This is a genomic window from Parafilimonas sp. (assembly GCF_051953455.1).
Lineage (GTDB): Bacteria > Bacteroidota > Bacteroidia > Chitinophagales > Chitinophagaceae > Parafilimonas.
Genome location: NZ_JBQCIT010000006.1, coordinates 1 through 115,343, shown reverse-complemented (window position 1 = coordinate 115,343; position 115,343 = coordinate 1). Strand labels below are relative to the sequence as shown.

100 protein-coding genes and 1 pseudogene (1 of these 101 running past the window's edge) are annotated in these 115,343 nt (G+C 39.1%); 31 read left to right on the top strand and 70 right to left on the bottom strand.

The window, feature by feature from the left end; all coding sequences use genetic code 11:
* Window positions 1–150, bottom strand: the 5' end (the start) of a protein-coding gene (locus ACTHN6_RS01545) for an erythromycin esterase family protein (protein ID WP_440433947.1). It extends 1,188 nt beyond the left edge of the window; the window shows 150 of its 1,338 coding nt (coding positions 1–150); its start codon is at window positions 148–150; the stop codon falls past the left edge of the window.
* Window positions 151–277: 127 nt separating this feature from the next.
* On the opposite strand from ACTHN6_RS01545, the gene ACTHN6_RS01540 reads away from it, so the two are divergent.
* The 5 genes from ACTHN6_RS01540 (at window position 278) to ACTHN6_RS01520 (ending at window position 4,672) form a co-directional block, all read left to right on the top strand.
* Window positions 278–985 carry a dienelactone hydrolase family protein gene (locus ACTHN6_RS01540; protein ID WP_440433946.1) on the top strand — a complete coding sequence of 236 codons (708 nt, stop codon included), beginning with the start codon at window positions 278–280 and terminating at the stop codon, window positions 983–985.
* Between the two features lie 18 nt (window positions 986–1,003).
* On the top strand, window positions 1,004–1,636 hold the full coding sequence (locus tag ACTHN6_RS01535) for a phosphoribosyltransferase (RefSeq protein ID WP_440433945.1): 633 nt from the start codon (window positions 1,004–1,006) through the stop codon (window positions 1,634–1,636).
* A gap of 123 nt (window positions 1,637–1,759) precedes the next feature.
* Window positions 1,760–2,236, top strand: a complete 477-nt coding sequence (locus ACTHN6_RS01530) for a hypothetical protein (protein ID WP_440433944.1) — start codon at window positions 1,760–1,762, stop codon at window positions 2,234–2,236.
* 42 nt (window positions 2,237–2,278) lie between these two features.
* Window positions 2,279–2,545: a universal stress protein gene (locus tag ACTHN6_RS01525; RefSeq protein ID WP_440433943.1), complete on the top strand. Its 267-nt coding sequence runs from the start codon at window positions 2,279–2,281 to the stop codon at window positions 2,543–2,545.
* Window positions 2,546–3,661: 1,116 nt separating this feature from the next.
* On the top strand, window positions 3,662–4,672 hold the full coding sequence (locus ACTHN6_RS01520; RefSeq protein ID WP_440433942.1) for a zinc-dependent alcohol dehydrogenase family protein: 1,011 nt from the start codon (window positions 3,662–3,664) through the stop codon (window positions 4,670–4,672).
* A gap of 14 nt (window positions 4,673–4,686) precedes the next feature.
* On the opposite strand, the gene mgtA is transcribed toward ACTHN6_RS01520, so the two are convergent.
* Genes mgtA through ACTHN6_RS01505 form a run of 3 tightly spaced genes read right to left on the bottom strand, consistent with a single transcriptional unit; the run spans window position 4,687 to window position 8,866 of the window.
* Window positions 4,687–7,194 carry a magnesium-translocating P-type ATPase gene (gene mgtA / locus ACTHN6_RS01515; protein ID WP_440433941.1) on the bottom strand — a complete coding sequence of 836 codons (2,508 nt, stop codon included), beginning with the start codon at window positions 7,192–7,194 and terminating at the stop codon, window positions 4,687–4,689.
* A 36-nt stretch (window positions 7,195–7,230) separates the two neighbouring features.
* Window positions 7,231–8,028, bottom strand: coding sequence for a hypothetical protein (locus ACTHN6_RS01510; RefSeq protein WP_440433940.1), 798 nt, complete (start codon window positions 8,026–8,028; stop codon window positions 7,231–7,233).
* Between the two features lie 19 nt (window positions 8,029–8,047).
* Window positions 8,048–8,866, bottom strand: a complete 819-nt coding sequence (locus tag ACTHN6_RS01505) for a universal stress protein (protein WP_440433939.1) — start codon at window positions 8,864–8,866, stop codon at window positions 8,048–8,050.
* Between the two features lie 147 nt (window positions 8,867–9,013).
* Here ACTHN6_RS01505 and ACTHN6_RS01500 point away from each other — a divergent pair, with 147 nt between their 5' ends.
* The 5 genes from ACTHN6_RS01500 to ACTHN6_RS01480 all read left to right on the top strand — a co-directional run bounded on the left by ACTHN6_RS01500 (window position 9,014) and on the right by ACTHN6_RS01480 (window position 17,070).
* Window positions 9,014–9,403: a hypothetical protein gene (locus ACTHN6_RS01500; RefSeq protein ID WP_440433938.1), complete on the top strand. Its 390-nt coding sequence runs from the start codon at window positions 9,014–9,016 to the stop codon at window positions 9,401–9,403.
* A gap of 95 nt (window positions 9,404–9,498) precedes the next feature.
* On the top strand, window positions 9,499–13,860 hold the full coding sequence (locus ACTHN6_RS01495) for a CusA/CzcA family heavy metal efflux RND transporter (protein ID WP_440433937.1): 4,362 nt from the start codon (window positions 9,499–9,501) through the stop codon (window positions 13,858–13,860).
* Window positions 13,857–14,996 carry an efflux RND transporter periplasmic adaptor subunit gene (locus ACTHN6_RS01490; protein ID WP_440433936.1) on the top strand — a complete coding sequence of 380 codons (1,140 nt, stop codon included), beginning with the start codon at window positions 13,857–13,859 and terminating at the stop codon, window positions 14,994–14,996. Before ACTHN6_RS01495 ends, ACTHN6_RS01490 begins: the two co-directional genes overlap by 4 nt.
* Before the next feature lie 98 nt (window positions 14,997–15,094).
* Window positions 15,095–15,649 carry an RNA polymerase sigma factor gene (locus tag ACTHN6_RS01485; protein WP_440433935.1) on the top strand — a complete coding sequence of 185 codons (555 nt, stop codon included), beginning with the start codon at window positions 15,095–15,097 and terminating at the stop codon, window positions 15,647–15,649.
* A gap of 11 nt (window positions 15,650–15,660) precedes the next feature.
* Entirely contained in the window at window positions 15,661–17,070 is a 1,410-nt protein-coding gene (locus ACTHN6_RS01480) for an outer membrane beta-barrel protein (RefSeq protein WP_440433934.1), read from the top strand.
* 24 nt (window positions 17,071–17,094) lie between these two features.
* Here the strand turns inward: ACTHN6_RS01480 and ACTHN6_RS01475 are convergent, their stop codons facing one another.
* The 5 genes from ACTHN6_RS01475 to ACTHN6_RS01455 all read right to left on the bottom strand — a co-directional run bounded on the left by ACTHN6_RS01475 (window position 17,095) and on the right by ACTHN6_RS01455 (window position 22,063).
* The gene (locus ACTHN6_RS01475) at window positions 17,095–19,074 is read right to left on the bottom strand and encodes a protein-disulfide reductase DsbD family protein (RefSeq protein ID WP_440433933.1); all 1,980 of its coding nucleotides are present in this window, start codon (window positions 19,072–19,074) and stop codon (window positions 17,095–17,097) included.
* Between the two features lie 166 nt (window positions 19,075–19,240).
* Window positions 19,241–20,443, bottom strand: a complete 1,203-nt coding sequence (locus tag ACTHN6_RS01470) for a DUF3570 domain-containing protein (RefSeq protein WP_440433932.1) — start codon at window positions 20,441–20,443, stop codon at window positions 19,241–19,243.
* A 20-nt stretch (window positions 20,444–20,463) separates the two neighbouring features.
* On the bottom strand, window positions 20,464–20,685 hold the full coding sequence (locus ACTHN6_RS01465; protein ID WP_440433931.1) for a DUF4266 domain-containing protein: 222 nt from the start codon (window positions 20,683–20,685) through the stop codon (window positions 20,464–20,466).
* A complete protein-coding gene (locus ACTHN6_RS01460; protein WP_440433930.1) occupies window positions 20,682–21,632 on the bottom strand; it encodes an FAD:protein FMN transferase in 951 nt (316 codons plus the stop codon). Before ACTHN6_RS01460 ends, ACTHN6_RS01465 begins: the two co-directional genes overlap by 4 nt.
* A complete protein-coding gene (locus ACTHN6_RS01455; RefSeq protein ID WP_440433929.1) occupies window positions 21,629–22,063 on the bottom strand; it encodes a thioredoxin family protein in 435 nt (144 codons plus the stop codon). Before ACTHN6_RS01455 ends, ACTHN6_RS01460 begins: the two co-directional genes overlap by 4 nt.
* Before the next feature lie 303 nt (window positions 22,064–22,366).
* Between ACTHN6_RS01455 and ACTHN6_RS01450 the strand changes: the two genes are divergently transcribed.
* Complete coding sequence (locus ACTHN6_RS01450; protein WP_440433928.1) at window positions 22,367–24,871, top strand: cation-translocating P-type ATPase; 2,505 nt, start codon at window positions 22,367–22,369, stop codon at window positions 24,869–24,871.
* Between the two features lie 327 nt (window positions 24,872–25,198).
* Window positions 25,199–26,002, top strand: coding sequence for a universal stress protein (locus ACTHN6_RS01445; RefSeq protein ID WP_440433927.1), 804 nt, complete (start codon window positions 25,199–25,201; stop codon window positions 26,000–26,002).
* A gap of 108 nt (window positions 26,003–26,110) precedes the next feature.
* Here ACTHN6_RS01445 and ACTHN6_RS01440 read toward each other — a convergent pair whose 3' ends face one another.
* Complete coding sequence (locus ACTHN6_RS01440) at window positions 26,111–26,869, bottom strand: SDR family NAD(P)-dependent oxidoreductase (RefSeq protein ID WP_440433926.1); 759 nt, start codon at window positions 26,867–26,869, stop codon at window positions 26,111–26,113.
* A 449-nt stretch (window positions 26,870–27,318) separates the two neighbouring features.
* Here ACTHN6_RS01440 and ACTHN6_RS01435 point away from each other — a divergent pair, with 449 nt between their 5' ends.
* Window positions 27,319–28,377, top strand: coding sequence for a response regulator (locus ACTHN6_RS01435; RefSeq protein WP_440433925.1), 1,059 nt, complete (start codon window positions 27,319–27,321; stop codon window positions 28,375–28,377).
* Window positions 28,378–28,552: 175 nt separating this feature from the next.
* Here the strand turns inward: ACTHN6_RS01435 and ACTHN6_RS01430 are convergent, their stop codons facing one another.
* The 6 genes from ACTHN6_RS01430 to ACTHN6_RS01405 form a co-directional block, all read right to left on the bottom strand.
* Entirely contained in the window at window positions 28,553–29,095 is a 543-nt protein-coding gene (locus ACTHN6_RS01430; RefSeq protein WP_440433924.1) for a hypothetical protein, read from the bottom strand.
* 478 nt (window positions 29,096–29,573) lie between these two features.
* Complete coding sequence (locus ACTHN6_RS01425) at window positions 29,574–30,227, bottom strand: HAD family hydrolase (protein ID WP_440433923.1); 654 nt, start codon at window positions 30,225–30,227, stop codon at window positions 29,574–29,576.
* A 69-nt stretch (window positions 30,228–30,296) separates the two neighbouring features.
* On the bottom strand, window positions 30,297–30,827 hold the full coding sequence (locus ACTHN6_RS01420) for a DUF1572 family protein (RefSeq protein WP_440433922.1): 531 nt from the start codon (window positions 30,825–30,827) through the stop codon (window positions 30,297–30,299).
* A 40-nt stretch (window positions 30,828–30,867) separates the two neighbouring features.
* Entirely contained in the window at window positions 30,868–32,586 is a 1,719-nt protein-coding gene (ggt, locus tag ACTHN6_RS01415) for a gamma-glutamyltransferase (RefSeq protein WP_440433921.1), read from the bottom strand.
* 203 nt (window positions 32,587–32,789) lie between these two features.
* Window positions 32,790–33,419: a hypothetical protein gene (locus ACTHN6_RS01410; protein ID WP_440433920.1), complete on the bottom strand. Its 630-nt coding sequence runs from the start codon at window positions 33,417–33,419 to the stop codon at window positions 32,790–32,792.
* A gap of 7 nt (window positions 33,420–33,426) precedes the next feature.
* On the bottom strand, window positions 33,427–34,371 hold the full coding sequence (locus ACTHN6_RS01405; protein WP_440433919.1) for an NAD-dependent epimerase/dehydratase family protein: 945 nt from the start codon (window positions 34,369–34,371) through the stop codon (window positions 33,427–33,429).
* Window positions 34,372–34,510: 139 nt separating this feature from the next.
* Between ACTHN6_RS01405 and ACTHN6_RS01400 the strand changes: the two genes are divergently transcribed.
* Window positions 34,511–34,984 (top strand): hypothetical protein, encoded by a 474-nt coding sequence (locus tag ACTHN6_RS01400; protein WP_440433918.1) that lies wholly within the window; start codon window positions 34,511–34,513, stop codon window positions 34,982–34,984.
* A gap of 80 nt (window positions 34,985–35,064) precedes the next feature.
* On the opposite strand, the gene ACTHN6_RS01395 is transcribed toward ACTHN6_RS01400, so the two are convergent.
* Window positions 35,065–35,859: a TIGR00266 family protein gene (locus ACTHN6_RS01395; protein ID WP_440433917.1), complete on the bottom strand. Its 795-nt coding sequence runs from the start codon at window positions 35,857–35,859 to the stop codon at window positions 35,065–35,067.
* Between the two features lie 203 nt (window positions 35,860–36,062).
* Here ACTHN6_RS01395 and ACTHN6_RS01390 point away from each other — a divergent pair, with 203 nt between their 5' ends.
* On the top strand, window positions 36,063–37,463 hold the full coding sequence (locus tag ACTHN6_RS01390) for an APC family permease (RefSeq protein ID WP_440433916.1): 1,401 nt from the start codon (window positions 36,063–36,065) through the stop codon (window positions 37,461–37,463).
* On the opposite strand, the gene ACTHN6_RS01385 is transcribed toward ACTHN6_RS01390, so the two are convergent.
* Together ACTHN6_RS01385 and mqnB are read right to left on the bottom strand one after the other, a co-directional pair.
* A complete protein-coding gene (locus ACTHN6_RS01385) occupies window positions 37,460–38,287 on the bottom strand; it encodes a 1,4-dihydroxy-6-naphthoate synthase (protein ID WP_440433915.1) in 828 nt (275 codons plus the stop codon). The two genes, ACTHN6_RS01390 and ACTHN6_RS01385, sit on opposite strands and share 4 nt — an antisense overlap.
* 8 nt (window positions 38,288–38,295) lie before the next feature.
* Window positions 38,296–38,964 carry a futalosine hydrolase gene (gene mqnB, locus ACTHN6_RS01380; RefSeq protein ID WP_440433914.1) on the bottom strand — a complete coding sequence of 223 codons (669 nt, stop codon included), beginning with the start codon at window positions 38,962–38,964 and terminating at the stop codon, window positions 38,296–38,298.
* Between the two features lie 196 nt (window positions 38,965–39,160).
* On the opposite strand from mqnB, the gene ACTHN6_RS01375 reads away from it, so the two are divergent.
* Together ACTHN6_RS01375 and ACTHN6_RS01370 are read left to right on the top strand one after the other, a co-directional pair.
* Window positions 39,161–39,994, top strand: a complete 834-nt coding sequence (locus ACTHN6_RS01375; RefSeq protein WP_440433913.1) for a tetratricopeptide repeat protein — start codon at window positions 39,161–39,163, stop codon at window positions 39,992–39,994.
* 22 nt (window positions 39,995–40,016) lie between these two features.
* Complete coding sequence (locus tag ACTHN6_RS01370) at window positions 40,017–40,697, top strand: OmpA family protein (RefSeq protein ID WP_440433912.1); 681 nt, start codon at window positions 40,017–40,019, stop codon at window positions 40,695–40,697.
* A gap of 47 nt (window positions 40,698–40,744) precedes the next feature.
* Here ACTHN6_RS01370 and ACTHN6_RS01365 read toward each other — a convergent pair whose 3' ends face one another.
* Window positions 40,745–41,635, bottom strand: a complete 891-nt coding sequence (locus ACTHN6_RS01365; RefSeq protein WP_440433911.1) for an SMP-30/gluconolactonase/LRE family protein — start codon at window positions 41,633–41,635, stop codon at window positions 40,745–40,747.
* 80 nt (window positions 41,636–41,715) lie between these two features.
* Here ACTHN6_RS01365 and ACTHN6_RS01360 point away from each other — a divergent pair, with 80 nt between their 5' ends.
* Window positions 41,716–42,885 carry a sigma-54-dependent transcriptional regulator gene (locus ACTHN6_RS01360; RefSeq protein ID WP_440433910.1) on the top strand — a complete coding sequence of 390 codons (1,170 nt, stop codon included), beginning with the start codon at window positions 41,716–41,718 and terminating at the stop codon, window positions 42,883–42,885.
* Between the two features lie 175 nt (window positions 42,886–43,060).
* On the top strand, window positions 43,061–44,428 hold the full coding sequence (locus ACTHN6_RS01355; protein ID WP_440433967.1) for a flippase: 1,368 nt from the start codon (window positions 43,061–43,063) through the stop codon (window positions 44,426–44,428).
* A gap of 132 nt (window positions 44,429–44,560) precedes the next feature.
* Here ACTHN6_RS01355 and ACTHN6_RS01350 read toward each other — a convergent pair whose 3' ends face one another.
* The 3 genes from ACTHN6_RS01350 to ACTHN6_RS01340 form a co-directional block, all read right to left on the bottom strand.
* Complete coding sequence (locus ACTHN6_RS01350; RefSeq protein WP_440433909.1) at window positions 44,561–44,713, bottom strand: hypothetical protein; 153 nt, start codon at window positions 44,711–44,713, stop codon at window positions 44,561–44,563.
* A 28-nt stretch (window positions 44,714–44,741) separates the two neighbouring features.
* The gene (locus tag ACTHN6_RS01345; RefSeq protein WP_440433908.1) at window positions 44,742–48,305 is read right to left on the bottom strand and encodes a VCBS repeat-containing protein; all 3,564 of its coding nucleotides are present in this window, start codon (window positions 48,303–48,305) and stop codon (window positions 44,742–44,744) included.
* Window positions 48,306–48,454: 149 nt separating this feature from the next.
* Window positions 48,455–48,601 (bottom strand): hypothetical protein, encoded by a 147-nt coding sequence (locus ACTHN6_RS01340; RefSeq protein ID WP_440433907.1) that lies wholly within the window; start codon window positions 48,599–48,601, stop codon window positions 48,455–48,457.
* A gap of 964 nt (window positions 48,602–49,565) precedes the next feature.
* On the opposite strand from ACTHN6_RS01340, the gene ACTHN6_RS01335 reads away from it, so the two are divergent.
* The 3 genes from ACTHN6_RS01335 to ACTHN6_RS01325 all read left to right on the top strand — a co-directional run bounded on the left by ACTHN6_RS01335 (window position 49,566) and on the right by ACTHN6_RS01325 (window position 51,354).
* Complete coding sequence (locus ACTHN6_RS01335; protein ID WP_440433906.1) at window positions 49,566–50,168, top strand: dihydrofolate reductase family protein; 603 nt, start codon at window positions 49,566–49,568, stop codon at window positions 50,166–50,168.
* A 120-nt stretch (window positions 50,169–50,288) separates the two neighbouring features.
* On the top strand, window positions 50,289–50,900 hold the full coding sequence (locus ACTHN6_RS01330) for a dihydrofolate reductase family protein (RefSeq protein WP_440433905.1): 612 nt from the start codon (window positions 50,289–50,291) through the stop codon (window positions 50,898–50,900).
* A gap of 340 nt (window positions 50,901–51,240) precedes the next feature.
* Window positions 51,241–51,354: a DUF4274 domain-containing protein gene (locus ACTHN6_RS01325; RefSeq protein ID WP_440433904.1), complete on the top strand. Its 114-nt coding sequence runs from the start codon at window positions 51,241–51,243 to the stop codon at window positions 51,352–51,354.
* A 724-nt stretch (window positions 51,355–52,078) separates the two neighbouring features.
* Here ACTHN6_RS01325 and ACTHN6_RS01320 read toward each other — a convergent pair.
* The 3 genes from ACTHN6_RS01320 to ACTHN6_RS01310 all read right to left on the bottom strand — a co-directional run bounded on the left by ACTHN6_RS01320 (window position 52,079) and on the right by ACTHN6_RS01310 (window position 56,191).
* Window positions 52,079–52,858 carry a hypothetical protein gene (locus tag ACTHN6_RS01320; RefSeq protein ID WP_440433903.1) on the bottom strand — a complete coding sequence of 260 codons (780 nt, stop codon included), beginning with the start codon at window positions 52,856–52,858 and terminating at the stop codon, window positions 52,079–52,081.
* 376 nt (window positions 52,859–53,234) lie between these two features.
* Complete coding sequence (locus ACTHN6_RS01315; RefSeq protein ID WP_440433902.1) at window positions 53,235–54,509, bottom strand: outer membrane protein assembly factor BamB family protein; 1,275 nt, start codon at window positions 54,507–54,509, stop codon at window positions 53,235–53,237.
* A gap of 224 nt (window positions 54,510–54,733) precedes the next feature.
* Window positions 54,734–56,191, bottom strand: a complete 1,458-nt coding sequence (locus ACTHN6_RS01310; protein WP_440433901.1) for a PLP-dependent aminotransferase family protein — start codon at window positions 56,189–56,191, stop codon at window positions 54,734–54,736.
* 88 nt (window positions 56,192–56,279) lie between these two features.
* On the opposite strand from ACTHN6_RS01310, the gene ACTHN6_RS01305 reads away from it, so the two are divergent.
* Entirely contained in the window at window positions 56,280–57,158 is an 879-nt protein-coding gene (locus ACTHN6_RS01305) for a haloalkane dehalogenase (protein ID WP_440433900.1), read from the top strand.
* Between the two features lie 69 nt (window positions 57,159–57,227).
* On the opposite strand, the gene ACTHN6_RS01300 is transcribed toward ACTHN6_RS01305, so the two are convergent.
* The gene (locus ACTHN6_RS01300) at window positions 57,228–58,244 is read right to left on the bottom strand and encodes a helix-turn-helix transcriptional regulator (RefSeq protein ID WP_440433899.1); all 1,017 of its coding nucleotides are present in this window, start codon (window positions 58,242–58,244) and stop codon (window positions 57,228–57,230) included.
* A gap of 163 nt (window positions 58,245–58,407) precedes the next feature.
* Between ACTHN6_RS01300 and ACTHN6_RS01295 the strand changes: the two genes are divergently transcribed.
* The 3 genes from ACTHN6_RS01295 to ACTHN6_RS01285 all read left to right on the top strand — a co-directional run bounded on the left by ACTHN6_RS01295 (window position 58,408) and on the right by ACTHN6_RS01285 (window position 60,924).
* Window positions 58,408–59,352, top strand: coding sequence for a DUF6268 family outer membrane beta-barrel protein (locus tag ACTHN6_RS01295; protein ID WP_440433898.1), 945 nt, complete (start codon window positions 58,408–58,410; stop codon window positions 59,350–59,352).
* Window positions 59,353–59,490: 138 nt separating this feature from the next.
* Complete coding sequence (locus tag ACTHN6_RS01290; RefSeq protein WP_440433897.1) at window positions 59,491–59,988, top strand: cytochrome P460 family protein; 498 nt, start codon at window positions 59,491–59,493, stop codon at window positions 59,986–59,988.
* 168 nt (window positions 59,989–60,156) lie between these two features.
* Window positions 60,157–60,924 (top strand): hypothetical protein, encoded by a 768-nt coding sequence (locus ACTHN6_RS01285; RefSeq protein ID WP_440433896.1) that lies wholly within the window; start codon window positions 60,157–60,159, stop codon window positions 60,922–60,924.
* Between the two features lie 84 nt (window positions 60,925–61,008).
* Here ACTHN6_RS01285 and ACTHN6_RS01280 read toward each other — a convergent pair whose 3' ends face one another.
* The 31 genes from ACTHN6_RS01280 to ACTHN6_RS01130 all read right to left on the bottom strand — a co-directional run bounded on the left by ACTHN6_RS01280 (window position 61,009) and on the right by ACTHN6_RS01130 (window position 86,334).
* On the bottom strand, window positions 61,009–61,734 hold the full coding sequence (locus ACTHN6_RS01280) for a dienelactone hydrolase family protein (protein WP_440433895.1): 726 nt from the start codon (window positions 61,732–61,734) through the stop codon (window positions 61,009–61,011).
* 150 nt (window positions 61,735–61,884) lie between these two features.
* Complete coding sequence (locus tag ACTHN6_RS01275; protein ID WP_440433894.1) at window positions 61,885–62,748, bottom strand: nucleotidyltransferase domain-containing protein; 864 nt, start codon at window positions 62,746–62,748, stop codon at window positions 61,885–61,887.
* Between the two features lie 262 nt (window positions 62,749–63,010).
* Window positions 63,011–63,412, bottom strand: a complete 402-nt coding sequence (locus tag ACTHN6_RS01270) for a hypothetical protein (protein WP_440433893.1) — start codon at window positions 63,410–63,412, stop codon at window positions 63,011–63,013.
* A gap of 26 nt (window positions 63,413–63,438) precedes the next feature.
* Window positions 63,439–63,822, bottom strand: coding sequence for a hypothetical protein (locus ACTHN6_RS01265; protein ID WP_440433892.1), 384 nt, complete (start codon window positions 63,820–63,822; stop codon window positions 63,439–63,441).
* Window positions 63,823–63,926: 104 nt separating this feature from the next.
* Window positions 63,927–64,205, bottom strand: a complete 279-nt coding sequence (locus ACTHN6_RS01260; protein WP_440433891.1) for a hypothetical protein — start codon at window positions 64,203–64,205, stop codon at window positions 63,927–63,929.
* 478 nt (window positions 64,206–64,683) lie between these two features.
* Complete coding sequence (locus ACTHN6_RS01255) at window positions 64,684–65,118, bottom strand: EthD family reductase (protein WP_440433890.1); 435 nt, start codon at window positions 65,116–65,118, stop codon at window positions 64,684–64,686.
* Window positions 65,119–65,181: 63 nt separating this feature from the next.
* Window positions 65,182–65,535 carry a nuclear transport factor 2 family protein gene (locus ACTHN6_RS01250; RefSeq protein ID WP_440433889.1) on the bottom strand — a complete coding sequence of 118 codons (354 nt, stop codon included), beginning with the start codon at window positions 65,533–65,535 and terminating at the stop codon, window positions 65,182–65,184.
* Complete coding sequence (locus ACTHN6_RS01245; RefSeq protein ID WP_440433888.1) at window positions 65,535–66,059, bottom strand: RBBP9/YdeN family alpha/beta hydrolase; 525 nt, start codon at window positions 66,057–66,059, stop codon at window positions 65,535–65,537. Before ACTHN6_RS01245 ends, ACTHN6_RS01250 begins: the two co-directional genes overlap by 1 nt.
* A complete protein-coding gene (locus ACTHN6_RS01240; protein ID WP_440433887.1) occupies window positions 66,056–66,358 on the bottom strand; it encodes a DUF1330 domain-containing protein in 303 nt (100 codons plus the stop codon). Before ACTHN6_RS01240 ends, ACTHN6_RS01245 begins: the two co-directional genes overlap by 4 nt.
* Before the next feature lie 54 nt (window positions 66,359–66,412).
* Complete coding sequence (locus ACTHN6_RS01235) at window positions 66,413–66,862, bottom strand: SRPBCC family protein (RefSeq protein ID WP_440433886.1); 450 nt, start codon at window positions 66,860–66,862, stop codon at window positions 66,413–66,415.
* 110 nt (window positions 66,863–66,972) lie between these two features.
* Window positions 66,973–67,275, bottom strand: a complete 303-nt coding sequence (locus ACTHN6_RS01230; protein ID WP_440433885.1) for an SRPBCC family protein — start codon at window positions 67,273–67,275, stop codon at window positions 66,973–66,975.
* Window positions 67,272–67,595, bottom strand: a complete 324-nt coding sequence (locus ACTHN6_RS01225) for an ArsR/SmtB family transcription factor (RefSeq protein ID WP_440433884.1) — start codon at window positions 67,593–67,595, stop codon at window positions 67,272–67,274. The genes ACTHN6_RS01230 and ACTHN6_RS01225 overlap by 4 nt, the downstream gene beginning before the upstream one ends.
* 417 nt (window positions 67,596–68,012) lie before the next feature.
* On the bottom strand, window positions 68,013–68,777 hold the full coding sequence (locus ACTHN6_RS01220) for a MerR family transcriptional regulator (RefSeq protein ID WP_440433883.1): 765 nt from the start codon (window positions 68,775–68,777) through the stop codon (window positions 68,013–68,015).
* Window positions 68,778–69,144: 367 nt separating this feature from the next.
* On the bottom strand, window positions 69,145–69,585 hold the full coding sequence (locus tag ACTHN6_RS01215) for a hypothetical protein (RefSeq protein ID WP_440433882.1): 441 nt from the start codon (window positions 69,583–69,585) through the stop codon (window positions 69,145–69,147).
* A gap of 58 nt (window positions 69,586–69,643) precedes the next feature.
* A complete protein-coding gene (locus ACTHN6_RS01210) occupies window positions 69,644–70,333 on the bottom strand; it encodes a DoxX family protein (protein ID WP_440433881.1) in 690 nt (229 codons plus the stop codon).
* Window positions 70,334–70,687: 354 nt separating this feature from the next.
* Window positions 70,688–71,206 carry a GNAT family N-acetyltransferase gene (locus tag ACTHN6_RS01205; protein ID WP_440433880.1) on the bottom strand — a complete coding sequence of 173 codons (519 nt, stop codon included), beginning with the start codon at window positions 71,204–71,206 and terminating at the stop codon, window positions 70,688–70,690.
* Between the two features lie 123 nt (window positions 71,207–71,329).
* On the bottom strand, window positions 71,330–71,686 hold the full coding sequence (locus tag ACTHN6_RS01200; RefSeq protein ID WP_440433879.1) for a DoxX family protein: 357 nt from the start codon (window positions 71,684–71,686) through the stop codon (window positions 71,330–71,332).
* 156 nt (window positions 71,687–71,842) lie between these two features.
* A complete protein-coding gene (locus ACTHN6_RS01195) occupies window positions 71,843–72,610 on the bottom strand; it encodes a LytR/AlgR family response regulator transcription factor (protein ID WP_440433878.1) in 768 nt (255 codons plus the stop codon).
* A 14-nt stretch (window positions 72,611–72,624) separates the two neighbouring features.
* Window positions 72,625–73,728, bottom strand: coding sequence for a sensor histidine kinase (locus tag ACTHN6_RS01190; RefSeq protein ID WP_440433877.1), 1,104 nt, complete (start codon window positions 73,726–73,728; stop codon window positions 72,625–72,627).
* Between the two features lie 189 nt (window positions 73,729–73,917).
* On the bottom strand, window positions 73,918–74,427 hold the full coding sequence (locus ACTHN6_RS01185) for a GNAT family N-acetyltransferase (RefSeq protein ID WP_440433876.1): 510 nt from the start codon (window positions 74,425–74,427) through the stop codon (window positions 73,918–73,920).
* Window positions 74,428–74,863: 436 nt separating this feature from the next.
* The gene (locus tag ACTHN6_RS01180; protein ID WP_440433875.1) at window positions 74,864–75,544 is read right to left on the bottom strand and encodes an ABC transporter ATP-binding protein; all 681 of its coding nucleotides are present in this window, start codon (window positions 75,542–75,544) and stop codon (window positions 74,864–74,866) included.
* 3 nt (window positions 75,545–75,547) lie between these two features.
* Window positions 75,548–76,789, bottom strand: coding sequence for an ABC transporter permease (locus tag ACTHN6_RS01175; RefSeq protein ID WP_440433874.1), 1,242 nt, complete (start codon window positions 76,787–76,789; stop codon window positions 75,548–75,550).
* Window position 76,790: 1 nt separating this feature from the next.
* Entirely contained in the window at window positions 76,791–77,882 is a 1,092-nt protein-coding gene (locus ACTHN6_RS01170; RefSeq protein ID WP_440433873.1) for an efflux RND transporter periplasmic adaptor subunit, read from the bottom strand.
* A gap of 2 nt (window positions 77,883–77,884) precedes the next feature.
* Window positions 77,885–79,222: a TolC family protein gene (locus tag ACTHN6_RS01165; RefSeq protein WP_440433872.1), complete on the bottom strand. Its 1,338-nt coding sequence runs from the start codon at window positions 79,220–79,222 to the stop codon at window positions 77,885–77,887.
* A gap of 168 nt (window positions 79,223–79,390) precedes the next feature.
* Entirely contained in the window at window positions 79,391–79,744 is a 354-nt protein-coding gene (locus ACTHN6_RS01160; RefSeq protein WP_440433871.1) for a hypothetical protein, read from the bottom strand.
* A gap of 61 nt (window positions 79,745–79,805) precedes the next feature.
* Window positions 79,806–80,681: a DUF6268 family outer membrane beta-barrel protein gene (locus tag ACTHN6_RS01155; protein ID WP_440433870.1), complete on the bottom strand. Its 876-nt coding sequence runs from the start codon at window positions 80,679–80,681 to the stop codon at window positions 79,806–79,808.
* Window positions 80,682–80,796: 115 nt separating this feature from the next.
* Entirely contained in the window at window positions 80,797–81,552 is a 756-nt protein-coding gene (locus ACTHN6_RS01150; protein WP_440433869.1) for a LytR/AlgR family response regulator transcription factor, read from the bottom strand.
* The gene (locus tag ACTHN6_RS01145) at window positions 81,549–82,511 is read right to left on the bottom strand and encodes a sensor histidine kinase (protein WP_440433868.1); all 963 of its coding nucleotides are present in this window, start codon (window positions 82,509–82,511) and stop codon (window positions 81,549–81,551) included. The genes ACTHN6_RS01150 and ACTHN6_RS01145 overlap by 4 nt, the downstream gene beginning before the upstream one ends.
* Window positions 82,512–83,078: 567 nt before the next feature.
* Window positions 83,079–84,224, bottom strand: coding sequence for a M23 family metallopeptidase (locus ACTHN6_RS01140; protein WP_440433867.1), 1,146 nt, complete (start codon window positions 84,222–84,224; stop codon window positions 83,079–83,081).
* Window positions 84,225–85,133: 909 nt separating this feature from the next.
* Window positions 85,134–85,835 carry a hypothetical protein gene (locus tag ACTHN6_RS01135; RefSeq protein WP_440433866.1) on the bottom strand — a complete coding sequence of 234 codons (702 nt, stop codon included), beginning with the start codon at window positions 85,833–85,835 and terminating at the stop codon, window positions 85,134–85,136.
* A gap of 307 nt (window positions 85,836–86,142) precedes the next feature.
* Entirely contained in the window at window positions 86,143–86,334 is a 192-nt protein-coding gene (locus ACTHN6_RS01130) for a hypothetical protein (protein ID WP_440433865.1), read from the bottom strand.
* Between the two features lie 559 nt (window positions 86,335–86,893).
* Between ACTHN6_RS01130 and ACTHN6_RS01125 the strand changes: the two genes are divergently transcribed.
* The 5 genes and pseudogenes from ACTHN6_RS01125 to ACTHN6_RS01105 form a co-directional block, all read left to right on the top strand.
* A complete protein-coding gene (locus ACTHN6_RS01125; RefSeq protein WP_440433864.1) occupies window positions 86,894–87,673 on the top strand; it encodes a LuxR C-terminal-related transcriptional regulator in 780 nt (259 codons plus the stop codon).
* Window positions 87,674–87,748: 75 nt separating this feature from the next.
* Window positions 87,749–90,076 carry a TonB-dependent receptor gene (locus ACTHN6_RS01120; RefSeq protein WP_440433863.1) on the top strand — a complete coding sequence of 776 codons (2,328 nt, stop codon included), beginning with the start codon at window positions 87,749–87,751 and terminating at the stop codon, window positions 90,074–90,076.
* A 198-nt stretch (window positions 90,077–90,274) separates the two neighbouring features.
* Window positions 90,275–90,550: a hypothetical protein gene (locus ACTHN6_RS01115; RefSeq protein WP_440433862.1), complete on the top strand. Its 276-nt coding sequence runs from the start codon at window positions 90,275–90,277 to the stop codon at window positions 90,548–90,550.
* The gene (locus ACTHN6_RS01110; protein ID WP_440433861.1) at window positions 90,537–90,938 is read left to right on the top strand and encodes a hypothetical protein; all 402 of its coding nucleotides are present in this window, start codon (window positions 90,537–90,539) and stop codon (window positions 90,936–90,938) included. Before ACTHN6_RS01115 ends, ACTHN6_RS01110 begins: the two co-directional genes overlap by 14 nt.
* A 182-nt stretch (window positions 90,939–91,120) precedes the next feature.
* Window positions 91,121–91,267 (top strand): annotated as a pseudogene (locus ACTHN6_RS01105) (hypothetical protein); the annotation flags it as partial.
* Here ACTHN6_RS01105 and ACTHN6_RS01100 read toward each other — a convergent pair.
* The 12 genes from ACTHN6_RS01100 to ACTHN6_RS01045 form a co-directional block, all read right to left on the bottom strand.
* A complete protein-coding gene (locus tag ACTHN6_RS01100; protein ID WP_440433860.1) occupies window positions 91,264–92,889 on the bottom strand; it encodes an alpha-L-fucosidase in 1,626 nt (541 codons plus the stop codon). The pseudogene ACTHN6_RS01105 and the gene ACTHN6_RS01100 overlap by 4 nt on opposite strands.
* A 140-nt stretch (window positions 92,890–93,029) precedes the next feature.
* On the bottom strand, window positions 93,030–94,811 hold the full coding sequence (locus ACTHN6_RS01095; protein WP_440433859.1) for a glycoside hydrolase family 2 protein: 1,782 nt from the start codon (window positions 94,809–94,811) through the stop codon (window positions 93,030–93,032).
* A 34-nt stretch (window positions 94,812–94,845) separates the two neighbouring features.
* Entirely contained in the window at window positions 94,846–96,267 is a 1,422-nt protein-coding gene (locus ACTHN6_RS01090) for a cellulase family glycosylhydrolase (RefSeq protein WP_440433858.1), read from the bottom strand.
* Window positions 96,268–96,369: 102 nt separating this feature from the next.
* Window positions 96,370–97,212: a hypothetical protein gene (locus ACTHN6_RS01085; RefSeq protein ID WP_440433857.1), complete on the bottom strand. Its 843-nt coding sequence runs from the start codon at window positions 97,210–97,212 to the stop codon at window positions 96,370–96,372.
* Between the two features lie 48 nt (window positions 97,213–97,260).
* Window positions 97,261–98,856 (bottom strand): RagB/SusD family nutrient uptake outer membrane protein, encoded by a 1,596-nt coding sequence (locus ACTHN6_RS01080; RefSeq protein WP_440433856.1) that lies wholly within the window; start codon window positions 98,854–98,856, stop codon window positions 97,261–97,263.
* 21 nt (window positions 98,857–98,877) lie between these two features.
* Window positions 98,878–102,000 carry a SusC/RagA family TonB-linked outer membrane protein gene (locus tag ACTHN6_RS01075; protein ID WP_440433855.1) on the bottom strand — a complete coding sequence of 1,041 codons (3,123 nt, stop codon included), beginning with the start codon at window positions 101,998–102,000 and terminating at the stop codon, window positions 98,878–98,880.
* 729 nt (window positions 102,001–102,729) lie between these two features.
* On the bottom strand, window positions 102,730–104,685 hold the full coding sequence (locus tag ACTHN6_RS01070; RefSeq protein WP_440433854.1) for an alpha-L-fucosidase: 1,956 nt from the start codon (window positions 104,683–104,685) through the stop codon (window positions 102,730–102,732).
* 212 nt (window positions 104,686–104,897) lie between these two features.
* Window positions 104,898–105,362, bottom strand: a complete 465-nt coding sequence (locus ACTHN6_RS01065; protein WP_440433853.1) for an alpha-L-fucosidase — start codon at window positions 105,360–105,362, stop codon at window positions 104,898–104,900.
* Window positions 105,363–105,714: 352 nt separating this feature from the next.
* On the bottom strand, window positions 105,715–107,199 hold the full coding sequence (locus tag ACTHN6_RS01060) for a glycan-binding surface protein (protein ID WP_440433852.1): 1,485 nt from the start codon (window positions 107,197–107,199) through the stop codon (window positions 105,715–105,717).
* A 19-nt stretch (window positions 107,200–107,218) separates the two neighbouring features.
* Window positions 107,219–108,793, bottom strand: coding sequence for a RagB/SusD family nutrient uptake outer membrane protein (locus ACTHN6_RS01055; protein ID WP_440433851.1), 1,575 nt, complete (start codon window positions 108,791–108,793; stop codon window positions 107,219–107,221).
* Between the two features lie 15 nt (window positions 108,794–108,808).
* On the bottom strand, window positions 108,809–111,997 hold the full coding sequence (locus ACTHN6_RS01050; RefSeq protein ID WP_440433850.1) for a SusC/RagA family TonB-linked outer membrane protein: 3,189 nt from the start codon (window positions 111,995–111,997) through the stop codon (window positions 108,809–108,811).
* A gap of 269 nt (window positions 111,998–112,266) precedes the next feature.
* Window positions 112,267–115,125 (bottom strand): TIM-barrel domain-containing protein, encoded by a 2,859-nt coding sequence (locus ACTHN6_RS01045; RefSeq protein ID WP_440433849.1) that lies wholly within the window; start codon window positions 115,123–115,125, stop codon window positions 112,267–112,269.
* Window positions 115,126–115,343 lie beyond the last annotated feature (218 nt).

Sequence of the window (115,343 nt, the reverse complement as noted above, 5' to 3'; positions counted from 1 at the left end):
TTCACCCAGCAATACATATTTTGAATCGCCGATTGCATCCATCAGTGTATCCAAAGCTTTGGCATCATTCAGATCAACCGCGTTTTCCGTTATCATCTGATTGAACAATACGATTTGTCCTGTGCCTTCTTTTAGAAAAGATATCTGCATAAAAGTTTTTTTTAAATGTCAGTTTTTAAGAAAAAATAAAGCATGCCCAGCATCACGATAATATTTGATGGTAGTCATTGTTCCTGTTTTTTATCTGCACTTATTTCGTACATCATAATCAATAATCATGCATCGAACAATAACCGATAATTTAAATATGCAATACGATGAAATACATGAAAATAAAACTTCAGTCAGCATTCCTCTTGATGGCTTTTCTCTCAACGCTTATTTATATCTACCTAAACAGCCGGCTGCATTAGTAATCTTTTCACATGGCAGCGGCAGTAGCCGTTTTAGCCAGAGGAATAATTATGTTGCTGAAATATTGTACAGAAATAACATTGCGGCATTGCTGGCTGATTTACTTACGCCAAAAGAAGATGTGACCATTCAGAACCGTTTTAATATTTCCCTGCTTACAGAGAGATTGAAGCAATTAACGCATTGGGCAGTACTGCATCCGCAATTAAAAAAATTACCTGTTGGTTATTTTGGCGCAAGCACCGGCGCTGCTTCAGCGATTAATGCGGCTGCCGGTTTCGGTGACGAAATTAAGGCCCTTGTAAGCCGCGGCGGCAGGCCTGATCTTGCTACTGAGAATGCTTTGACATCACTTAAATGCCCAACACTTTTAATAATTGGTTCCCTGGACAATGAAGTGATTAAACTAAACCAAAAGGCTTTTCAGAAAATGAAATGCACCAGGCATATTGAAATAGTACAGGGAGCTTCGCATCTGTTTGAAGAAAAAGGTAAGCTTCATATTGTATCGGAACTTGCAGAAGACTGGTTTGAAAAATATCTCGTTAAGCCTTTTGTTGCGAGGCTGTGAATATAAACGTATCTAATTATGCTTTTCCTTAATCGCTATGATGCTGCCATGAAACTGGCGCAGCTTCTTGAAAAATATAAAAATGAAGAAGGGGTGATACTGGCGGTGCCGCGAGGCGGTGTTCCGATAGGCTATTACCTTGCAAAGCATCTTGGTTTTCCGCTGGATTTATTGATGACAAAAAAAATCGGCTATCCCGGCAATGAGGAATTTGCCATTGGTGCAGTTGGACTGGAAGGCAGTATTATAGAAAACAAGTATAACATACCGCAATATTATATTGAACGTGAAGTAAACCGGATCCGCAAGTCGCTTGCAGAACGCTACAAAAGATTTATGGGTGGTAAAGGGCCGCTTGATATAAAGAATAAAATTGTAATTATTGTGGACGATGGTATTGCAACAGGCAAAACAATTCTGGTAACATTGAAACTATTACGCGCTGGAAATCCAAAGAAATTAGTGGTTGCCGTGCCCGTATCTTCTGTTGAGGCAGCCACACGTATATCGGAAGAAGCGGATGAATTTATCAGCCTGTACACCCCCGAACCGTTTTACGGGGTAGGAGGGTTTTATAAAGATTTCAGCCAGATAAGCGATGAAGAAGTGATGCTGCTGTTGAAAGAATTAAACGGCGGGAAGGCGGCCTGATGTTTTAATGGCCATGAAAATTTCTGTAAAGCTGCCTGCTGAATTGCATTCATGTTTCATATCAGTAAAACCTTTTTATGTTGAACATAGTTGTGGCAATTGATGTGCTTTATCCCGCTGCCGATGCAATTAATTGCGGCTGTTATTTTGCGCAGGTTACTCAGGCTCACCGGCATTATGCTTGAAAACCTCGACTATGCTTTTAAGCCCGTTGTAAAAAGCCTGAATAATCAACCGTATATTGAAACAGTTTTAACTACTGATATCCCTTCAAATAACGACAGGCGAAAAGCCTGTGAAATGGCAACCGTATTGTTTAATGAAACCTGTAAAGTCAAAAATATCCTGCATACCATGCATGTAGACTGTGGTATGCCTGCAAAGGAGCTAATAACCGAAAGCCGCTTTACAGATGTAATGATAGCCGATGCCCGCATGTCGTTTTCCAAAAAAACAACGAGTGAACCATCAAGATTTATAAAAGATATTCTTGCAGAAAGTGAATGCCCTGTCATCCTGAGCAATGCAGGTTTTAAAACAATAGACGAAATAATTTTCGCCTATGATGGATCTGCTTCTTCAATGTTTGCCATGAAGTAATTTACTTATCTCTTTCCCGCACTGAAAGAAAAAAAAGTTCAATTGTTTGAAGTAAATAAACATGCACATACAGTAAAGTACCAGCATAAAATAAAATTATGGTTGCAGAGTCATTATGTTTCTGTTGAAACAAATGTAAAAGAAGGCAACACCAGCGATGCATTGTTTGCATACCTGCTCACCAGGGAAAACAGTATGGTTGTAATGGGTGCTTATGGGCGCGACTGGCTTTCCAGGTTATTTCATAAAAGCAGCGCGGATGTAATTATTGAGGGCTTAAACATGCCTGTATTCATTGCACACTGCTAATAAGCTTTCCGGGCGGTTAAAACCTGTTATTAGAATGAAACCGGGCATGATATTTTTTCTCATACAAGGGGTGTGTAAATATCGAGGTTCCATTTAAACTATACGTTTAATCATTTTTCGGGAAATGGGTCTGTAACAATGATATATATTATGAGCAGATATGCCGGAAGTCATTCTTTTTACAGATTGTAAAAATTATTCTTACATAAAAATTATATGCAGATTTTTTTCTCAGTTTTCTGGTGGATCTATTTTTTTATTTTTTTCTCAGGCTATCCTTTATTGTATGGCTTATTTTACTTAATAAGTAAAAACAAGAATTTACACCCGGTAGTAGCTGAAAAAATTTTCCCTTTGCTGCCAATAACATATGCGTTTGTTTCAACCTTCTTCTGGATATTCACTTTGTGCACCGGCAAAATGCAGCTTGTTATTGAAAAGATTGCCGTATTGGCGCCGGCCGTTTCAATCATTTTTTACAGTTTATCTGCTTTATTATTTTGGTTATCCCGCTTCCGGCAAAAAACTTATATAAGTTTTTTACATAGCCTGCCGCTTTTCCTGATCCCATTTTTGAATATGCTGTTTAAATCGTACGGGCATAAAACTATACCGGATAATTATGGTATTAACTTGTTGCGCATATATACTGCCGGGTTCATAATTTACATAACTGCTATAAGTTTTTTATTAGCTGTAAAATGGTTGTTGTCAAAGATGGTTCTCTTAAAACATGATAAGAAGGTTTTGCATTAAGTTCTCCTGTTTATTGTTTGGCTATAAAAGGGATTATATAATTTTCAGTTGTGCCTGAAATTAACTGGCGCTGCTATTCCTTAATGGCAAGGCGCATATGCTGCGGATCATCCCGGCTGAGCGATCTTAAAAAATTACCTGCCGATACTGTCGCGATAAAAAGGTGTTCATAGCGCTCATTTTAATTACAAGATACCCTGAACAGCAGCTTTAATTTATGATCCGAAGAAAACTATAAGATGAATTTTGTCAGGGTGAATAACAGCAGGCAAAGCTCGAACTTTGTGAAATGGATATGAGATATCTTAATTGTGTGCGGTAAATTAGCTATGTACTTTTTTACAATATAAATTTCTGCCGATGCAACTTCCATCTACTATGCAGGCAATGGTGCTCGAACAACAAAGGCAACCGCTGGTTTTAAAAACATTGCCCATCCCTCAACCATTAGATAAACAAGTGCTTGTAAAAATTATTGCCTGCGGTATTTGCCGTACTGATTTACATATTACCGATGGTGAACTAACCCACCCCAAACTTCCAGTGATTATCGGTCATGAAATTGTTGGCATGGTTGTAAAAAAAGGAAGTGCTGTTGCAGTATTGAAAGAAGGGGATATTGTGGGCATTCCCTGGCTTGGATATACTTGCGGAAAATGCAAGTATTGCCTGCAGGGTAAAGAAAATCTATGCGAAAATGCTTTGTTTACAGGCTATACCATAAACGGTGGTTATGCAGAATATACAGTGGCTAACGAGCAATATTGTTTTCCTCTTGATAAGAAGTATGCAAATGCCAGTGGGGCACCACTGTTATGCGCAGGCTTAATAGGTTACCGTTCTTACAGCATGATTGACGAGGCCGCCGAAACAATCGGTATTTATGGGTTTGGCGCAGCGGCTCATCTAATAGCACAGGCCGCTGTTTTCCAGCGTAAAAAAATATATGCTTTTACAAGAGATGGTGATTTAAAAGCTCAACAATTTGCTTTGCAACTTGGCGCGGAATGGGCCGGTGACTCATCAAAACCAGCACCTGTAAAATTAGATGCCGCCATCATTTTTGCACCTGTTGGAAATCTTATTCCAAAAGCATTGCAGGATGTGGATAAAGGAGGAAAAGTGGTTTGCGGCGGCATTCACATGAGTGATATTCCATCATTTTCTTATGATATTTTATGGGAAGAAAGAAGCATTCAATCTGTAGCCAATCTTACAAGAAAAGATGGTGAAGCATTTTTGAAGCTTGCTGCCCAGGCAAACATTAAAACTGAAACAAAATTGTTTCAACTGCACGAAGCCAATGAAGCTTTACAGGAACTGCGTACGGGTAAGTTTAACGGAGCGGCCGTGCTGATGATGCCTGACTAAAAGCGTTATAAAATCTATAATCTTTCCATCACAAACCGCTTTGTTATTTCGGCAAAAATGATATAAGCAGCTATTATCGCAAATACGCTTAAAAAGATAGAAACGGGCAAAGGTGATAGTTCAAAGTTTTTTGCAAAAGGTGAATAAGGAATTATAATACAGGCGATGAATGTAAAAAGGCTTGATAGCTGCAAATATTTCGACGGCCTGCTTTTAAAAAATAGATGCCTTGTTCTTAGCACAATAAGAATTAATATCTCTGACAACAAACTTTCCATAAACCAGCCCGTTCTGAACGTTTGAGGGCTCGCATGAAAATAGTAATATAAAATGCCAAATGTTATAAAATCGAATAAAGAACTTTGTAATCCGAAAATGATCATAAAACGGCGTATGTATTTTATATTCCATTTGCGCGGCGTTGTTACAAGTTCCTTATCCACATTGTCGGATGCAATGGCGATTGCAGGCAGATCGCTCAAAAAATTATTTAATAAAATCTGCACAGGCAGTAATGGCAAAAAAGGCAATATTACAGAAGCTATAGCCATGCTTATCATATTACCGAAATTGGCGCTTGTGGTTATATAAATATATTTCATGGTGTTCATGAAAGTTTTCCTGCCTTCTTCAACGCCTTCACGAATCACATCAATATTTTGGTCAAGCAAAACAAGATCTGCGGCTTCTTTTGCCACATCTACGGCATTATCAATTGATATACCTACATCGGCAGCTTTTAAAGCATTGGCATCATTAATCCCATCACCCATATAGCCCACTGCATGGCCGGTTTGCTGCAATGCTTTTACAATTCTTTCTTTTTGTTCAGGCACAACTTCTGCAAATACATCGGCCTGCCTTGCATGCATACGCAATACATCATCACTCATGTTTTCCAGGTCATTTCCCGTAATAATTTTTTCCGCATTTAATTTGATTTGCGCCGCAAGATGTTTTGCCACAAAATGATTATCCCCGGTAATAATCTTTAAGGAAATGCCGGCTTCTTTTAACCGGTTAATTGATTCTATAATCCCTTTCTTAGGAGAATCGGATAATGTAAGAAAGCCAAGAAATATCATATCCTTTTCATCCTCTTTATTTATAACCGGGTCGTTACTTACATCCTTATAACAAATAGCAATTACCCTGTAACCCTGCCCGCTCAGGTTTTCATATTGCGCCTGGATAGAGTCTTTTATCGTATCATTTATAATTTTTATTTCATTATCTGCGCTTTCAAACCTGGAACAAACTGCAAGTACATTATCTACTGCGCCTTTTGTAATCATAATGTGACTGTCAGCTCTGATAACAACAATGCTTAAGCGCTTACGCTGAAAATCATAGGGCACTTCATCGGTTTTTTGATAAGCATTTATGCTTATCGCTGAAGCATTTTTAATGGCTTCATCAATAGGGTTATAAAAGCCGGTTTGGAAGCTTGCGTTTAACAAGGCATATAATAAAACTTTATCGTTTTGTTTTCCATCATGATCAATGGCTGCATTAAGCTTTACAATGCCTTCGGTAAGGGTACCGGTTTTATCGCTGCATAAAACATCAATCTCGCCAAGATTTTGAATAGCGCTTAATTTTTTTACGATTACTTTTTTGTTTGCCATGCGTTTGGCGCCGGCGGCTAAAGTAATTGTAATGATGGCAGGCAATAGTTCAGGCGTCAACCCAACAGCCAAAGCCAGCGCAAATAAAACAGAGTCAAACAGAGGTTTATGAAGGGAAAGATTAATGATTAAGATGGCAACTGAAATAACGATGGTTAAATACATGAGCAGGTAACCAAATTTGATGATACCTTTTTCAAAGGCAGTGGGTGCCTGTTCTTTCTGAAGGGAATAGCCGATTTTGCCGAGGATAGTTTTGTCTCCTGTAGTTACGGCAAGTACAGTCGCGGTTCCGTTGATAACACTTGTGCCTTTAAATACTGCGTTGGTAACTTTTGATAAAGGCGCCCTAACATTGCAATCACCGGTAAATTTTTCTGCAGGAAAAGATTCGCCCGTAAGTACGGATTCATTTATGTGCAGATCATTTGACTGAACGATATAACAGTCGGCAGGAATAATATCGCCGGCATTTAACAGGATAATATCGCCCGCAACTACTTCATCAACCGGAATTTCTTTTTCAATATTATCTCTTTTTACAGACGCTTTATTGTGCACCAGCCGGCGGAGTTCCTGAACAGCGCGGCCCGCACTCCGTTCCTGGAAAAATCCCAGGATGCCGGTAAGCAATAATACAATAAAGATGATGATGCTTTCTGAATATTCACCCAAAACGGTTGAAAGTATAACGGCGAAGACCAACAATAATATTAATGGATTCTTATACTGTGATAAAAGCAGTATTAAATCATTTATCCAGGGCTTTTTAATTTTGGTTTTATCGGCATGCTGCGATCGTTTTTGATAAACTTCAGCTTCAGTTAAACCTTCTTTACAGGTATTTAACTGGTGATATAATTCAGTTGCAGTATGCGTCCAGAAAAATTCCAACGATACAATTATTTAAAAGAAGCGTAAACGTATTTCCTAATAATGGGTAATGAAAACCGGTATGTTTAAGGTTTTCAAAAGAATGTCCGCAGTGCTGCGGCTAAAGAAATTCTTTCTTCCGTAAGCGCCCATCACCAGTATTTTATTTCGCTGCGAAAGAAATTTTTTAAATAGTTCTGTTTCAGCACTACCAACCAAGGTGTCATAGTGAACAGCGCCATAATGCATCATTAAAAATTCCTTCAGTTTTTTCTTTTCGGTTATATCATGTTCTTCCTGATCCAGTACCTGCAAAACGGTGGTTTTTACATCCGTTAATTCAGGAAAGAGATAAATGAATTGTTTCATTGCAAAAATTGACGAATCGGTACCATCATAAGCAAAAACCACTTCATTAATTTCATCAAAATCAAATGGGGTAACAATTACCGGGCATTTTGCATGTTCCAATAATTCTTTTACAAATTGCGAAGGCCATCCATCGTACCCGTTAAAAGTTGTATTGCCATCGGTTAATATTATGTCAGCATACAAACTTTCATTAACTATTTCCTGCAAAGGGTTGCCCTGTATATGACGAACTGTATGCCGGGCGTCATTATGCAAACACCGGTTACTGAAAATATCTGCATTAGCCGCAATTTCTGCCGGCAACGTTGTTTCATAATCGTTGTTTTCCACAAGCACTAACCGTTCGGCCAGTTCTTTTTTTTGTTTTTGTTCAAGTAAAAAGCCTATTAGCGGCGAGCGCATAAGATTGGCTATATAGCAGCCGAAATCGACAGCAGAAGTTTTTATATCATTGGCACTTGTTGCCAGCAAAATTCTTCGCATAAAATTTATTTTCGGTTTATTATTCAGGTACCAGGTCGTTTTCATGTATGGCCATCAGCGGTACATCGGTATAAAAAATAAAATCTTTCGACTGAGATTTATGAAAAGGGCCATGTTTTTTGGGTATAATGATTAGCAGGTCTATATTATGTTCTTTTACAAGATCTGTTATGCCTATGATTGTATCATTATTTTTCACAACATGGAACTGGGGATTTAAAGCAATCAGGCGATGGTCGAGCGATAAACTGTCAACGCTATCCCGGTTAATAGCTTTCTCATTCTTTGCGGCATGTAAAACTTCAAGCTCTGCATTAAATAATTTTACGATTGATTCTATTTCTTCTACGGGCACATCGTAAACGTTCTTTAAATCTGCAGCCAGCGCTATTTTTTTTATTGCCTGATATTTTGCATTATGGGGCACAACAATTACAGGGTAGTTTAAATGCTTTGCACTGTAAACAGTAGTGCTCCCCAGGAAAAAACGGTCAAGCGCACTGCTGCTGTGCGTTGCTATGACCACTGCAAAGGGTTTTATCGTTTTGCACAACTCTTTTATCTGTTGTTCAGGAGAACCTAAAATGTTTTTCGTCCTGATATTAACTTTGTTATTAACCGCTGCAAGTAGTTTCGTTTTCAACGTTTGTAATTCTTTCTCTATTCCGGCTTCGTCAAATGCACTGTCTGTAACAGGATATTCGGCAACTGCAATAGGCAATTCCATTATATGCAGCAATACCAGGTCAGCTTTAATATCTGCTGCCAGTTCCGCAGCATATAAGGAGGCATTTTCTGCTACCGTTGAAAAATCTACGGGGGCAATTATTGTTTTCATATTAATTTTTTTATAGCATGAAATTAATCAGGCCGCAAAGCAGTTTGACTGACGTTGATCAGGAAGAATGATGACTTTGGTTATAAATGAAATTTACCCTGGTTTCAGCATTCAATATTCGATTTTTAGTGTTTAACTTTGTGAGCCTTGAAGAAATTAATCTCAATATTATTCTTCTTAGTTTACCTGTTTACAACAACAGAATTTTACCAGTTTATAAAGCTGCCGATGTTATTTGAACATTTGCAGGCCCATGAAGCAGGTAACAAAAATGAAACTTTGTGGAGCTTTATTGATGAACATTATCTTAAACCCGTTGATAAAAATCCTGATGCAGCAGCAGATATGCAACTGCCTTTTAAAGAGCAAAACCCTTCAGTAGCCTACAATATTTCAACTACCGTCCTCATTCAGACACAATCTTTTTTTGTTATAAAACCGGTTGAACTAATTACCAAAGATTTTCCTCAATACACACAATCTTTTTCTCATTATACGTATGGCCCTAACATCTGGCAACCTCCCAAAAGCTGTTAGTTTATTTTTTATTTGAAAGAATTATTTGCATGCATGTTTGCATGCCTGCCTTTGATTAATCAGTAATCAAACTTATGAATTAACAGAACAGAATTATGCTGAATAAGATAATTGAGTTTTCCGTGAGGAATAAACTTATTATCGGGCTCTTTGTTATGGCGTTGGTTATCTACGGAATTTTCCAAGTACAGCAACTGCCCATTGACGCGGTGCCCGATATAACGAATAACCAGGTGCAGGTTATAACTACAGCGCCCGCCTTTGGAGCAACCGATATTGAAAACCTCGTAACATTTCCCATTGAACTTGCCAACAGTAATATTAGCGGGCTGCAACGAATAAGAAGTTTTTCACGTGCCGGCCTGTCTATTGTTACCATCATTTTTAATGATGATGTGGATGTGTATTGGGCAAGACAGCAGGTTGCTGAGCGTTTGCAGCAGGTGCAAACGCAAATCCCGCCGGGCATTGGCACACCGGCATTGGGGCCTATTACAACAGGGCTTGGAGAGATATATCAATATGTAGTTCACCCTAAAAAAGGATATGAGAACAAGTATGATAAAACGCAGTTAAGAACAATACAGGATTGGATAGTGCGCCGCCAGTTGTTAGGTGTAAAAGGTGTTGCTGAGGTAAGCAGTTTTGGCGGTAATCTTAAGCAATATGAAGTAGCTGTTGACCCGAACAAATTAAAATCTTACAACATCAATATCACCGATGTTTTTGATGCTTTGCAGAACAACAATCAAAACACGGGCGGCGCTTACATTGAAAAAGGTCCGGCTGTGTTATTTATCAGAAGTGAGGGCATGGTGAACTCTGTTGATGATATCAGTAACATCACTATTAAAACCGGCAACAGCGGAACACCATTATTTATACGCGATGTGGCGAAAGTGCAGCTTGGTTATGCTACGCGGTACGGCGCAATGTGTTATGATGATAAAGGAGAAGTGTCCGGCGCTATTGTAATGATGCTGAAAGGTGCAAACAGCAATGAAGTTATCAGGAATGTAAAGGAAAAAGTTGCAGACATACAAAAAACTTTGCCTGAAGGCGTTGTGATAGAACCTTTTCTCGACAGGACAAAAATGGTGAACAATGCTATTCATACGGTTGAAAAAAATTTGATTGAAGGCGCCATTATTGTTGTGTTTATCCTTGTTCTTTTTCTGGGAAACATTCGTGCCGGTTTGCTCGTTGCCTCAGTTATTCCTTTATCCATGTTGTTTGCGATTATACTTATGAATGTATTTGGTGTTAGCGGTAACCTGATGAGTTTGGGCGCTTTGGATTTTGGATTGATAGTAGATGGTGCTGTGATTATTGTTGAAGCCGTGATGCATCACATAGCGCACAGCCACAAACTTGCCACGTCAACCAAAATAACACAGTATGAAATGAATGGCATTGTAAATGATGCGGCCGGCAAAATGATGAACAGCGCTGTATTTGGTCAAATCATCATCCTGATTGTTTACGTTCCCATCTTCACCTTACAAGGTATTGAAGGCAAAATGTTCAGGCCAATGGCCCAAACTGTAGCCTTTGCCCTGCTTGGCGCATTTATTCTTTCGCTCACTTACATTCCCATGATGAGCTCATTAGTGCTGAGCAAAAGAGTAAAAACAAAGCAAAACATTTCGGATAAAATAATGCTCCGCCTCGAAAATCTTTATCAGCGAACATTAAAGAAAGTATTACATTATCCTAAAACTGTTGTTGGCGTTGCTGTGGCAATGTTTGTTTTCGCCATTATCATTTTTAACCGCCTTGGCGGTGAATTTATCCCGCAAATTGAAGAAGGCGATTTTGCTGTTGATACAAGAGTGCTTACAGGCAGCAATCTTAATACAACCATTAACAGCACACAACAGGCAGCGCATATTTTAATGCAGTTTCCGGAAGTGGAAAAAGTGGTTACAAAGATTGGCAGTGGCGAAGTGCCGACAGACCCGATGCCTATGGAAGCAACGGATATGATGGTGATATTGAAAGATAAAAAAGAATGGACAACCGCAAATTCATTTGATGACCTTGCCGATACGATGACTAAAGCATTGGACGCAGTGCCCGGTATCACCACCAGTTTTCAATATCCTGTTCAAATGCGGTTTAACGAGTTAATGACAGGTGCAAGACAAGACGTTGTTTGTAAAATTTTTGGCGAAGACCTGAATGTACTGGCAGATAATGCGCAGAAGCTTGCAAAAATTGTAAGCACAGTAAAAGGCAGTGCCGATTTATATGTTGAACCGGTTACCGGCATGCCGCAGATCATTGTGAAATATAACCGCAATGCGATTGCCCAATATAATTTAAATATCAGTGATGTGAATAATGTATTGAATGCGGCTTTCGCCGGAAAGAGCGCCGGGGTTGTGTTTGAAGGCGAGAAGCGCTTTGAGCTGGTAGTAAAACTGGTGCCAAACGAAAGGCGGAATCTGGGGAATGTTCAGAATCTTTTAATACCGGCCCCCAATGGTACACAGGTGCCTTTATACCAGTTAGCTGATGTGCAGATTATAAATGGCCCTAATCAAATACAAAGGGAAGACAGTCACAGGAGAATTGTTGTGGGTTTTAATGTAAAAGGCCGCGATGTGCAAAGCATCGTAAATGAACTGCAGCAAAAAGTAAATGCGCAGTTAAAACTACCGCCGGGTTATTATGTTACATACGGCGGCGAATTTGAAAATTTAATTGCTGCTAAAAAGCGCTTAAGTGTTGCCGTGCCTGCATCATTAATTATGATATTTCTCTTATTGTTTTTTGCATTGAAGTCAGTTAAACAAGGGTTACTAATTTATACAGCTATTCCCTTATCTGCCATTGGCGGTGTGTGTTTTTTAGCACTGCGTGGATTGCCTTTCAGCATCAGTGCAGGTGTTGGGTTTATTGCATTATTTGGTGTTGCCGTATTGAATGGAATTGTATTGATAGCTGAATTCAATCGTCAAAAAGAATATGGTTATACCAACATTTATCATATTGTAATGAATGGCACAAGACTGCGGTTGCGGCCTGTATTGATGACTGCTTCTGTTGCATCACTGGGTTTTCTGCCGATGGCATTAAGCACCGGCGCCGGCGCTGAAGTTCAAAGACCTTTGGCAACTGTTGTTATTGGTGGATTACTTACAGCAACTTTTCTCACCTTATTTGTACTGCCGGTATTGTTTGTGGCATTTAAAGGAAAGAAACAGAAAACAAAAGTCTCTTCTATGAAAGTCTTGATTTTATTAATAATTGCAATGTGTGCAACAGGATTGCATGCTGAAGCTCAAACAAAAATATCATTGCAGGCGGCCATTGATACAGCGTTGAAAAATAATCTTGCTGTTAAAAATGAAATGCTGAAAGCAAAGTATCAGCAAGCATTAATTAAATCATCAGCGATGATACCGCAAACGAATGTAGCAGCAGAATTCGGGCAGGTGAACAGTGCTTATTTTGATAATCGTTTTAGCATTAGCCAGTCTATAAATTTCCCAACCGTTTACTCCAATCAGAGGAAAGTATATGAAGAAGAACTGCAAAATGCAGTATTAAATAAAACATTGCAGCAGCACGAAATAAAAAAAGAAGTTACGCAGGCTTTTTATCAGTTCGTCATACAAAAAGAAAAAGAAAAATTGTTATTAAGCGCTGACAGCAATTATGCAATATTCCTAAACAAAGCAGTTCTGCGTTTAAAAACCGGTGAAAGCAATATACTGGAGAAAACAACAGCAGAAACGCAACGCGGAAATATTCAATTGCAGCTGCATTCGTTACAACAACAAATGGAGGTTACAAAAGCCCGGTTTCAATATTTATTAAATACAAACAATGATGTTGAACCAGCCGCCGATACAATCGCAGCAACTATTCCTGTGGTTTTGGATAGTTCGATGCTGGCACAGCATCCGCTATTGCAGGTTTACCGGCAGCAGGAAAAAATTGCAGCAGCAACCACGAGATTGGAACGCTCAAAGTTGTTGCCTGATTTAAGTGTTGGTTATTTCAGCCAAACCTTCCGCGGTGTTGGCCCGGATGAAAAGACCTACTCGTCCTCAGACAGGTTTAATGCATTCCAGGTTAGCATTGGCGTACCCATATTTTCCGGCGCACAAAAAGCAAAAGCCAATGCGGCAAAAGTGAATGAAGAAATTGCAGCGAATAATTTCAACCTGCAATTGCAAAACCTGCAAACCCAATACCGCAGTGTGTTACTGCAGTATAACAACAATTTGCGGGCGGTAAATTATTACCGGCAAACAGCCCTCCATAATGCCGATACCATTATGCAAACGGCCAACCTCCAGTTTACTGATGGCGATATTAATTACCTCGATTGGGTTGTATTAACCAATGAAGCCATCAGTATTCAAAACAGTTATCTGGAGGCCGTGCAGGCTTTGAATGAAAGCGTTATTTATATCAACTATTATGTTTCAAACCAAGAGAAATGAAAACAGAAGTAATTATCACATTAATATCAATATTCTTTATTGCCTGTAACAGCAGCACAAAACAGCAGGAGCAAACAAAAGCAGTTTTGCCTGATTCAACGGGCAATGTTGTGGTGTTAACCGATGCCCAGATGCAGGCCGCCCAGTTGCAGGCCGATACATTGCAGCAGCAGCAATTATCATCCATTATAAAAGTAAATGGCAGCATTGATGTGCCGCCACAAAACATAGTTTCGGTAAGCGTGCCTTTGGGAGGTTATTTAAAATCAACCCAATTACTGCCGGGCATGCATGTAAGTAAAGGAGAAGCGATTGCTGTAATGGAAGATTTGCAGTATATACAGATGCAGCAGGAATATCTCAACACAAAATCTCAGCTCGTATATGATGAAGCGGATTATAACAGGCAAAAAGAGCTTAATAAAAGCAAAGCGGCCAGTGATAAAAGTTTTCAGCAGGCGCAGTTGAAATATAATAGCAGCAGGACTTCATTGAATGCTTTGGCACAAAAGCTAAAACTTATTAATATTCATCCTGAACAATTGAATGCTGATAATATTTCAAAAACCATCAACGTTTATTCGCCTATCAATGGTTTTGTATCAAAGGTTGATGTAAACATTGGGAAGTATGTAAATCCGCCTGATGTTTTATTTGAATTGGTAAACCCCGATGATATTCATCTTAACTTAAAAGTTTTTGAGAAGGATGTTAACAAGCTGAAAATAGGCCAGCACTTAACGGCATATACTAATAATGATACAGGCAGGCGTTATGATTGTGAGATCATTCTCATCAGCAAAGACATATCTTCCGATAGAACTGTTGAGGTGCATTGTCATTTTAAAAATTTCGATAAAAATTTGTTACCCGGCATGTACATGAATGCAGATATTGAAGAGAATAATGTAAAAGTTTTTGCTGCGCCTGAAGATGCTGTTGTAAATTTTGAAGCGAAGAATTATCTGTTTGTTATTACCGGCAATAATAAATTTGAAATGGTGCCGGTAATAACCGGCATCAGCGAAAAAGGGTTTGTTGAAATAAAGAATGCAACTCCATTAAAAGGCAAACAAATTGTAACAAAGGGCGCTTACACTTTATTGATGAAGCTTAAGAATACGGGGGAAGAGTGATTAAGTTAAACTTTCAAGGACACCGGCAGGTTGGCCAATCTTTTGAACGCGCCCAACCTTTTTGCGGAAATTTACATCTTACTTTTAAAATATTATAGTTGGCGGAGATCTTGGTACAGATCATTAACGGGTGCATAAAGGGTGAAAAAAATGCGCAGGCAGCCCTTTATAATATGTATTGCCGTAAAATGATGGGTCTTTGCATGTGGTATGCGAAAAATAAACAGGAAGCCGAGGAAATTTTACAGGATGGGTTTATGCTGGTGTTTGGCAATATGCATAAATATGCCGGTAAAGGCTCTTTTGAGGGCTGGATAAGGAGGATAATGATTAATGCTGCGCTGGCAAAATACAGGGGTAAAAGAAGCAACGTAATGCGCCTGGTGATTGATGAAACGATAGACGATCCGGGTTTTGCCGAACTTCCCTTAACAGAATCCCTGCTTGAAGAGAAAGAATTGCTGGCATTGATCCAGGGCCTTACGCCTGTTTACCGCATGGTATTTAATTTATATGTTTTTGAAGGGTTTAAACATAAAGAAATTGCAGAACAGCTTGGCATTACAGAAGGAACCTCCAAATCAAACCTTGCTGATGCCCGCGCAATTCTTCGCAAAAAAATTATTCAACAACAAAAAACCTCGTTGGGATGAACGTTTTGCCTATGAATAAAAATTTACACAACAACGATGATTTGTTCAGAAAAGCTTATCAATCTTATGAAGATGAGCCTTCCCCTGAAGTATGGGAAAAAATAAATGCGCAGCTAGATAAAAGAGATGCGCTCTATTTCAGAAGCCGTATGGCCATGTGGAAAAGAATTGCTGCTATGCTGTGTGTATTGCTAAGTGCTTTTATTGCCTATGAATTGTTTTTTGCCGGTAACCGCAGCAGCAACCCGGACGATAATAACCTTGCGGGCAAACATACTTTAGTACAACAGGAAAACAGCACTGTGAAAAAACAGCAGGATTCATTTGCCGGTGTGCATGATTCGATATTCATGACCAACTCTGCTCGTACTGGCCTAACAGCAAACAAAAAAACCGGTAGGTATGCATACAAAAAAACAAGCGGAATTGATTACAAAAAATCTTTTTATGCTTTACCCGGAAAGAGTGCCGCGCATGCAAACGATGAAAGCATAGCTAAGTCTGAACCTGGCAATAATCAGCACCTGCAAGGTTTTTATAATACCGACAGCCTGGACGAAACGGCTTTTTCTGCTAATAAAATAAATGCGGATGAAAAACAACCGGCTGTTGCTTCTGAACAAAATAACAGCGATACGTCTTTTAATACAACCAATACAATTGCCGGAAAAACAACAGCGCCTGCCAAACAGGTATTTTCCAAATACTGGAGTCTTACACCTTATGTTTCGGTTGATTTTATCGGGCAGCGTTTAGATAATGACGGCAGTTTTCCCGAACCTGTGCAGCCGGCTGTGCTGGCGCAAAGAGAACATCATGAACCGTCTTTTTCTGCTGGATTTTTTGCCGGGTATCATTTCACTAAAAAATTAAGTTTCAAAACCGGATTGTTATATGCAAATTCAAGTACTGCAATTGCCTCTCAAACCCTGCATGCTGCTTCAGATAATAAAGGCTATGAATTAATAACAACTGCCGGTTATGTGTACCTGGATAAAGTTTTTGGCCAAACCGCTATTCCCGGCGATAGTGTGGCCGCAACCAATACGGAACATCATATAACCTCGCTTAATATTCCTTTGATGGCAGTGTACACTATTAACCCGCAAAGCAGGTTAACGGTAACGCCGGGCGCTGGTATTTACACCCACATTATACTTGGCTCTAAAATAGAAACAGAAATAAAAAAAGATGGTAACCGGCAAACCGTTTCATTAACTAATTTTAAAGGCCAGCGGCCGGCTTATTTTTCTTTTGCCGCCGATGCCGCAATTGAGTATAAGATTAATAAAAAATTAAGCCTGGCCGTAATTCCATCCTTTAATTATGCGATTACTTCTATAACCAGTAAAAACGCTGTGAAAACATATCCCTATACTTTCAGGATGGGAGCCGGCATCACCTGGAATTTGGAAGATTAGTTGCAGATGCGCATCTGCCTGGAGTTAGTATGAACCGGCGGTATTGTTACCGCTTTCAGCTGCAAATTTGTTTTTTATCTGCTTCAGCAGCGATGAGAATTTTTTGATATCGGGATCGTAACCATATCCTTCACTCACCAGCTGTTGTTCGTTATCATCAAGAAAGAAATAATAGGGTTGCGTATTGGCGCCAAATGCTGAAACCTGCATATCTGCATTTTTATCGCCTAAAGTTTCTACCTGTTTTTCCAATGCTTTCGAATAAAACTGCTCCTGCCGCGGAATATCTACATGTTGTGCATCTACATACAGGGAAGCAATAATAAAATTGGTTTTTAATTGTTGCAGCACTTCCGGATCACTCCATACCTGGCTTTCCATTTTCCTGCAGTTCACACAGTTGATGCCGGTAAAATCAAGCATAAGGGGTTTATGTTGTTGTCTTGCAATTTGCAGGGCTTCCTTATAATCGAAATATGTTGTAATGCCATATTTTTTTACAACATCGGGTTCGTATATCAGCATATTAGCGGCATACTTCACGGGTTTGGGTAATGTATTTCCTGCATAGCTGTTTTGCTGTGTTGTTTCATTGGTGTTTAAGCGGTCAGCAGCCGTAAAATCCTGTGTGCCCATCGGTGGCAAAAAAGCACTTATACCTTTTAAGGGTGCGCCGGCCAGGCCCGGTACCATATAAAACACAAAACAAAACGATGCCATGGCAAAGAATAATCTTGTAACAGAAAGATGCGGTGCGCCAAAATCGTTTTCGGGCAGCGCATCATCGTGTTTAAACCGGATAAGGCCAAATAAATAAAAACCAAGCGCCAGAAAAATACCCATCCAGATGCAGAGAAAAATTTCGCGGTCGAGCAGCCGCCAGCCTTTCGATAAATCTGCATTCGATAAAAATTTCATTGCCAGCGCTAACTCCAAAAAGCCCAGGGTAACTTTTATAGCGTTGAGCCAGCCACCGGCCCGGCCCAGCATATTAATTTTGGAAGGAAAGAAAGCAAAGAGTGAAAAGGGCAGCGCCAATGCTGCCGAAAAACCAAACATGCCCACCAGCGGCCCGTAAAAATTGCCTTTGGCAGCCAGCACAATCAGGTTACCAATAATAGGGCCTGTACAGGAAAAAGATACGAGCACCAGCGTAAGCGCCATAAAGAAAATGCCGCCAAAGCTACTTAACCCGGCCTTTGTATCCGCCTTTGTAGACCACGATGCAGGCAACGTTATTTCAAAGCCGCCGAGGAAAGAAATGCCAAACAGTATAAATACGATAAAAAAGAACAGGTTGGCAATCCAGTTGGTAGCCAGATTATTGAGGGCGGCCGGCCCAAACAGAAACGTGATCAAAAAACCTAACAGGGTAAAAATTATAATAATGGAAGCCGAATAATATAAGGCATTCCTTATGCCATGCTTTTTTGTTTTACTGCGCTTTATAAAAAAACTTACGGTAACGGGTATCATTGAATAAACGCAGGGCGTTAGCAAGGCCAGCAGGCCACCGGCAAAGGCAGAAAAGAATATCCATAATAAAGATTTGTTGGTCGTAATACCTGCAGCAGCTATAACAGGCGGATCAACATAAACTTTAAAAGGCCTTTCATCAGCTATGTAATCTCCATGCTTATTATAAAAAAGATTCACCTTGCCTTTAATGGCGAAACTATCATTTATAGCTGCCTTTATTTTTTGCTGCCAATAACCGGAATCGGTAAAAAAGTAAACTTTACTGTTTACGCTTTCATCTATACCATTTTGCACTTTTCCATGTTCTGCAATATTTCCGTCAAGTTTTGAGGTTATGGATGAATCAAATTCAAATGAAGAATAAAGTACATCAGCATCTGTGTTATGTAATGCATACAATTTTACACCGGGTGGTAAGGCATAATTTATTTTGAAAATTATCTCACTGTCATTAAGCCGTTGCTGCGCATAATGCAGTTGTATGGTAGCAGTATCCTGCGCGTTGGCCCGTATATTTAAAAGCATAACCGCTGCACAACATATTGTGCGCAAAAGAAATTGCAATCGCATATTGCTGTTTGTTTGTTAAAGCGTTTAACCGTATTGTAGTGCAGGGAATTAAATGTTGCAGCATTGTGGCCACAACCTTATCATAAACCGGAAATACTTTCTTCTATAATTTTTAAAAAAACTATAAAATGCCTATTGCCAGTGTAAGCTGATTGGAGTGCAGCCCCGTGCTTCTTATATAATGCCCAAATCTTAACTCAACAGATTTAATAGCTTGTATATTGAACACACCACCCGGCGGCGCTGTTCTTATATTCAATCCAAAATACTGGCTGTGAAATTTAGACAGATCATAATCGCTTGTAAAATAGGTTTGGCCCGGTGCATGCTGGCCATAAGGCGCAAAATATTTTATGGCATCCTGGCTATAATACCGGTAAAACGGGCTTATGGAAAAGAAGGAAGTAACCTTAACCGGTAATTCCAATTCGCCAGTATAAGCTTTAATGCCCCAGTCATCCTGGTAATAACGCAGAAACGTTCTTATAAGAAAACGGTCACCTGCAAAATAGTTGACCCGTAAACCCAGCGGTATTTTTAACCGCGTGCCAGGCAGGTTTTCTGATTGCAGGGAGCCATCGGTAAAATACACCCGCTGGTATTTTGTTGCCAGTAATCCCTTCTGGTAATTTGGTTCAAATAGCAGCATCATTTGCAAATTGGGGCTTACAACCTGGGCATAGCTTAGCGATAAGCTGTACGAATTGCGCGGTGCGCTGCCGGCCATACCTTTATCTTGATCCTGGTTATTGCCGGGAATTTTTACCCCATACGGATAGATGACTTTCCAGGTATCAAAGTAGGCCTGCGTTTTAGCCGTAAATTCTTCGTTATGATCTTTCGATGATTTTGTAAAGCTGAAACCAGCTCCCAAAGAGGTATAATCAAACTCTTTTGAAAAAGATGCGTTTGCGCCAAGCGTTATACCATTCTTTTCATTTGTTCTGGTATAAGTTGCGGATGGATAAATTCTGGTATCCGACATGGAGGCAGATGATATAGTTCTCGGGTCTATTTTATCGGATGAAGCGGAAGTATAATGATCAATACCCAGCTCCAGCGCAAGGGAATGTTTTATATAGTCGTTGCTGTAACGGGATAATTTCAGATCGAGCGTGTTGGCAAAATCTGTAAGTTTTTCTGTGCCGATGCCACCGGTTACGGCAGAATTGTTGCCATCCTGGTGATAGTAGCCGGATACAAAATTTATTTCATCAATTGTTAGCGCTTTGCTTTTATAGCCGCTATCGCTGCCTGTTGTTTGCGAAAAGGAAGAAAGTATGCCCAGGTACAGGCCTATTACTGCAAGTGATAGTTTTTTCATGTTGATAATTAAATCAGTAATTAATTACAGCCGCAGCCTCCGCCAGTTTTACCACCATTCGCGCCGGAGGCGCCTTCGCGGTAGCTTTGAAAATTTTGTTCAAACCGCTGATCTTTTCTTGCTGATAACTGCATTTCATTATCGTTGATCTTTGATTTCTGATATTCTTTTACAGGCTTACATGAAGCGGTTAAGCTGATGAGAAAGGCAATACACAAAACCTTTTGATAACAAGTCTTCATTTTCTTATTCTTATATTATCTGATGTAAACAATTTATTATTATCGTCTATAACAATGCAGGCAATATTTTTCATTTGATTGATGAGGTGCAGGCCCGCTTGTATGCCCATCACCGTAACAGGTGTAGCCAGCGCATCGGCCAATTCGGCACTGGGGCAGATGATGCTAACGCTTTTAATGCCGCTAACCGGTAATCCTGTTTTGGGATTAATGGTATGCGAATAACGCCTGCCGTTGATGGTTACAAATTTTTCATAGTTGCCTGATGTGGCAATAGCATTATCACTTATATCGATAGCAGAAAACAACTGGTGCTTTTGATCAGGATCGGCTATACCAACCGTCCACGCTTTGCCATCCGGTTGTTTGCCCCAGGTTACCAGGTCGCCGGCAGCATTTACAACGCCGCTTTCAACGCCATAATTTTTCAGCAAAGCTTTTGCCCGGTCGGCTGCATAGCCTTTACCAATGCCTCCAAAGCCAATGCGCATGCCTTTTTCTTTCAGAAAAACGGTATGCTCCTCAGCATCCAACAGGATGTTGTTGTAATTGATAAGCCGCACCATTTTTTTAGCCGTTTCAGCAGGAGGCAGTGTTTTCATATTCAAATCAAAATTCCATAACCGTTTGTCTATTGAACCATAGGTAATGTCGAATGCACCCTGGGTAAGCCTGGATATTTTAACGGAACGGCAAACCAAATCAAACATTTCACTACTAACCTGTACAGGCTTTATGCCTGCATGGGCATTGATGTAATTGGTTTCGCTGCTTTCTTTAAACGTGGTAAGCAGGTCTTCTATTCTTTTTATTTCTGCAACAGCCAGCCCAACCAACTCCCGGGCATCATGCTCATTTTTATTGGCAATGGTTATTTCAAAGCAATTGCCCATTAAGCGCAATACTTCTTTGTACAGGTATGGTATGGATGCAATCGTCTGGGTCATTGCCTCGCTGAGATCAGCTCTTGTACAAATGCTTCCGGCGTTTCATTGGGCAGGCCTTCCCAACGTTTTATAATTTTGCCGTTTGCATCCAGTAACAGGGTTAATGGAAAAGCGCCACCGGCATTGTATTCGTCGGCCAGTTTATTATTCTGCAGTTGCCTGCTTTTGGAAAGCTGGTTTTTTTTCAACCGCGGAAAGTCTGCATTCAATAATACCAGCTTGTCTTTGGCATAAGCGCTAAAAGCTCCGGAACTAAAAATTTCTTTATGTAATCTTATACACGGTCCGCACCAGTCAGATCCCGAGAAGTTTAATAAGATCATTTTATTTTCCTGCTGCGCCTGTTTTTTGGCGGCATCCAAATCAGAAGACCATACAAGTTCCTGGCTTATTAAAAGCGCACAACAAAAAAGTAACGATAATTTTAACATGAAAGTTCTTTATTTGAAGCTCATCAGTATTAAAGAATCAACTGCGGTGCAGTTTCATAATTAGATGGCAGAAAAAAATAAATGGTTGGGTGATGTAGGAATATTTTAAAAATGATAAGGTTTTATTAGCAACAATAAGCCACATTATTTTCTAAGAATCGGTCTCATATATGGCAAATAATATTTGAAACAATAAGTTTATCTTTTTTACAGTAAACAGCCAACCTTTTTTAATCTTTACATCTATATAATACAGATATTAACATGATAAACAATACAACTGCCCACTGCAAAACTTAATATATGGTAACCAAAGATGTTTTAAATATAAAAGGCCTTACGCATAATGAAGTAGTACAGTTGAGGCAGCAATACGGAACTAATACTGTAGAAGTAAAAAAAGAAAACAAACTGCTGCATATGCTTAAAGGCCTGGCTAAAGAACCTATGGTGATATTGCTGCTGGCGGCTTCTTCGATTTATTTTTTAAGCGGCAGTACCGGTGATGCGGTTTTTCTTGCCATCTCCATTTTGTTCGTAGCTGCTATTTCCATTTACCAGGAAAACAGGAGCAGAACAGCACTTAGTAAACTTCAATCTTATACACAGCCGCATTGTAAAGTAATACGCGATGGAACAACGCAGCAAATTCAAACAAAAGACCTGGTTATAGGTGATTATCTTATTGTTGAAGAAGGCTCCGCCGTGCCGGCTGATGGCCGCGTGGTAAATTCCAACGACCTTTCGGTGAACGAATCTATTTTAACCGGGGAATCGTTACCCGTGTATAAAAATGCAGCAGAGGAAGCAATGGTTTACCAGGGCACTATCGTAGTTAGCGGAATGTGTGTTGTAGTGGTAAGTGCCATAGGCAATCAGACCAGGCTGGCGCAGATCGGCAAGACGGTTGATGAAATTAAAACAGAAAAAACACCCCTTGAAAAACAGATAGGCAACTTCGTTAGGAAAATGGTTATTACAGGCCTGATTGTGTTTATAATCGTATGGGTCTTAAACTTCCTTAATTCCCACAATATTGTTGACAGCCTGCTGAAAGCATTAACGCTGGCAATGAGCATTCTCCCGGAAGAAATTCCTGTGGCGTTTACCACCTTCATGGCGCTGGGCGCCCTGCGGCTGATGAAGATGGGTATAATAGTAAAAGGAATGAAAACTGTAGAAACATTAGGAAGCGCTACGGTGATTTGCACAGATAAAACAGGCACTATAACCGAAAACAAGATGACACTTGCAGGCGTGTATGCCTTAACCAACAGTGATACCTCTGCCATAAACGCTTTAAGTGATGCCGCTAAACAAGTGGTTAGAAACGCTATGTGGGCAAGCGAACCGGTCCCTTTTGATCCTATGGAAAAAGCATTGCATGAAGCGTATGCAGTTAATTTTCCAACGGATGAACGGCCTTTTTTTAAGATGATTCATGAATATCCGCTTGCCGGGCAACCGCCCATGATGACGCATATTTTTGAAGATGAAAATAAAAACAGGATCATTGCTGTAAAAGGTGCGCCGGAGGCTATTATGAAACATGCATCTCTTTCAGTTGAACAGCAGCAGCAACTACACAACATTATAACTAAATTTTCATCCAAAGGATACCGGGTACTGGGCGTAGGCACTTCAGATTTTAAAGGATATGATTTCCCCGAAAGCCAGGAAGCTTTTCAATTCAACTTTTCCGGCCTGGTGGCGTTTTATGATCCGCCCAAGAAAAATATAAAGGCTGTTTTTGATGCGTTTTACCAGGCAGGTATAAAAGTAAAAATTGTAACGGGTGATAATGCCGCTACCACTGCCGCCATAGCAAAGGAAACCGGTTTTAAAGGATATGATAAAACCGTTACCGGCACTGAGCTCATGCACATGAATGCAGCAGACCTGGATAAACAAATAGAGGATATAAACATTTTTGCCAGGATGTATCCCGATGCCAAGCTGCGCATTATTAATGCGCTTAAAGCCAACCATGAAATTGTGGCTATGACAGGAGATGGTGTGAATGATGGCCCTGCGCTTAAAGCAGCACATATTGGTATTGCCATGGGCAACAGAGGAACTGAAATTGCAAAGCAGGCTGCTTCACTTGTTTTGGCCGATGATGATTTGTCTAAAATGGTAGATGCCATTGCCATGGGAAGAAAGATATATGCTAATCTTAAAAAGGCCATCCAATATATTATATCCATTCATATCCCAATTATATTAACGGTGTTTATACCGCTGGCATTAGGATGGATATATCCCAATATCCTTTCCCCTGTGCATATTATTTTCCTGGAACTTATAATGGGCCCCACCTGTTCCATTATTTATGAAAATGAACCGGCAGAAAAAAATACGATGCTGCAAAAGCCCCGTCCCTTTACCACCACTTTTTTTAACTGGAATGAATTAGTAACGAGCATAATACAGGGCTTAATGATTACTGCAGGTGTTTTGCTTGTTTATCAATATGCAGTTTACAAGGGGCTTGATGAAAACAGCACCCGCACTATGGTGTTTGTAGCTTTAATAAGCGCCAATATTTTTCAAACTTTTATAAACAGGTCATTCTTTTATTCTGTATGGTTTACGCTGGGCTACAAAAATGTGTTGATTCCGTTAGTTACAGGTATCACGATAGTATTAACGGCATGCATGATTTATATTACCCCTGTAGCCGGCCTTTTTAAATTCAGCCGGCTTGAGGTATCTGACATGGCGATAAGCATATTGATTGCATTTGGATTTGTAATGTGGTTTGAAATTGTGAAATGGATTAAACGGAAAAAGCTAATAAGGAATTAGCAACAGGCATCATTAACACAACTGTTATTGTTATTAATAAAACCTTTTTAAATAGATCAAGCCTCAACTGATCAAAGTCATAACGAAGGCTGCCGTTTGTCACCATTCAAAACCGGTATAAAATATAGCTTGCTGTATATTTTAAGAACTGCAGTATGAAGGTAAATGCTATGCTGTAAGGCAGCGTTAAAGCGCAACAAACAGAATTTATACATCGGGATACCCGAACGTGCACCGCTCAAAAATTGTTAAGCAGTTTTATACGGGTAGTATCCCGGACTTGCTGATAATTATTTTTAATAGAAAATAATTTTTATTACTTAATTTATGAAAACAATAATAGCGCCGACAGATTTCACCGATGTCTCATTGAATGCAGTTAATTATGCGGCTGATATGGCACAGGATATAAATGCTGAATTAGTATTGATTCATGCAGATGGATTTTTAGCACCCGCTTTCGGCAACTTTCTTGTGCCGGCAATGGTATACGATGAAGAATATTGCACTGCGCAGTTAAGCAATTTGCAGGAGAAGCTGACGCAAAGAACAAACAACAACATTAATATTCGTTTGCACCAGGTAAAGGGAAATGTGCTTAACGGAATTGAAGAAATATGTAACCGGGAGCATCCTTTTTTAGTAGTAATGGCTACGCATTCTCCTTCCATAATAGAAAGGTGGATTACACAAAGCGTAACGCTGTTTGCCACTTCCAATTTACACTGCCCGGTGCTTGTTGTTCCGGATAAATCGTCCTATAGAGGCATTAAAAATGTTGGCCTGGCCTGCGAGTTGCAGCATGTTTATGAAGAACCGGTTAGTGTTTTACAAGCTTTTATCAGAACTTTTCGTGCTTCCTTACATCTGTTGCATATCATAAAACCCAAAGAAGATAGGCGATTTCTCGAAATGATGTTGACACGGCATCGTTTTCATGAATTTGATCCGGTGTTGCATTTTATGGAAAGCGAAAAAATTGAGGAGGAGCTTTTTGATTTTGCCAAACAAAATGCATTTGATATATTAATTATTATGCATCATCATTATGAATCTTCTGAAAAATCTATTTTTAAAGATATGGTACTCCATCCCAAAATGCCGGTAATGGTATTGCAGCCGGTGTCATAACGAACCACTTGTTTTTGAGCTAAGCGTTATAAATAATCCAGCCATAATTTATTGTGGCCGGTGCTATTATTGCCTGTAAGCAAATAAAACGGTGTCTGAATATGAATCTTACCTGGCAAGATAACCACCATCAATCGGATAATAACTGCCTGTTATAAATGAAGCTTTGTCGGAACTTAGCCAGATAACCAATTCGGCAACCTCGCTGGCTTCTCCCAGCCGCCCAATAGGATGCAGCGGTACAAGAACAGACTGTTTAATATCTGTATTCATGCCCGCTTCCGTCAATAAGGGTGTATTAATAAAACCAGGCCCGATGGCATTAATGCGGATACCTTTTGCACCATATTCCAGCGCCGCATTTTGCGTTAAACCTATTACACCATGTTTGGCTGCAACGTATCCGGCAGCATTCGCAAAACCAACCTGCCCCAGTATGGAGGAATTGTTTATAATAACGCCTTTGCCCTGTTTCAGCATTTGCTGCAGCTCATATTTCATGCAATAAAATACACTGTTTAAATTAACGGCAATAATTTTGTTCCAGCCTTCAATGCTCATATCTGCCATGGCATTGCTTTCGCCGCTAATACCTGCATTATTAAATGCAATATCTACGCTTCCAAAGCCTGCAACGGTTTTATTTACCAGCATTTCGCAATCCTGCGGTTTGCTTACATCAGCCTTAATAAAAACTGCTTTGCCATTTGATTGCCTGATTTTTTCAACAAGCAGCAGCCCTTTTTCTTCCTGCAGATCAGATACAATTACATTGCATCCATATGCTGCATACAATAATGCGGTTGCTTCCCCAATGCCGGAAGCGCCACCGGTAACAATTGCAGTTTTTCCTTTTAGATTATTCATACTTTTAGTTTAATAATGCAACCAACAGTTTTGGAGATTATCAAAGAATATTATTTACTACTGTAAATTTTCATTTTACAGAGCAACTGAAACATGACGAAATAAGGTTAAGGGTATGATTATAATCAGGCTGAAGCAAGAATCTATATTGGTATTATTGCGGGTAATAATAAATACTGATAGTTGTCAAGTATAATACAGTTCGATAAAGCGATCTTCCGGAAGGGCTGTTTGCATTGCAATAAAGCCAGAAAGATAATGGCATTGATGCCGGCAGCAGACAGGAAATATTTATTGAAGATTTTTCAGAGTAAACTTAATTAATATAAGGGGGGATTTGAACTTGTAAAAGAGTGCTTCAATTTTTCGATTTGCAAAGTGCCGAATGGAAGTTGAAGGCAGTTTAAAATGAAGGTGAAATTATAAATTATATTCATCAAAATACTTTTATGAAAAAGATCCTGGTAATTGAAGACAATTTGGAGGTGAGAGAAAATATAACTGAAATTCTCCAACTGTCCAGCTATGAAGTAATTACGGCAGAAGACGGTAAAGTGGGCGTTGAGCTTGCATTGCAACAACCGCCGGACCTGATCTTGTGCGATATTATGATGCCCGGGCTCGATGGCTATGGCGTGCTGCACCTGCTTAATAAACATATAGAAACTTATGGCATTCCGTTTATTTTTCTTACAGCAAAGTCGGAGAAGGGTGATTTGAGAAGAGGAATGGAAATGGGGGCAGATGATTACATTACAAAACCCTTTGACGTTGTTGAATTGTTAAGTGCCATTGAAGTAAGATTGAAAAAGGCCGAATCAATTAAACAAAGCGTAATAAAAAGCAATAATGATATAACGACTTTTATAAATAACGCAAAGCAAACCGGTCATATCCAGCTTACATCAGAAGAACGCGAGTTATATGATTATAAGAAAAAAGATATGGTATATGCAGAAGGGCAGCGCCCTAAAGCAGTGTATTATATAAAAAATGGGAAGATAAAAATTTATAAATCGAATGAAGATGGAAAAGAATTAATTACAGCTATTTGCAGCACCGGAGATTTTTTTGGATATACGTACATTCTTGAAGAAATCAGTTATAAGGAAAACGCCAAAGTGCTTGAAGATGCAGAGCTAATGCTGATTCCTAAAGATGATTTTTTATCGCTGATTTCCAGCGATGCGCAGGTGGCAAGACAATTTATTAAATTAATTACACGCAATGTTTTGGACAAAGAAGAAAACCTGCTGATGCTTGCTTATAACTCGTTGCGTAAAAAGGTGGCTTACCAGTTAATACAGGTATTTGAAAAATTTAAAAATGAAAACAGCAGCAGCGATGCCATTAATATTTCCAGAGAAAACCTGGCACAAACTGCAGGTATTGCTACAGAATCTCTCATAAGAACATTATCTGATTTTAAAAGTGAAAAGCTGATTGATCTTCAAGGCAGCACCATAACTATTTTAAATGAAACCAAATTGCGCAACCTTCCTTTTTAGAACGGGAAACGCATAAGGTTTTGATTGAGGAATAAATGCACTGATAATAAATCAGATTTTTTATGCTCAATCATTTCGAATTTTAACCGGTAAAACCTTGCCGTTGGCAGGCGCCCGCAGCAATGAGCCCCTGACCTTAATACGCTACTTCCTTAACAGCCCAGGTCCGCACAACTTAAAATGCAGTGTACTTGAATTTTTGCCCACCGACCGTAGCTTCTGCCATAAGGCCACCAAGATCCTGTGTAAACACAGTTACACCATCGGTATATTTGGCATTCTTCGACACGCCTGATTTTACAGCAACCGCAGAAATCTGACTGCTGAATTCTGTTTTGCTTGCCTTCATGCGGTCAAGAGCATCCTGGTTTTCAAAAAATATCACTTCCCTGTACGTCTGCCCTCCAATTTGGGCGCCCACCGTTATCTGGCCGGTTTTAACCATGCCAGCCGCTTTTCCTTTTTCATACAAGATCCCATCACCGCCCGAGCCGCCAACAATAAGCCCGCCCTTGCCGATTTTTGGAAAAATAACGTATCCATAAGAAGACTCAAAAAGAGTGGCCATAGAAGGGTCTGTTTGTATAAATGCTGATTTTGCTTTATCGCTTTCTGCAATCAGTTTTTCGGCAGCTTTATCTTGTGCGCTCACAGCATGAGGCAGGAAATAGACTACTGATGCTAAAAGAACCAGTTTGATGAATTTGCTTTTTTTCATATTATTTTTTTTATATGAGCTGATGATATATGGCAGCAGAATACCCTACTTTCTTCAATCAAAATGTCTGCCGTTTTGCTTAAATATTCTCCAATGGTTAAGGGCTATTGAAAAGGTTTTGCCAATTTTTTGCCGTAGCAGGAAGTATCTGGATACCGGAACACCGGTAATATGTCGTTGCGTTGACATGCCGTTATCACTTTTTAGAAGTTTTAGAACATAAATTTCTTATTTGTGAACAGATAAATGTGTAGAAAGATGACGAAACAGCTGTGTTATTTCCCATGGCTCCGCCAGAGTTCTGGAAACAGATCAGATCAACCATTGAAGAAGTGGTTAGTGAAAAATTAATCAGCCATTCCGGCCACCACCAGCCGCGAAAGCGGCCCTTATTTTTTTATCAGTTTCCTTCTTTAAGCTCAGTATTTAAACAGCGTCTAAGCAATTGAGTTTTGTTTCCTGCAAATCTTTATATCTGTTATTTTAACTGCTGCAATTTTGCCAATGATATTTCCGTATAATCCTTAATAATTAAATCCGCATCATGCAAATCTTTAGCCGTGTGTGTTGTTGTTAATGCTATAACCTTCATGCCCGCTGCTTTTGCCGACTGAATGCCAGCCAATGAATCTTCAAACGCAACACATGCTGAAGGAACTGCATTTACTGAAATTGCTGCCTTTAAAAATATTTCGGGATGAGGCTTGCCTGTTTTTATCTGTGTTGAATCAATTATGCTAAGAAAATAATTCCTTATCGGTATATGCTCAAACATAAAATTAATGTTAGGAATGATGCCTGAAGTTGCAACTGCTTTCGGAATTTTTGCTTTTTCGAGTTCGTTTAAAAAATCAACGAGGCCTTCAACAGGTTTTATATGTGGCGCATATAACTCACGGTATAAACCTTCTTTTTCGTTGGTATATTCTTCAGTTTTTTCGGGGCTCAGTGTTGTGTTGAAAACATAATCAAAAATTTCACGGTTCATTCTTCCGTTGATATGCTGTTTATATTCTTCGAGTGAAAAAGGTTTTCCTATTTTCTGATAAAATTCCCTGAATGCTTGTATGTGGTAAGGATTGTTGTCTATTAGTGTCCCGTCTAAATCAAAAATAACTGCCTGTGGAAACATAGTTTAATGCTGCTGTTTTAAAGTATACTGTATAGTAATTTTAAGATTAACCTGCCTGAAAAACCGGCTTTATATTTTATGGTTCATCGCCTCGTTAAATGCCTTGCTTTTATTTTTAGGAATGCTCAGCGATTGCCAGGTTTCATTTTTAATAAGCTTTCCTATATAAACGATCTGGGCTGTATGGCCGCCATAATGATCTATCTGCCTTATAACAGCATCAATAACCAAATGTGGTTCACTCCGTATGGTAATAGTTTTCATTACATCTTCCGGTTTGAGATTTTCAAGTGCCCCCAAAACGCAGGCCCAGCCTTTATTCCAGGCATTTAAAACATCTTCTTTCGTTGATAGCGTGTTTTCAAATTCAACATCTCTTTCACGCCAGGGCTTTTCTCCGTCTTCCGTTAAAAAATCGGTCCAGCGGCTGAGCATATTACCACTCATGTGCTGAACAATTATGGCAATAGAATTACTTTCAGCGGAAGGCTTGAAAAAGAAATCTTTTTCATCAAGCTGTGTAAGCGTTTTATCGCCAATCAATTTTTGCGCTTTAAATTTTTTTATAGCCGATTGCAAAAAAGCTTCTTCTATATTCATCTTCTTAAATTTTAATTTTGAAAAATCCCGCACTTTAAACTTAATACCCGCTCACACTATCATCGCCACGCTTATCAGCAGCAGCTTCGCGGGTTCCATCTGGCAGAATCTTTATTAATTCTGTTCTGCCGATGGCTCTTAATGTTACCAGCTTATAACCCATGTCTTTTAATTGCTTCGCCGTTTCTTCATTAAAATCCCTTTCAACAGAAACAGTGTCCGGCAGCCATTGATGATGGAATTTAGGCTTGTTAACCGCATCATTCGCATCCATATTAAAATCAACAATATTTACGATTGACTGGAATACCGATGTTGTAATAGTGGTGCCGCCAGGTGTACCCACTACTATAAATGGTTTATTATCTTTTAAAACCAATGTTGGCGTCATAGAACTTAACATACGTTTGCCGGGCTGGATAGCATTGGCATCGCCGCCAACAGCGCCATACATATTAGGTACACCGGGTTTTATGCTGAAGTCATCCATTTCATCATTTAATAAAAAGCCTGCGCCACCCACCACTGTTCTGCTGCCATAACTATTATTCAGCGTTGTGGTAACGGCAACCATATTGCCCTCTTTATCAATAATACTTATATGGGTAGTCTGATCACTTTCATGCACATTGCCGGCTTTTACATTTGCACTTACACCTTCTTTTGTTGAATCATAATCACTCATCCTTTTTTTAAGATAAGTATCACTCAATAAAATATTCTGCGGCACGTTCCAGAAATCCGGATCGCCCAAATGTTCGGCCCGGTCGGCATAAGCACGGCGTTCTGCTTCAATCATCAACTGCACACTTTTTACAGTTTGAAAACCATAGCTGCTCATGGAATATGGTTCAATCATCTTCAGCATTTCGCCCAAAATAATACCGCCGCTGCTCGATGGCGGCATGCTTACCACATGATAGCCGCGGTAATCAAACTCAACCGGTTTACGCGGTTTGCATACATAGCCTTTTAAATCTTCCAAACGCATAATGCCTTTGCCACGCTGCATTTCTTCCACAATCAGTTTGGCTGTTTCACCTTCATAAAAACCTTTGGTGCCATTATCGCGAATACGTTTTAAAGTTGCGGCAAGTTCAGGCTGGTATAAAGTATCGCCTTCTTTCCATGCTGTATTTTTTACATAGGCTGAAGGCTTTGTGCTGTATTGTAAAAAATCATCTTTATTACTGTTTAAACCATCCGCTTCACGTTTGGTGAGTACAACACCTTTCTCCGCAAGCTCTATTGCCGGCTGGATTAATGTTTTGAACGGAAGCTTTGCATATTGATGTTCTGCAAATAATCCTGCAACAGTACCAGGCACGCCTGCAGATAAATGCCCGTTCTGCGACCAGTCGGTTCTTGCATTGCCGGCTGAATCGATGTACATATTCCTGCCGCCTTTCAGCGGGGCCATTTCACGATAATCCAATGAAAGCAGGGAATCATTTGCAAGCCGTGCAACCGTAAAGCCACCGCCGCCAAGATTGCCGGCAGCCGGATGAACAACAGCCAGTGCAAGCTGGGTTGCAATCATAGCATCAAAAGCATTGCCGCCTTTTTTTAAGATGGCGAGGCCCACCTCGCTGGCCAAAGGATGTGCGCTTGCAACACAGCCATTCTTTACGGAAACATTTTTAGTAATGGGAAAATGATAAGGATCAATTTCCTTGCCTGCGCCAACTGTAATGTTTGAAGACGTGCAGGAGTAAAAAATAACATTTGCAGCAAGAACAATGAACAGCCATTTTTTCATGCGTTCAAACCTAAGAAAAAAATATTGTGGGATAAAAGATTTAATGCAGATGCGTTTTTGCCTGTGCCTGCTTATGCTTTAATGCAGATGCTAATCAAAGTTGGGCATGATGTGTTAACGGCTATACCTTATGTGTACTTGTTTAATCGGAGACCCACAATAAACATGCATATAATTATTAACCGGATAAAAAAATATTAATCTTAAAAGTCCCAGTCAACCACGCGGCGCAGGTATTTCTTATCCTGTATAACCCAGGTTACCTCATAGCGGCCTGTGCCTTCTCCATTCACCATATAGATATAATATTTACGTTTATCCGGCGAACGGTAAACATTGCAAAAAGTTTTTTGTTTTCCTTTTGCATCGGTATAAAAAAGTTTGGGTTCGTAGAGGTCAAAGAAAGCCGTTTGCGGTACAATAACCGTATCACTTTCAATGATGGCAATCACGGAAGTTATTGTGCGTTTCGGCACTTTGTGTTCAGTGCCCCAAAAAGGTTTATTGTCTAATTTAACGGCATACTTATCGTCGTACCAGCTTACTTTATGTTTGGCCGCATCAAAGCTGCCTGCGGTTATTTGTATAATGGCTGTATCGTTTGAAAATACAATGGTATCACTGCTTACGCTTTCAAGCGGAACCGCATCAAGCCTGTGTTTGGTGAGGCTTTCGCTAATACCCCCAAACGTAAATTGCGACAGGTCGGCACGAATATCTTTCTCCTGCATCTTTAAAAAATTATCCCGCTTGGTCCGGTAATCGGGAATATCATCCTGTGCAAAAACATTATATATAATGCAGCAGAACAGTATGGATAACAAAGTGCGCATAGGCTTATTATTGTTGCAGGTTTTTCAGCATATCTGCGGTTATTTTTTCAAGATCATATTCATGTTTCCATCCCCAGTCGGTGCGGGCTACAGCATCATCAATGCTTTGCGGCCAGCTATCTGCAATGGCCTGCCTGTAATCCGGCTGATAGATTATTTCAAATTCAGGGATATGCTTTTTTATAGACGCTGCAATTTCAGCAGGGGAGAAGCTTATACCTGAAATATTGTATGATGTGCGAATAGAAATTTTATCTGCCGGCGCTTCCATCAATTCCATCGTGGCACGAATGGCATCCGGCATATACATCATGGGTAAATAAGTATCTTCTTTTAAAAAGCTGGTATATTTTTTATCTTCTATGGCATCATGATATATTTCCACCGCGTAATCTGTAGTGCCACCGCCGGGATCTGATTTGTAACTGATCAAACCCGGATAACGAAGGCTACGAACATCAACACCAAAGCGCTTGTTATAATAATTACACCAAAATTCGCCTGCATATTTACTAATACCATAAACGGTTATGGGTTCAATTATAGTTTGCTGTGGGCAATTTTTCCTAGGTGAGGTGGGGCCGAAAACAGCAATGCTGCTTGGCCAGTAAACCTTTTGCAGGTTTTCTTCCCTGGCTATATCCAATACATTCAGTAAGCCCTGCATATTAAGGTTCCAGGCAAGGTTTGGATTTTTTTCACCTGTTGCAGAAAGTATGGCAGCAAGGAGATATATCTGTGTAACGTTCTGGCGTATTACCTGCACATGCAGCATTTCCTTGTTCATTACGTCAAGCGAAACATAAGGGCCTGTGCCGCGGAGCAATGGATTTTCTTCCCGCAGGTCGCTGGCAATAACACTGGCATTGCCGTAAATTTTTCGCAACGCCATGGTTAGTTCCACACCTATCTGTCCGCTGGCGCCTATCACCAAAATTTTTTCCTTTATCACAAAGAAGTATTTATTGTTTTGAAAGCAGCAAACCTAATGAAAGATTAATTTCGATATAATGGCTTTAAAAAATATTAACTGCTGTGCTGCCGGCTATGCAGCGTCTCTTTTTTATATCTTGTGAAGCTAAATAAGTAAGATGAAATATAACCTGCTTTTTTTATTAATGACCTGCGTTGCCTGCAATAACGATGGTAGTGAAACTAATAACGGTGCAGATACAATAAAGGACTATGATACCGGAACTTCGTCGCCCGCAGAAACCATATCAGAATGTTATGAAAATATAAATGGCAAAGACACGGTGTTTTTAAGCATCTTCAGCCAATCGAAAGTTATTACAGGTTCGCTTGTATATAATTATTATGAAAAAGATAAAAACAGCGGCACCATCAAAGGCAACATGTATGGCGACACTTTAATAGCCGATTACATTTTCAGCAGCGAAGGGATAACCTCAACGAGGGAAGTAGCTTTTTTAAAACGGGAGTCGGCTTTTATTGAAGGCTATGGCGATATGCAGGAGGAAGGTGGCAAAATGGTTTTTACAAACAGGAGTAGCTTAAGCTTTAGCGGAAAGCCATTGCGAATGGTTAATTGCAAAGAAGAATGATAACCCATTAATATGGTTGATATTTGATGCCAAAGATTCAAAAGTCCGAAAGATGAATTTCTTTCGGACTTTCAGTTTAATCAATATCCATCGCCATCAAGCATATTACCAAACTTTCCTAAAATACTGCCTTCTTCCTTTCGTTTATAAGTGCCATAAGCCAGTATGCGGGAAGCCAGCCTGCTGATAGGCAAAGATTGTATCCATACTTTGCCGGGCCCGCGTAATACTGCAAAGAATAAACCTTCGCCACCGAATATGGAATTCTTGATGCCGCCGATAAACTGAATGTCGTAATCAACACTACCACTAAAGCCAACGATGCAACCTGTATCAATTTTTAATGTTTCACCCGGCATTAATTCTTTTTGCTGCACAAAGCCGCCGGCATGTAAAAAAGCCATACCATCGCCTTCTATTTTTTCCATAATAAAACCTTCGCCGCCAAATAAGCCTGTACCCAGCCTGCGCTGAAATTCAATGCCAATACTTACACCTTTGGCAGCGCATAAAAAAGCATCTTTCTGTGCAATTATTTTTCCACCCAGGTTATAAAGATCAAGCGGCACTATCTTGCCAGTATAGGGTGAAGCAAAGCTTACATGTTTTTTACCCTGCGACGTATTGGTAAAAGCCGTCATGAATAAATTTTCACCTACCAGCATGCGCTTGCCTGCACTAAATAATTTGCCCATTAAACTGGTATCCTGTTGCTGGCTGCCATCACCAAAAATAGTTTGCATGCTGATGCCATCATCCATCATCATAAAAGCACCGGGCTCTGCCACTGCTGTTTCACCGGGATCGAGTTCTACTTCCACATACTGTAGTTCTTCGCCAAAAATTTTATAATCAATTTCGTGATTGCGTATCATATCAAATAATTTTTCAGCGAATGTAAAAAAACATTTTGCGCATGCCTGCAAACTGTTATGCAAACGGTAGTTTTTATGTTTAACAGTTTATCATGTCTTACATACTGCATCTTCATCGGTTGCCTTCCGGAATTTAATTCACAATCAGCGTTTTTATGTAAAGCATTAATCAGCTAATATTGTAATCAAACAAAAAATAAATAATGAGTACACCAAAACTTAACCGTTCACTGGGCCTGCAACTGGTAATTGTGCTTGTAATAGGAAATATTATTGGCTCCGGTGTATATAAAAAGGTAGCGCCTATGACGGCTGAATTGCATTCTTCAGGCTGGGTGCTTGTTTGCTGGGTGCTTGCGGGTATTATTAGTTTATTTGGTGCATTATGTAATGCTGAAGTGGCCGGCCTGCTTGCCGATACAGGCGGTGAATATTCTTATTATCAGAAAATATATAATAAATTTTTCGCCTTTTTATTTGGATGGAGTTTGTTTGCGGTGATACAAACCGCCGCTATTTCTGCACTGGCCTATGTATTTGCAGAATCGCTTAACAGTGTTGTGCATTTCCCGGAGCTGCTGCCTTCAATGGCCGACGTAAGTATTGGCGGCATATTTTATCCCTTTGCTGATTTAAGCGTTAAGCTGGTGGCTATTTTACTGATTATATTGCTTACATGGCTGAACAGCCTTGGCATTAAAGCCGGCGCTGAAGTAAGCATGGGTATATTGATATTAGTATTTGGCAGCATCTTTACCATAATTGTTTTTGGCCTGGCCAGTGATGCCGCCGATATGGGCCGCATATCTATGGCGGTTGATAATAACACGCCCGTTACGGTGAGTGCCGTGTTTACAGCCATGCTGGCTGCATTCTGGGGTTACCAGGGTTGGGCATCTGCCGGTTATGTTGGCGGTGAGATAAAAGATGCCAAACGTAATTTGCCAAAGGGCATTGTTATCGGCATAATAACAATCATCATTTTATACCAGTTGGTAAATGCCACTTATCTTTCTCTGTTATCCATTCCTGAACTGGATGAAATTTATAAAGCCGGTAATAAAATTGCAGCCATTGAGGCAGTAAGAAATTTTTGGGGTGATAATGGTGTTTTATTTATTTCCGTTTTGATTGTTATTACAACATTAGGCTGCTGCAATGCAACCATACTATCAAGCTGCCGCACCTATTTTGCTATGGCAAATGAAGGATTGTTTTTTAAAGGCGTTGCTAAATTAAATAATAAACAGGCGCCTGTAAATTCATTATGGGTGCAGGGTGTTTGGGCCTGCATATTGGTATTGTCCGGCACTTTTGATCAATTGACTGATATGATCATTTTTGCCGTTTTTATTTTTTATGGCGCTACAACTTTAGGCGTGTTTATCCTGCGTAAAAAAATGCCTGATGCACCGCGGCCTTATAAAGTGTGGGGCTATCCTGTTGTGCCTGCTATTGTGGTAATCTTTTGTGCTGTGCTGATTGTAAACACGGTATTCAGCCGTCCGAGGGAAGCAGCCATCGGCGCTGCTTTAATGCTTACCGGCGTGCCGTTGTATTACTGGTTTAAACGCAAGAATAATACACTTGCAAATAAAGATTAGATATACTGCAGCATTGCAGTTGTGCCGGGATGAAGTTGAGCATATACATCTGTTAATTTCTTTACGGCTTCCTTTCCTTTATCACCTAACGTTATTGAGAAATCGTTTACATATAAGTCAATATGCTGGCGCATTACATGCTCGCTCATTTCCTGTGCATGCAGCCGCACATAATCACTTAATATTTTATAATTGTTTTTAAAAGAATATTCAACACTTTGTTTTATTAAACTATCCACTTGTTTTAAAACAGCTTTATCTATATCTTTTTTTGCAACAATACCACCTAACGGAATGGGCAATTGTGTGGTTGTTTCCCAGTAATCGCCAAGATCAATCAGCTTATGTAAGCCTTTATCCTGGTAAGTAAACCTGTTTTCATGAATGATTACACCTGCATCAACCTCACCATTTAAAACCGCATCTTCAATTTGATTGAATACCTTAAACACTTTATTTTTTGCGCCTGGGAATGCCAGCGAAAAAAGCATATGCGCCGTTGTGTTTTCGCCGGGAATGGCGATGCGCTTATCATCTAAATTATTTGTATCAATTGGAGATTTTGCAATCAACAAGGGCCCAACACCTTTGCCTAATGCGCCGCCGCTTTCCAATAAAATATAATTATTTACAATCAGCGGCAATACGCCATAGCTTATTTTGCTTACATCCAGTTTTTGCTGCAACGCCCAATTATTAAGCGTTTGCACATCTTCAAGCACTACCTCAAAATCAAGATTGCCTGTATCTATTTTTTTATTTACCAATGCATCAAAAATGAAAGTGTCATTAGGGCAAGGTGAAAATCCAAGCGTTAATTTCATATAAACGGCTAAGCCATTTTATAAAGTTTGTGAATGTATTTTATAAGCGCCGTATTAAGATTGTCAAGCGCTTCCCGCATGAGCCATTTGCTTTTATCCCTTTCGCCTACATAATTGCTCAATGCTCGCATCTGCATAAACGGTGTGCCGGTGCTGCGGCATACATAATGCAGCGCTGCACCTTCCATCGATTCAGTTACAGGATCAAATTTTTTAACGAGCTGCTTTATGCGTTCTTTGCGGGTGGTAATTTCATTTACAGTAATGCCGGTTACCGTTTTTAATTTAAGTAAATTGAATTTTTCTATATGCTGATTAGGCAATGCTGCCTTTTCGTAAGGATGATAGTTTGATCTTTCCAGTTTCATGTTAAACAGGTCGCGCCACTTGCCGTTTTCTTCAACGCCAATATCGCCGGCCAGGTCCTTCTCCACAGCTACCACTTTCCCTAAATCAACAGAAGCATCAAAACATCCGGCCAGTCCTGCCTGCAGCAATAAATCAGGCTTTTCTTCCAGCACTAATTTTGCCAGTGAAAATGTTGAGGCCAGCATGCCCACACCCGACTGGTGAAAGTAAACTTTAAACCGCCTGCTTTTTTCAGTATATAATTTATCAAGCCTGGTAAAACAGGGCATCCATTCGCCGACTGTGGCTGCCGTAATAAATACACGCATAACGGCCAAATTTCGGGATTAATGTTAAAAGCAGCCCGTAAAATGACTGAAAGTTTTCAAGGTATATATTTAATATCATGATGAATACATCTCTCATTTTTACCACAAACATGAATATTATTTTTAATTTGGCATGATTTTGATTTAGCTCAATTGTACTTTTTACATTGATTAATAAATTCTGAAAGCTCTATATATGAGTACCAAAAAAATTTACCTTTTTATTTGCCTGGTTTTTTGTTCCCTGCTTTTTACCAATTGCCGCAGCGGCCTTGTAACTATGACCAACGCCTGCTATAATGCTATTAAGGAAGGCAGCGCTTACAACGATGCCGGCAACTACAGCGATGCTGTTGACAAGTTTAATATAGTGCTGAAAAAATGTGATGCTTATGATGCTAAGGAAAAAGGTTATGCAGGCCTTGCAACGGCATATAATGGTATGCAACAATACAGCGAGGCATTGAATTCCGCCAATGCAGGTTTAAAAATAAGCAGTTCAAGTGTTGATAATATGTTTCAAAAAGCAGCGGCTGAACTGGGTTTGAATATGCAGGCTGAAGCAAAAGCCGATTTTGCAAAGGTGATTGATATGACAACGAAAAACAGGAATGTAAAAGACCGTGCTACCATTTATGCAAAAATTGCAGAGCTTGATCTTAAACAAAATATGTACAGCGATGCCATGAACAATGTGGATGCTGCTATACAAACAGATAATACCAATGCGGATTTTTATATACTGAAAGGCGATGTGTATGCCGCACAAAATATGTACAGCGATGCCATAACAGCCTATAACCAGGCCGTAACTTATGGTGGCAACAGCGCAAAAGTTTGGCAGGCAAAAGTGGAAGCCGAAGTGAAAATGATGCAGAAGAAATATAACACTGGCAGCAACACGTCTGACCTTGCTGCAAAAATATCTGCCGCCGACAAGCAAATGCTTTGCACGGATATTTCCCAAGCCAAAAATTATGGCGTGCATGTGCAGAACATTGACCTACTGCAATTAGCAATTTGTAAATAATACTAACAATAATAATCAAATCATGAAAAAAGTATTTGTATATGCCTGGATGGCTGCGCTTATAATTTCCGGATGCAAAAGCATGAATAATACGCAGAAAGGCACAGCTATAGGTGCTGGTGCCGGCGCCGGCGTGGGCGCAGCGGCAGGCTCTGTAATTGGCGGTAAAAACGGTACAGCCATTGGTGCTATAATCGGCGCTGCTGTTGGCGGCACAGGAGGTTATTTAATTGGCCGTAACATGGATAAACAGGCAAAGGAAATAAAACAGAAAATTCCTGATGCACAGGTAGAACGTGTTGGCGAAGGCATTAATGTAACCTTTAATTCAGCTTTATTGTTTAAGATTAATTCAAGCACACTAAGCGATTCTGCAATGGCAGGGCTTGATAAAGTAGCTGAAGTATTTGTAAAATATCCTGAAACAAATATCCTGGTGGAAGGCCATACCGATGACACCGGCACGGATGCTTTCAATATGCAGCTTTCAGAAAAAAGGGCCGAAGCCGTAACAAGTTATCTGGAGTCAAAGGGCGTTGCCGCCAACCGGTTTACAATTAAATGGTATGGTGAAACACAGCCTAAATATCCCAATACCAGCGAAGCTAACCGTGTGTTAAACCGCCGTGTTGAACTTGCTATTATAGCAAATGAAGAAATGAAGAAGGATGCAAAAGATGGATCACTTGATTCAGCAAATTAATATAGTGAGGTGAGTAGTGAGTTGCAGGTAATTCACTACTCACATTATTATTCAACACCCTTTACCTGCATCTTAATAATATAAACCGATTTCGAGGCTGTGATAAGCAAGGTTTTCTTATCCTTCCCTCCAAAACATACATTAGCTGTCCAGTTTTCAGGCACATCAATTTGTTCAATTTTTTCACCGGTATTATTATAAACAATTACGCCTTTACCGGTTAAATAAATGTTGCCTCTTTCATCAATTGTCATGCCGTCTGATGCTTCATTTACAAACAATGTTTTATTACTTAATGAACCATCAGCCTGAATTTCATAACGAAAAGTTTTGCCCACGCCCATATCGGCCACATATAAATATTTTCCATCGGCAGTGCCTGTAATGCCATTGGGTTTTACAACAGTGCTATCAACCAGCACCAGCTCTTTTTTACCGGGCGGAAGAAAATATAATTTTTCACCGCCTAACGCGGCATCAGGTTTTGTGCGGCTCCAGTAATTGCGCCGGTAATAAGGATCTGTAATGTACATGCCGCCAGTTTTCCTGTTTACCCAAACATCATTCGGGCCATTTAAAATATGGCCATTATAATTGCTCGCCAAAACAGTAATTTTTTTATGCTTGTTAATTGCAACGAGCTCATTGTTTTCATCAGCGCAGCTTATTAAATTTCCTTTGGCATCAAAATACATCCCGTTAGAACGTTTTGCACCATGCATAAACAATGAAAGTTTACCGTTAATATCATACTTCCATATGTTATCTTTTGGCTGATCAGTAAAATATATATCGCCGTTTTTATTGGTTGCCGGCCCTTCGGTAAAAGAAAAATTGCTGTCAATTAAAATCAGTTCAGCGCCCGGCATTGTTACCTGTGCTTTTGCAGGGAGAGCAAAAGCAACCGGCAATAAAAGAAAGAATATGCTTTTCATCATAAAAATTAAAGTTTTGAAATTAGTAACTTCTTTTTGCAACCTGTTTATTACCTTGCTGCGCTCTAAATATAAAAGATAATATGGCAAAAATTTCCGGCAATATCTTGATTATTGATGATGAACGTTCCATAAGAAAAACCTTAAATGAAATTCTTTCTTATGAAGGGTTTAAAATTGATGAGGCTGTTGATGGCGAAGAAGGTTTAAAGATGTTTACCGATAAAACGTATGATGTGGTGCTGTGCGATATTAAGATGCCTAAAATTGACGGCCTTGAATTTTTAGTGCAGGCCGCAGAGATAAACCCCGATATTCCTGTTATTATGATCAGTGGGCACGGCACGATTGAAACAGCAGTTGATGCTGTAAAAAAAGGCGCTTATGATTATGTTGCCAAACCGCCAGACCTTAACCGCTTACTCATAACCATACGCAATGCGCTCGATAAAAATTCACTGAGTAAGGAAGCCAAAGTGCTGCGCAAAAAGGTAAGCGGCGTGCAGGAAATGATAGGAGCTAGTGATGGCATAAAAAAGATAAAAGATACAGTTGAAAAAGTGGCCCCAACCGATGCCAGGGTTTTAATAACCGGCGAAAACGGTGTAGGTAAAGAACTCGTGGCAAGATGGCTGCATGCAAAAAGCAAACGTGCCGATCAAAACCTTATTGAAGTAAACTGCGCGGCTATTCCTTCAGAATTGATAGAAAGCGAATTATTTGGTCATGAAAAAGGTTCTTTTACATCGGCTATAAAACAGCGTATCGGCAAATTTGAACTGGCCAATGGCGGTACTTTATTTCTGGATGAAGTGGGCGATATGAGTTTGCCTGCACAGGCTAAAGTATTACGGGCATTGCAGGAAGGCAAAATTACACGTGTGGGCGGCGATAAAGAAATAAATGTGGATGTGCGTGTAATTGCCGCTACCAATAAAGATCTTTTGCGGGAAGTGGAAGACAAGAACTTCCGTATAGATTTATATCATCGTTTAAATGTGATATTGATTAATGTGCCTTCTCTTAATGAACGCAAAGATGATATCCCGTTATTGATTGATAAATTTCTTGAAGACATTGCTACAGATTATGGCCAGGCAAGAAAAGAAATAGATGCCAAAGCTGTTGCAGCTCTACAGCGCCATAGCTGGACAGGTAATATACGCGAACTGCGCAACGTGGTGGAGAGGCTGGTTATATTATCAGGTAAAACCATTACGGAGAGCGATGTTACAAGCCACGTATTGATTTAATGCGTTCCGCATATTCAGTTAAATCATTGGTTAATTCATCCATGTTCTATTACCAGCTGGATACTTCACCATTGTTTGCGGCATATGCCTGCTTTGGTACGAGATTCTTTTTGAAGATACTTTATTAATTTAGTGCGGGTTCCGTACAGCTTATTATTAATCACTATAAACCTTAATCATCGCTATAAATTTTTTTAAAAGATATTTTTCATCTTACTGGATACGATCCGCTTTTTACACTATACTCCAACGTTTTTCTCTTACGCTTTTCGGGCTGATCAATTTCATGGTACTTGTACGTGTATTGTCGCACACCGAAATGGGAATATGGGCATTGTTCTTAACCGTTACCTCAGTTTTTGAAGCTTCCAAAAGCGGGTTATTAAAAAATGCACACGTACGTTATGTAAGCAGCAGTAGTATAGATTCTGAGAAGGTTGCCATTGCTTCCTCATCGTTTATTATTAACCTTATTGTGAGCATCATTTTTATAGCGTTTATAATGTTCGGTTCGGAATGGCTTAGCGCTGAATTAAATGCAGACTTAGCGTTGTCGTCCATGCTGCAGTGGTTTATCCCGGGTGTTATATGTATGATATTTTTTTCGCACCTGGAAGCTGTGCAGCAATCTTACCTTGACTTCAAAGGTGTGTCTGTAAGCTACCTGGTGCGGCAGGTAAGTTTTTTTATTTTAATAGCAGGTAATCTGCTCCTTAAGGCAAAACTTTCTTTAAACCTGTTGGCGCTGTATCAATTTATAAGCATACTCATCGGCACAACAACCTTGTATATATTTACGCGGAAATATTTAGTGCATAAATATGCGCCCAAAGCAGCGTGGATAAAAAAGATTTTAGGATATGGCGGTTATATTTTCGGGTCGGGTATTATGGGGAATATTTATTCCAACATAGACAAGGTGATGGCTGCAAAATTTATTTCAAGCAGCTCGGTATCGTTTTATAATACTGCTTCGCGCATAAACGGAATGGTTGATATTCCATCTTATGCCGCTGCAGAAATTCTTTTTCCCAAAACTGCACAGGCATCTGCACATGAGGGCAAAGACAGGGTGAAATATCTTTATGAAAGAATGGTATCCATTTTACTTTCTTTTACTATTCCGCTTGCCATTTTTGTTATCCTTTTTCCTAAACTGGTTATCACTATCATTGCAGGGCCTTCTTATTTAGATGCGGTACCCATATTACAGTTATACATGCTTTCCAGCCTGTTCAGGCCAATGCAAAACCAGGCAGCCAATCTTTTAAACTCTATTGATAAACCAGCATTATGCTTTTGGATAAATACGCTGGGCTTGGTGGAAGGCCTGTTAATTAACTATGCCTGTTTTTATTATTTTGGTTTTTATGGAGCAGCCATAGGAACATTGATCACTTCTGTATTAGGAACCATTTTCTGGTATTTTGTTATGCGGTATCATATAGGATTTGAAATCTCCGCTATTGTAAAGTATATCGCTGAATTTTATAAAACAGCTTATGCAGGTTTGATGAAAATATTGAATAGGAAAAAAAGCTGAAGAAGGCACATCCCGCCCCTTTTCGTTTCTCCTTCATGCCATGTTATCTTTCCCTGCTCCGCCGGCGAAGATGAAGCAAAGGAGGGTGAAATGGCCGCCCGTTGAGATGAATGATCAGAAAAAATATACTATTTACCATTTACCATTAACTTTTTCCATTCTTGTTGAAAACCGCCTGTCTAACTTTTTGCCATCGTTAAAACTTACATGGAAAAAACCGGTTACATAATAAACATCATCGGCTTCCTTTTCAATTAAATCATGTTCCAAAACAAGCTTCCCCATTTTTTCTTTCGACCGGAAATATTTATGCTTATTTAAATTGTAAGGTTCGTTTTCTATTTTTATTATTGATGATATCAATGGAATCAATGCTGTTGTTTATTGCAATGAATAAGGAAGATTGCGATAAATACGAATTGCCATGGTATACCTCCTGCTTTCTTATACCGCCGTTTTTCAGGTGAATAAAAATTATTTTATCATCCGGGTTAAGGCTAACAAAATTTTGAATTTTTTTCTTTAATTGAAATAATTCCAATGGCCCGCGGTTTTGCGAAGCGGCTATCCAATAACGATTATCAGCGCCTCTTAATTTTACTAATGCTTTTGCATTGCCGGGAATATAAATACCGGTCTGGCGTATTGACTGAGTTACAAAGCCTCCTTTTCCGTCACCTAATAAAACAAGCCCGTTCATTGCATCATATCTTCCATTCATTACTTCGTTGCCGAAATCGTTGCCGCAAAGTATTACATCCATATTCCCATCGTTGTTTATATCATCTGCAACCATACCAAATACGGGTGCCATTTGTGCCAGCGCCGGTAAAGGATGCAATTTAAATTTACCGTTGCCCAGGTTTTCAATATAGGATGTTTGCAGGCAGTTAACCTGCAGGTGCAAAGCGTTTTTTAAAGCAGCAGGAGAGAGGATATCCTGAATATCTGCCGCACCAAATTCTTTATATGTCGGGAATTTTTTCTTTAATGATGGCAATTGGCTAACAAGATCGTCGCGGTTAAAAGCGGGATATTCTGCTTTATTTCCATGCTGATCTTTTAAATACATCGTTATAACCGGATCGGTGGTTCCATTGCCATCAAAATCGCTGGCATATACATTTAGCGGGTATTCTTTACTGGCTTTAAAGAATGAATTTTCGCCTAGATTACCGGCGATATAATCTATATCGCCATCGTTATCAAAATCTCCTGCTACGAGGCTGCTCCACCACCCCGTTTCTTTACTTATTCCTGTTTGGCCGGTAACGTCTTTCAACTTCCCATTTTCATTTTTAAAAAATTTCAACGGCATCCATTCTCCGGCCAGTAACAGGTCTGTCCATCCATCGTTATCAAAATCTGTCCACAACGCATCACATACCAGGCCTATATTATTTAATTGTGGCGCTACCTCGTTTGTTATATCGGTAAACTTTAAAGCACCGGGTTTTGAATCGTTTCTGTAAATAAATGAGTTTACTGGCAGCGGGTAACTGCCTGGCAAAACCCTGCCTCCAATAAATAAATCAAGATCGCCGTCGCCATCTATGTCAACAGCCTTTATACAGCTTTTGCTGGTATAATTTATGGGCAAGGCGGCCGTGTCAATGGTAAAATTTCCTTTGCCATCATTTACAAAAAACTGGTCCTGGTAATTTTTTGTTTGCGGCGGCGATTGGTTGCTGCCACTAACGCAATACAAATCGTTGTCGCCGTCATTATCCGCGTCAAAAAACAATACGCCCAGGTTTTCGGGCCTGCGCATACCGCTATTGAATGCCGTAGTCATATCTTTTATTTGAAATGTGCCATCGGCCCGCTGCAGAAAAATTTTTGCTTTATAATCCCCGGTGCCACCGATTAGAATATCGTCGAGGCTATCGTTGTTTACATCGGCCACAGCAAGCCCGGGCCCATAACTGGATAATTTATGCGGCAGCAGGGGTTCATCATTAAAATCAACATAATCCATCTCGTTGTGGTTATAAAATATCCTGGCTTTATTAGTTATATTAGTGAATAAAGCATTTGTATGGAAAGACGGTTGAATAGTTGTATCCGGCAATGCATTTTCTGCATCAACCCTTATTAGCTGATTTGTTTTAATATTATAAAGCACCTGTTTTTTAGCCGGCCATTTTACAACGATGGAATCAATTACGCTAACATTACCAAGACCAAAGAAAGCTTTGCTGTCAACAGTTGAAAGATAACCCCGATAAGGTGTGTTTTCATACGATTGCATTTTGCCCCGGTCGTAATAAATGGTGATGCATGCACCCAAACCAAAAGTGTTATTATGACCACCATTGAAAGCAACCTGAAGATAGTTCCTGTTTATTTTATTCCTGGCATTGGTGGTGTTCTCATAAACAAAAGCTTTGTCGTTTATGTTGTTGATAACATAATCAAGATCGCCGTCATTATCAAGATCAACCGCAACAGCGCCACTTGAAAAAGAAGGCTTGCTAAAGCCCCATGCTTTTGTTACATCGTCAAATCTTAAATCGCCTTTGTTTCTGAAAGCATAATTGGGGATTTTTATCTGGGGTATTTGCCTGATGAGTTCCTTTTTCGACATAAGTTTGGAGGCATTATTCCTGAATACTGCAAAATCATGATCGGTAACATCCCTTGGATAACCGTTTGTTATGATAAGGTCCCTGTAACCATCATTATCAAAATCCGCTAAAGATGCGTTCCAACTCCAATCTGTTTGCGCAACACCGGCACAAAAACTTATATCGGCAAAAACAGGTTCGGCAACAGAGTCATTATTTAATAAATACGGCCCCATATTTAGCTGCAACGTGTTTCGTACATACTGCAGTTCGAAACCCAGGTTCATCATATTCTGAGAAACGAAATAATTAGAAGTATTCATGTTTTTTTTCTTTCGGAAATTATCTTCAGGATTCATGTCAACTGAAATTATATCCGGTAAACCATCATTATTTATATCAGCTATATCATTGCCCATTGCATTTTGAGAGGTGTGCTTAAAATACCGTTTTACTTTATCTGTGAATGTTCCGTTCTTATTATTGATCCATAAATGATCACTGCCCAAAAAGTCATTCGTTACATACACATCCTTCCATCCATCGTTATTAATATCTGCAATGTTTATCCCCAATCCAAAGCCAGGTTCATTAATGCCTGCCTCTTTTGAAACATTGGTAAATACCGGATGTTTTAAAACAGGATTCCAATCGTTTCTGTACAGTTTGTCTATATCGCTGCTATCTATTTTTACAATATTTGAATTAAAAGCTGTGCTTTCTCTGTTTGCCAGCCTTGTTGTTACCAGGTACATATCAAGATCACCATCATTATCATAATCAAAAAAGGCGGCCTGTACACTCCAGCTTGTATCTGCCAGGCCATATTCTTCTGCCATTTCGTTAAAAACCGGAACACCCCTGCTGTTTATACCCTGGTTAATATAGAAAAGGTTTTTTCTTTGCTGTGGTGCTGATTTGATTGTTGTACTCACGTAAATGTCTTCAAGCCCGTCGTTGTTGATATCAACTACGGAAGCCGCATTGCTCCATTCACCGGCGCCGCCAACTTTTGCTTCAGTTGTTACATCTTTAAATTTGAAATTGCCACGGTTAAGATATAGCCTGTTTGATGTAGTGCTCGCGGTAAAATAAAGATCAGGCAGTCCATCTTTGTTAAAATCACCAACGGCAACGCCGCCCCCATTGTACATAAATTCAAGGTCAAGCGGGTTGACGGAATCGTTTTCAGCCACTTTATTATTAAACTCAATGCCTGTGTATGAAGCAGGGCGTTGTACAAATAATGCAGGCTGATTGGTATTACAGCTAACCAGCAGCAACAAAAAAAAGAAAGCAATCAGTTTCATTATCATTTACGTGATTAATTAGCGACTATAAAGATTTACGAAGAATTAAAGTAAATGGATTTTTAATTTTCTCCTGCCTGTTTTCAAGAATAAGTTTTGCAGCCGTTTCACCCATTTTTGCATGATTTGTTGAAAGCATACTTATGCCATCAAGCAATATTTCCTTCAGCGGTGAGCAAAGCGTTTATAGCTTCTTTGTAAGTAACGCCCTTAACTATAATTGCATTTGCTTTTTTGGGTTGCACTTTGCCGATTAATGAGACGGCGCAATTAACAAGGATTAATAAGTACTTCATTTGTTACTGTTTATCTAAATATAAGTTTTTATTTTTTTAGTGTGTATGAATAATAAAAGATGGTGTCGTCTTTTTTAAGATGGTTATTAGATTGATGTTTTAACGATTAAACCAAACGTGCTCCATGAAAACTAAGAAACCCGCAAAAAGTATTGGTCAAGCTATGTGAAATATAAAGTTAGTATCGTTTAGGTTTATTCGGGTATCAGTTGAATTTGAATAATAAATAGAGCTGCAAATCAATTAATTAGTTATAATCAATAATTTACAGCTCTATTTTCGTCGGGTGGACTGAACGCACCAAAAGTTTTTAACCAGCTATTTCTCAAATCATTGCAAGGATTAGCTTTCTTAGTTCACCTTTTTGTTCGCAACGAACCTGAATGATTTTATATAACTCAAAGATATTATTTGATTACAATATTGAGTAAATTTTGCTATTATAATTATAATTGTGCTTTCGGCGGGAAATTATGATGAAACAGCTCGTTTTCAGATGATTTACTACATGCTGTATCCTTCCCTGCAATACATTAATAGATTGGATCATGAAGTCTGATACACCAGGAGAGTTAATACATAAATGTAAAGTAAAGCATGCGATATTGATTAGAACGGTTGTCGCAATTTCTCTCTTAAGTTGACGTGTTTACACAGCACGAGATGTTCAAAAGGCTTCCATCTTTGCATGGTCAATAAATTCAAACTATCGTTTATGAAGTTTACGAAATTTTTTTTCAAAGTGGATACACTTAAAGCAATATTGCTAATCGGAAATCACAATCGGCTATTGTTCCCTGGTGAGGGCAAGTAAGCCTGATGATGGACACGAAAACCGCATTAGGATACCTCGATAGTTTTTTAGACTAACAGTATCCGCTATTAAAAGATGCTTGCAAAAGCTTCGACTATTCAATGAAATCAATACAGCAACTATTCCAATTAACCAATAAAACACAATCAAATGAGAAAGATCATTGTCCAGGAGTTTATTACCCTTAATGGTATCATGCAAGCACCAGGAGGGCCAGAGGAAGACACTTCAAGTGACTTTAAATATGGCGGCTGGGTAGCACCCTATTTTGCAGAAATTGATGATGAAGCAAATGAGTTTATGCAAAAATGGATGAAGTCGACAGATATTCTTTTAGGCCGGAAAACATTTGACATTTTTGCCTCTTACTGGCCAACACATGAAGAGACGTGGCCCGGCATCAATCAGGTTACCAAATACTGTGTTAGCAGGACACTCGAAAACTCCGACTGGAATAATTCCGTTTTCCTAAAAGATTCAGATGATATAAAAAAGCTAAAAGAAGGGGAAGGTGATGAAATAAAAGTTCATGGGAGCGGCGATCTTGCGCAGACACTCTTCGAGCATGATCTTGTTGATGAACTCTTTTTGATGATTTTTCCCATTACACTACCAACCGGCAAGCATTTGTTTGACAAAGGCACTATTCCGGCGGCATTCAAACTAATAGACAGTTTGATTACAAAAAACGGTGTCATATTCGTTCATTACAAGCGTTCCGGAGAAGTGAAAACAGGCACAGTTGGAGCTTAATCCCATAACTGTTGCATAGGAAAAAATCTGATAGGCTGCAATATTACTGACAGATAAAATATGAGTGAAAGGACATTGCAATAGCATCGCTCCAATTCAAAAACTCATACAAATAACAATATGGCTAAGACAAAAGTTACTTCCGGACTCACTATTACTCTTGATGGATTCGGCGCAGGCCTCAATCAAGGTTTCGATAAACCATTTGGCGACAATTTCGATTCAGACTTGCTCGACCGCTGGATGTTTGAAGAGCCCGAAAAACATAAACATAAAAAAGAAATAGACGCCATTCTTGATGCAGGTGCGTTTATTATGGGTAATAATATGTTTGGTCCTCAAGACAGGCGAGGCAAGCCGGAATGGAAAGGTTGGTGGGGTGACAATCCTCCATATCACGCTCCGGTTTTCGTACTCTCACATACAGCGCGGGAACCCATAGAAATGAAAGGCGGAACGACATTCTACTTTGTGACAGATGGCATCGAATCGGCGTTGAGTAAGGCGAAGGAAGCGGCAGGACATGGAAATGTAAAGATCATGGGCGGAGCCAATACGATTAATCAGTATTTGGCGGCGGGATCCATTGATGAATTATGGTTGCATATAGTTCCTGTGACTGTCGGCGCAGGAACCCGGCTTTTTGAAGGCCTACCTGATCTCAAACTTGAACCGACAGAAATAAGCGGAACCAGTGTCGTGACGCATATCAGATACAATATTTTGAAATAAAATATCTAAGATTAAGAAAGTGAACTAATATTATCGGAAAATAATGCTTTTTCTTAACCATTGTTTGTCAACGAATTAATATTAGCAAGGTGTTTTTGTAAAGTTGAAGCAAAAGAAGTCCTAACACAAGATTTAAACATCTTACTTTCCCCCGAGTTTTCTGAATCCATTGATACTGGGGCACGTCATATGTGACCCTCTTTTAAGGTTTGTTAAACCCCATTGTATGCTACATTTTCCCAGGCAATATCTTGTGCCAGTATAACCAGGGTAATAGGTGTCTCTTTAACTGGTACATGCTCCACCTTTCCAAAGTTTTTTCGAGACAATTGATAACTCTTTGGAGTATCACTATATCACAAGTATTTACAACTGGGACGACGGCACTGAAGTATTAAGCTGGATTATTAACAGTTCTCTTTGCGACTCAGCTACAGCAAAAATGATTTTCTGACGTTCACAACCATCTTACTATACCAGATTCTCGACAAAAGAAGAAGCTAGTTTTGACGGTGATGTCTTTGAGCTAATAACAAAGATTATTGACAATTTCCGAACGGGATTTTACACCAATCAAAATATTGCGTATGACCCGACGGATGACCCGTCTGCGGACGAGACAGACTACAAAGACCCTAAAGCTAAATGGGACATTCCTGAATTTATGAAAGAGCGATCCACAGGAGTTGAAGTAGATTTTGACTAAGAACTGCAACTAATAAGGAGACTTGCCAAAGGGCGAGCCGACCTGCAAAAGTCAGTATCTGTAACCACCTTAATGCAAATGGCATTACGCATTGGTTTGCTAAGCGGCAATTTTTGCCTGGTGATACAACGGAAATATTAAGGACTTACTGTCGGCAGAGAAGCAACTATATACCGCAAAGCGTTGAAGTCAACCACAAAATAGAATATGGTTTTTAGAAATAACCTTATGCACTCCCAACATAATACCTGTTCTTAGATCAAAAGCCAATCATAAATTTGAAATCACTGGCGATGGCCCGGGTTTAAATCCATCACAAACTTAAACTACATATTGCGTTAGTCAGACTTGTAAAATGACACATGAAAATTCTGTGAGCAATACCAAACCACTGGCTGGAATACAAGACACATACAGTTTAAAGAAAGAGACTGCTACAATGCAATCTCTTTCAAAATGAGTACTTCTATAACTAATCTATTCCTAAACGAATAGCTCTTTCAACTGGTGAATGATCGCCATCAGAATTTGAAATAGATAATTCCCCCCTTAACAATAAAGGCGGTTGTGCCATAAATTTAGGAGTAAGTCCCTTGTGAGGTTGAGCTGAATGAACCAAAAACGGATGACATAAATAAACTGTACCTGCTTCCCCGGTTGCATAGACATCTTTTCTTTTTGGTAACTCCGCTAACTTGCCCGCAAGTTCCATAAAAGAAAAACCCTTATTTCCTTCTTTAGACAATAGCTTTGCAACATCTATATGAGAACCTTCATAAATAGCCGTTGGCGCATCATTTTGGCTGACATTGGAATATAAAACCAGCATCAATAGCGCTCGTCCTTTCGATTTAACATTAACACGCCATTCAAAAAAATTATTTGGCTCATTTCCGGGAAAACTCGCGTCTACATGTTTACCGATATCATTTGGCTGTTCACTGGATGGAAATCTTACAGGAAATGTTCCTACACTTTTGCATGGAATCCATTTGTCTTGACCAATTAACTGGTTAAAAGCAGAATGTAACTTTGGAGTGTTTACGGAATTGACAAAAGGTTCACCGGCATATATTCCCAAACGAATTACAGGTTCAATCCAGGTTGAAGGATTAAATCTATCACAAGGAAGATCATTCCAAAGAATATCTAAAACTGCATTAGAAATTTCTTTTGAAAAAGCATCGTCAATTCGAATAAAACCATTTTGAACGAATTGTTCTATTTCGTTAGGATTTAAAAATTCTGACATAAATTCTGATTAAATAATTATATGCTCAGTAACTACCTACTGAGCAAGAATTTGATTATGATTGAAAAAATTGGAAACAAGAATGCACTTGCTTAATATAAAAATATTAGCGAATTGCTAGGAGCTAAGCTGAAAGGATATTATAACATTACTGTCATTCTCATCAGGCAAAATTATAAAACACAAACAAAGTGCGGCGCATAATATACACTGCGCAAAAAATCAAACAGGGCTATAAAACTTTTAGACTGACTCCTAAACATAACTAATGTGTTTAGTGGTTATTTGCAGCATTGAGCCGGCCTGACAGGACTTATCCATCAATTATTTTCTTACTTTTCTTTTCATTTTCAATCACAGCAATGAGAGCTCTTTTTCACTTTTTACCTTTGAAGGCATAAAGATGACCATTAAATGAAGGGATATATATATTTCCTTCGGGTCCAATGGTAGTACCAACAGTAAAATAAGATTTACCGGGAAGTGGATGCTTATCCAGTATTCTGCCATTTCGTACATCCATTACCAGCAGGTCGTTATAAAACCTTCCGTTTTCTGATGTTACAGTAGCGTATGCCAGATGTCCGGCTGTTTGAGTAGCTATGCCTTTGTTAATCAAACTATCAGCATGCCAGACCAGCCGTGCTGAATTACCTTCGTCTTTCAGACAAATTAACCCGGCGCCATTAGCACCAGACGGAATGATATATCCACCGGGTGATGTTGACTGACTTCCTCCCGGGTTGTAACCCAGGTTGTATTGCCAGACTATTTGCCCGGTTGTGCTGTTTAAAGCATAAAGATGCCCGGTGTTATCATTTATATAAACTTTCTTCCCATCTGCTGATATATCCGGGCTGGTGGCGCTTCCCCCGGGCAATTCATTATTTTCCCAAAGTTTAGTAACCAAAGCCTTATTGTTTTGCTCTGCATATTTCATAGCCCACAACGACGCATTGGAAGTACCGGGCTGCCAGTATGTAAAAAAGAAAGTTCCGGAACGGGTGTCATATGCAAGCGTATTAGCACAGGGACAATCTTCCGTACCTTTCATACAAGCAATGGGATCAAAATCATTCCCGCGTAATAGATGGGAAGAAAGCGGCTGGCCATCTATCAACGCAGCCCCCGTTCCTCTATCGAGTACATAAACATTACCAACATGAGTGATAAACAGCAGCTTTCCGGTATGGGTGAACTGGGCTGACAATGGAAATCCTTTAATAGGCTTTCTCCAAAGTAAATTACCGCTATCATCAAAAGCATGCATCGCGGAATCATCGGCTATAAAAAGCCGGTTCCTGTTATCGATCAGGACGGATGACGCAACAGCAAATTTATTTATCTTATCAGTGCACCAGAGTTCGTTGCCGTTGCGTGCATCAAGGGCAAAGAGGTGGCAGCCGGGACCGCTCGTAGTCACATAAACGCGTCCCCTGGTATCAGCGGAAGGGCCCAGGTTAATGGTACCGTCAAATTTTTTATGCCATATCAGTGAAACCTTGTGTCCACCTTTTGCTTCACTGTAATCTGAATTCCGGGAATCCGAATGAACAGCAGACCATCCGCCACCATAAACATTTCTATTTTTCCTTGATAAGGTGCAGCCAAGCATCAATGCCAATGCAATAAAGAGCTGGATATATTTCATAAAATAATGAACGAAAAAGACTTTATTCAAAGGAAGAACATTACGATAGTTACTACAATTACAAAAACAGCGAAGCAGGAAAAAAAGGGGTTAAACAGATTTTAAGTCCGAAATTGATATAGCATGTACCCGTATTACGTTGTTTCCTTCAGAGTTCCGGGGAAAACAAATGATTATATCTACAATAAAAACCAGTGAGCTCTTATTAACCTGTTATACGATTATTATGTTTTTTTCAGGAGTGAAACCAATATCCCGCCGCATTGATCGATTTCGGACAGATTCTTTGAAGCAAAGCCCATCCTGATAGAATTTAGGTTGACGTGCCTATTGTAAAAAAAACCGTTACTTATCCCTAACCCTTTTCGTATAGCTTTTTCAGAAAGCCCGGGCAGATCAATGCAGTCATCGAATTTTACCCAAAAAGCCATGCCTCCTTTGGGTTTTTGAACAGATAAATAATTACCCAATTCACCATTTAGCCAGTTATACATCAGGTCGCGCCTCTCTTTATATATTTTTGTTGTGCGTTTGAGATGGCGTTCGATATCTCCATTTCTGAAAAACTCGGCCATGGCCAGTTCTAAGAATGTATCACCCCTGAGATCAATTAAACGGCGCAACCTGACCACTTCATGTTTTATATCAGCCTTACAAAAGATGAATCCCAGCCGGAGTGAGTTGGATATTACTTTTGAAAGAGAACCAATGTAAAAAATACTACTGCTTTTCGCAAAGCTTGCCAGGGGCAATACCGGGCTGCTGTCATAGTGATAATCGTAATCGTAGTCGTCTTCTATGATAAAAAGCTTATGTTCTTCACATATGTCTAACAAGGCAATTCTCTTTTGTGGTGAAAGGCATGCCGTTGTGGGATGGTGATGATGTGGTATGATGTATATGCCGTCAATTTTTTCCTTATTGCATATTTCTGCAATTTTTGCCACGTCAATACCGTCCTGTTCTACCGGTACATGAATGAGCATAGCACCGCATTCTTCCAGTACATTGTTCGCCAGTGTATAATTAGGATCTGCAACAATAACTTTAGCCCCATTTTTTACCAAAATCCGGCACAATAAATAAAGCGCCATCTGCGCTCCCCGGGTAATACATAACTGTTCGGGACCAACAGGGATTGCACGGGTTTCCCGCAGATAACGGCTTAATTCGCTACGGAATATTTCACAGCCTGCAGGATCGCCGTATATGGAAGCTTGTATAGCGTGTTTCTTAGTTTTCAAGCGACGGTAATCCCTCATAATTATTTCCCAGGGCGCCAGCCGATTATCTGGGAATCCATCGTCAATCAGTATTTGCGGGATACTGTTCCGCGTTGTTACCATAACATCTGCTGAACTCTTATATAGCCGGCCTTTGTCCGGCTTTTGATCCTTGGAAAATGGCTGGACAGGTTGAATAACGGGCAGAACGGACGATACATAAATGCCTTTTCTGGGAACAGTTTCCAACCAGTTCTGCGCGACCAGGTCTTCATAGGCCGCAACAACAGTTTTAGGATGAATTTTTAATGCTTCTGCCATTTTTCTTACCGAAGGGACCCTGTCTTTAGGCTGTATATATCCTCTTTGAATTAACCCTAAAATTCCATTAGACAACTGTAATGAGATTGTCCTGCTACCGGTACGATCAATTTGAAGGAGAGACTTAAAAATATCCATCTGTGCTACTTAAATTTATTGTTTTGTACTACTACAATAGTACAAAGCTTCTATAGTTTTGTTTTGAATAAAAGTTAAAAAAATTGTTATGGACAATTCAACATTAGCAGATATGGGTATCTGCCGGAAGTCGTTAGATATCCTGGACAGCAGCATTAGCTTTATAGAATCAGGGAGTGGAAGCCCTGTGATCTTTCTTCATGGAAACCCCACGTCCTCTTTTCTATGGCGGAATATTATTCCCATTGTCAGGGATACAGCATGGTGCCTTGCGCCCGATCTGGTCGGAATGGGAAGATCGGGAAGATCTTCAGGCGAACATCATGGGTTCCATGACCATTTTAAGTACTTAAATGAATGGTTTAACCAGATGGTGTTTGAGGATCAGGTTACACTTGTATTGCATGATTGGGGATCTGCCCTTGGCTTTCATTGGGCTTATAAAAACCCGGATAAGGTCAAAGCAATTGTTTACATGGAAGCCATAGTACAGCCAAGGGTTTGGTCGGATTTCCCGGTTGGACGAGATAAAATATTCAGAATGCTGAAATCTGAAGCAGGTGAAGATCTAGCCTGTGAGCAAAATTTCTTTGTGGAAACAGTTCTGCCGAAAAGCATCATCAGACAGCTCACACCGGAAGAAATGAACGTATACAGACTACCATTTATAAATAGAGTTAGCCGCAAAACGACTTTAGATTTAGCGCGGGATCTTCCAATAGAAGGAGAGCCCGCAGATATTGCTGCCATTGTTGATCAATATGGTCAATGGCTTGCAAGCTCAGCTATTCCAAAACTATTGATTGTAGCTGAACCGGGCGCATTGCTGCACGGGCGTAATCTGGATTTTGCACGTACCTGGCGGAATCAGAAAGAGGTTACTGTAAAAGGCATACACTATTTGCAGGAGGATTCTCCCACGGAAATCGGGGAAGCTATAAAAGATTTCCATTCATCTTTACATTAGGCAATCAGAAATTATGTATAGCGGACACCCATATGGTTATAAACCCATAAGAAAAATACACTTATGGGTTTACTTTATACGTTCTGTTGTTTTTTTAGTTAGCGTGTTAGGAGATATCCCAAATTTTTTCTTGAATGCCATACTAAAGTGCTGCGGCGAAGAATATCCAAGTTCATAAGCTATTTCAGAGATTGGTTTCATAGTTTCCAATAAGTCCATCCTACTAAGCTCCAGTCTTTTGTCTGATAAGAATCCAAATACCGTTTGTCCAAAAACTTCTTTGAATCCTTTTTTAAGTTTAAATTCATTCAGCCCGCAGATTTTAGATAATTGGATCAAAGAAGGTGGATTGGTTATGTTTTGTAAAAGATAATCTTTAGCATAATAAATACACTCGGTGTCATAGCTGTTCTTTATTGCAAAACTCTTATTATGTTCCAATTTGTCGAATGCGTCTGCCTGAAGAACCAATAACTCTACACATTTCGACAAGTAATACATACGTTTTAAGCCATTTTCGTATCTACATTTCAAAATACTATTGATAGCATCATACATTTCACTTGTTAAGAGGAGATTGTTTTTAGCCAATGCTATTGGTTTTCTTTCAATTATTTTCTGGGCAAACTGGTCAAGCACCCTGTTTGAATTTTTGGTTATCCTTAAAAAAGCGGGCAAGGCAAATTGAATCATAAAGGTGCTTAAGTGTTTTTCCTTACTTTCAAAGCTGCCATTACTACTAGAGGAGTAAAACAAATTATGTTGGTAATTGCCAAGTTCGAAATTTTCCGGTTGAAACGGCCCCATATGTGATGTTCGTACAACCCCATTTAAATTAAAAAATAAAGTCACTACTTCGTTTTTAACCTCCCCGTGATAGTTAATTTTTTCCATTTGATGGAAAGTCCAATCAGAATGGGCTACACGAATACCGTCAAAGCACCATTCTTTAGTTGTTATATCTGCAAACGGAAATGAAATTGTGTTTATTTCCTCGCGCCAGTCTAAAATCACATCGTCGCTTTCAAGGAAATTTTCCGAAATGGCTGAATGTAAAGTAAGCCCGTTGCCTGATTTGATAGACATGTTTTAAAGTGATTGCTTTTGTTGATTTACGATGATTGCTTTTGCTTGGCCTTGTAAGATATAGATTCATTGTTCGAACAAAACTCCCTTAAGTATAAGCCAAACTCCCTCATATATAAGCCATCGAAAGTCATTGAAAATATTTTTGTTGAAAAATCACAAGATGAAGAAATTTTTTTTCGGGCTTATATTTTTGCTTATCTATTCTGCATCATTCGCTCAAATCAAAATAACAGATTTAAGGATGAATACTGAGCTTACACCAAATTCACATTACTTAATGCCTGATGCTACTGATTTGCAATATACAAAAGGACATACGAAAACACCAGCCAAAACCCTTCAATCACGATTCAATTTAGCAATAAATTTTAATTTGTCTACAAAGTTTGATAGCAGTAACAATTCGATTAAAATGTGGAGCGCTACCATAAATACCGATCATCTATTGTTAGACAATACCGGATATATTGATAAAGCATTCCCTTCTTCTCTTAATGCCAGTTCATTAACGTTAAAGAGATTGCAAACGCTTAAAAATAGCTGGGCATTTATGGGGCTAATGACAATAGGCATGAATTCCGATTATATTAAAATTGATGGGAATGATTTGTTTGTGTTTGCAGGGTTGCTTTGGATAAAAACATTTTCTGATAAGTTCTCCTTAGGAACAGGAATTATGGTGCACAATAGCTTTGGTAAACCATTGCCCTGGCCATTGATAACGGCAAATTGGCAAATGGGTAAAAAATATAAATTAAATATCGATGCGCCTGACCAAGCTCCGGGGCTGGCTTACAATATTAGTTTTCGCTATATAAAAAATGAAAAGTCTGATTTTGCAGTGTTTTTCCGCCCATCAAACATGTCCTATGATGTAAATTTTTCAGCTGTTGACAGAAGACTGCTTAACTATTGGCAAATACCTGTTGGAGTGGATATGCGAACTCACTATAAACACCTTGACATTATTTATCGTATCGATTTTATGGCTTTGAGAAGTTTTACTTATTCGGAGAAGAACCTGGAAAAAATGTTCTCCAAATATCCTTCGCACATGCTCACACCCAATATTTCCTTTGGTGTTGATTTTAGGCTTAAATTTTAATTGAAATTCCAGGAGATAAACCTTTTATAAACTGCTGTGCTGCATCCGGTTCAGTAATTAATTAAGATAGTGCTATACTTCAATCCGCACCTACCGTGCAACGATTTAATAATAACAATTATAAAACTTAATAAAATCATGAAAAAGAACAATATTTTATTTGCTCTCTGTCTGTCGCTTGTTATTCTAACTGCATTTTCAACGAGAACGGACCCGACTGAAAAAGTACCTTATCCCACAGGTTATAGAAACTGGACACACGTAAAATCTAAAGTGGCTCTATCCAATTCTGTGGGCAATAAAAGCGGGACATATCACCATATATATGCCAATAGCAAAGCGATGGATGGATATAAAACGGGAAAATTTCCAGAGGGTGCTGTTATTGTTGCAGACTTTATCACCGCGGTAGATAGCAACACATCTCTTTTTGAAGGACAACGGCAATATATTGACGTGATGATAAAAAGTACTGCCCAATATGCGGCTAACGGTGGATGGGGATTCGAAGAATTTGATAAGGGCGACAAAAACTTAAGGAAGGTAGTAACCTTGGGTAATGCACGAACAACATGCTTTAAATGCCATCAAAAACAAGTTGATCATGATTTTGTATTTAGCAGATACAGGGATTGAAGTAATTGAGCGTATTAATTCCATTGCGATTTTTATCAATCTGCAATAGCTAAATGGGCTATTGGGTCATATTTCTTTATCATTAGGTAAAGGTTAATTAAATGATTGCTTTTTTTATACCGCCCGGTTCGCTAACATCTAACTTTTAAAAAATATAACGACGCTATAATGAATAAATATGCGGCAGTTAGCAGCTTAAAATTTGTTCTCGCTATTATTGGATTGGGTATAATTTATTTTCTCTGGCCTGCCTTCAGACCTGTTTTCTTACCTGTACCTCCAACAGTAGATTTTACGGTATTGTCAATAGTATTGGGCTTATCATTCGTGCTAGCGGGTCTCGATATCATTCTAAATAAAAGACGGAATGTTTATGCTGCTTTTCTATCCGCTGAATTGATGTTGTATTTTCTTTTGGGCCTTTTACCCAACAGGTTAAAATATCGCCCAGATATATTAGATGTTTGGGCTAATTCGATTAGGTTAACTGCCTTGATTGCGGGTGCTTTCCTGATTGTTAATCAACCGTATGATAGAAAGATTAATGGAAGATTGAAACCCATGGAAAAAATTATGCCTGTTGGCAAATGTATATTTTCTCTTATGTTAGTTCTATTCGGGTTGGATCATTTTGTTTATAGCGATTTGATCAGATCTTTAATTCCACAATGGATTCCATTAAAATCTCTTTGGATATATCTTTCCGGAACTGTGTTGCTGGGTGCAGGTATTTTTATAGGCTTAAACATATTGAAAAGCCAAATGTCCTTATGGTTAGCATTAATACTTTTCCTGTGGTTGATTTTATTAGATCTGCATGCGTTTTTTTTCAGACTATATAAAGACGAAATCTATATTGTCAGCTCTTTAGAGTCCCTTGCATTTTGTGGTACTGCGTTATTATTGTATGCAATAAAGGAAAATAGACAAGTGTGAAAAAGCCAGATAGCATTGACATAATTAGAGGAACTGTGATAATCGTTAGGGCGCCGAATTATACGCTTGCTCCATATATATTAGTTATTCTAAGTTATTCATTTTGTCAATAATTTCAGAATAGTCGATTTTCATTTGTTGGGAGATGTCGTGGCCAACATTTGGATATGTATATAATTTTATTTGCAACTTGTTTCCTATTTCTTCAACTTTTTTTCTTGTGGCGAAAACAGAAACGATTTTGTCACTTTCGCCCTGAAATATATAAATTGGTATCCTTTTCTTTGCGGGTTTATTTTTTAGTTCCCGGATGCTGTTATAATGAATAACGGCTGCAAAAGGAAACGCAGCCCTGCACAATTCCGGATAATATACCGCAAGGAAAAATGCTATATCTCCGCCTTGTGAGATCCCACTAACAATCGCTTTTTGTTTATACGTTTTTTCAATGAACTGCACAAATTTGGCAATACTGTCAATAGTTATTTGTGAAAGCGTGAATTGTGTTAAACTATCTTTTTGGTAATAGTCCGCAGGGTAATATGAGAATCCGTTCCTTTTTCTATAGTTTCCTTTTGGAATAATTATTCTGGTTGGCTTTTTAATACTATCATAATCTGCAATAGTTTCTATTGGGTTTCCGCCAGAATAATGAAATGCAATTAATAGTGGAAGCTTTCCATTATCCTTGCCTTTAACAACTTCAATATATTCAAATCCTTCTGCACTTAGTTGAAAAGTGTATTTGCTTTGCCCAAAAAGTGTGTCAGCAAGAGTACATAATACTGCAAATAGCAATTTGTACTTCATTTTTTCATGCATTGTTTATCGCCAGGTTTTGGTCCGTGGCAATGAATGTTAGTTGTAATTGTGTGAATTGATTGTCCGACCCGGCAATAAGTCCGTAAGACAACCTGGTGCTGATGTGTTTTTCGTTGCTCTGCCATATTGCACCATGAATCAAAGTTTATAAAAGGGGTTGTATGCTCCTTTTGTAACTGCAACTATCTCATTAAAAATTGTTTTTAGCAACAATACATTATGAATCATGTTGTCCTGCTCACAACATAAAATGGCATTGATTTTATGATTCAGATTATCAGGCTTAATTGTTGCCCGTTCCAGAATGTCTATTGCTCTCTTATCGCCCATTGGGTAAATTTCATTTATAGAAAAAAGGGCAGTTACAATATTCTTTACAGCACGTACTATACAACCGATGGTATTATATACATCACTTTTCACTGCAAATTTTTCCGCTTGCCAAATTGTAAACTCGGCAGACCATAGTGAATCATTGAGTACGGTTTGCTTTAACTTCAGCGGATACTTTTTAACGCTCTCCTTTAGTTTTTCGATGTCACTATTTGGATCATAGAGAGGAATGCAGTAATGTGTCTCTGCAAGGAAAATAACAGAAGAAAATCCGTAAGGCGGCTGCTGTTCAAAATGATTCTCCCAGATGCCTTTGTGTGCATTGCCTATTGTTGTTCTAACCTGATCAATGTTTTTATACAAAAGATCCACTTTCCCATTTGCTGTATTTATCCACGCGCCACCATTCACCCAGGGTCCCCATTCATAAAACCCAGTAACAGTTGGTTTTTCATTTTGAGCATATTTTTCAGCCATGCGTTTTATTTTGCCAATATCAAAAGGGGAGTTTTCTGAATAGTAAATGCCAATATCAAGGTCAGATTCATCATCGGCCATATTTAAAGCATATGAGCCGCCAAGCACAACAGCCTCAACACCATCGATGAGTTTAATCTCATTCAAGATCTTATCTAACAATTTTTGTTTATCACCTGGTAATTTCACCATCTGTAAGGTATTGGTTTGGCAACTGTTGATATTTCATTTTTTTTAAACTCAAAACAATAATAATAAAGTTGTATTGTTCTACCGGTCATTGGATTAAGCATTGTTTCAATATTGTGAAGAGGAATAACTGCTATTATCTTACCGTGATAACCTTTGTTTTCCAGAGCTTACAACTTATCAATAATACCAGAACAAAGAGAAACGCAGATGCAGGCATTCAACCAACATGCTGCGTTCTATGTAGCAGGCCGAATTCAGATTTTTACCTGCCGTTTTGTTTCCTGTCTTTCAATGCTTCTTTCATCTTTTCCCTGTTTGAGGCCTTGTTTTTAAGATACTTCTGATATTGTTCATCAGAAAGTATTTTCTTCATCTGGCTGTCTCTTTCATCGCCCAGCGATTTCATTTTTTTAAGTTTTGAAAAACGGCCACCTCCTGAAGATTGGAGAGCTTTCATCTGCCCTATAAAAGTTTGATTGAGCGAATAAACCTGTGTGTACTGATCGCCTGTAAGGGAAAGCTCTGTTTGCATCCTGTCAGTGAGTTTTCGCGCTGCAGCAGTATCCTGCTGCGCATAAGATTGTGTACCGAATAACAATAAAGATACTATAATTAATACCTTACCGAAACTAACCCTTTTGAATTGCTTTAATAATGAATGCATAAAGATGATTTTAATTTGATTAATACTTATTTGTTTTGCCTGTTGGCTTTGTTTGCCTGGTATGTATTCCTGCGGTTAATTGAGTTTGCTTCCCTGGCTTCATTCATAACTGTAGTATTTTCCTTAGCCGTATTGCGCCTGTTCAGGGCGTTGGTATGATATGTAGACCTCGCTTCATCTTTTGTCAACACACCATCTGCAGAAGCAGCCTGTCTGTTATTTTTATTCATGTTATAGGTTGCCATATTGTTGGTGCGAATGGCAGCATTTGAATTGGCAATGTTTTGTGCATTAGATTGTCTTTTAGCCTTCCTGTTAATACGATTGTTTTGAAATGTTTGGCCATTGGCATTGAAACTGAGAATGTTCATCAACGCTATGAAACCTATGCTGAAAATTGTTGTTTTCATTTTTTTTATTTTAATTAATAATCAAGAGATAATTTGAATCAATATCCGTATATTATTGATGTACTGTTTGTGTATATACGAATCAATTGGTTTACAACTATTTGTTATCCCGGGTAATGTATAATGGTAGTTTTTATTATAGCGGGGGTGGGGACGATATACACGGAACGGGTTCTTGCCGGTAATATTATTCTTGCCGGAGGTAATACAACGACAGGTCTTGTTTTTACCACTGTCGTTGCCGGAACGATTGTCAAAGCAGGATTAACACGTATAACAGCTTTCGGACGGACAACTACAGTACGATGAATAGACACCCTTGTTTGGGCATGAAGCCCGATTGACATACCAATTGCAAACAGGCTTAAAATAAATTTGCTCATTTTTAATTTTTTTAAATTGTTTATGAATATTATTTTGATATATTTTAATTTCTGAGGTTACTGGTTTAACAACTAACCTGACATATACGAGGGTGAAACGTCATCCTTTAAGTTTGAACCGCCGGTTGCATAAAACTTCCAAGCTTCTAATACATCTATAACACAGTAGTTTAGCATGTCATACTTGTCATTATTGAGTTTTTATCTGAATAAGGATACAAAGCTTCTGTAACTCTTGGAATAAGGCAATAACTTATTCAGTGAGGCGGACAATTTTTTGGCCGAAGTTTAAGGATTTGTCAAGTTAATACATTCATGATGTGAAAACCCCGTTTAATCATCAGAAATGCAAAATCGAATGATGCCTGTTGCAGTATGAAAGATAATTTTGTGTTTCGCCTTGTTGTGTGATAATTTTATTTTTTGGCAGCCACCTAAGTGTAATTGCATCGTCTGGCAATAAGCCAATAAGCACTTTCTATTTTATTTTATTATGCCCTAAGTATTTAATTTCACTTATTTGTATAACAGGTTGAATGTTTGTGTAATTCTTAAAATCGCTTACAATGGAATCCCTGTTTTGTGCTATTGCATTATTATACTCAGAAACATCACTTATATAAAAATAGCCGATTGCAATAAAAGGTACTTTGTCATTTGTCGTTCTGCCTGATATACCCATATCTATTTCATAGAATTTAAGATTCTTACCTAAAAAACCAGCAACCATGGGCATGTGCCGGTTCTTATAATAGTCCATGTTAAAGGTTTTGCCTTCTCCATTCGGATAGAATATTGCAACTTTAAACATACCGGATTCGGGGATAAATGAGTGCGCCTGCTGACTGGGTTTACAACTATGCAACCCTATGGAAGCGAAAAGCAACGAAAAGAAAATTATTTTAAAAGTCATATAAATTGGTTTTTTGAAATTCCAGTTGTTGATTAGCTCCTTCCTCTTTGAGTGTGACAGCATTTAATTTTCAGACTGCTTTATTTTCATGCTTTTGATCAAGCCGCCTTCAAATGTATAAGTATGTTTTACCAATCCCTCAAACAATAATTTGCCAGTCTTATCTTTAACGACTTGCTGAACCTCAACTTCTATTTTATTTTTTCCGATATTTCTGAAAGCAACAGGTATAACTATAGGGTCAAGCTCCATCCATTGTCTTGTCCAATAATCACGAATTGCGCTAAAGCCTTTAATGTGACCGCCCTCCCAACCGTTGGGCCAGCTTACATCCGGCTTCATACTCTCGAAAACTGCATCAATATTTCTATTGTTGAAATTTTTGTATGCCTGTATTATCAGTTGCTGGTATCGCATTAAATCGTTCTTAATATTTTGATTCCCTCATCCCAGTTTGTATGGCCTGACGCTACATTGATGTGTCCCGCTTTGCCGAGATTTATAAATTCGCTTCCCCATTTTTCAGCAAATAATTTAGCACGGTCTATCGAAACCCAAACATCATTCGCGCTTGCTACAACTATTGTTTTGAAGTCAATTTTATCAAGTGGAATAGGAGTGAAACCTGTCGCAGGAAAATTATATTTTGGCGCCTCCGTATCGCTTGGCGCAACAAGCAACGCTCCTTTAATTTTTCTTTTGTACCTGTATGCCCAATGAACAATAGCTGCACACCCTAAGCTATGCCCTACAACCACAACTGTTGACGGGTCGAAACCTGAAACGCCTCTATCTATACTTTGTATCCATTCGTTGCAATCCGGTGATTCCCAATCCCGCTGTTCCACTCTTAAAAAATTACTGCCCAACTGTTCAAAGCATGTTTGCCAATGCTCCGGACCTGAATTTCCAAGTCCTGGAATAATTAAATAATTTATCATAGTTGCGTTCCTTTTATTAAAACGGATGCTTTTATGGATTGCTCTTTTAAGTGCAGGTATTTTTTTCGTTCTTCGTCGTTCATGAAATTTTCAAAATCCTGTTGCTCTCTGAATTCCACTAGATGGATTTCATAAGGCTTTTCAATATGTGCTTCTATAAAATTATCTGCCGCAGGTCTTATTCTCAATAAAAGTTTTCCATTATATTTTAGAATTGCAGGAATGGCAATGTCTTCAAACTCGTCGAATATTTTTTCTTTTCCTTCTACAATGTAGATCAACTGGGTTATTAATATCATGAAAAATGTGTTTTGATTGGATGCTAAAATCAGATACTGTGCTTGAAAAGAATATTATTGTTCAAATTCTTTATACGGCATACCTGTGCCTGTGGTGGTGTAAGCAATTAAGCTCTGTAAAAAATTATTCCATCCGTTTTCGCAAATAGTATAACATTCCACTTCAGGGGTTAAGCCTATATGTGAAAATTTCAGTTCACAGCCCGTTTCTTTAGGTAATACTTCCCATATAATCTTAGTACCTGTCCATTCAGTCTTGTCGTTTAGTTCAGGTATATCAACAAATGAATCCACCACATTCCATGCTATTTTTCGATTGGGTATTATTTCTTCAACAATACTTGTTTTGTGAACCGAAGCACCAAAACGAACCGTAAACCTATCTCCCGGCTGATTTGCAGCACCTTCAAACATTTCCGACCACCAAAGCGGGATATTTAAAATGCTCTTAAAAAGTTTTTCATCAGCAACCGATACCTGTAATTTTTTTGTGTAATGTTCCATGTTTAGATATTTGTTTAATGATTTGTCAATAAGCTGTGCCCAGCCTTCCTCAAAATTGCTGAACAGGAAATTAGGGTTGTCTTTCGGGAAGGACGATATCCCTTTGTGGGTTAACCGCAGTAAAGTCTTTCATTCCTTTCCAGCAATTCAATTATTACAGTTGAAATTCCCGGGTACCCTTCGTACCGCCAACTGTAACTCAACCTCTTCAGAGGAATTACTTCTGTTATATGCGTATACTGTACCTGTTCCTTATGGCCAGCTGTAAAACTAAATTGAAATCCTACTTCCGGTTTAAATTCCTTAAGGTTAAAAAACCAGTGCCTTAGTTCTTCCGGTTTCGATATTGCTTTCCATACCCTGTCAATTGTAGCATGAAGAAGCCTTTCTACTACCAAGTCTTTATTGTTCATTTTTCATAATTTTTATTTGTATTACTCAAATGTTTTTCGAGTGCATCCAATTTCTCTTCCCAGAAATTTTTAAACTTATCAGACCAGTCGGAAACTTGTTTTAATTTTTTCAATTTTGCCTCGCAATAGCGTTCTCGTCCTTCCACTCTTATTTGTACAAGCCCACATTCAGTAAGTATTTTGATGTGCTTTGAAATGGCAGGCCTGCTTATTGTGAATTTATCTGCAACAGCATTCAGGTTCATGCTTTTCTTTGCAAGCAGGTTAATAATTTTTCTTCTTGTCGGATCGGAAATAGCCTGGAAAACGTCTCGTCTCATTTTATAAATTTATGTAACCAAACGGTTACAAATATAAGTGTAACTATTTGGTTACGAAATTTTTTATTTTCAAATACCGGCCGGAAAAACAACACAAAGAAAATTATGGAGGATTAAATGTGGAAATGCAAACACAGGGAAGCGGAAAAATCAGGGGTTGAGATGAAAATATTGAAATGGCAAGTGTAAGAACAACTCATTTTTGAGGATAATACTTCCCTTATTTATAACTGCCAGAAAAAGATTCACTGGTAGCATTTAACTATAATCTGGTGTAAGGGATTGATGTGTGATTTATAAGAAAGAGGCTGCTTCAAAATTAAATTTGCCCATTTTTTATGATAGAACGATAGATGGGATCATTTTCGTTTGCACGATTTCTGTGTTGATCAATTTAATTCTGACAGCCTCTAACTACTATTGCTGTGATCTTACATAAATCTCAGTGGCGGCCTTCAGGAAAAGAGCCAGTTCCATACTGGGCATGCCATTCACCGGCGTATACCGGTTATCTGCCACATACAGATCTCCCAGTCCTCTTAAATACTCAAGTTTACTCTGTTTGATCTGCCCACCTGTAAAGCGTAGTATGATCTGGTAGCGGCGGGCGATCAGTTGCTGTACTTCGGAGCTACCCGGCTCTCCATGCATTAACGCGGTCAGTTTTTCCGAAATATCATTCAGCTCGGTTTTCAGTGAATTCATTTCCTCTCTTTTGAGGTTGCGCATGTTTTCTTCCGCTTCAAGAATAGTTTCCCTGCCCCATCTGGTCATAGCCTCCGCTCTCCAGGCTTCCGCTTTGTCTTGTGGAATACCTTCGTATAACTCTTCGATCTGTAACATAGTTTTGTCTTTTAATGTTAATAATGTTTTGTCTAAGGTGCCAACCAATGTGTTGATGCGCTCAATTTTCCCTAACAGCGCTTTCTTGTGCCCTTCCAGTGCCTGCACGATATCGAATGCAGGATTATCAAGAATGGAACAGATGTCTTTCAGCGGAAAATCAAGCTCCCTGTAAAAGAGGATCTGCTGCAACCGCAACAACTCCTTTTCACCATACAACCTGTACCTGGCCTCGGTACGAACGGATGGTTTAAGGAGCCCCATTTTGTCATAAAGGTGTAAGGTGCGCACACTTACACCTGCCAGTTTTGAAAGCTTTTTTACAGAATAGTTGTTCATCGTTTGGATTTATACCTTTAACAAAATTAGGGTATGACCTAAGGGGAGAGTCAAGACCTAAAACCACTTTTTTTAAAAAGAAAATGTTAATGCTTGCGTTTACCCAATGATTCTATTGTATAGTTTACGCAATAACGAAGGTGCAGTTCTATAAAACCATGCGTATTGAATATTTTTTCTTTGATGGGAGAGGAAAACTATAAACTAAAATATAGTTTCTTATAGCTTAGTTATGCCACTATTTTCAATTAAAGATTTGTTCTGGTTGATAAAACAATGAGGCCGGATTTCCTTGCTATTATGGGGAAAGTTATTTAATGAAAATGATCATGCTAATATTTTTCGAATGTTCTGTGCGTTTGTTCATTTATAATTCCCATTCAAGCATCAAACATTCCCCTGCTGACAATAATTCCCATTTCTCTACTATATCTTTAACATCGGAGACGCAACTACCCAAAAAGCTTTCGCTGATCTCGTAGTCAAGGTGATTAACGAATAACATGAACTTCTCCTTTGGAATATACCCCAAAAATATATTTTGAACAGGCTCTACTATTTGCTCAATGAACCTAAGTTCTTTTGCCAAAGGATTGTTTTTCCGAAAAAACTCCTTAAAGCAATATCCATGTGATAACATGCCCCAAAAACCATTGGAATACTTGAGATTTTTCTCTACAGCAAAATGACAAATATGATTAATAAGATAAGGCTTTATTTCAAGATTAATGACTTCTGTTGATTTATCTTTTCTTGTTATTTTATATTCACTTTTAAAATCAGTTTTCTTTTTAATTTCAATTTTCATAGTTGAATCAGCTACGGTTTTAAGAGCAAAATGATCCTGTAATTGATTTAATTAGACTCTATTCTTTTTTAGAAAAATGTATCTTTTGAAGATTCCAAAAAAGTAATATGCCGATTAGCACTATTTGATTTAGGGCATCGAAAGAAGCAACAATAGGATCCCTGTTAAATAAATGCACTGTAATTGCCCCGAGCATTTCAAAAAGTAAAATCAAAGCAGAATATATGTGAATAATTGCGTTTAATGGCAGTAACAGGATAAAAGCCATTGTACATTCAAGAACCACTGTAAAAAAGGTAAAGAAAACAGGTAGGCCTGAACTTGTAAAAAACATTTCCATTTCTTGCCAATGTTTTGCTTTGCCAATAGTATAAAAAATGAACAGCGCGCAATTGAATATTGAAGCACTTTGATAACCGGAACTAACCATTTTTAGATAAGACTGGAAAATTTTAGACGCTGGCATACAGAAACTCCTGCTTTGTCTTTTAAACATAAGAATATTTAAAACAGAAAGAAAAAACCATGCTGCACTGCTATACATTATCGCATTGGAAATAAACTTATACACAACATCCTGTGAAGGTGGAATGAAAATTATTTTTGCTATCCGTATGCATGAAACAATAACGGAAAGGGATAGCGTTATATCAAAAAGAAAACTCGATTTTAAATTGAATTTGCCTGGCAAAACGTAACCTGTGATACCAGCGATAACACATGCATATATCGTTAATTCAAAATTCATATCTTAACTCTTATATAGCACTTTTGGATACGGAAATGCTTTATATATTTTCAGCAGCCTTAAATAGTCTGGTTTTTTAATAAGGAGGATAATTGTCCCTTTTTCCCTGTACTTCAGATGAATGCCAGGCACGCCCTCCATTTTTTGTCAGGTAAAGTTAAACCAGCTCTTTACAGTTGCTATTATTCCAACTGCTGAGCTCATATTTTTCATACTATACTTAGCAAAACATACCATAACAACACAAAGAAAATAACAGCGCAGGTAAAACCTTTGACAAAAAACAGTAAAGTAGCCTGATTAAGGATTCAGGCGGTCATAAACTCTTGTTAGACCTGTGAAATATTGCTAAGCTCATAGAACTTTCAATTCTATTTCGAACAGGTTAACTTCAATGTTATCGTAGTGTTCCGGCAATCCTGTATCGGAGGAAATGGATTTTTTTCCAACCAATGCAAAACCAAGATGCCTGTAATACGATTTTAAAGCTTCATTATCTGACCACGTATCTATGCGAACAAATTTCTTATTTTGCTCTATTGCTCTTTTCTTAGCCCAATTAACCATTTCTGCAGCTATCTGCTTTCCCCTGTGCCTGCTGCTCACGGCCATGCGGTGCAAATAAATGGCCTCTTTGCCATCCGTGTCATCCCATATAACCGGTTCTTCATTCACCACTGAGAAAATGCCTGCTATTTCACCAGCGTCATCCAACACTTTAAAATGCCTTTTTTCCTTTATTTCTTGTTCAATAAAATCATCGGCGAATACCGGCCATCCATAGCCGGTTTGCTGAAGTTGGTAATGTCTTGCCGCACTATAAATTTCTTTCACTGAATCAATATCGTTTAATGTGGTAGTTACTATCTGCATAGCGAAAACATTTTGAATATTCTTATTTCCTCAATGGAAATGAATAAATTAAAGTACAATATGGGGTTCATAGATGTATTATATGGTTTTCTTTTTTTGCGGCATGTAATTTAAAAATCATCATTACTTAAAAACCAACAAGCATATAATGGCAACAACTAAAATGGATGTCATACTTGCGTTTTGAAACTCTTTTCGCATGATGTGAAATATTGTTGCCGATACCATTAGCAGCGCTAAACCAACCAAACATATTTTAAGTATTACATTTGGAAGCGTTATAAATAAAGATAATATCGTAATTGCAGCCCCTGTAATCTCTGCTAACCCCAACAGTTTGATAAACAGGGAAGGCACAAATTCCAGGCCCTTCACACCCCATATTTTTAGTTTATTCTTTGCAATGAAAAGTTTAAGAGAACCAGCAAATAAAAATATCAGTCCTGCAATTATACTGATTGAAGCCAATGCTTTTTCCATAATAAATTTGCTTTTCCGTTTCTGAATCTTAAGATAAAAAAATATCTTTTATCTTACTTTAAAGTCAGGTCGGGGATAAGGGTTCATTTATATAAATACTGTGGTGTTCGTGTCACTGCGCAAAGCCATACATCCTGAAGTTGTGAGCCGTAGCGCTTAGCGACTCATCCACTCTTTAAAATGCGATACCCTTTCCCTGCTTATTATCACGGGCAAAGCCGGACCGGGCGTAATGGTCACAATCAATTTTCTGTTGAAATGATGACTTATTTCTTTAATGGCTTTTTTGTGGATGAGGTATTGACGGTTTGCCCTGTAAAAGTCCGCCGGATTAATAACTTCAGCAAGCTCATCAAGCGACCTTTCTTCAAGCAATATAGTTTCGTTGCTGAATGTTTTACCTGCTACAATACCGTTTTTTATTTCAAACCAGGCAAATTCTTTCACGGCCACAGGCAGCAATTTATCTTTAAAGGGAATCAGGAAATTTTCTTTATAAATATTGTTCGCCGAAAGTAGTTGCTGCAAGTTCTGAATTTGTTGACGGCTTAGCGCTTCATTCTTATGGGATGATTGTTTTTCAAACTTGTTTATAGCCTTTTCAACCATTTCACTGCTCAGCGGTTTTAATAAATAATCAACGCTGTTTACTTCAAAAGCTTTAATGGCATATTTGTCGTATGCCGTTGTAAAAATTACCGGTATGAAAATTTTGACAGATTCAAATATTTCAAAAGCCTGGCCATCTGAAAGATGAATATCAACAAACATCAGGTCAGCAGTTTTGCCTGCAGAAAAATAAGCAATACTGTCATCTACATTATCTATCTCCGCCACAATATTAATTTCAGGCCTGTGCAAAAGTATCATCTCTTTTAGCTGCCTGGAGGCATTTGGTTCATCTTCTATTATAAGTATATCCATGATAATTGTTTTTATTAAATATTGATTTGATTTTTCATACCAGGCCCATCCTTTGCAGGCCCTATAAGCGGCAGAGAAACTGTAAACCTGTTGTTGTCCCTGTTTATCTCTATCCGTTCAGAACAAATGAAACTGTACCTTTCATTAAGGTTATGTAAACCCATATTTGTAGATGTGGCTTTTGTTTTTTTAGGTTGTAGTGTGTTACTTACAAATAAATGCCTGCCACTGGTTTTTACCTCTACTTGCAATGGGTACCTGGTGGACACCACATTGTGCTTTACTGCATTTTCAAACAATGTTTGGACTGACATGGGCGGCAGCAGGTAACTTAAAAGATCATCCTGAATTGACATGACTACCTGTATATTTCCCGAATGACGCTTTAACAGCATATTCATATAAGCATTGGCAAATCCTAATTCTTCGGTAAGTGTTATAAGTGGCATACCGGCGCTGTTTAATACATAACGATATACCTGCGACATGTCGTGCACAAATACTTTTGCTGCTTCATTGTCTGAGCCGATCATTGCATGAATGGTGTTCAGCGAATTGAACAGGAAGTGCGGGTTCACCTGGTTTTTTAATACTTCAAAATGTGTTTCAGCATTAGCCTTTAATAGCTTTTCATTTTTTAGCCTTATATCCTGGTTTTTTACAACAAGCATATAAATTTCCGAAAGCAGTATGCAAAGGCTGAACTCCAATGCCAGGCTTATGTTATAAACAAAGTTGTAGAACTTCTCCGATGCAGCAAGGCGTGGAGCATGAAGGTCCAGGTGAAGACTTATAAACCTTATAATAAAGAACAGAAATATATTAACAGATAACCGGTATGAAAATTTTGACATCTTAATACTGCCCAAACGCGTACGCATATTCAGCCGGCTGATATTTACCCACAGCAGTATTAAAGCAATAATAAAACTGTAGAGGGTTTTCAAAAAAAACACAAACCAGGTTGACCCTTCTGCAGCAGGATGCGATTGAGACCTTAGAAAAATGATGATCGCAAGTCGTGGCAAAGCAAGAAATAATGCTATAGCAAGTGCAGATAACAAAAGCACCTTTGCTGTCTCTTCTTTTTGCCCGGCATTTTTCTTCAGGTTTATCATTTCTTCATTAACACATCAAAATTATTACATTGTAAATTTTATTTGGTTTCCGGCATTTAAACTGCTGCGTTTCTTATCCTGTCATCTTGATGAATTTCATACCGAACAGCAGTGAGTGTATTTTTGATCTGCGCAAATTTACTGCGAAAGCAACATGTTATACCATACATAGCTCAGGCGTAATTTAATTCACAGTTTCATTTCAAGTAAATTAACTTCAATAATATTATAGTCCGTTGGCAAATCTTTCCCCGGTATCAAATCTTTAGTTCCGGCTGATTTGAAACCGAGGGTTTGAAAGTGGGTTATTAATTTTTTATTACCTGATTCCAAATCTATCCGGATATATTTTTTATTGAGCTTTTTCGCCTCAATTATTGCCCACTCAACCACAGCAGCACTTAATTTTTTTCCCCTGTATTGATCCCTGATTGCCAACCGCCGCAGATAAATGGCTTCATATCCATTCATATCTTCCCATATTGCCGGTTCAATATTTAAGATGGTGAAAACACCTGCAATAATCTTATTGTTGTATAGTATTGTGAAATGCTGTTTCTCCCTTATTTCATTTTCAATGATCTGATTTGAGAAGAAAGGCCATCCATAACCTGTTTTCTTATATTGGTAGGCCCTGGCTTCCTGGTATATCCTTTGCACTAAATGAATACTTTTCGTTGATGTAGATTTTATTTCCATGTTCATCACATTTCAATTACCTTCCTTCCCGCAGCTCAATAAAAACCATTGTCTTTGCATAGATGCCATTTTTCTTTGAATTAATTTTCCAACTACCAAATTCATTAGCTATTCTTTATACAACCAGCTATTCTTCATATAATCCGGAAAATATTGACCTGATATTGCCTTGCCTCCTTATATTCTGACAGAAATTTGGAATTAAGTTGGTGCTTTCCTTTCGCTATTTTTTATTAACGATTTCTATACTTTTTACACAGCGCAAAGAAAGACATGAAAAGAAATCAATTTTCTTATAAAGCAGTGAAGCAGTTAAATTGGCAGCTTAACCAGCCATTACTCAATCCATCTGTCTCAGTATAACTATTGGCTTAAGGCGCATATATTAAATCTGTTATTTGTTTTGTTCAAGCCAACAGCGGCATTATGTATTTTTTTATTCTATTACCAGCCCATCTTTCATTTCAACAATCCTGTCGCAGTTTTTGGCAAAATCATCATCGTGGGTAACGGTAATGATGGTTTGATGCTGCTCCTTTGCCAGTTGCCTGAATATGTCAAAAACCACCTGTGTATTCTTACTGTCAAGGTTACCGGTGGGTTCATCACCCATAATAACGGCCGGATCGTTAATAAGCGCTCTTGCTATGGCTACACGCTGTTGCTGGCCGCCAGAAAGTTTATTCGCTTTTTTCAATGCATGCCCTTTAAGATCAAGCAGGGCAAGGTTTCTGTATGCTTTTTCTTCAATTTCTTCCTTTGTTCTTTTATTGAGTTTTAAAGCAGGCAGCATTATGTTCTCCAGTACGGTAAACTCTGGCAATAAATAATGAAACTGGAATACAAAGCCAATATGTTCATTGCGGAAAGCTGCTAATTGGTTTTGCTTTTTGCCGGTGATCAAATTATTATTAATGGTGAGCTTTCCTTCATAATCCGTATCCATGGTTGAAAGCACATACAGCAGTGTAGATTTGCCGCTTCCGGATTTGCCAATCAATCCCAGGAGCTCTCCTTTCTTCACTTCAAAGCTGACACCTTTCAGCACTTTAAATTGATCAGGCTCATAAAAATATTTTATGATATTATCCGCTTTCAGCATAATTTCTTCCTGCATAATTTATCCTCTAATAATATTTACCGGGTCTATTTTAGATGCTTTATTTGCCGGCAAATAACCGGCAATAAATGTGGTGATAAGGCCGAACAAAAATGCCATGATATAATTTTTCAGGTCGTAAGCCATGGGCAAGGTTGCAAGGCCGGCAATTTTGAATGGAACATGATTGATAAGCTTTGCTATAAGGTAACCCAAACCCATTCCGGCAAAACCGCCGATAATACCTATTATAATGGCTTCGGTAAGAAATATCTGCGTAATATCTTTTCCGGAAAACCCCATGGCCTTTAATATGGCAATCTCCCTTATTTTTTGATTAATGGTCATATTCATAATATTGTAAATACCAAAACCTGCCACCATTAAAATGGTTAATGATACTGCTATGGCAATTATGTCGCGAAGGCTCGAGCCGGCTTCCATTTGCTGGTTGCTCATTTGCCAGGTTTCAATTTTGTATGGTACAAACCGCGCAATACGCGAAGCCAGGGGCTCTGTTTTATTATAATCGTTTACATTCACCTGTACATCGGTAACATAGCCTGCATTAACGGCCAGCAACTGCCTGGCAACATTAATATTAATGTACGCCTTAGATTTATCCACACCTGATATGTTAGTGGTAAAAATAGCTATCACCTTATAGTTTTTATTAACGCCGTCTGATGTAAGTATATTAACATTATCACCAATAGTCAGGCTTAAGGTTTTTGCCAGCTGGCTGCCAACAATAATGCCGTTGTTTGTTTGTTTCAAATTATACCAGTTGCCCTGTACTACATATTTGCTGATATTAAAAACCTTGTCTTCATTCAATACATCCACACCGGAAATATTACCGTTTACTTTATTGCCTGCATTTTTAAAAAAAACATTAATGTTTACCTGCGTAGTATAACTGGTTATTTCGGGCTGGTGCTGCAGCAGGTCCATAATTTCCTGCGAATTCTTAATACCATCTGTATATTTTATCACTTTAGGATGGCTGATATGTATTACATCGTTGGGATAGGTATGTTTTAACAAATTCGTGTTGTCTGCAGGCCTGTCGTTATAAATCCTGATATGCGCCATTGAGGTAAATGCCAGTTCGGTTTGCACATCATTTACGCCGGTCATGAAGCCCGTCATAAACACATACATGCTTATGCCAAAAACAACGCCCAGCATAGCAACAATTGTTTGCCTGATGCTTGATGTAAGGTGTATGTATGAAATACGGTTATTAACTGCACTGGCCATGTTATTGCTTTTTAGGAAGTTGAAGAATATCATTTTCACTAAGGCCGCCTGTTATCTCTGTCCATTCCATTGTTGTTATGCCTGTTTTAACAACCCGTAAGCCTTTTTCGCCTTTCACCTGCACACTGTCACTATCCCAAATATAAACGCCCGGTATAACGAGTGCATTTTTCTTTTCGCTGATAATGATATTGGCCTGCAGTTGTGTACTGTCTTTTAACCCTGCAGGTATTTTAATAAAAGAAGCTTCTGCTATAAATGATTGAGAACCCTCATTGAATGAAGGATATATTTTGGTGATGACTGCGGGGTATAAGGTGTTTTTATCTGTGTTCAAAGCAATCATTACCTGCTGGTTAAGCTGAACTTTGCGAATATCGTCTTCATCAATATATAGTTTAGCAATTTGGGCTCCGGAACCAATACTGGCAACTGTTTCACCTTTTTTTATAAGGTCTCCATTGTGCTTATAAATATTTAAAACAATACCGCTGCCTGCACTGGAAAGATTATAATAATGATTGTTTTGCTGCTGGACTTTATAAGCAATTTTTGATATGACGACACCCTGCTCAAGGCTTTGCTTAAGATTGGCAAGTTGTTTTTGCAATTGTGCAATGGCCGATACATCATTATCATAAATAAGCTTTATATTATCGTAATCTGCTTTGGAAACAGCATTGGTTTTAATAAGGTTTTCGTACCGCTGAAGGTTAGCAACATCAGTTTGCTTTTTCCGAACAGCCTGGTTTATCTGCTCCTGCAACTGCGCTATCTGCGGCGCATAACTATTTGCATTATTTTTTGCATATTCGTAATTAACCAGGGCATTTTCTGTTTGCGATTGTTGAATGGCATCATCCAGCTTAAATAATAACTGCCCGGCCTTTACACTATCGCCTTCAGTTACCAGCGAGCTTTTTAAATAGCCGTCCTGGAAAGCTGTTATTTTGTATTCATTGATAGTAGTGGTTACACCGCTTGCAAACACAGCATCAATAATGTTTTTACGCTGTGGCCTGGTTTCAGGAATATCTTTACAAGCACTAAAAACGATGGCTGCAAATGCGGTTATATACGTTAACTTTTTCATGTTTAATTTCTTGCTGAGAATGCAGCCTGCACAAAAAGCAGGTTGCATAAATTGTTGAGATAAATGTTTTCGGCAGCGAGATAATTTTCAAATGCCTCCAGGTAATTATCGGCACTTACAATGCCTTCATTAAACTGTTGTTGGGTGAACTGAAGGTTTTTACCATATAATTCAAATGAGTTTTTAGCAGATGCTGTAATGCCCAGGTAATTGCTGTAACTGTTTTGTAGTGCTTCATCATTCAATTTGCTTTCATAGATGGCTGCCTGGTATTGCTGCCCGGCAATCTGGTGCTGTATGCGTGCGCTTTTTATTTTATTCTTTATGGCAAAGCCAGTGAAAATGGGCACACTCAGGCTAAGGCCAAGATAGTTGTAATTCTTCCAGGCATCATTCCCGAACGACATACCAAAATTGTCTCTGAATTGCTGAAAGCCAAAATATTGTTCTGCTGATAATTTGGGATAAGTATTTGCCTTTGCTGATTTAAGCTGTAATGCTGCAACATTAATGTTATTGGCATATTGCAGCAAAGTTTTGTCATCCCCCAAACCCTGTAAGCCTTGTGTGTACAGGGTTTCAAAATCATCAACAGGCTGAATGCTGATAAGCGCATCGGGTGACAGACCCAACAGTATTTTTATCTTCGTAAATGCCTGCTGCATCATCTCTTTGTTTTGATAGATGTTTTGCAACACGCTGTTCTTATCAATTACAGATTTATTAACCGGCAGTGCGCTGATGCTGCACTGCTGAAATTTTTGCTGTGTAAGCGCTACAATATTGTCGGCCAGTTGCAAATCTTTCTCTGAAATCTTTGCAGATGCATACGCAACCTGCCAGGAGAAATAATATTGAGCCAGTTGTGTTTTGAGTATTTGCTCATCTGCCTGCTGCGCAGAACTATTGAAAGCAATATGCTCTTTGGCAATTTTAGCCTGGTATTGTTGCTGCCAGTTAAACAGGCTTTTGCTTAACACAACGTTGGCGTTGTAAGTGTATTGTTTGCCAAACTGAATGTTAAGGGTTTTGCCGGGTTCATTTATTAATTCGCCGGGCACAGGTGTTGTTGATAGTTTGAAATTATCTGTACCGTTAAATCCTGCCGAAGCCTGCGGGTAGAGATAGCTTTTGGCAGCTTTATAATCAGCCTCTGCCTGCTGCTTTTTTAAAGCGTCTGTTCTTTGAACGGCGTTGCTGTCTTTAGCTATTTGCCAAAGCTGTTCAAGGCTTTTAATATACACGCTGCTATTTTGCTGCGCATTTGCATTTAAAACCGCTAAACACGCTGCCATTAAAAAATAAAACTTTTGTGTAACCTTCTTTTTAATCTTTATCACGCATATAATCTTTATTGCGGATGCAAACCTATTGCAGGTTTATACCACGTTTAGCGCGAATCCTGACGAGGCTGGCAAAACCATACACCAGACGGACATATTGTAATTGAAACATTGCATAAAAAAGGCCCGCAATATGCAGGCCCTTTGTTGCTGCTTAAAAAAAACTTATTGTTTCGTCCATATAATTTTTTTAGAAAAAGGCCCTTTATGCACTGAAAGATTCAGCTTATTGTCATTAAGCAGCAGTTCACAAGCTGCCACCATACCATCTTTAGGCCGTATGATGGCAGCTGTCCATTTATTGTTATGGAAGTTGATATTATCCAGCACCGTGAACTTTTTATCGCCTTTTTGCGCCTCGCCAATAAAGCCGTTTGCAGTTTTTGAGATAATCACTGTTTTTCCTTCGTTTGTTTTCCATGTGCCTGAAAAATCATCTGCTGATTTTTGTGCGAAAGTGATAAGTGAGGCAAATAAGAAACCCGCTGCCATTACTGCATGTTTTATTGATTGTTTCATCTTTTATTTTTTAATCTGTTTAATTTTTGATGTCAGCTGTTCAGCAGCGTGGACCTAAAATCTATTCATCCTTCACTTTCGCCGCATTCAATACAATACCTATGTTAAAAAAGGGCCCTGAACGGGCATCGAAATCGTATTCGGTTTTATACACATCTTCAAACCTGTACCGGCGCCTGGCGCTAAGCCCGCCAAAAGCTTCTGCCTGAATATATTTTGCAAGCTGGTAGTTGATCACCGGGCCAATATTGATCCTTGTATATTGAAACTGGCTGAGTGCTGCAGGTGTTGAAAAATCATTGCCGCTTATATTATAATTGCCGCCATTAGGCCCAAACCTTGCGCCTATGCGAAGCTTATCGTTAGGCGTAATGCTGTAAAAATAGTTGATGAACGAAGGCAGCACTGCAATAAGCGATTGCCTGTTTTGCCTGTATTGAAACTGCAGTACAGGCAACAGCCTCGGGTTACCAAATTGTGTCGTATATGCCAGGCCTGCACCTGCGGTAATGGTATTGCTGAACTTATCTGAAAAAAGCGCAGAACCCTGCATTAAAAAATCATCTCCACTCAGCCTGCCGGCAAAATCTGATGCCAATGTAGGTGTAAGGTTCAACGTGATGGTGAACTTATTGTTCCATTTATGTATGACTGTTAAACCCAGCGCAAATTTCTGGAGTGTTTTTGAAGTTTTTGCGGAGTCTTCAAAATGAATAGCAGGTGTAACAGATGCATACCGCAGACTGGTAAAAAACAGTGTACGTTTATCTTTTAAAATAACGGGAATATTCAGGAACGCTCCAAACTCGCTGGCTGAAACTTCATTTTTACTGTTGTTTTCAACTTTAGTTGCAGAATAAGCGGCGTATTCAACGCTGGCCAGCCGTACATCCTGCGCTACCGCATTAAAACCAATAAACGCTAACAAAAGTATCATGCCCGTTATCTTCATCTGTTGTATTACTGTTACAAAACAAACTATATAAAAGCAGGCATGTAAGTGTAATTACTGTGAGGCAGGCAAATTGCGTAACGAAACAGACAGTAACTGGTTAAATTGTCGCCAGCCAGTTTAAAAAGAGCGGTGATTTTTCTTTACTTATTAATATTTGTTCTTCGAAAGGAATAGTGGTGTGCACCAGCAGTTTTCGGTTGAAATGGTGAGCAGCTTCTTTAACGGCTTTCCTGTTTATAATTACCTGCCTGTTGGCCCGGAAAAAATACGGCAGGTTAAGTTTTTCAAAATCTTCAAGCGATTCTTCGGCAAACCAGGTTTGCCTGTCAAAAGTATAAAGCTTTACATTGCCATGGTCCAGGTAAACAATCGCAATGTCTGCAAGGTTTACCGGGATGATCTTATCTTTCTGTCGCACTAATATGCCCGATGACGCATTTTTTTCTTTTGGAGCATTGATATATTCCAATAATTGCCGAAGCTGAATATTGTTTTTATTGGTGAGCCGTTCAAATTTTTCAATGGCCGCCTTTACGGAGGTTATATCAAAAGGCTTTAAAATATAGGCAATGCCATTCGTTGAAAATGCTTCCATCATATATTCATCATAGGCTGTGCAAAATATAACCGGCACATCTGTTTGTATTTGCTGAAATATGCTGAAACTGATGCCATCACTTAATTGTATATCTGAAAAAATAAGATCAACAGCCGGTGTGCTACTAAGAAAAGCAACAGCATCTTCAACTGAATTTTTTATCCCGGTTATATTATACGAAGGCTTGAGTTCTTTAATATAATCGCACAAACTTTCAGCAGTAATTTTTTCATCTTCTATTATAAGTATGTTCATGCTGCCGGCTTTATTTTAACCAAAAACTCCTGTTCAGTCTGAATGATATTAATCCCATTACCTGATAATAAAATACTGCGTTGATTAATGTTTGCCAAACCTGTTCTTGATGTAGACAAAACAAATTTTGGCTGAAGGTTATTTCTAACCACTAGTACATCATCTTCAGTATAAATATTTATCAACAAAGGATTCTTTTCATCAAAGCGGTTATGCTTGATGGCATTTTCCAGCAAAGAAACGATTGTAAAGAACGGAATATGCAAATCCATCATTTTACTGTCAATATTAACTGCAAACATTATAGAATTATAAAAACGCAACTGCTGCAATTCAATAAACTTATCTGCAAGTTCCAGCTCGCTTGCAATTGAAGCAGATTTCTGTTGATTGTTTACAGATGAACGCAAAAAATCCGATAACTGCATAATATACTTTTCAGCTTCTGCAGGTTGTTTTTTTATAAGTGACTTTGAGACATTTAATGCATTATACAAAAAATGAGGATTTACCTGTTCTTTCAACAGCATATATTCTGCATCAAGGTTGGCAAATTTTAATTCAGCATTCTCTTTATTCAACTGAATTTGTTTTTCTTTAGAAAAAATGAGGTCGAGCAATATAAAAACAATAAAGTTGATGGAGAAAATATAAGCAGAACGCACAAGCGCCAACTGTGTTTTGGAAAGATAGCCCAGGTTATTGCGGAATGGGGAGAATTGTAATAACAATGTTCCGAAAGCTATCATGATCACAGAGCTGATTACAGCACGTATCCAGGTATTAATCCACCGTTTTTTTATGCGGCTCAACAAAGCAATATTCAGGTACCAGGATATTATGGTAAGTACTACATACACCATCCATATAACAAAAAAATTAAAATGATTTTCCCTCCTGACTGTATATAAGGGCACGGCCACCAGCAATGCAATTACAGGCGTTGTAATAAGCGCCATTTTAGTAATTTGTTTGCGTAGCTGACTGTGCATATTGAATGTGTAGCTGCTTCAAAAGTATCGTTTAATATCCATGCAAATGAAAGAGACATTAAAACCTGTGATACGTAAATATGCGTTTAAAGTTATTTAGCAATAGCATATTATCCGGCAATTCAGCTATACTTGTTATAAGCAATATATAGGAATGCAAATCAATGCAACCAGTCAACTAAATTCAGAAGATATATTACTTTAAGTATGATGCCGGTACATAAAACTAAACGAGTTTGCATAGATAAACCATCGGCAATTCCTAAATCAGCAAAAACTTATTTATGTTTGAAATAAACTGGCGGTAACCCATTGGCTTCACTGATCGCGGCAAGTTTGAACTGCAGTATTGGGGTTATCCCGAATGGTATCTGCCAGGAAGTATTTTTATGTTTTACCAACTTCACTAAAGATTTTATGAATAGTGTTTTAACAGAATTCTGACACATTGATACCTGAAATTTTCCTGACTTAATGTGGATATTTTTTGATCTGTATTTTATACGTAATGTCAGCCTTCTCCTTTAAAAGAATTCAATTGGTGATAGTATTCTTTGCATTGAATACTATCACACTGTTAGATGAAGGCCCGTTTTTTTTCAATATCTTTTTGTCTTCAACCCAAACTTCTTTTCCAAATTTCGAGAAATCAGTATATGTGCCGATTAATTCAAACTGCATAAATTCAAAAGGAACGCCCTCTGAACCTAAGGGCGAGTCTGAATCTGCAACATGAAAATGCAGGTGCGGCCCAACTGTATGGCCGGTAAACCCAATTTTGCCTATCACATCGCCCTGCTTAACCTGCTGCCCGGTACTGACACAGATACTTCCTGGTTTCAGGTGTTCGTAGAATACGAACCGGTCATCTTTTAGTTTTATAACAACAAAATTTCCCGCTTCTTTTTCAGCAGGTGTTTTTGGTTGCTGAGATATTAGTTTACTTTCCGGGAAGTCATTTAAAACTTTTACAATTTCTCCGTCGGCAACCGCAAGCACATTGGCGCCATAACCAAACCAGTTATTAATGCTGTCTTCGTTTCCATGAGCGAATTTCCCGTTATTGTCAAGTTTTATAAAATCTACGGCAAACCTTCCCGGAATACTTGCTTTGCCATTTATAGTGTAGTAAACTCTTCGGTGCCCTCTTTTCCAGGCAGGATGATAAACTGCAGCCCAGGGGCCGCTATCGAGGGGATTACCCATAACCAAATTGTCCTGAGGGCTAACCGGTATAAGCTTTGTTTTTTCAAAGTATTCCTGCGAATTGGACAGGTTCTCGATTTTCAGTTGATGATACATGCTGTCTTCAGGAAGAATTCCTGCCAAATTATAATCAAGATAGAGAACGCTGGACTGTCCCGGGTATAACTTTGCGGGCTCTTTATCATTCGGGTTTCCGATCTTGGCTGTAATTGCGTTTATGTCGCTTACATCTGAAACAGTATAAACAAGGCTATTGCTTTTATTCAAAATATTTAACCCATTAACCACTAAAGTATCAGTAGAAAAATTAGTAAGAAATATTTCATAATGAGCCGTTACTAAATCTTCAATTCTTGTTGTTTCAATTTTTGTTGCGCAGCGTATTTCAAAAGATTCTCTGTATACCTGGGCATTAGCCGTATTACTAATTGCAATTAATAATATTGACAATACGCTTAATTGATATTTGAACATTTTACTACACGTTTTATTGAATTAAATAATACCCGGAGTACTTTTTCAATAACAATCTATAACACCGGCTATTAATGATAAGGTGACCGAAATCAATTTCCCTGTTAATTAAGCGACAAAGAAAACAAGTAGAAAATAAACTTTTTTAATAAAACAGCGAAGCGGCTATACTACCGCCTGAAGCAGCCTATTTACAACTAATGTGCTACGGAGTTGAAATTATTATCTATATGGCTAATTTGAAAAAATAATTGGATAGATAAACCATTGGGAATTCCTAAATCAGTAAAAACTTATTTATGTTTAAAATAAAATGCCGGGAGAATTCTTCTGACTGGTCGTGTTCAGACAGATGGAAGATTGTTTTGAACTGGCTGCCAGGACTGTCTTGAAGAAATATGATTTTGGAATTATAGATATAAGTGGTGGCGGCCCGTTGGCTATACTGATAGCCAAGAAATTTAAACTGCAACATTGCGGAGTTATATGGTAATGATACCTACCAAAGACCAAATACTTATTTGAATTATTATCCGGTATCTGGTTTCAGGATACCTGGGTTCTGCTTGCAAACTTTGCTGGTTTGTTTGTTATTGAGATAATGTTGGATCTTAAATATCTTACTTATTAATAAAATACTTAAAACAAAAATGGATACAATATAAAATTTACTGCAATCACATGATCTAAACTTAAATACAAACTAAGAAGTGGCCTTTTTGCATCTCTTGATTCGCAGGGAGGAAGTGCCATTCTTCAAGGAAGCCTATAATTGAGGCGTCAAAAAGTTTATTTATTTTCCATGAGTAAATTTTATGATTCCTGCAATATGCAGAATCAAGATTGAACACATGATGCAGCAAAGTGAGGTAATAACCAATTATTGAAGGGCATGCTATGTATTTTCTTTTATCCTGGAAATAAGCTCATGTCTTTCCTGTATACCAGTGTCTCAGATGAAATGGAGTTGATTGCATTAACCTTCATAATTTCTTGTATTGCTGAAATTTTATCATTTAGATTTTCACTAATGGCGTAATCCTTCCAATTTTCAAAACCCATTAGTATTATTATCTGGTTGATATCACCGCCATCAATCATTTTATACACTTTAAAATATTTGATTTGATCTGATGCATAATGGTCCTTTAGCATTTCGCATACTTTTAAGGATTGATCAATATCATCAACTGAAAGTGTTACTAATTTCAGCAAACTTGCTTTAAGCATAAAAGTGTCGTTTGTGCTTGCTTTTGCATAATAAGCCACCTTGAAAACAGTTTGTACATCAGCAAAAGGAAATACATGAAGCCTGTTATCTGCCATATCATCTGCCGGCTTAACAGCCTTATCAAAATCAGCCCAATTATGATCAAAGGTTGCATCAACAAACTGGCCATATCGTGCACCTGAAATAATAAACCATCCATACCAGTCCCATTTGTCGCCATTGGCTTTATGCCAATTCAAATGTTGTTTGTATCCATTTTCAAAATTTTGAAGCATGGCTTCTTTAGGTTTCCAGATTGCAAACTGACCAATATTTTTATCCTGTCCATGAATTGCATTCGCGAAAAATATCAAACCAGCAATTACTATTAATTGTTTCATATATAGATTAAAAATTACAGTATAATTCTTGTATCAAGGATCGTTTTATACCATTGACCGCTTTTTTCCTGGAGAATTGTCGGCATATTAAAAATTCCACAGATATTCTAAGTAATTCTGAAATTCTTTCTAAGGTAGTGTAAATTGATTACAAAAATCCCAATTCATATTTGTTGCATTGATTGTGTTTGAAGGTGTATCGACCTTTCTTCCCTGTACTGTAGATGAACGCCTGGCATGTCCTCCGTCTTTTGTAAGGTAAAGTTGAACCAATACCTTACCGCTACGATCACTCCAACTGCTAACCTCATATTATAAGTGCACGGGCGCTATCGTTGTAATAATAATTCTTGGGCAACTTTATGCCATAAGTCCTGCGGATACCATCTATCACCACTTCTTCAATATAACGGTATTGAACAGCCTCCGGGCGTAAGTTATCTTTTGCACATGAAATGCATAACAAGGAAATGATTGTGCTGATTAAACTGATACTCATTTTCATACTATTATTTATTCACTTTAAAGGCTACCTTTTTCGCTAACTATTTAAATAGTTGCACATACTTTATTAATCCTGCAAAGAAAATCATAGAATAATGAACATTTTTTAAAAGAACAGCGAAGCGATAGAATTAACGGCTTGAACGAAATAATTGATGGCTAAAACGTATGAACTATTTTAAATTGAAAGGCCTATAAATGAGAAAAATTGTAGCCATTGTTGATAGTATAAAGCAACCTGGTATTGTAATGCTAAAACCCGGAGAGAATATGACTATTGCGATAATTTAAATTTTTACAATTCATACTCTCATTTATTCATTACGGGCAATAATGTATTCAGCAATACGTCAATTTTAAAAACAGCAATGTTATAACATCAAAGCTGCAAACGGATAGTCAGTGAAATGGACAAATATGGCAGTGAAAGAGCCATAAAGGACTTGTCTTTCCTTATGAGAAACATCAATTAATTTTAAATTTGCATGATAAGTATATTTTCATACATGAAGGGAGAGATGCAATAGAAATTCCGGAGGATAACATGTATAAATATGACAAAGAAAAACATCAAAAATATCAACGAAACATATCACATGTTGCTTGACCAGCAAAGCTTCACAGCGGATGAATTGGATTATTCTGTTTTAGAACAACACAAATTCAACCTGAAGATATTAGCCGGCATTAGTAATTCTGTAATAAGCGTTTTTGATACATACAAAAAAGAACATGCTTTTTACTCATCTAATTTGAGTGCTGTGCTGGGCTATACCCAGCAGCATATAGAAGAAGGCGGAGACTTTTTTTTAGATACTAAAGTTCATCCCGACGATTTTGCGATGATAATGCAAAACGCAATATCGATTCTTAAATTATTTTCCAGGTTTTCAACAGAAGAAAAACTGAACCATAAATTCGTAACTGAATACCGCATTTTAAATGCAGCTAATAATTATGTCAGGGTAATTGAACAACACCAGGTTTTGGAATTAGCTAATAACGGAAACGTTTGGCTGGCACTAAGTATTTTAGATATTTCTCCTAATCAGAAAAATATGAATGAAGGTTTGAAAAGTGAACTATTGAATTTCAGCACGGGAAAGATTATTCCTTTTACTAATCCGGAAGAAGAAATATCCAGTACACTTTCCAAAAGAGAGATTGAAGTTTTGAAACTGGTAAAAGACGGCTTTTTAAGTAAAGAGATTTCCGACAAATTGGCTATTAGTCTACACACGGTAAATACGCACAGGCAAAAAGTGTTAGCCAAATTAAGTGTAAATAATTCTATGGAGGCCGTTGCGCTGGCTTCAAAGTTAGAATTGATATAAACGTTATGATACTGATAAATCAGTATTGTTCAGAATGCAGATTAGAAACAGTTTTGCGTTTCTAATTTTTGAGTCATGTTGCGAAGCTTTTCTGCATTTGTAATTTTGTTTTTTTCGATTCATTTATTTGCACAACAACCTGCACAAACCATTCGTGGAAATATTATTGATGAAGCATCAAACTTGCCATTGGCTTACGCAACGGTAAGTTTGCAAAATGCAAATGCCAATGCGGTTACAGACAGTTTAGGAAATTTTTCATTACAAAATATTGCCGTTGGAAGATATAATATTGCTGTTTCTTTAGTCGGATATGAACCGGTCGCATTAAAGGAAATCGAGGTAACATCTGCCAGGGAAGTCGTTCTCAACATCACTATGAAGCAAAACGTCACCACGCTTGGCGAAGTGATTATTTCCACAAAAACGAATAAGGACCAACCACTAAATGCCATGGCAAATACAAGTGCCAGGATGTTAAGCGTTGATGAAGCCAAACGATACGCAGGCGGTTTTGATGACCCTGCCCGTTTGGTTTCTGCTTTTGCGGGTGTTTCGAGCAATGTGCAAAATAATGCTATCATCGTTCGGGGCAATAATCCGCAATACCTACAATGGAAATTGGAAGGCGTTGAAATTTCAAACCCTAATCACTTTGCTAATTTATCTGCGTTTGGCGGTGGCGGGCTTACTGCATTGAGCACACAAGTGTTAGCAAATTCTGATTTTTTTTCAGGAGCAATGCCTGCTGAATATGGTAATGCCTTATCCGGAGTGTTTGATATTTTTATGCGGAACGGCAACAATCAAAAACATGAAAATGCTTTTCAGGTAGGAGCAATAGGTATTGATGCAGCTTCAGAAGGTCCTTTTAAGAAAGGTAAACAGTCATCTTACTTATTCAATTATCGTTACTCTACTTTGGGCTTGCTTGAACGTGTTTTACCTGAAGATGCAAGAGGAACAACGTTTCAGGATTTGTCTTTTAAATTAAATTTTCCCACAAAGAGAGCAGGAACTTTTTCTGTGTGGGGATTAGGTTTGATTGACCGTTCGGGACAAACGGTAGAAGAAAATATTAAGAAGTGGGAATTTGATGATGACAGAGAAAATGAAGATGTAAAACAGTATATGGGTGCAGCCGGCATCAACCATAAAATTTTTCTGAACAATAAACAATATCTTAAATCCACTTTGGCGTCAACAGCTAATGGTATTGATATGCATACCGAAATAGTGGACAGCAGCCTGAAATTTTATCCTGAAAATGTAGTAAACAATAAATACTACAACTTCGTTTTTTCTTCATATCTTAATACCAAATTTGGTGCAAGACACACTAACAAATCAGGGTTTGCTATTACAAATATGAATTATGATATTCTTTTAAAAGAATCTCCTATTATAGAAGAACCTATGCAAACCATTGTAAATGAAAACGGCAACAGTACGCTTGTTACAGCTTACAGCGAATCCAAACTGAACATTAATAACAAAACAACTTTAAACGTCGGGCTGAATGCACAATGGTTTACACTTAATAATACATTTTCTCTTGAACCAAGAGCAGGTATAAAATACAGGTTGGCGCCGAAGCAGGTAATTAGTTTTGCTTATGGTTTGCACAGCCGTTTGGAAATGTTAAATTATTATTTTGTCAAAAACAATTTAAACCAACTTATTAATCACAATTTAGGATTTACAAAAGCACATCACCTGGTTTTAGGTTACGACATAAGTACATCGGAATTTACGCATCTGAAAGCCGAAGCTTATTTTCAGTATTTATTCAATGTTCCTACGATGGCAGACAGTTCATTTTCTTTAATCAACCAGCAAAACGATTGGTTTTTTAATGGCAAATTGCAAAATTCGGGAAAAGGAAGAAATTACGGACTAGACATAACATTTGAAAAATATTTATCAAAAGGATATTATTACATAGCAACTGCTTCTTTATTTAAATCTCAGTACAAAGGTGGAGACAATGTGTGGCGAAGCTCAATTTATGATAGAAACTTTGCTTTAAATTTTTTGATTGGAAAAGAATGGTTGATGGGCAAGAACGGGAACCGGATCTTAGGCTTAAATGCAAGGATAAGTTATCAGGGGGGCGACCATTATTCACCAATAAACACAGTTGCTTCCATTACAAACCATGATGTAGTTTTTGATGAGTCAAATGCTTTCTCACAACAATATTTACCTGCTTTTACAAGTCACTTCACAGCAAGCTACAAAATAAACAGAAAGAAAATTACACACGAATTCGCCCTCAAAATCCTCAACCTTACACAATACGAAGAAAATTTAGGTTTCCGGTACAATTACCAAACTCAAAAAGTTGACATGAACAGAGAAGCGACTTTTGTTCCTAATATAAGCTATAAAATTGAATTTTAGCAAGTAAGGAAAATAGGCTAATTAGCAGCAGTTATCAGCCCGACGTTCACTAATCATCTGTTGTCTTTAAATTCATCATCAACAAATCTATAGGAATTTGTATCGGACGGAACATAGAAGTCCAGCCTATCGCAAAGCTGGTAGACGTTTACATGCAAGCCTATATGGACTCACCCTTCGACATCAAAAGAAAAGATTTTGGGCGATGGCTTTGCTGTTATTGACAATGTGTTTACGACAGAAGAAATCAACTCAATTCTTCAAATTACTTCACAGGCTGAGACAAGCAAACCGACATTCAGAAAAACGGCTGACTTGTTTGCCGTACGACAGTTTCTCAAAGAAGTTTCCGAAACCAAAGAGCTGATGCTTGCGCTTTCTTGGTTTCCTTTGCGAATTGCGGCAGCTTTAGCGATGCTGATGCTTGCGCTTTTGTTCAAAAAGAATAATAAATTAAACCATGAACAACAATAAACGACCTGAAAAAATTATTCGCTATTCGTTAGGCATATTGCTTTTGCTTGTTGCAGCAAATGCATTTGCCGGCGGATATTACGGACTATCTGGGGCAAGGGCTGTTCCAACGGAATGGCTAAAAGGCAGTCCCTTTCGCAACTATTTTATTCCAGGTTTATTTCTTTTTATTGTTGTTGGCGGTTCAGCCTTCATCGCTGCAATTCTTGTATTCAAGAGACACCGTATGGCACACAAAGCAGCCTTTATTAGCGGTATAATTATTCTTCTTTGGCTTGCTGTACAAGTAGCAATAATAGGCTATGTTTCGTGGATGCAACCGGTGACAGCAACTCTGGCTATTATAATTCTTTTGCTACCTTGGCAACTCTCCAAATATGGAAATTAAACATTTTTACTTTCGCTGCCAATGATAACGCTTGCGCTTGCCAATGCAACACTGAGAATTGTGTTTACTTCGCTGCTCCTTTGATAAGATAGAAGCATAACTACGCTATGCTGTTGGGCCAAATACATTCATTATATAAAATAGAAGACTGATGCAGGGATCAACACTATGCACCGGAACAAACAAAAGCATACCGGCAAGTGTATGCTGTGCCAATACTTGAGGATATGCATGGCAACTTTCACGAATTTTTATTCAAAACGCTTCCAAAAAGCCCTTTGCGAAAGGCAATCGCTTATGCCTGGCAATATTCCATAGCTTCTTTCTAAATAATCTTCAACACATAAGCATTATTGCAAGGTTGCTGTTGCGGAAGATTAACTGCAAGGCCATCGCCTGTTTGCTGCCATTGTATGTTATCCTTACTTCCCAATAACTGAACATTCGAAATTTTTTCAAAAGCGAGCGTTTTTATCGTCACTTTCTTGCTTTCGGGCCATGCAAAAAATGTAGCATACAAAATATTTTCTTTTGTAGTGAATCGAAAGTCTTCTGCGCCTAATGGTTTGCTCTTGCCTTCTGTAAAACCTTGCGAACTTAATGACGCAGCAGCATCTAAAGCAGGTCCTTCACCAAAGGTCTTCCACGGTCTTGTGGCATACACGGCCTCATTGTTTATCTTCAGCCAATCGCCAACTTCTTTTACAATTGCTATTTCAAGTTCGTCAATGCTCCCATCTCCGCGAACAGGAATATTCAACAACAAATTACCATTCTTACTTATCACATCCATGAGTATTTGTATTACCGTTGCCGCACTCTTATATCTTTTATCGTTGTAAATGCGCCGATCATAATGCCAGCCACCTATGCAGGTATCTGTTTGCCAAACGAAAGGTTCCAGGCGGTTGCTTGCCCCGCGCTCAATATCCCACACCATGCACTTGCGCTGCTCTTCGTTCAGCTTCTTAGCGTTCAGCACAGCTTCGAGCTTTCCATTTCTTTTTATACTATCATTATACAAATGGGCAGCAATGCGTAAGCCTGCATCATTTATTGGCCACAGCGGTAAAGCATCATCATCAAAATAAACCAAATCGGGATGGTACTTATTGATAAGCTCAATGATCCTGTTGAAGAATTTTTCACAATAAGATTTGGTGGGAACGCTTGCTCCGTCAGCCCAGTTCCATTGTTTTACAAAATCGCGGTTTGGTTCGCTTAAGGCATGGTTTTGTGCATACAAATCCTGGGGATCTAATCCATCCCACCATTTATTTTTCCCATTGCTTTTGGTAAGCCTGCCATCATATGGCACGCCAGCAAACGGCCCGGCTTTATCACTGCGTTGAGACGGCTCATACCACGTCCATGCATGAGAAGCATGCACGCTTACACCAAAAGGTAATCCATGTTTTTTTGCAGCCTTTGCCCATCCTTCTATCAAATCTTTTTTAGGCCCGTATTTCGTTGAATTCCACGGCTGATAACTGCTTTTGAAATTGTCGAAATTGTCATGATGATTTGCCATCGCAACAAAATATTGTGCACCTGCATTTTTATACAACTCAACCAGCGCATCGGGGTTCCAGTTCTCCGCCTTCCATTCGTTGATTACATCTTTAAATCCAAATTTGGAAGGATGTCCATATTTTTTCAGATGAAAGTTATAATGGTCGCTGCCTTCTTCATACATGCCACGTGCATACCAATCGCCATGTTCGGGCTGGCATTGTGCGCCCCAATGCGCCCACACACCAAACTTTGCATCCTGAAACCATGCAGGCACTTTATATTGTTTCAGCGAATCCCATGTTGGCTCAAACGGCCCGGTTGTAATTCGTTCACGATGATACATTGGGCTGTTCAATATTTCAGCGGCAAATGATTTTGTTAACCACCATGCCGGGATGGTCATTGCCAATCCATTGATGAGTTGTCTTCTTTTCATAGTATGCAAGTAAAAATGCTTAGATTATTTTGGTCAACTTTTAATTTGATAAATATATAGATCACTGATTCAGCGGATAAAAAAAAGTAAGTTCATTCGTACTTATATTAAGTATTTTAAAAAACATCTTTGTGTTTCGGTCACCTCTTTTTATCATAATACGCCTTCATTACCAACCATGCTTTCTTTTTATTTCCTTTTTCGGACAGTAATCCTTTCCTGTTATACCCCTTTTGATAAACAGGATGCAGCCGGTTCGTTGATTTGTAATCAAACAATAGCCACGGGCATACTCCGCTCAGGTTGGGAATGGTCTTAAACATTTCCAATTGATCTTTATAAATTTTTGCCTGGTAAGCTTCTGTCCAATACACTGCTTCATCTGCAGGCCCTTTACTGTCATATAAAGCTTCGCCGCCAAACTCAGCAATAAAAACAGGTTTATCCGGATAGGCAATACTCCATTTTGTGTCTGACGGCTTTCCCTGCCAGGGCAGATACCAACCAATGTATTCGTTAAGTGAAACAAGATCTGAATACCTGTACAAGGTGTCCCAAACTTTAAAATGGTTGCCCTGATAAATTTGCGAGTTAGTAACATGGGTGATCAACCGTGCTGCATCTAAAGCCCTGCATTTTTTTGTTAGGTCTGTCAACGCTTTGGTGCGGTTTGGTGCTGATGGATAGGTTTCATTTGAAAGACTCCAGATAATAATGCCGCAACGATTTTTATCTCTTCCCACCATCTCATCAAGCATTCTTTCCATTTTACCCGCAACAGTACTGTCTGTAAAATCGATATGCTGATAAACCGGGAGTTCGCTCCATACCATCAGGCCCATTTTTTCAGCTTCTCTAACCATGTATTCATTATGCGGATAGTGCACCAGCCGGACAAGATTACACCCTAACGCTTTGGCCGCATTCAGCAATAAGATGTCATCCTCTTTTGAATAAGCACGGGCCCCTTTGTTCGGGTTTTCCTCGTGAATGCTTACACCTTTAAGAAAGACCGGGTTTCTGTTTAGAAAAACTTTGCCGTCCTTCACTTCAACACACCTGAAACCAATCTCTTCCGAAACAGCATCTGTCTCGCTTTTTACAATTACCCTGTACAATTTGGGATTTTCAGGTGACCATAATTTAAACTTACCGGAAAAATTAACCGGGGCAAATCCTTTATCGTTACTCTGTGTTTTGTACTGAATGTTTAATTCCGGTATTTGTATTTCCAGTTTTTGCTGCAACTGCAAACCGTTGAGCTGAATCCAACCTGCAACATCATTAATACTTCCTTTATTTAATTGAATGGAATAATCCTTGATATAGGTTTCATTGGTTTCAACAAGCTCCACATCGCGTGTAATACCTCCATAGTTAAGCCAATCGTACCCAAAGCCCGGCAAGCCATTTTTTTGACGAACATTATTTACTTTAACCACAATAGAATTATCGCCGCTTCTTGCCTTGTCTGTTATTTCGAACTGGAATGGCGTAAACCCGCCTTCATGGCTTCCTAACTTTTCGCCGTTTAAATAAACATCCGCTTTATAATTAACGGCGCCGAAGTAAATGAAAAGCCTTTTGTCATCTCCAATTGTATAACTGAATTTTTTTCTGTACCAAACAGTACCCTCAAAAAAGCTGAGCTCTTTCTTTTGAGCATTAAAATCGCCGGGTACATTCAGCACGGGGCCGTCATCGAAGGCATACTCAAAAAAATCCGTTTTCTTTTGCGGTTTTTTTTCTTTCCAAACCTGGTACCGTTCGCCAACATCTGCAGGATCGATAATCACATTCCACTTGCCATTTAAACTTATTTGTTTTCTCGATTGAATATTTATCATGGCTATCTGGCTGCTTACCATGTTAACCAACAATAATGAGAATAAGAAAATCAATATGGATTTCTTTGAAAACATTTTTTTGTTGTTGATCATCTTTTTTACTGCACGATTATTGCCCACCTAACATAATTGCATCAAGTGATCTTTGGTCTTTTACCGTATAATTGTTTCTGTCAATCATGCCGCCGGTATCCCACCAGAATGGTTTGAGCCCGTTAGCAATTTCCTGCTGCGTAACAAATGTTATCCAATGATCTACCGAAGCCTGATGTTTATCCATATCTAATGGCGTTGTACGCCTGTAAGCACCATATTCACCCACAATAACCGGAATGCCTTTATCTACAAACTTCGCTTTCATTTTTGGAAACGCTGAAAGAACAAAATCTTCCTCACCCCAGGTGGCATTACGGGTGGGTTCTATAGTAGAATGATAATTTTGCCCCCAGTAATAGAACATATTACCCCACGAGGCATCATCTGAAAGTGCGGTAAACTGAAATGGCTCATAGTAATGAACTTCCACCATCGTGCGGTTAGGAGTTGGATCGGCAGGAAGTGTATTCATCAGGTTGCTCGTGTAATCAATATTTGTGGAAGGCCCCTGCACAATCAATACCCTGTATACATTGTGTCCACCTGTTGATCTAACGGCATCCACAAATGTTTGATGATAGGAAAGCAACACATTCATTGCAGTCGCATCACTTGCGCTTGGTTCATTGGCACTGGCAAACATTACATGTTCGTCAAAATCCCGCATTGCAGTTGCTATCTGCCCCCAGTATGTTTTTTGCTTTGCGTTTACTGAAGCCTGTGCACTTGTGGTAATATTATTTTCCAGCCATCCACCATCCCAATGGATGTTGAGAACAACGTACAGTCCATCATTAACACAATATTGCACCACTTGTTTTACCCGGTCAAGCCATTGGTCTGAAATTTTACCGGTTGTTTGATCTGCATATTGGTCCCACGAACAGGGAATGCGTACTGCCGTAAATCCGGCCTGTTTATACTTGTCAATTAAAGCCTGTGTAACCGGCGGGTTGCCCCAGGCAGTTTCACCCCCAATGGCTTCAAGTGTATTGCCAATATTAATGCCCAGCTTGAATTTTGCAGCTAATTGTACGGCAGTACTGCCCATGCCGGTTGAATCAGGCGGAATGTTGTAGGTATTTGTCTTTCCCGATTGCCGCACTTTTATTTCTTTTAAAGTGCTTCCTGCCGAAACAGTAATCACAACTGAACGTTCACTGGTATCTGTATTTGATTGGGCATTCAGCGTAATCTTACCATTTCCTTCTGTTACCGACGCTGTGGCGGTGCACCAGGATGCAGTATTACTGATGTTCCATTTTGTGTTACTTGTTATAGTTATTTCGGATAAGCCTCCGTCGGTTGTAAACAACACTTCAGAAGGAGAAACAGCCAGTTGGGCAGGTGCTGCCGTCTTATCTTTTTTACACGATATACAAAGTATAACTGCAATTAATAATGCTAAAGAATTGTATAGGATTCTAAATTTCATTTGCATATAAATCGGAATTTGCAACAAGATGAACCCGCAAGGCTTTCAATTTTCATTTGACGCCCGCAGGTTCTCCTGTTCGCCCACGAGATTGATTGTTCACTACTGAGCGATATAATTATAAATTTCAAATTCTGCGTTTGTCACATGATGAAATGCGATTTGCATCGTCTTGTCTGTTAAGGTTATAAGCGTGCCTTTAGCAAAAACCTGGTCTAACCCGATGTTCAGCGGGGTTACATTTGAAAAGGAAATTGTTTTTTTATCTTTATCTAAGTAGTAGGTGCCATTAGAGACGCCGCTGTTTGCTGTCATCTTTTGGTCCACTTTTACATAAGGACCTCCTTTAAGGCTAAAGGTCATCGTACCATAATCACCCGCCGGGCATATCCATGTATTGTCTGACCATTTAGGAAACCATGTCCAGCAATTACCACCAGGTTTTGTGCATTCCTGGTTCCATCCTAATTCGTCTCCGGAATAATATAACGGGCCATCAAAAGATTGGGAAACGCCATTGGCATCTAAATCCAGCGTCCACACTTTTTCATTTCCGGGGCCACCGGATAATGCAACCCACAAAGGATCGTTTACATAGTTAAGGTTATCCTTTGTAACATGAACAGTAATTGTATCAAAATACACTATTCCTCCGCCTGTAATAGCCGAGCGGGCAATTTTATAATCCCCGGTAAATGCGTAACGCACAGTATCAATCCGGCGCATAGATTTGCCGGTGCCATAATCCCAAACCGGTTGAATCTTATCTGTGTGATTAATCAGGTATACTGTGTTGCCACCGGGGTCAACAGTAAGGTCTTGTTTTACCTCCATATCGATGGCTGATTTATCAGGCAGAGCAGGCAAAGTGTAATCTTTCTTTTTACAGGAAACTACGATGCCTGCTATAAAAAGCAACAGTGTTATTTGTTTGAGAAGTTTCATCACTAAATATTTTTGATGTTATTGTTTTTAAAAAGATGAAAGTCTTTATTACCATCCGGCATTTTGTTTCAACACGCCGTTTGATAAAGTGATTTGTGAATAGGGTATTTGTGACAACCCTTTTGTTTCTTTAATTTTTGATGCAGAAATTGTTTTGGTTGTATTCACTCCGCCATTTTGAAGCGTAACGGATTCAGCAATTGCTGATGCCGCCACATCTATTCCCTGGCGAAGCAAATCCCAGTAACGAATGCCTTCTCCCGCAAATTCGAGTCTTCTTTCATTCATAAGGTTTGCCTGGTTTATAGGGATTTGAACAAAGTTGGAACCGTAGGCTCTTTGGCGAACTTCATCAAAATATTGCTGTGCTTTTGGAGCGCCTAATTCAGCAGCCATTAATAAAACATCTGCATAACGGATAGAAACATAATCCTGAAACTGGCTAATCTGAAAGCTTACGCCACCCATTTTTTCCGCCAGGCTTGTACCCGCTTCATCAACCATCGGCGTATATTTCTTCCAATAATAACCGGTGTATTCTCTCTGGTCTTTTATGTTTTTGAAATCGAGGTTTTCGTCAGCGATGGAAATAATAGAAGCGCTTTTTCTTGTATCGTTTGCGTTATAAGCATTCCAAAGTTTAGGGTTTACTGTTCCGCCGCCCCAACCTAAGCCATAAGGATAAATGCTCTGCACACGAATGCCCAACATTACAATCCAGCTACTGCCATCAACATTCCCATTCCAGTCGCTGGTGTATGTGTATTTTATGGAAAACACAGTTTCTTTATTATCTTCTCCGGCGTAATTGCTAAGCGATGCCGCAGGCCATAGGTTAGCAAAATTGCTAACCAAACCAAAACCTCCATTATTGATTACATCTTCCAGGTAAGCGAGTGCCTCCGATTTGGATACAGCACCCACTAAATCCTGTTTGCCATAATAACCGGTATAATAAAGAAATACACGGGCAATTAATGATTCTGCAGCCCACTTCGTTACCCTGCCATGTGTAGCCGGGTCTTGTGCGGCATAACTGGTGGCCGGAAGATTGGCGGCAGCAAACTTTAAATCTGCTGCAATTAAACTGTACACACTGTCGGGGCTTGTTTGCGGAAAGTTTTCACTAGAAGGTGTTGTAACGAGCGGAATATTACCCCAAAATCTCACCATATCAAAATACAGGTAGGCGCGAATAAATCTTGCTTCAGATTCATACACGTTGCGCAGGGTTTCACTTCCTGTCCAATCCACCTGGTCAAGATGTGACAACAGCATATTGGCCCGGTAAACAGCCTTGTAATAAGCACTCCAGTTATCTTTAAACATATCCTGGTCGCTGGGCGAACGAAGCTTGTCAAATTCGTCTATCATTTGAAAACCAAATCCGTCTGCATTGCCGGTGCCTCCAAATGCATCGTCTGACATTACTTCTGTAGCTACTACAGCTAACCCCGATCCGGATGCTCCTGCGCGTTGTAACCCATCATATGTACCTATCAATGCTTTGTATGCGTCTGCCGGCGTATTATAAAAGTTTTGTTCTGAAACGCTTGTTACATCCTCGGTATCGAGAAAGCTTTTTTTACAGGCAGCCAGTGACAATAAAGCGATAATCCCGATATATAATTTAAAATTTTTCATAATTCTCCTTTTAAGTTTTGATTAAAAACGAATGTTTGCACCTACCATCATGGTTATTGGCCTTGGATAATAACCTACATCCACCCCTGAAGAAAAGCCTTCATTGTGACCAATTTCAGGATCCATTCCATTGTATTTGGTGAAAGTGAAAGCGTTTAATACAGAAGCGTACAGTCTTACTTTGTTGAGGTAGCTCTTTTTTATAATGCTGCCAAAATCATAACCAAGGGTAATTGTGCTGATGCGTAAATAGCTGCCGTTATAAACATAGAGGTCGGAGAATTGAGCAAAGTTGGTACCTTCTTCTGTTACTCTCGGAATGCTGTTTGATGAGCCGGGGCCCGTCCATCTGCCCAAAATCTCCGCACTGTAATTGCCCCTTCCGCCAGGCCCTCTCCATGATTGTACCAACTGATTACCAGACACACCAGATGCCTGTACCAGGAAGTCGAAGCCTTTGTACCCAAGCGATACATTAAAGCCAAAGATGAAATCAGGATTAGGGTCGCCAATCTTTGTTCTGTCGTTATTATCAATAACACCGTCATTATTTAAATCAACAAAACGAACGTCACCGGGTTTTGCATCGGGCTGAATAAGACCGCCTGTTTTGTTTGTGTATGCATTTACTTCTTCTTCTGTTTGAAAAATTCCCGCTGTTTTTAAGCCCCAGAAATAACCAACAGGATAACCGTTTTGTGCTCTGTAAAACTCAGGGGCATTGGCAAACAAAACATTGGTATTGCCATGAATGATATGGTCCTGCGTGGGAATGTTTCCAATGGTGTTTTTATTATATGAACCATTAACACCAACAGCGTAACTAAAATTCGTGCCGATGGTGTTACGATAATTAAGCGCCAGCTCTACGCCGGTATTCTTTACATCGCCTCCATTGATGGTTAAATTATCAACACCTGTAGTAGCAAGAACGGGTACACTAATCAGCCAGTCTTTTGTTTTCTTAATGTAGTAATCAAAACTAATGTTCAGGTTGTTCATCACGGTTGCATCAAAGCCAATATTGGCTTGCTCCGATGTTTCCCATTTTATATCAGGATTTCCGAGCGTGCTTGGATAGGCGCCCTGTGTATTTACACCTTCAACGGGTCCGAAGCCATAACCAGCCTGGCTAAAGCTGATAAGCGACAGATACTGATAGCCGGCAATACTTTGATTACCTACCTGCCCCCAGCTTGCACGCAGCTTAAAGAAATTTAAGCCCTTTACATTTTGCAGGAAGGTTTCCCTCGAAGCAATCCACCCTGCTGATACAGAAGGGAAATAACCCCAGCGATGACCCGGCGCAAAATTGGAAGAGGCATCTGCGCGGAACGTAGCATTGAATAAATATTTTTCCTGAAAGTTATATTGAAGCCGTCCAAAATAAGAGGTTAACCCATATTCATAAGGTGAACCGCTTGCAGAAAGATGATTAGATTGAGCAGACCTGTCCTGCGCAACATCAAGGTATGCGTGCTTCAAATCAAGAACACGCAAATCCCAGTTCGTACCATAAAGACCGGAACCCGTTGTTTTTAATGCAGAACTACCAACCATCACACCGAAGCTGTGATTTTTTGCCACTTTAAAATCATAGCTTACTGTATTATCAAATTGAATGGTTCTGTTGGTACCCATAGACTGATAAACGGTGGAGGTATCAACATTTGAGAAAATTGAAAGATGGTAGGGAGGTCCAAATCCGTGACTTTGGTTACTGTTATAATTTATGCCGAGGCTTGTGCGGAATTTCAAACCTTTAACAGGTTCTATTTGCAAATACGCATCACCAAACAAACCCTGGTTATTGTTTCTGCCATTAGAGCCATAATACATCGAAGCATAAGGATTAGAAACACTGTTGTCCCACTGAGGATCACCTACTGTTCCGGGATTCCATGGAAGACTGTCTGACCTGAAGAAATTGCCCGATGAATCATACATGGGCAGGAAAGGCGTTGTAGAAAATGCAGCGCGTAACGTGTTGTTGTACTGACCGCCTGTTTGAATGCCGTGGCTGTTTACATTGTTGAATGTAAGGTGCTCGCCCAACTTGATAATGTTCTGATATAAATTATGCTCAGAGTTTATTTTAAAGCTATAGCGCTGATAACTGGAAATATCAGAACCGCCTACAATGCCTCCGTGGCTGGTATAACTTAACGACATTGAGTAAACAGACCCTGCGCCGCCACCCTGCACGCCCAAAACATAGTTTTGAGTAGGAACATTACGCACAAACATTTGATCTAACCAGTTAGTATTTACAGGTAAGTTGTTAATCTCATCATTGGTGAAGTATGGAATCTTACCTGAATTAACAGCCTGCTCATTCATAATAATAGCATATTCTCTTGCATCTAATAATTGAGCTTTTTTGGGAGAATTCTGAAGACCGTAATAAGCGTCAAGCGTGATTTGGGCTTTTTGATTTTGTTTTCCTGTTCTTGTAGTAACAAGAATAACGCCATTAGCCGCCTGCGAACCATAGATGGCTGCAGAAGCAGCATCTTTTAAAACATCAATGGATTCAATGTCGGCAGGATTGATTGAATTGAGATCAACACCCTGCACCCCGTCAACAACAACCAGCGGCGAAAAATTACCAATGGTTCCTTTACCGCGGATAATCACATTAAATCCATCCCCCGGCTGTCCCGAAGAAGAAGTGATCTGCACACCGGGCGCCTGCCCCTGCAGGGCTTGCAAAACATTCGTGGTATTTTGCTTTTGAAGGTCTTCACCCTTTACCTGTATGTTTGCGCCGGTTACCAGTTTTTTCTTTTGAGCACCGTAACCTATTACAATTACATCTTCCATGTGGTTATCGGATTCCTGTAATTGAATGCGCAGCACGCCGGAGCCAATCCTCATTTCCTGCGCAGCATAACCAACTGATGTAACTACAAGTACATCGCCGTTTGATGCCTCGATCGTAAACTTTCCGGCTTCATCGGCAACTGCAGCGCGACCTGTATGCTTAACTGTAATTGTTGCTCCGGAAACCGGAGCGGCGGTACGCTGATTAATGACCGTACCACTAACTTTTGCCGTTTGTGCAAAAGCATTTGTGCTCAGGAATACCGAAAAAATACCCCACTGCAGCAACACCCATAAGCGAATCGTTTTCGTAGATTTCATATTTACATTGTTTAACTTGACTAAATTTTTATAAGCGGTTTTTTCGTTTACATAAAAGTTCTTTATCTCCTTTTGCAACAAAAATTGAAAGCCTTTGTTGCAAAAGGTGTGATGATGTTGATTCGAAATGTGCTTAGCTGAGCATTCCCGGTGTGGCCATTAATTTTACTATTGTCTGAAACAACCCGGAGCTTAACAGTTTTGGAAGTACCGGTGTAAGCAAGATCAGTAAAGACAATACTTCCATCTTTTGTGTGAACGTACGGTGGAGACGCTACCGGTACATCATTACCTATTGAAGAACAGGGTAAGTTTAGCAGTAAAAATAACTTCTCCATATACAGCAAGCTTTCATTTGAATCGATGCTGTAAAACTATCCTGCAGTGGATTTAAGCAAGGGAGCCTAATGTTGCAGATTAGGGTATGAAATGATGCAAACAATTGATTTTTATCAGGATTTATTCAATGAGAAAGCTATTACACTTTTCTTTTTTATAAATATTGGGTGAAGCTTTTAAGTTATCAAATTCGTTCATAAAATTTTTTGCAGCGGAAATCCGATACATTTTGAACCGATGTGGATGTTACAAAATAGCTAACTAATAATAGTATTATGAAAAATATATGAAACGGTTAAGAAAAATTGCAAAATGGAATGTTATGAAACTTCACAATTCATTATTGATTTTTTCAAACATCAAATGATCAACAGCTTGCAGACATTCCAATCATTTTGTAATCACATCTATTTCAGCATAACCGATATTATCGTTATTTTCTGTGTTCTTCAATGCTCTTAATTTGACATAGCGGGTACTCATCGGTGCAAACTTTTTAATTTGCCATAAAGGGTTGTTTTTAATGTTTGAAAATTCGCCTTCATCAACAAGCTTCCATTCTTTATTATCATCCGAAACATAAAACTGGTAATTTGTAATCATGCTGGGTTGCCACGAATTCTGCTCGGGATAGTATTTAAAACCACTAATATCTTCCTCTTTGCCTAAATCAATTACAAGGTCGGCAGGCAATTTTGCACCTTTTGGCTGGCGCCATGAAGTTGACAAATCTCCATCTAACACTGCGTAGACTTTTTCATCTTCTGTTGAAATAATTTTCCAATCTTTCTTAGAGTTGCCAAATTGCTCACTGCTTTCAGGGCTGGTTTTATATGTAGCTGCATCGTAAGCAATTGCATGCACTTCTAATTTTCCATCTGCTATAAAAGGACCTGAATATTTTTGCGATTTCGAAGTTGGTTTACTTCCATCCAAAGTATAATAAACAACTGATTCTTCATCCGCCGGAATTATTTTTATTTCACCGGATTGATTTCTGATCACAATAGGTTGCGTAAGAATTTGAGGCGCATTGTAAATTCCGAGGTTAGAAATTACAGGACAAGCTTTTGAATCGGTAATATTTAATCGAATCTGCGTTGCGTTGACAGTTGGAAAACGAAGAATGCGCTTATAACCGATGGTGGTGCCGGTTGCTATTTCTTTCCAGTTTCCATTAATGAGAGCTTCTACGGTAAAAGCTTTTACTCTTTGCCCCAAACGAATATATTCCTGCACAAGAAAACGATTGAATGTGGTTGGTTTGCCAAGATTGATTGTAAGCGAAGCTTTCGTTACATCATCATCAGTTGCCCAATAAGTTTCTTGGCTGCTATCTATTGCATTCATTGCATCAAGCTGTTTTGAATTGCTCCGAACATTTGAAGCTATTGCATTTGCTTTGGCAGCAAGATTTACAGCAAATACTTCTTTCACTGCCTTCGCAAAATCAAGCGCTGCTTTTTCGTCATTTGGATGAATCAATCCATCAGGCATAATTGGAAAGTTGAGCAACAACGTAGCATTGTGCCCGATAGAATTATAGTAAGTCTCCATCAATTGAGGCACTGTTTTTACTTTGGTATCTTCACCCGGATGATAAAACCATTCCGGTCGTATCGAAGTATTTACTTCTGCGGGCACCCATGAATCTCCGTTTTCCAAACCATAATGTAACATGTTCCAGGTCACGTCGCCTTTTGCATTTAATAAACTCCAATTTGTCTCGCCCACATTGCCTGCTTCCGTTCCGACCCAGCGCAAATCACCTCTGTCACCTCCATCATTCCATATCACGATGTTGGGTTGCAATTTGCGAATGAGCTTGTATGTGTCTGCCCAATCGTAATACGTTTTCGCATCTATTTTGCGGGTTTCATTCGCGCCTCCATAATAGCCAGAACCTCCATTAGCACCATCAAACCAAATTTCAAAAATAGGTCCATAGTTAGTGAGCAATTCGGTGAGTTGATTGCGGAAATATGTGATGTATTCAGGCTTGCCGTAATCGGAATTATTTCTGTCCCACGGTGATAAGTAGATTCCTAATTTCAACCCATATTCTTTACACGCATTTGCTAATTCACGAACTACATCACCTTTACCATTTTTCCAGGGGGCATTTTTCACGGAATACTCTGTATATTTTGAAGGCCAGAGACAAAAACCACAATGATGTTTAGCAGTAAGAATTATTCCCTTCATGCCGGCTTCTTTACAAACGCGGGCCCACTGACGGCAATCTAATTTTTGGGGATTAAACAGCTTTACATCTTCATTACCATAACCCCATGATTGGTCTGTATAAGTATTCAATGAGAAATGAAGAAAAGCGTAATATTCCATTTGTTGCCACCGCATTTGATTTTCGCCTGGAACAGGACCAAAAGGCGCAGGAGAATTTGTTTGGGCCAAAATATTAACGGACATTAAAAGTCCAATAAAAAAAAATGTAATGAAACCCATTCTTTTTGGCAGAAGAAATTGCTGACTTTTGTTCATTTTATAGCAAGTTTAGAAAGGCGATTATTTAAAATCAATATTTGCAGTTAATACTGTTACGAAAGAATTCTTATCACATTTGCATAAGCCAATTCATCAGATGTTTTTTCAGGGAATGAAATCTCTAAACCATTTAAAAAACTCACCAATTCTTCTGGGTCCCATTTCTCTGCTTTCCATTCATTGATCACATCTTTAAATCCAAACTTAGAAGCATGACCATATTTCTGAAGATGGTTCTTATATTGCCGTGATCCTTCCTCGTACATTCCTCTCGCATACCAGTCTCCGGCTTCGGGCTCGCATTGTGGTCCCCAATGTGCCCACATTCCAAACTTTGCATCGCGATACCACTGAGGTGTTTGATAATTCTGTAAAGATTCCCATGTTGGTTTGAACGGACCTTGTGCAACAGGTTCTTTTAAATAATTTGAATAAAACAAATCGTTTCCTAATGCTCGTGATAACCATAATGATGGTAAAGTAGAGGCCATTCCTTTTATCAGCGTTCTTCTTTTCATTCGCGGTATTTCAATTGTTTAAAATTACGGTTATGCATTTACAAATCTCAATGGACCATAATTGTCCTCATGACATTAAAAAAATAAAAGAACGGGCACTATAGAAATAGACCCATGAACGATTGCTATAGGTCTCAGCTATTTCTGAGTTATTATTGCTACATATTTTTGCCATCTTATGATCGTCCTTCTTACTTCTGACAACTACTTCCACCTAACATAATAGTATCAAGTATCTTTTGATTCTTTACCGTATAGTTGCTTCTGTCAATCATGCCGCCGGTATTCCACCAGAATGGTTTCATCCCGTCGGCAATCGCCTGCCTTGTAACAAATGTGGCCCAGTGAGATACTATTTTACTTTTACTACTCTTAAATTATCAAACGCACCATAAAAACCTGTTGCCGTTGATGAAGTGCTATAGTTATGAATATACACGAAGCACTCACTGCTTCCCGATGGCCCCAGTAAATCTGCAAACTTTGATATAGAAGCCCCTTTACCATCGCCCAGCGCAGCATCTGTTTTACGGAACATTGAAAAAGGAATGGTTATGGTTCTCCAGCCTTTTGTGGTGTAGGGAGCTGTGGTGGTTGCAGATGTTTGCCATGGTTCCCACCGGGTCATGTAAGTGTTATCGGTGCTTTCAATAACAATTGAACCACCATTCCACGATTGCGGTATGCTTACCTCGAACTTAAATGCCCAATTGTTGATCGGGTCATTCATATTGGCTGCCGGCACCCATTGTACCGCATTCATGCGTATAGCATAATTTGAATAGGCATCACCCTCACCGGCATTAAGCACGCCATTTTTTAATACCATGTACAGGCTGTTATTTCCGGTGAAATCAGCATTGTAAGGAGGCCATCCTGAATTGGGGTCGCCACTGGTTAAGGTACTGCCGCCCCACCATTGCCAATTAAAATTACCGGACCACTCCCAATTTGATATAGAACCTGTGGCAATATCATTTACATTATAAATGGTAGTTACTGAACCGAATTGTGTGGTTATTGATACCGGCCCGCCTGTTGAAGTGGGAGGCATAACAAAACCAACGGAACTGCCATCGTCAGCTGATTGAAAAGAAGTTATAACTGTGCCGGCAAAAGTGAATGATTGAATATTTTTAAGATAGGTGCCGTAAACATACACCGAGTCGCCGGCAATGGCATTTTCGTTGGAAATACTTGTAATGGTGGGTATCGCCAGGATTTTAAATTCAACGGAGCCGCCTTTTGTTGTTAGCAATACCTGGTCAGTGGTTTGTTGGGCCGGCATAAGAAAACCGAGCGCTGTACCATCAAGGTTTGAACGATATGATGTTATGGGCGTTCCTGCATAAGAAAGGCTTTGAACCAAAACTAAATTGGTTCCATATACAAAAACAGAGTCGCCGGGGTTGGCAAATACATTGGAAATGTGAGTTATGGCAGGTGCACCAGGGCCTAAGTTGAATGGAAAAATGGTTGTGCCGCCTGTTGTTGTGTATTCTATCGTATAAAGTTTGGCGGTATCTATTGTTGAAAATAGTATAGCCGGTATTTGCACTACTGCGCTGTTCTCAGAAAACAAGGCGCCGTTAAAAGAAGCATTTACGCCATTAAATTTTATGGTAATGGCATTTTTCAGGTTCTGCCCTGTAATAACCACCCACTGCCCATCTGCTACAAGGTTATTGAGCACAGTGTCATTGGGAGAAGCTACATAACTTCTCACTTCAGCAATAACCGGGGATCTTTCAATATCTTTTTTACAAGCCGGCAATAAGGCCACTATCAATATGAAAAGCGACGAAATATATAAGCGCTTATTTAATATTGTATTCATAATAATATAACGTTTTGGATTAATAATAAGGAACAGGTGGTTCACCCAGGTTAGGATCAGCGGACAGTTCAGACGCCGGTATCTGCAGCGTAAAAGCCGAAATTGTAGCTGGAACGATAGCTGTACCAATAGGGGCGTCCGGCGTAGCCACTCCATTTGAATAGGTAAATGTTACCCGCTTTTGGTTATTGAGCATATTAACCGCTTTCGTGGGGTTCCAATAAGAAAGGCGCACCAGGTCGAGCCAGTACTGTCCTTCAAAAGCAAATTCAACTCTTCGTTCTTTAAGAATACTATCCATGTTTATTGTTGAAACAGGATCAACTCCGGCCCTTGTTCTTACCTTATTAAAATATTTCAGTGCTTCGCCATCGGCGGTGTTTGCATTATTGCCCAGGATTGCTTCGGCATAAATTAAATAAACATCTGCAAGACGCAGCAACGCATCATGTTCAATAGATGCTGTGTACGTCATAGTGGGTGCGTTATTATCCTTTTCATTCCCGATAATATGCTTTTTCATACTTTGGCTGGTCGCCTTGAATCCACCCCCGGCTGCATTTAATTCAGGATAAAAGTCACCGTTCATCATAAATGAAGCCTTTCTCCTTACCGTATCCTTTGCAGAATATTGCAGGTACAAATCATACGTAGCGTCTAAAGCCGTCCATGCACCATTTTTTTGCGGATTAATATCATTTGATGGGGAATACGTAAGTAATAAATTGCCTTCTTCCCAGCCAATACTTGCACCTGTGGCCCACTGCAGCGCAAATAGCGATTCCTGGTTGTCGTTATACTGAGACTGGAACAGGTTGTAATAATCAGGTAACAAATCCAAACCACTATTATTACAAACATTTCCCGCATACTTTTTTGCACTGTCTAACAATTGCTGGTTACGGGTTCCGTTGCCTTCCAAACCAGCCATAGTGAGGTAAACTTTTGCAAGCATGCCTTGTGCAGACCAGGTTGTTACTCTTCCTTTTTCATCGCTACGGGGTAAGCTGTTTGCAGCAAAAGTTAAATCACTGGCAATAAACTTATATACATCAGAAACGATGTTACGTTTCAGCAATGGGTCTTTAATAAGCTTGCTGTTGTCTTCGATAATGGGCACTGCGCCCCACAGCATAGCAAGATAATAATAGGCAGTGCCGCGAATAAATTTTGCTTCGCTGATAGCTGCATTTCTATCTGTTTCACTAATGGATTTATCTGCATTTTGTTCTATCGCGTTTATAACACCATTACATTGGCCAACCAGGTTGTACAATCCTTTCCATCCACCCTGCATTACACTGTTGCCGGCAGTAATGGTGCGTGTGTAAAGCTGCACCCAATCACTGATCCATTGACGGTTGCCGTTTCCGCTTAATATATCGCCCAAAGGCAAGTAGGCTTCGTGATGCCATACGCCCCAGGTAGCGCCGCCATAAAGACTGGCAGTGGCTAATCTTAAATCTGACCTGGTTTTATAAAAATTTTCTGAACTGATTTGTGATTGAGACGGGCGGTCGAGAAAGCTTTTCTTACAAGCAAAACAGAACACCGCAAGTAGTACAATCAGTATTTTTTTATCTGGATGTTTCATGATGCACAAACTTTTTTATTTGGTTAAATTCAGGTTCAGGCCGAAGGTGAAGGTTCTTGGCTGCGGATAATATCCACCATCCCAGCCAGCCTGTAATGGGTTCCATGAACCTATTTCAGGGTCCATACCCGAATAGTTGGTTATGATAAAGGCATTTGAAACCGTTGCATAAACCCTGAGGGCATGTATTTGTGCTTTGGATAATAATTTTTCAGGAAGTCTGTATCCCAGCGTAATGTTTTTGCACCTGATGAATGAACCATTTTCAATGTACAAATCAGACGGGCGAAGATTTTCGTTTGTGTTATCATTTCTAAGGCCAACTATTTTTGTATTGGGATTGGATATATAAGCATTATTTACATCAGCATGCGAACCATTCGGGTCTACATATTCCACCCTTGCATAGCCTAAAACAGACTTGAAATAATTAGTATTGTTACCAGGGTAGGTTTGTGAAATGGTCAGCTGGTTAAAAACTTTGTTTCCATAGCTTCCGCTAAAGAAAATATTCAAATCAAAATTTTTATACGTAAAAGAGTTGTTGAAACCAAATTGAAACTTAGGCAAAGGAGAGCCTAAAAATGTTTGATCTTTTGTGTTGATAACGCCATCACCGTTCAGGTCTTTATATTTTCTGTCGCCATACCAAATGCCGCCGCCATTGGGTGAAACAGGATAAGGATTTCCACTTTGGTCCACCGGAAGTGCATGCGATTTAAAATCATCAGGCATTGCAAATACGCCATCGAAAAGATAGCCGTAAAATGAACCGATTGCCTGCCCTACAACTGTTTTTTCAAAAACATATCCATTATAGGTTTGCGATAAATTGGCTGCATCGCCGCCATTACCCAAACTGATTATCTCATTTATGTTATGCGATACGGTAACGTCTGTTTTCCAGGTAAAGTTTTTGCCGTTAATGTTGGTGGTACCAACTCTGAAATCAAGTCCTTTATTGCTCATAGCACCAATGTTAACTATGGGTGCCTGCATAGCTCCGGGAGACCAACCTGTGGTGGTTCCGGAAAATAAAGGCAGCGGCAAACTTAACAGCAGTCCATCTGTTTTTCGGTCATACATATCAAAAGAGAAACTTATTCTTCCGTCTAAAAAAGTACCATCAATTCCCACATTGGAATATTTTGTTTTTTCCCATCTTATATCAGGGTTTGCCAGGTTGTATTGAAACTGTGCCGTACCGGATAAGCCGTTATTTACCGTATTAAGCAGTGTTGAATACCTGTTGTCGGGAATACCTTGATTATTAGTAATGCCATAACCTAAGCGCAGTTTCAGGTCATTAATAAATTTTACGTTTTTTAAAAATCCTTCATTACTTACTCTCCAGGCAAAAGCGGCGGAAGTAGTAGTTACCCATTTTTGCCCGGGTGCAAATTTGGAAGAACCATCATTGCGAATATTACCAGTTAATAAATACCTGTCGTTCCAATCAAGGTTAACCCGCCCAAAATAAGATTCAAGTGCCGGCCCTGAACCTGATATACCGCTGTTTGCAGCCGTATTGGCATCACCACTGCTGATAGATGTTACGTTATCGGAGGGGAAGTTGCGCCTGGATGCCGATACACTTTCGTAAGTGCTTAACTGAGATTCATGGCCCGCCAGTGCATTTACATTATATTTTCCAAATACGTGGGTATAGGTAAGGTAATTCCTGACTACCGTGTACACGTTTTGTGCTGAAGCAGCAGATGCGTTATTGATCGTATTCTTCGCCCTGCCAAAATCATAAGTAGGATTGAAAGTTTTTTCGATATTAAAATCAAAATTTCCGGATACCTCATTCCTTAATGTCAAATCTTTATAAAACTGAACCTCCGCATATACGTTACCAAATACCTGGTTTCTTTTTCTGGTATGCGAATTCAACAGCGCAAGGCCCACCGGGTTGGGAATTGGCACCACCCAACCGGCATCGTTGGTAACGCCGCCCCAGCTTCCATCTAAATTTTTTACAGGAACATCAGGCGTTAAGCTTAGCGCATTAGAGATTACGCTTGAAGTAGTTGAGTTAACATTCTCTTCAACGTGTGCCAGTTGAAGGCTGGTTCCAACTTTCAGCCAATTAGTTGTTTTATTATCTAAGTTTAAGCGAACTGAATATCTTTTAAAATCAGAGCCGAGTGCAATGCCCTCCTGGTCGAAATAGGAAGTTGACAATAAATATTGTGTGCGGGCATCGCCGCCATTAACGGTAATTGAATGGTTTTGCATGGGCGCCCTGCGGAACAATTCTGATTGCCAGTCGGTGCCGGTTCCCAGGTATTTTGGATTCGCCAGTTCCGGCCTGGCATCAAATTGCCATACAACTGCACGATCATTTAACAGTGAAGCAAACTCCTGTAAATTAACGGTAGGAAGCTTTTTAGGTATTTCCTGGTAACCATAATAACCATCGTATGTGATTGCAGGAGTGCCCACCCTGCCTCTTTTAGTGGTAATGATGATTACGCCATTGGTAGCCTGCGAACCATAAATAGCAGTTGCCGAAGCATCTTTTAGTACATCAATACTTTCAATTTCTGAAGGATTGATAGTATTGAGTGGATTTGACCCGCTACCCGGATCTCCTGTAGAAGTAATAAGCACACCATCTATCACATACAGTGGTGAATTGTTTCCGTTAATGGATGATACGCCGCGAACCTGGATAGATACACCACCACCGGGTTGCCCGGAAATCTGCTGTACCATTACACCGGCCACTTTGCCCTGCAGGGCCTGGTCTACAGTTGCGGGCAGTGTTTTGCGTAGTTCTTCACCGCTGATAGAAGAAATGGAACCAGTTACATCTTTTCGCTTCACTTTGCCGTAACCAATAACAACTACATCTTTAAGGTCTGCACTGTTTTCTTCCAGCTTTAATTCTATTGTGTTGGTGTTGCCAACTGTCACTTCTTTTGAAAAATAGCCTATGCGGGCAATCACCAGTATGTCACCCGTTTTAGCGTTAATTGCAAATTGTCCCTCGCTGTTTGTAGAAGTATAAACGCTGGAGCCCTTAATCAAAACGGTAACGTCTGTAAGCGGGCGGTCATCAATTGAGGAATAAACCTTGCCTGTAATTTTTCGTTCTACAGGTTTTTCCTGCCCATTGCTTTGTGTTGCAAGTAACACAAGGCATACAAAAAATAGTAGCCGGTTTTTTGTTTTTCGTGCATGTTGTTCAAAGTTCATAAGCAAACAATTAGTGGTTATAAAAGATGTTTATTGGGGTATCTGTTTTTATACAAGCTTTATATTTCCATGTATGGTATGCGTCACAATCCATTCATCGTTCTTCACATTATTCAGCATGCATGTAGCGGGCAACTGTTGTGCATCCTTTTATTAGTGGTTACTCACCATCACCTGCATGCGAAAACTGCGAGTGTCACAGGTATTGTGGCGTTATATTTTTCTTTGATCATCAGGTGTGCCATGCGCTGTTACCGGTTCGTAATAATCTATTTCATCGGCACCGTAATCTTTTCACCTTCATATGTTATGGTTGTTAAAGGTTGGGCGTCTGTGTTTAGCATTTCTGGTTTGTCTTTACTTATCCAGCGTATGCGGAAAGTTCTCGCAGCAAGCATTCCGTCAAAGCGGCCCTTACGTTTATCAATCGTTATTGTTTTTGTTGCTTCATTGTAATTGATTGGAATGATGGAAAATGCGCCCTTCTCATAATTGTAGTTCGTACCTTCATCTTCATACAAATTGAAAGAAGCATCTGCACCTGTGTAAACATTTAATGTGATGGTATCAGCAGGTTTTTCTGCAGTGTATTGCAGTTCGGGACCAACGGGAATAAAAGAACCAGCTTTCACAAACACTGGCATTCTTTCATACGGAGCATCTGCATTTATTTTTTTTCCGCCTGCATAAAATTTTCCTGAATAGAGATCGTACCATCCTGCACCTTTTGGTAAATACAATTCGCGGCTGCGTTGCTTGTATGCATAAACAGGATTGATCAGCAGCGAAGGACCAAACATGTACTGATCATTGATATTTAAAACGGCGGTATCGCTTTCGAAATCCATTGCAAGCCCACGCATCAGCGTATAGTTATCATGATAAGCAGCGCCGGCCAATGAATAGATGTAAGGAAGCAACCGATAACGCAGTTTGTCGTAATACAAAAAGCTTTTGTAGGCCGGATGATCTTCGGGGGCGGTGTTAAAAATTTCCCTGTAAGGATATTGCCCGTGCACACGAAACAATGGAACGAATGCACCAAACTGGCTCCATCTTGTCATCAGTTCCCGCCATTCTTCCAAACTTTCTGCATTCGGTTTTTCAAATTTTTCGGGAACCACAAATCCGCCAATGTCCATCGTCCAGTAGGGGAGGCCCGACATGGAAAAATTTACGCCGGCAGCAATCTGGTTTTTCATATCATGCCATGTAGCACCAATATCACCACTCCAGATTGCGGCAGCATAACGTTGTGAGCCTGTAAAACCCGAACGTGTTAATAAGAAAACCCTTTTGCCAGGATCGGTTGAACGCTGTCCTTCATAAATGCCTTTTGCATTTTGCAGTGGATATGCATTTAAATATTCCGCTGCGCTGCCCAATGCAGTTGGCGTCATCTGGAGTTTTCTTTTTTCGGGATCAACATTGGAAAGAATGTCGGGCTCGCTTGCATCCATCCACCAGGCATCAACACCTTTGCTGTAAATTTTTTTATTGATCAAATCCCAAAATCCTTTTCGTGCCTCTTTATTAAAAGCGTCATAAAAAGTAGAAACATAACCTTTGCCAATCCAGTCTCTCTGGCTATCGGCAATATTTCTTTTGTATAACCAGCCTTTTTTATCAAATTGTTTGTAGGTAGAAATGCCTTCGTAAAATTTAGGCCACACAGAAATCATGATCTGTGTATTGTATTTTTTATGCAATACATTAATCATGCTGTCAGGAGAAGGGAAACGCGATTGATCAAATTCCTGGCTGCCCCATTCGGGTTCTCTCCAATAGTTCCAGTCCAGCACAATATTGTCAATCGGAATTTTTCTTTTGCGGAATTCATCCACGGTGGAAAGAATTTCATCCTCGGTTTTATATCGCTCCCTGCTTTGCCAAAAGCCCAAAGCCCATTTGGGAACAATGGGCGCTTTACCGGTAAGCATTCGGTAGCCGCTGATCACATCATCCATATTGTTTCCATAGATGAAATAATAGTCAACCTGCCGGCCTGCTTCCGAGCAAAAGCTGAAAGAGTTTTGTTCTTCGGGCGAAAGCGGTTCCTGCCATTTTACTGATAGATACGATTCACCGGCTTCAGGTATCCATTCAATTTTTATCGGAACTTTTTCGCCGCTTTTTAAATTAATGGGTAATAGTGCCGGTGCAGGGTTCCATGCTTTACGCCAGCGATCCAAAACCAGTTGATTATTCAGCCAAACCTTCAAACTTCCACCAAGTGTAAAGTGCAATTGATGAAGACCTGATAAATAACTGGCAATGCTTCCTTCCCATATTGCAACGCCTTTTTCAGGCGTAAAACCTTTAGGCAGCATCAATTTTGAATCGCCTAAATATGGCATATTGATATCGGTTTCCGGTCTTTCGATGGTAACCTCTCCGGGCTTCAATTTATCATTGCAATAAGAAGCGGTAAGCCATCCTTCTTCTCCCTTTTTTGAAAAAAGCTGAAAAGAAGAAAGTGGATGAAGTGGTCTTATATCACCGGCTTTTGTGAGGGAATAATTATCCCAGAGAATACCATAATTTTTACTTGACAGGAGGAATGGAATGGCAACTTCTGTATTGTTTTGAAAGAATGTTACCTGCTGCCCGCGATAATTTAATACCCCATCCTGGTGCTGGCCAAGCCCATACCATGCATCGTCATCAACAGATTGAAAAGTTTGGGTGAGTGTGTAATAACGTTTGCCATCAAACACAGCGGGTTGAAAACTGCGGCCGGCAACTGGTTTTTCACCAATTATTTTTTTACCCTTTGTGTCAAAAAACGAAACAACGCCGGTTTTGAGATTAATGATGGCTGTAAGGGCTTTTGTTTTTAACGTAACCGTTTCCTTTGATGAAACTACATTCCATTTAAGGCCCGGATCTTTTGAATAAACGGTAACCAGGCTTTGCGAAGGAATGATTTCCTTTCCCGGCGCGGCAATTACTCTTATAATATTGTCTGCAACAACCTGGAGCTTAACAGCATTGGAAGTACCTGTAAAAAGCGGGTCGGTAAAAACGATAACGCCATCCTTTGTTTCAATATAAGATGGAGGTTCTGCCAGTAATACATTAAAAAGCGAAGTGCATAGAACATTTAGCAGCAGCAGTCGTAGTTTCATAAACAGCAATCCTTTCTTCTTTATTAATTAATGCTGTAAAACTATCCTGCAGCGGGTTTAAACAAGGGAGTGTAATGTTGCAGATTAGGGTATAAAATGTTGCAAACAATTGATTTTTATTAAGATTTATTCAACGCAAAAGCTTTTACACGCTTCTATTTTTATTTTTTGATGAAATGGGGTGAAGCTTTCAGGTTATTAAATTTGTTCATTAAAAT

Bases quoted from the DNA above. Each gene is read 5' to 3' on its own strand.
- ACTHN6_RS01335 (WP_440433906.1), top strand. From the start codon at position 49,566: ATGAGAAAGATCATTGTCCAGGAGTTTATTACCCTTAATGGTATCATG.
- ACTHN6_RS01225 (WP_440433884.1), bottom strand. From the start codon at position 67,595: ATGAGACGAGACGTTTTCCAGGCTATTTCCGATCCGACAAGAAGAAAA.
- ACTHN6_RS01275 (WP_440433894.1), bottom strand. From the start codon at position 62,748: ATGGTGAAATTACCAGGTGATAAACAAAAATTGTTAGATAAGATCTTG.
- mqnB (WP_440433914.1), bottom strand. From the start codon at position 38,964: ATGCGTGTATTTATTACGGCAGCCACAGTCGGCGAATGGATGCCCTGT.
- ACTHN6_RS01320 (WP_440433903.1), bottom strand. From the start codon at position 52,858: ATGTCAGAATTTTTAAATCCTAACGAAATAGAACAATTCGTTCAAAAT.
- ACTHN6_RS01195 (WP_440433878.1), bottom strand. From the start codon at position 72,610: ATGGATATACTTATAATAGAAGATGAACCAAATGCCTCCAGGCAGCTA.
- ACTHN6_RS01305 (WP_440433900.1), top strand. From the start codon at position 56,280: ATGGACAATTCAACATTAGCAGATATGGGTATCTGCCGGAAGTCGTTA.
- ACTHN6_RS01290 (WP_440433897.1), top strand. From the start codon at position 59,491: ATGAAAAAGAACAATATTTTATTTGCTCTCTGTCTGTCGCTTGTTATT.
- ACTHN6_RS01410 (WP_440433920.1), bottom strand. From the start codon at position 33,419: ATGCGCACTTTGTTATCCATACTGTTCTGCTGCATTATATATAATGTT.
- ACTHN6_RS01280 (WP_440433895.1), bottom strand. From the start codon at position 61,734: ATGAAGTACAAATTGCTATTTGCAGTATTATGTACTCTTGCTGACACA.
- ACTHN6_RS01365 (WP_440433911.1), bottom strand. From the start codon at position 41,635: ATGATGAAAAGCATATTCTTTCTTTTATTGCCGGTTGCTTTTGCTCTC.
- ACTHN6_RS01155 (WP_440433870.1), bottom strand. From the start codon at position 80,681: ATGATACTTTTGTTAGCGTTTATTGGTTTTAATGCGGTAGCGCAGGAT.
- ACTHN6_RS01110 (WP_440433861.1), top strand. From the start codon at position 90,537: ATGAACAACAATAAACGACCTGAAAAAATTATTCGCTATTCGTTAGGC.
- ACTHN6_RS01185 (WP_440433876.1), bottom strand. From the start codon at position 74,427: ATGGAAATAAAATCTACATCAACGAAAAGTATTCATTTAGTGCAAAGG.
- ACTHN6_RS01480 (WP_440433934.1), top strand. From the start codon at position 15,661: ATGAATAAAAATTTACACAACAACGATGATTTGTTCAGAAAAGCTTAT.
- ACTHN6_RS01080 (WP_440433856.1), bottom strand. From the start codon at position 98,856: ATGAAAAATTTTAAATTATATATCGGGATTATCGCTTTATTGTCACTG.
- ACTHN6_RS01120 (WP_440433863.1), top strand. From the start codon at position 87,749: ATGTTGCGAAGCTTTTCTGCATTTGTAATTTTGTTTTTTTCGATTCAT.
- ACTHN6_RS01250 (WP_440433889.1), bottom strand. From the start codon at position 65,535: ATGCGATACCAGCAACTGATAATACAGGCATACAAAAATTTCAACAAT.
- ACTHN6_RS01450 (WP_440433928.1), top strand. From the start codon at position 22,367: ATGGTAACCAAAGATGTTTTAAATATAAAAGGCCTTACGCATAATGAA.
- ACTHN6_RS01475 (WP_440433933.1), bottom strand. From the start codon at position 19,074: ATGCTTTTAAATATACGGGCCAACGCGCAGGATACTGCTACCATACAA.
- ACTHN6_RS01145 (WP_440433868.1), bottom strand. From the start codon at position 82,511: ATGGCGCTTATTACAACGCCTGTAATTGCATTGCTGGTGGCCGTGCCC.
- ACTHN6_RS01235 (WP_440433886.1), bottom strand. From the start codon at position 66,862: ATGGAACATTACACAAAAAAATTACAGGTATCGGTTGCTGATGAAAAA.
- ACTHN6_RS01510 (WP_440433940.1), bottom strand. From the start codon at position 8,028: ATGCGAAGAATTTTGCTGGCAACAAGTGCCAATGATATAAAAACTTCT.
- ACTHN6_RS01350 (WP_440433909.1), bottom strand. From the start codon at position 44,713: ATGGGGAAGCTTGTTTTGGAACATGATTTAATTGAAAAGGAAGCCGAT.
- ACTHN6_RS01330 (WP_440433905.1), top strand. From the start codon at position 50,289: ATGGCTAAGACAAAAGTTACTTCCGGACTCACTATTACTCTTGATGGA.
- ACTHN6_RS01095 (WP_440433859.1), bottom strand. From the start codon at position 94,811: ATGTTTTCAAAGAAATCCATATTGATTTTCTTATTCTCATTATTGTTG.
- ACTHN6_RS01045 (WP_440433849.1), bottom strand. From the start codon at position 115,125: ATGAAACTACGACTGCTGCTGCTAAATGTTCTATGCACTTCGCTTTTT.
- ACTHN6_RS01425 (WP_440433923.1), bottom strand. From the start codon at position 30,227: ATGTTTCCACAGGCAGTTATTTTTGATTTAGACGGGACACTAATAGAC.
- ACTHN6_RS01370 (WP_440433912.1), top strand. From the start codon at position 40,017: ATGAAAAAAGTATTTGTATATGCCTGGATGGCTGCGCTTATAATTTCC.
- ACTHN6_RS01300 (WP_440433899.1), bottom strand. From the start codon at position 58,244: ATGTCTATCAAATCAGGCAACGGGCTTACTTTACATTCAGCCATTTCG.
- ACTHN6_RS01440 (WP_440433926.1), bottom strand. From the start codon at position 26,869: ATGAATAATCTAAAAGGAAAAACTGCAATTGTTACCGGTGGCGCTTCC.
- ACTHN6_RS01230 (WP_440433885.1), bottom strand. From the start codon at position 67,275: ATGAACAATAAAGACTTGGTAGTAGAAAGGCTTCTTCATGCTACAATT.
- ACTHN6_RS01060 (WP_440433852.1), bottom strand. From the start codon at position 107,199: ATGAATACAATATTAAATAAGCGCTTATATATTTCGTCGCTTTTCATA.
- ACTHN6_RS01205 (WP_440433880.1), bottom strand. From the start codon at position 71,206: ATGCAGATAGTAACTACCACATTAAACGATATTGATTCAGTGAAAGAA.
- ACTHN6_RS01245 (WP_440433888.1), bottom strand. From the start codon at position 66,059: ATGATAAATTATTTAATTATTCCAGGACTTGGAAATTCAGGTCCGGAG.
- ACTHN6_RS01465 (WP_440433931.1), bottom strand. From the start codon at position 20,685: ATGAAGACTTGTTATCAAAAGGTTTTGTGTATTGCCTTTCTCATCAGC.
- ACTHN6_RS01345 (WP_440433908.1), bottom strand. From the start codon at position 48,305: ATGAAACTGATTGCTTTCTTTTTTTTGTTGCTGCTGGTTAGCTGTAAT.
- ACTHN6_RS01310 (WP_440433901.1), bottom strand. From the start codon at position 56,191: ATGGATATTTTTAAGTCTCTCCTTCAAATTGATCGTACCGGTAGCAGG.
- ACTHN6_RS01255 (WP_440433890.1), bottom strand. From the start codon at position 65,118: ATGACTTTTAAAATAATTTTCTTTTCGTTGCTTTTCGCTTCCATAGGG.
- ACTHN6_RS01530 (WP_440433944.1), top strand. From the start codon at position 1,760: ATGCAATTAATTGCGGCTGTTATTTTGCGCAGGTTACTCAGGCTCACC.
- ACTHN6_RS01135 (WP_440433866.1), bottom strand. From the start codon at position 85,835: ATGAAACAATTAATAGTAATTGCTGGTTTGATATTTTTCGCGAATGCA.
- ACTHN6_RS01460 (WP_440433930.1), bottom strand. From the start codon at position 21,632: ATGACCCAGACGATTGCATCCATACCATACCTGTACAAAGAAGTATTG.
- ACTHN6_RS01215 (WP_440433882.1), bottom strand. From the start codon at position 69,585: ATGAAAATTGAAATTAAAAAGAAAACTGATTTTAAAAGTGAATATAAA.
- ACTHN6_RS01375 (WP_440433913.1), top strand. From the start codon at position 39,161: ATGAGTACCAAAAAAATTTACCTTTTTATTTGCCTGGTTTTTTGTTCC.
- ACTHN6_RS01385 (WP_440433915.1), bottom strand. From the start codon at position 38,287: ATGAAATTAACGCTTGGATTTTCACCTTGCCCTAATGACACTTTCATT.
- ACTHN6_RS01050 (WP_440433850.1), bottom strand. From the start codon at position 111,997: ATGAACTTTGAACAACATGCACGAAAAACAAAAAACCGGCTACTATTT.
- ACTHN6_RS01340 (WP_440433907.1), bottom strand. From the start codon at position 48,601: ATGAAGTACTTATTAATCCTTGTTAATTGCGCCGTCTCATTAATCGGC.
- ACTHN6_RS01295 (WP_440433898.1), top strand. From the start codon at position 58,408: ATGAAGAAATTTTTTTTCGGGCTTATATTTTTGCTTATCTATTCTGCA.
- ACTHN6_RS01100 (WP_440433860.1), bottom strand. From the start codon at position 92,889: ATGAAAAGAAGACAACTCATCAATGGATTGGCAATGACCATCCCGGCA.
- ACTHN6_RS01360 (WP_440433910.1), top strand. From the start codon at position 41,716: ATGGCAAAAATTTCCGGCAATATCTTGATTATTGATGATGAACGTTCC.
- ACTHN6_RS01090 (WP_440433858.1), bottom strand. From the start codon at position 96,267: ATGAAATTTAGAATCCTATACAATTCTTTAGCATTATTAATTGCAGTT.
- ACTHN6_RS01125 (WP_440433864.1), top strand. From the start codon at position 86,894: ATGACAAAGAAAAACATCAAAAATATCAACGAAACATATCACATGTTG.
- ACTHN6_RS01265 (WP_440433892.1), bottom strand. From the start codon at position 63,822: ATGAAAACAACAATTTTCAGCATAGGTTTCATAGCGTTGATGAACATT.
- ACTHN6_RS01430 (WP_440433924.1), bottom strand. From the start codon at position 29,095: ATGAAAAAAAGCAAATTCATCAAACTGGTTCTTTTAGCATCAGTAGTC.
- ACTHN6_RS01470 (WP_440433932.1), bottom strand. From the start codon at position 20,443: ATGAAAAAACTATCACTTGCAGTAATAGGCCTGTACCTGGGCATACTT.
- ACTHN6_RS01495 (WP_440433937.1), top strand. From the start codon at position 9,499: ATGCTGAATAAGATAATTGAGTTTTCCGTGAGGAATAAACTTATTATC.
- ACTHN6_RS01260 (WP_440433891.1), bottom strand. From the start codon at position 64,205: ATGAGCAAATTTATTTTAAGCCTGTTTGCAATTGGTATGTCAATCGGG.
- ACTHN6_RS01075 (WP_440433855.1), bottom strand. From the start codon at position 102,000: ATGAAATCTACGAAAACGATTCGCTTATGGGTGTTGCTGCAGTGGGGT.
- ACTHN6_RS01240 (WP_440433887.1), bottom strand. From the start codon at position 66,358: ATGATATTAATAACCCAGTTGATCTACATTGTAGAAGGAAAAGAAAAA.
- ACTHN6_RS01420 (WP_440433922.1), bottom strand. From the start codon at position 30,827: ATGAATATAGAAGAAGCTTTTTTGCAATCGGCTATAAAAAAATTTAAA.
- ACTHN6_RS01175 (WP_440433874.1), bottom strand. From the start codon at position 76,789: ATGGCCAGTGCAGTTAATAACCGTATTTCATACATACACCTTACATCA.
- ACTHN6_RS01170 (WP_440433873.1), bottom strand. From the start codon at position 77,882: ATGAAAAAGTTAACGTATATAACCGCATTTGCAGCCATCGTTTTTAGT.
- ACTHN6_RS01180 (WP_440433875.1), bottom strand. From the start codon at position 75,544: ATGCAGGAAGAAATTATGCTGAAAGCGGATAATATCATAAAATATTTT.
- ACTHN6_RS01455 (WP_440433929.1), bottom strand. From the start codon at position 22,063: ATGTTAAAATTATCGTTACTTTTTTGTTGTGCGCTTTTAATAAGCCAG.
- ACTHN6_RS01540 (WP_440433946.1), top strand. From the start codon at position 278: ATGCATCGAACAATAACCGATAATTTAAATATGCAATACGATGAAATA.
- ACTHN6_RS01315 (WP_440433902.1), bottom strand. From the start codon at position 54,509: ATGAAATATATCCAGCTCTTTATTGCATTGGCATTGATGCTTGGCTGC.
- ACTHN6_RS01070 (WP_440433854.1), bottom strand. From the start codon at position 104,685: ATGGAATATTACGCTTTTCTTCATTTCTCATTGAATACTTATACAGAC.
- ACTHN6_RS01220 (WP_440433883.1), bottom strand. From the start codon at position 68,777: ATGAACAACTATTCTGTAAAAAAGCTTTCAAAACTGGCAGGTGTAAGT.
- ACTHN6_RS01520 (WP_440433942.1), top strand. From the start codon at position 3,662: ATGCAACTTCCATCTACTATGCAGGCAATGGTGCTCGAACAACAAAGG.
- ACTHN6_RS01160 (WP_440433871.1), bottom strand. From the start codon at position 79,744: ATGAAACAATCAATAAAACATGCAGTAATGGCAGCGGGTTTCTTATTT.
- ggt (WP_440433921.1), bottom strand. From the start codon at position 32,586: ATGAAAAAATGGCTGTTCATTGTTCTTGCTGCAAATGTTATTTTTTAC.
- ACTHN6_RS01395 (WP_440433917.1), bottom strand. From the start codon at position 35,859: ATGATACGCAATCACGAAATTGATTATAAAATTTTTGGCGAAGAACTA.
- ACTHN6_RS01130 (WP_440433865.1), bottom strand. From the start codon at position 86,334: ATGAGTATCAGTTTAATCAGCACAATCATTTCCTTGTTATGCATTTCA.
- ACTHN6_RS01140 (WP_440433867.1), bottom strand. From the start codon at position 84,224: ATGTTCAAATATCAATTAAGCGTATTGTCAATATTATTAATTGCAATT.
- ACTHN6_RS01200 (WP_440433879.1), bottom strand. From the start codon at position 71,686: ATGGAAAAAGCATTGGCTTCAATCAGTATAATTGCAGGACTGATATTT.
- ACTHN6_RS01445 (WP_440433927.1), top strand. From the start codon at position 25,199: ATGAAAACAATAATAGCGCCGACAGATTTCACCGATGTCTCATTGAAT.
- ACTHN6_RS01150 (WP_440433869.1), bottom strand. From the start codon at position 81,552: ATGAACATACTTATAATAGAAGATGAAAAAATTACTGCTGAAAGTTTG.
- ACTHN6_RS01285 (WP_440433896.1), top strand. From the start codon at position 60,157: ATGAATAAATATGCGGCAGTTAGCAGCTTAAAATTTGTTCTCGCTATT.
- ACTHN6_RS01435 (WP_440433925.1), top strand. From the start codon at position 27,319: ATGAAAAAGATCCTGGTAATTGAAGACAATTTGGAGGTGAGAGAAAAT.
- ACTHN6_RS01055 (WP_440433851.1), bottom strand. From the start codon at position 108,793: ATGAAACATCCAGATAAAAAAATACTGATTGTACTACTTGCGGTGTTC.
- ACTHN6_RS01065 (WP_440433853.1), bottom strand. From the start codon at position 105,362: ATGAAAAGAAGAACGCTGATAAAAGGAATGGCCTCTACTTTACCATCA.
- ACTHN6_RS01210 (WP_440433881.1), bottom strand. From the start codon at position 70,333: ATGAATTTTGAATTAACGATATATGCATGTGTTATCGCTGGTATCACA.
- ACTHN6_RS01190 (WP_440433877.1), bottom strand. From the start codon at position 73,728: ATGATAAACCTGAAGAAAAATGCCGGGCAAAAAGAAGAGACAGCAAAG.
- ACTHN6_RS01400 (WP_440433918.1), top strand. From the start codon at position 34,511: ATGAAATATAACCTGCTTTTTTTATTAATGACCTGCGTTGCCTGCAAT.
- ACTHN6_RS01390 (WP_440433916.1), top strand. From the start codon at position 36,063: ATGAGTACACCAAAACTTAACCGTTCACTGGGCCTGCAACTGGTAATT.
- ACTHN6_RS01505 (WP_440433939.1), bottom strand. From the start codon at position 8,866: ATGAAAACAATAATTGCCCCCGTAGATTTTTCAACGGTAGCAGAAAAT.
- ACTHN6_RS01270 (WP_440433893.1), bottom strand. From the start codon at position 63,412: ATGCATTCATTATTAAAGCAATTCAAAAGGGTTAGTTTCGGTAAGGTA.
- ACTHN6_RS01085 (WP_440433857.1), bottom strand. From the start codon at position 97,212: ATGAAACTTCTCAAACAAATAACACTGTTGCTTTTTATAGCAGGCATC.
- ACTHN6_RS01490 (WP_440433936.1), top strand. From the start codon at position 13,857: ATGAAAACAGAAGTAATTATCACATTAATATCAATATTCTTTATTGCC.
- ACTHN6_RS01535 (WP_440433945.1), top strand. From the start codon at position 1,004: ATGCTTTTCCTTAATCGCTATGATGCTGCCATGAAACTGGCGCAGCTT.